The sequence below is a fragment of the Neptunomonas sp. CHC150 genome, from assembly GCF_030397555.1.
Classification (GTDB): domain Bacteria; phylum Pseudomonadota; class Gammaproteobacteria; order Pseudomonadales; family Balneatricaceae; genus Neptunomonas; species Neptunomonas phycophila.
In genome coordinates this window covers 115,344-230,686 of the sequence record NZ_JAPNXU010000001.1, presented here as the reverse complement: position 1 = coordinate 230,686, position 115,343 = coordinate 115,344, and the positions used below count along the sequence as shown (strand labels likewise).

The window sequence follows — 115,343 nt, the reverse complement described above, 5'->3', positions numbered from 1 at the left end:
GCCACTTTAACTGTTGTGTCTCGCCCACTACTTTGTGTAATAGCGACTAGTGGTTCAGAAACTTGACCGACAACAGTTGAATTATTTGCAAATAATTCGGCAGAGGCTGAAGAAGGGCCTCCATTAGCTTGATCTTCATTGACGAGGTAAATAATAAAACTGGTGCTCGCTTCATTACCGGATTCATCCTCACCTGTGACTTTAACTTCGATTTTTTCAATGCCCTGCACCAACGCTATGTCGCGCGATATTATGAATGTGCCAGATTCTTCATCGAAATTAATATAGTCAGGAAGAGGACTACCGTCAGGCAACGTCGCCTCTATCGATATATCCTCATTATTTGTACTTTCGAATGCACCAGGCGGTAATGAAAACTTATATAACGATTCATTAACGACGATATCCCGCAAAGCCACTGATAGTTGCACAGGCTCAATGCGGATATTTTGAATGACCTTATCCGTATAGGACTCAATGACCGAGGCCGCCGCTCCTAAATTATTGTCGCTAGCGCTTCCGCCCCCAAAACCTCCTGTACCAGATGAACTATCACCAGTAAATACGTTAGCTTGCGAGTCAGAAGATAAAGACGCTTGTTCAACCGGCTCCGACGCAACGTGCGGCTCAGCATCACCTTCTATAGTGATGATCAACTGGCTAATAACAGCTCCACCTTGTGAGTCGTTAACCGTAAACGCAAACTGATCAATGCCTGTTTCGCCAAAATTAAGCGACTGTAATGCTACCGATGTGCGGGTTTGCTCATAATGCCATGTGCCATCAGACGAAATGCTCAACACCCCATAAGTGCCTACAACTTCCACCGTTTCCCCAACAGGTATCGTTAGGGAGTCAATCTGGCTGATGCGCAAATCATCACCGTCTAGGTCAACCTGAATTACATTGCCTTGATCATCAAATAGCACATTACCTTCAGCTTCTCTTACTCTATCCTCAATTAATGTAGCCGTTACATCCGTGGTAATGGGTTCTAGGTTAGCCACTTGAATCAGCAAGGTGGATTCAAAAGTACCACCTTGCTCATCAGTAACGGCAATGGTTACGGAATACTCACCTGCCTCTGTCGCATTTCCACCCGTGGAAGCATCAGCGCGCAATTGGCCGCTAATAACACCGGTTTCGGGATCAATAACCAGCCCAGACGGCAAACCAATAGCCTGGTAGCTAAAGACCGCCGCATTATCTTTATCGTTGAAAGCCCCTGAAATATCGATGCCATTTACTACCTCAGAATCATTCAACCGCTGAGTAAGTACGGCGGTATCATCAAGGTCCGTGCTTGCTTCTGGAAGGTCATTAGTGCCAACCAGTGTTACTACAATAGGGTGCGTATTGGAGTTACCCTGACTGTCTGTAACACTGACGGTATAAGTAAGAACGAGCTTTTCGCCAGCGGCTAAGTAATCAAAAGTTTGTTCAGCGCTATCAAAACTCCACCCCAGCGTTCCCGCTTGCGTGTCACTGTCGATTACTAAGTCCGTTACACTCAACATCGTTTGCAGTTCGGCATGGCTCAGTCCATGCGTATCACCAACTACCGCGACATTCTCAACGGCTGCCACAATGGAGTCGCTCGTATCCTTATCAAAAATACTCAGCTGCCCTTCGGTTGATAAAGGCTCATTGGTTTCTGTTAGCTCCACTTCTGCAGTGTCGCCGTTCTCTACGATAATGCTTGGCGCATCTTTAGCACCATTAATAGTAATAGTAACCCGCTGCTCACTTGTTGCACCGTGAACATCTTCAACTGTCACGGTATAACTAAGCACTAACTGTTCCCCTACAGCTAAGTGATCAAACGCAATATCTTGGCTATCAAAATTCCACTCTAAAACCTCATTTTGCGAACCGTTTTCGATAACGGTTGCTGTCACATCTAACATAGCCAGTAAATCATCTGGCGAGTATGTGTGCGTATCGCCAGTCGTTTCAAGGTGACTGACACGAGCGATCACTTCGTCTGTCGTATCAAGGTCAGTGACCGATAGCGTCCCTTCGCTTTGTAGACCATCATCGGTTTCTGTTAGCTCCGCAGTCGCACTATCAGTAGGGGTTAAGGTGATTTCCGGCGCATCATTAGAGCCTTCAATAGTCAAGGTAACAAGCTGTTGACTAGTCGCGCCTTGTGCATCAGTCACACTGACTGTATAGGTCAAGACAAGCGTCTCGCCATCAGCCAGATGGTCGAAGGTGGCTCCTTGACTATCAAAGTTCCACTCCACCACCCCTGCTTGGCTGCCAAAGCCAATGACAACATCGGTCACGGCCAACATATCTAACAACTGAGCAGGGCTGTAAGGGCCTGTATCACCAGAGGTTGATACACTATCCACCTCAGCGGCAACCGCTTCGCTTGTATCCAGATCCCCTACGCTGATTTTGCCGTTGTCTACCAATCCACTATTGGTTTCGGTCAAGTTGCTATTAACTTTATCGCCCGCATTTACGGTTATCTCAGGTGCATCGTTAGTGCCGTTAATCGTGAGTGTGACCGTTTGGGTGGCTTGCGCGCCTTCGCTGTCTTCAACTAGCACCTTGTAGATCAGCACCAATTGTTCGCCTTCGGCGAGGTAATCGAAGGTGGTGCCGGCACTGTCAAAGTCCCATTCAATTATGCCGTTTTGGGTCGTACCGTCGATTACGTCGCTGGTGACGGTCAACATGCTCAATAGGTCGGCATTGCTGAGTGTGTCCAGCTCACCCGTGGTGGTTAAACTGTCCACACTGGCCGCAACAGTGTCGGTGGTATCGAGGTCTGTCAGGCTCAATTGGCCACTGTCAGTTAGCCCCGCATCAGTTTCGGTGAGGCTGCTTACAGCTGTATCACCGGCATTTACCGTAATCTCAGGTGCATCGTTAGTGCCGTTAATCGTGAGGGTGACCGTTTGGGTGTCTTGCGCGCCTTCGCTATCTTCAACCAGCACGTTGTAGGTCAGTACCAATTGTTCGCCTTCGGCGAGGTAATCAAAGGTGGTGCCGGCACTGTCAAAGTCCCATTCAATTATGCCGTTTCGGGTCGTACCGTCGATTACGTCGCTGGTGACGGTCAACATGCTCAATAGATCGGCATTGCTGAGTGTGTCCAGCTCACCCGTGGTCGTTAAGCTGTCCACACTGGCCGTAACGGTATCGGAGGTATCGAGGTCTGTCAGGCTCAATTGACCACTGTCAGTTAACCCCGCATCAGTTTCGGTGAGGCTGCTTGCAGCTGTATCACCGGCATTTACCGTGATCTCAGGTACATCGTTAGTGCCGTTAATCGTGAGGGTGATCGTTTGGGTGTCTTGCGCGCCTTCGCTATCTTCAACCAGCACGTTGTAGGTCAGTACCAATTGTTCGCCTTCGGCGAGGTAATCAAAGGTGGTGCCGGCACTGTCAAAGTCCCATTCAATTATGCCGTTTTGTGTCGTACCGTCGATTACGTCGCTGGTGACGGTCAGCATGCTCAATAAATCAGCATTACTGAGTGTGTCCAGCTCACCCGTGGTCGTTAAGCTGTCCACGCTGGCCGTAACGGTGTCGGTGGTATCGAGGTCTGTCAGGCTCAATTGGCCACTGTCAGTTAGCCCCGCATCGGTTTCGGTGAGGCTGCTTACAGCTGTATCACCGGCATTTACCGTGATCTCAGGTGCATCGTTGGTACCATTGATGGTAATGGTGAGTAATGCACTATCGTTACCACCTTGACCATCCGTGATGCTATAGGTGAATACCTCTGTGAAGGACTCACCATCAGCTAGGGCCTGTACAGCAGCAAGCGTATTATCCACTTGATAGGTATAGGCCCCACCTGCACCTACGCTCACAACGCCATAATTACCCGAAAGGCCCGTATCCACGGCTGTTGTTGTCGCTACATGAGTGCCGAAACCAATACCCGTCACATTGAGGGTATCATCATCTCCGTTTTGCTCACCATCGCTTACATCGCCCGGCTGTACCGCCGTGATCACATTACCAGTGACAGCGGTAACATCTGTAGATGCTTCACCTTCATTTACACTAGCTGCATCGTCCTGTGCCATAGGAGCAACATTAGATACAACCCATTCGAAGCTCGATTGTGTCTGTGTTGAGTTTTCATCAGTTGCCGTAATAACGACATTATAAACACCGTTACTAGCCGCACCATTAATGGAGGCATCGCCATCCACTTGGCCACTGATAACACCGGTTGCGCTATTAAGCGTTAAGCCTGCAGGTAAATCATCAGCGCTATAGGTTAGCACTGCACCGTTATCAACATCATCGAATAACCCGGAGATATCAATATCACTAATTGTTTCGCCATCATTGGCTGTCTGGTTGGACAAGCTACCGACCGTCACAGGTACATCATTAGTGCCATTAATAGTGATGGTTAATGTGGCTTCGTCTGTTCCGCCTTGGCCATCGCTGACTTGGTAAGTAAATACATCGTTCAAAGATTGGGACGTATTTAACGCCTGAATACTAGCTAATGCATTATTGACCGCATAACTATAACTACCATCAAGCGAGACACTCAACGTACCGTAAGTACCTACAATATCTGTATCACCCGATATCGCTAATGGTGTCGCTTCCCCAGCCACCCACGCATCTGAACTTAACGTATCAGCGTCGGCGCCGCCATCTTGGTCGTTCTCTGCACTTGTTGGTGAGGTGATGATGACATTCCCAGCAACCGTCGTGCTATCGGCTGGCTCTACGCCTTCATTGACACTAGCCGTATCATCATTCGCCGTTGGATCAACATTACTGACTGTCCATGTAAACACAGCTTGCTCTGTCGCTGAGTTATTATCTGTAGCCGTCAGTGTGATTTGATACTGACCTGGTGTTGCCGTATTTCCACCTTGTGACGCATTTGGCGCGATATCACCAGAGATCACACCCGTTGCTGTGTTGAGCGATAACCCCGCAGGCAGGACATCCACGCTATAAGAGAGCGTGTCAGAGGTATCAGGATCAAGGAAATAGGTGCTGATATCGTATGAAACAGACGCTCCATCAGAGTCTGTTTGCGCAGCAGGCGTTGTTGCCACAGGCGCATCATTAGTCCCTGTTACCACAACACTCAATAAAGACGATGAAGTCGCGCCCTGAGAGTCGCTGACTAATACAGCCAGGGTAGTGGTTGCCGTTTCGCCTGCAGCCAGATAATCAAAGTCAGTGCCTGGATTAAAGCTGTAGCTGCCATCGCCCGCCACCGTAAAAGTACCGCCTGTACTTCCAGATACCGGTGAGTTCAGGTTATTTGTATCATTATCAACCTCGACAACCGATAACGTGTCGCCACTATCGACATCAGTATCGTTACTTAATAGACCTACATTGACCGGTACGGTTAGCGTTGCATTTTCAGAAGTTGCCCCACTGTCATTATTGGCTACCGGTGTATCATTAACGCCTGTCAACGTAATAGTAACCGTAGTTGTTGTGGTGTTATCCGCACTGGTTACAGTAAAAGTATCCGTGCGAGTATCCCCTTGAGCGATGGTTTGAATACTCGTTTGGCTGTTATCAGCGCTGTAGTTCCAAGCACCGTTTTCATCCACCGCCAATTGCCCATACGTTCCGGTTAAGGTTTCCGCTACAAATTTATCTTCACCGGCATCACCATTAGTTCCAGCGGCAAGTGTGCCAGACGTCATCAGTGTTGCGGCATCATCTTCAACAACATCTCCAGTATCAGGGGTTAATACGGGAACATCATCCGTCCCTGTGACTGTTACCGTTAATGTAGTTGTAGCCGTTACACCATCCGCATCCGTGACTTGATACGTAACCTGCGTATCAATTTGCTCACCTACTTTTAAATATTGGAAATCTGAGCCGGGTGAGAATGTATAATCACCATTGGATTCGATAACAAAGACACCGCCGTTATCTCCAGCGACATTTTCACTGACTAGGCCTGCATTGCCGTTTACAGCATTGACAGTTAAGGACTCTACATCAGGATCCGTATCGTTTGTGAGCACATTGCCAGACGCATTTGTGTCTTCATTAACCGTATTTGTATCGGCCTGAGGCGTCGGCGTGTCATTAGTATTTTGAACCTGTAAGAAGCCGCTTAGCGTATTAGAATTTGCAGAGCTTGGGCCGCCCGAAGTGTTGTTATTGTTTCCGTCATTGACGACAAGGTTATAACCACGCACATCGGTATTGGGTGCATCCGATGTATTTGAGAAACGAATAGCTTCTACAATAGTGACAACTTGTTCAGCTGTCGTACCACTAGCTAACTGGATGACTAACTGCCCTGTCGTCGGAGCGGAGGTGGATTGCACGCCCGTTAACCCGCTATCTACCAGCAGCTGATCCGCCGCACTTGCATCCGCAATATTGACTGTTATTGAGCCACCGCCAAAATCATCGCTACCCAGTACTGCATCAATATCTGATAAGGTAACATTACTGAATAAGTTTTCCTCAGCAGATCCTGTACCTTGTCCTGTATTTTCTATTGATACTATTGGCGTTGTGGAGCCTCCGGTATCTCCCGCCACCACTGGCGCATCATTAACCGGATTAACCGTGATTTTCGTAACACCAGGGCTTGCCGAATCGGACCAGGTGCCCGTGGCAGAATAGGAAACATCTACCAACTGACCGTTCTGAGCGGTTTGATCACTATCCGCCACCACATACGACAAGCCAGATACAACACCATGAAAGTCTGCTGCGGGCACAAAGCGTATTTCAGCATCAGGCGCTAACACCAACGCGCTGGTCGATGTTACAGCAGAGCCGACAGCTACCCAGCCCCCGCCGGTGTTATACTGCCACTCGCCCTGAGAAGCAGGGGTGTTATTGTCTATTAGTGCTATACCGCCGAGGTTCGATGCATCACTCCCGTTATTAACGGCCGTATCAGATTGCCCGTCTGTCCCGTCATCATAGCCAGGACCATAAAGTGCTAAAACTGATGTGCCACTAGGCGTGGAGTCTTCGGCAATATCAGCTAGGTCTGCCGAGCTAACTGTAATGGTTGGTGGGTCATTCACCGCATTGACATGGATACCGACATTAGATGTCGCGTCCGACCAGACACTTTCATCAGCACCAAGATCCCCTGTTGTACTTAAATTATAAGTATCAGTCCCGCCGCTGCTTGTGCTTATCGTTGGCTGGCTGTTATCCCCCAAACGGGTCGTCAACTCTCCGGGCTCGCCATTAAAATCGTCGGCCGGTAAGAAGCGCACTAAGGTATCAGCCGTAACAATAACCGCGGCGCTATCAGAAGCGCTGGTACTGATTGACGTCCAACTACCGCCCACAAATACCTGCCACTCCCCTTGTTCGGCGGTGGCGGCATTGCCTGTTATTGCAATAAACGAAAGCGCAGTAGCTTGAGATCCGCTTGACCCTCCATTGTTAGCCGTTTGGTCATCGGTGGCATCCGAGTAGTTACCGGCCAAGAGAGAAGTAAAAGTCTCGCCAGCTGGGGCTGCTATCCCTTCGTTCTCATCTGCCAGAGTAACATCTACCCCTGTATTATCAGGTCGGTCATTTACGTTATTAACGGTAACTGCCACAGCAAGTGTATCGTTTAAAGTGCCGCCATCACCGGTGTTACCGCCATCCGTGACGGTAATGGTTAACGTATCGCTCCCGAAGTAATCAGCGTCAGGTGAGTAACTCGTCGCTGCTAGTAAGGCGTTTAGCTCAGCAAGCGAGGCAGCATTCAGTGTTAACGTCCGCAAATCACCACTTAGGGTTCCGTTACCGCTGCTATCTGCTAGCGTCCCTTCTGTGACGGTAATGCTGATCGTCATACTACTCGTATCAAAATGGTCAGCATCACTGATGGTATAGCCTGACAACGAGAAACTTTGATCCTCATTCATCGCAAACGTTGCATCACCATTCACAACTGGAGCATCATTGGTATTACTAATATCAATTGTGATAGCGCCAGATTCTGTGAGTGCATTCGACTGATCTGTTGTTTGATCACCGTTTGCCAAATCTGAATAGACGATATTAATCACCGCGGTATCGTCAGCATCAGGGTCAGTCGGTGAAAAATTCAATGTTGCTAATTTCGCGTTAATATCCGCTAAGGTGCCCGTCAATGTCAGCGTGCTTGCGGCTGCTTCTCCTGTAACCGAAATAAGCCCATCAGCGTCCCCAGCATTTTGTGAAACGCTCAAAACTACTTCTTGGTTTGCGTTATAGGTGCTTTGACCTTCATCATTAATATCGGCAATGCTCACACCGGTAATATCAATGTTCGTACCTGTATTCAGGGTAAAGTGATCATCGGTTATGTTTAACTGTGGCGCGTCATTAATAGCGGTAATAGTGAGAGAAGTAGACTCTGAATCACTTAACGAAGAACTCGCTCCGTGAACGTCGCTATCCGTTACTGTGAGTGTCAGAGTTTCTGTCCCATTATCTTGATCATCTGGCGTATACAGTACTTGAGCCAAAGCCGCATTAACTTGATCAACAGTCCCGGTCAATGTGATGCCTGTCGTTCCATTACCTGTGACAGCCACGCCTGAGTTCGATGTAGATAAGCTACCGGCAGTGACAGCTACAGTAGCAGTGACTTGTTCATCAAAACTGTCCACATCAGAAATAGAAAGCCCCGTTAACAGTGTTGGGGTGTCTTCATTCACCGTTTGCGCAGCAAGGGTTACAACCGGCGCATCGTTCACTGTAGAAGTAACGAGATTTACCGAGGCACTCGAAACATTGTTGCTTTGCGAAACGGCACTGCCATCATCATTGACTGTGCCGCCATTCGCCGCTGAGCTGTTTGCTTGTAAACGGTCATCAGCGTCCAGCACTAGCACCAACGCTGAATCCAAATCATTGCTTGCCGAGACACCTAGCCCTGTTAACGCTGCTTGCAAATCGGCCAATGACCCTGTTAACGTGATTTGTGTATCAGTACCTGGCGTCCCCGTCACGGTTAAGCCTGTAACATCACTGAGTGTAATTGATGCATCGGCATTAGAAATTTGAGCATCAGCACCGTCATTCAGCGTCAAGGTAACGGTTAACTCATCCGTTTCACCTGCGCCCACACCTAAGCCTGAATCGGCATCACTAATATCCACATCTGATAGAGTAAATGCGCCTCCCAGATCCAGCACATTACTGGTTACAAACGAATCGTTAGGTTGATTAGCCGTAACTTCGGCAGCATCGTTACGTGCTTGGACTTGAATATCAAAAGTACCAACAGCGGTTGTTAATGGCCCATCACTCACTTCAAAAGTAAACTGGTCGGAGCGCGTTTCTGAGCCATCATGCTCATAGCTAATGAAACCATTATCGATATCATCCTGAGTAAACGTACTGCCAACAATGAGTGTTTTCCCATTGAATAAAATGCGTCCATTTTCCGTAAGATTAATTATCTTGAAAGTGGATTGGCGAGTGCTGTTATCAGAGTCTATCGCTGTTAGATGGGATGAGGTGATCACCTGCTCATCCCCCTCACCAACCACTAAAATTTCATTGGCGGTAGTTTCGGTATTTCCATCACTGTTAGTAATAGACTGATCCGGGTCAGTTGATGATGCTGCAATAATTGGCGCATCATTAAACGGTGAAATTTCTAAGGTAACTGTGCCCGTGTCTGATTGATTGTTTGCCGCTGGGTCAGGTGAGCTCGTATCGGGCTCTAATGGATCAGCCGCCGCGGTTAAATCATCACGTACAACATAGGTAAAACTATCAATAAGGTTTGCAGATGTATCCCCGCCACTATGTTGATATCGGATACCACTGGTTCCCCCATCAACAGAGCTGGACAGGATGCTCTGTTCATACCACGCCCCGTCTAGTGTGATAGTTTCCCATGCAGAGTTTGACGCGTTCCAACGCTCCAGAACACCATCTTCGGGTAAGGCTGTAATTTGAAACCAAAGAACGTCAGTTCCACCTTCGCTATTTGGGTCTTCACCCGCATCTAAGGTACTTTGCGAACCATCTTCATCAGACATTTCTATATCTGATAAGCCTATTCGCACTATTCCGTCGTTTGTAGCGGTCGCTTCGGTCAGCTCTACTGTAGTTTCGCCAACATCCGGAGTGTCGTTAATGGGGTATGCGTTTAAGGTAAAGCTTCCAGTTCCTTCATAATTACCACCATTAGTGACAATGAACGAGAAACTACCGTGATGATCTTCACTACCGTTATGCTCGAAAGTAATTCGATTGTTATCTATGTCGTCTTGAGTAAACGAACCATAAGCTTTAATTGCATTGCCGTCCAAGTACAACGTCCCGTTACTGGGTAGGCTACTGACACTGTATACAACCTGTGTGGCGGGAAAGGTATAAGTGTTAGCGGTGAGCGTATAGGAAAGATCGGCACTGGTGATGGTTATAGTGGCTGCTTCATCAAAGTTAGCCCTACCCTGGTTTACAATAGTATCGCTGATGGCTGGAGTAGCATAATCGGCTGGGTCTCCTGTGGTTGATCCAATAATAAAGGTTAACGACCCCGTTTGTAGGTTACCTTCACTGTCTCTCCAGGCACCAGCCTCCCCAGCATTGTCAAACGCGCGGTATTCTGAATCTGACAACGTAAAACTTAGCCCCGTATCAGTTGAGCTGCCATCAGTCGACGTTTGCACATAACGTACTTTACCATCGGCAATATCTGCCACGCTAAAAACGCCACCAACCGGTAGTGCTACCCAATCCGGGACAGCCACTGTTCCTTGATTTAGCTGGATTTGACCGAAGTCAGGTTCAGAGGCAACACTAAAGACAAGCTGCTCATTCGTACTGTCTGGATCAGTAGCGGTTAAATCATCCAGTGTTAGCGTGACTCCTGTGTTACCCGTATCAACGGCGTTAATTGGATCGCCTGTTACTACCGCTATGGGGTCATCATTATTCTCAGTAATGGCAATGGTGACATCACGCGACGTTGTAATCTTAGCTCCGTCGCCCTCACCACCACCGTTATCGGTTATTTGAATAGTAAAAACTGGCGCTACAACATTTGGCTCATCGCCATCGTGAGCAAATGAAAGCAATGCCAACTTATCAGCTGAAAACTGTGCGGCAGCATCACTAATGGAGCTTATTTCTTCGCCCGCATCAACAATGCCATCATTATCGCTGTCTAAAAATAAAACACCGCGATCGGTCAGCCCAGATATATCCGTTATTGCCACTTGAGCGTTACTGGACGCGTCAGCATGTCCTGCCTCAGAATCACTGTAACTTAAACCTAAAGAAGTTGTTTCTCCTTCAAACTGCTCTGGCTCCCCCGTTATTTCAGGGGCGGTATTGAGCGGCAGCAAGTTAACCGACAAACTGGCTGCAGCCTCCCCACCAGCACCATCAAGCACTCTGATATCAAACGAGTCACTATCGCCAGAGGCCACATCACTACCATCATGCACATAGGTCAAACTCGCTAATTGCGACGCGTCTAATGTAGAACCGGGAGCAACAGGAGACCCGCTAAAGTATAACCGTCCATTAGTCGGTAACGAGCCTATCTCTATGATCAGTTGGTCATAACCTTGCTCACCTGACTCAATATCAGGGTCACTTAACCCTAGTGCTTCAATTGAAAATGTGACTGTTGAACTTTCTTGGACCTCTAAAGCAGGATTAGAAAGTATTGGATCATCGTTCACAGGGGTTAACGCAATATTGTAGGTCGCTTGGTCTCGGTCCGTAGCACCTTCCTTTAAAACCATAGCCACAGACAAGTCACCCGTATAGTTACTACCCGGCTGAACCTGAACCCCTGCAAGCGCTGTATTAATTTCCGATGCGGTGCCTGTTAGAGTTAATTGAGTACCTGCATCACTTCCACCTTGCAAGAAAAGGCTACCCGCTGAAATGGCATCTGTATTTAGGGTTAAACGCAGCGAATAATTATTCGAGCCATTCTCATCACTAATAGCAACACCCGCGAGTGCGACAGCGGTGTCTTCCTGACCAGAAGCGGTTGCTACAGACCCATCACTATTAACATCCACATTCGTATTGTCAGTTAATGTCACTGCAGCCGCTGCATCTAAAAGTAAGCGGGACTCTAAAGAAAGCAAGTCGGTCTTTTTCATAATTAATACTACCTGGCAATTAGGTTCAACGTGATGCGTCACAAAACAATGTATAGAAGTGTAGTTAAAACGTGTCGGCCTGCAGGCTTAAAACTGAATAATTTTCAAAAAATTATTAAATGCTAATTGCTAAGATCGAATCAGTAATCCGTGTTACTTAATACACGGTTAATAAGAGCCAATCATTTGTAAAATAAGGGGTTAAACTAAGGTTAATCTTGTTGTGTATTAAATACGAGGCCGGAAAGGAATTCCGAACTCACTAACAAACTGGAGAATTTTTAATGCAGATCCCTTCGCTCAAAACAGTTTTATCTTCAATTGTCATTCTTTCATCGCTTACCACATTGCCTGCGTCCGCCGCTTCAGCCTGTAAAGGCATCTCGCAAAGTGCTTGCGACAATTCAAACTCATGCTATTGGGTATCAGGCTACAAACGAGCTGATGGGGCCTCCGTTAAAGCCCACTGCCGAACCAAAGCTAAATCATCTATTTCTAAAGCAGCCGACAAGAAATCATCGAGCACAAAAACGGCTGCCAAAAAAGAAACTAAAAATTTAACCAATAAAACGGCAAGTAGCGCTAAACAAAAAGCGACAGACACCAAGAAAGCGGCGTCGACCAAAAACACAACTAAGAAAGTAGAATCCTCGACTAAAAAATCGAGTTCATAAGCCGTTATCGAATTGATATCAAGAAAAAAGACGGGGCTAATATAGCCCCGCAGAATGACAAGAACCGTGTAATCACCTGATAAGAAAGCTATCAGATAATTGGGTGAAGCATACCGATAACGAGGTGTTAAGCGGTATGACTTGCGAGCCATTTAAGATTAGTAGAAATGAGAATTATTATCAATACTATTTTTAAATAAATTTACTTTTATCTAAAAAAAGCGAGTTTTGTTAACAAAAAACGGGGATAGAAAAGCGGATAACATGTGGATAAGTCGCAGACTCTATCTTGCAGCCTGCGCTATTGCTGAAAAGTGTTATATTGATGCTTAATTAACCTGATACATCTAACTGCGTTCGCACGGCTTTCCAAAATCGTTTAGACCAATAAGGATTGTCCATTTTAGAAATTGTCACGCCTTTGCGTGATGATGCATGCATGAACTGATCTTCGCCAATATAAATGCCTACATGTCGCTGTCGCGGTGTGGTTTTAAATAAGACTAAGTCACCGGGCTCCATTTCCCAGCGATTTATTTCATCTCCAATTTTCGCTTGCGCTTTAGTCGTTCGCGGTAAATGCACATCGAACAGCTCAGCATACGTGAGTGCTACAAAGGCGGAGCAATCCACTCCTTGTTTTGTGGTTCCACCGTATTTATACGGAGTGCCTTGCCAATCGGCATAGTGCGCAAACAATTTACTAAAAAAGCCTTGCTTTTTAGGTGCTACGGCCTCAATTTCACCAATAGCATAAGATTCTACTACCGTTGCAGGACGCTTAGGAACAGAACACCCAGTTAGCGCAATAACTAACGCACAACACACACTATATCGAACAAACTTCATTAAACGACTACCTATAAAGAGGGCACTGTGCCTTTGTATTTACAGCGGCAGCTTGTGTAATAACACTACCTTAACCGCTTAATATGGGAAGTATAATACTATTCTTTAATTTCAGAGATCTATAGATTGAATAATAACGTTCAGTATAACCAAATGTCTGACCTTGTGTTAAACCATTTGGCCGAGCAACTATACCTGCAAGGTTATTGTGTCGTTAACGACCTTTTACCGTTAACCCTCATCGAGAGTCTAACGAGACGCATAACTCACCCTGACGCGATTCTAGAACCGGCAGGTATTGGACGACTTGATGATCATCATATTAATCAGACGATTCGAACGGATACCATTCATTGGCTTGATCCAAAACACACTATTGATGCACTGTATTTATCCGCTATGGAAGCCCTTCGCTTAGCCATTAACAAGCGTCTATTCCTAGGTTTATTTGATTACGAATCCCACTTTGCGCATTACCCGCCCAACGGATTCTATAAAAAACACCAAGATGCTTTTACCGGACAATCAAACCGGATACTAACAACCGTGTTGTATTTAAATAACCAGTGGTCAGAAAATGACGGCGGTGAGCTCATCATATACAACCTCAGCGGCGATCAGATTATGTGTGTGGAACCCAAGGCCGGATGCTTTGTTATCTTTTTGAGCGATGAGTTCCCTCATGAAGTAATAAAAACGAAAAAAGATCGATACAGCATCGCGGGATGGTTTCGAATTAACAGCTCAACCGAACATAAAGTTGATCCGCCGTTGTAGATGGGTGGAAGAATTATTTCACTCGACATACTATGTGACAGTTATTGAATAAAATGAGACAACTTTTGTTTCGTTGTTGTTCAGGTGCGTTACTTACAATCACATACATCCGATATCTTCTAACATCTGAGGAAATAAGGCATGGCTAAGCTGACCGACATTAAAGGCATTACAGAAGCAAGCGCAACAAAATTAAAAGAAGCAGGCGCGACAACTCAGGAAAAATTCCTTGAGGTTTGTGGTGATAAAAAGGGCCGTAAAGAGGTAGCAAGCGCTTCAGGCTTAGACGAAAAAGATATTTTAGCGTGGCTAAACCGTGCTGACTTGGCACGCATCAAAGGGGTAAGCACAGCTTATGCCGATTTGCTTGAGTTAGCAGGTGTAGACACTGTACCAGAACTTGCGCAACGTAATGGTGCTAACTTACACGCCAAAATGGTAGAAATTAATACTGAGCAATCCATCGTTGTTCAAATGCCTTCTAGCAACCAAGTTGAAGGCTGGGTAACTCAAGCTAAAGAGCTACCGCGCGCTATCCACTATTAATATCTCATCATTTAACGGCAAGTCACCCGTACTTGCCGTTTCTGTTCTGCCCTACTGCTGACAAATCTGGTAGCATGTTCTCTTTATTGACTATTGAGATTAACTGCCTGTGTTCACTGAATTCAACCTTGACGAGCGTTTATTAAAAGCGCTGGATTCACTCTCTTTTACTAAGCCAACAGACGTACAGCGAGAAACTATTCCTCTGGCGCTAGCGGGTAAAGATTTACTAGTAACAGCAGAAACAGGCAGCGGTAAAACCTTAGCGTTCGGGTTACCATTGTTGCAACGCTTGCAGACTAATAAACAACCCAATTTAGGTGCTCGCGCGCTCATACTTGCCCCTACCCGGGAGCTGGCGATACAAATTCAGGAAGAGATCGCTAAATTTGCCAAATTCACTTTTATCAATGCAGATACGGTTTGCGGCGGAGAGCCGTTCAAGCCCCAAGCAGCTCGTTTACGTAAAAATCCTGAAATATTAATAGCAACGCCAGGCCGGTTAGTTGAGCATTTAGATAGGCAGAGTATTTCCCTTGAAGACATCGAGGTTCTCATCTTAGATGAAGCAGACCGTATGCTTGAGATGGGATTCGAAGAAGACATGAATCGCATTATTTCAGCCTGCCCTGAAGAGCGGCAATCGCTGCTGTTCTCTGCAACACTGGGCCATAAAAGCATGTCCTCTGTTGTTTCATCCTCACTAAAAGATCCCGAAAACTTAATGCTCACCAGCCGCCGAGCTGCGCACATTAACATTGCACAGCAAATAATCCCGGCTATTGATAACAGTTTGAAAGATAAGCAATTAGTCTGGCTACTTACACATGAGACTTATGAGAAAGCGATTGTCTTTGTCAACACAAAAGTACAAGCCGATCGTCTATCGGGCTACTTACGCTACAACAAGTTAAAAGCGGGTGTTATTCATGGGGATCTCACCCAGGAACAGCGCAAGCATGCAATGAACCTGCTAAAAATTGGGAAAATTGACATCTTGGTTGCCACCGATGTAGCCGCGCGCGGTCTGGATGTGGACGGTATCGACCTAGTTATCAACTATGAAATGGCACGCAAAGGTGACGAACACACTCACCGTGTAGGAAGAACGGGTCGCGCAGGGCGCCAAGGCTTGGCGATTTCACTCATCAGCCCTAATGAATGGAACCTCATGTCAAGCATTGAGCGTTATCTCAAGACTCACTTCGAGAAACGTACCATTAAAGGCCTTGAAGGTAGTTATTTGGGGCCGAAAAAGCTGAAAGCCTCTGGCAAAGCCGCAGGGCCAAAAAAGAAAAAGACAGCGGAGAAAAAACTAAGTAAGACAAAAGCGGCGCCTAAGAAGAGAGCCGGGAAGCGGCCTTCATCTCCGTCGGCACCGATTGATGATGGTTTTTCCCCTTTCAAAAAGCGATAGAAAATTACGATTACAGGGATCACTCCACACGCTTAGCCGACATAAGCTGTGGAGCTGTGGAGCTCTGAACCATCGACAATCACTCAACGCCAAACGCAATCAATCATCATTGGGCTTATCGGTTCCTCTCACGCTGCTTAGCAGGCTATCCTGAGCGTCTTGGCAGAAGGCAATAGCTTGCTCTATTGGTAATGCAGGAGCTAGCCAATAACCTTGAATGTATTCACACCCAAAAGAACGAAGCACATCAACTTGCCCATCGTTTTCGACCCCCTCTGCTATCACCCCTATATTGAGCGCCGTCCCCATTTTAACAATGACCTCGACCAGCGTTCGATCTTGCTCATCATGCAGTAAATCCTGAATGAAGCTTTTATCAATTTTTAAGTAGTTAACGGGGTAGCTGCGTAAGTAATTAATAGCCGAGTAGCCTGTTCCAAAATCGTCTACAGCAAATTCAATCCCCATTTTCCGAAGCGCGGACACAACATTGATTCGATTGACATGCTTATCCATAAATAAAGATTCGGTAATTTCGAATACTAGTTTACGGCAATCGATACCGTTTTCTCGAATGATCGCTTTCCACTTCTCGTAAGCGCGAGTCGAATAAAACTCATTCACCGAACGGTTGATAGCAATCTGAATATCAATATCATTTTCCATAAACTTACGGTGATCTTTACACGCTTGTTTAAGGACCCAGTTACCGAGCTCTCGAATGGCACCGGTGCGCTCTGCGATTGGTATAAACTCATCGGGTTGCATCAGCCCTTTGTCAGGATGCTTCCAGCGGATCAACGCCTCACATTTAACAATACGACCACTATTTAAGCTCATGATGGGCTGGTAATGCAGAACGAATTGGTTCTCTTGAATACCTTTTAAAATGTTATTGTGCACATCCAGAAAATGCTCGGCTTCATCTTGCATGCCCTCATTGAAAAAGAAATATCCGTTGCGACCTGCACGCTTGGCAGCATACATCGCCTGATCAGAGTGTAGTAATAAGCTTGATACGTCATCTCCATCCAGAGGATACATGGCAATCCCCATACTGGCGGAAATGCTGTATTGGCGGTTATTCATATTAAAGGGCTGAGTTATCTTTTTCTGCATTTTCTCGGCCAGTAAATCCGCTTGAATTACGTCTTCGATATTCCTTAATACAACCACAAACTCGTCACCAGCCAAACGAGCTACAATATCGCTATCACGCGCCGATTGTTTAAGCCGATCAGAGAACTCGATCAGTAGCTGATCTCCTATGGCATGGCCTGCGCTATCATTTATTTGTTTAAAGTAATCAATATCTATAAAGAAAACGGCGAAGCCTTGCTCTTCACGCTTTACTTCACGGATTAATGAATTAAGGCGTTGACTAAAATGATACCGGTTTGGCAAGCCCGTTAGCACGTCGTAATTAGCACGGTAATTCGCTGTATTGACCGCACGTGTTTTGTCGTTATAAACCCGACCTAACAAAAAAACACCACAAGCAATGAAGCCAGAAACAACGACAGACAGCCCCCACATCATCCATAATCTAGAACTAGGAACGGACCACCCTTCAACTGGAGTAGCGGCTAAAAACCAACGTTTGATAGGTAACTGAATTACATCGATAACAGGTTCTTGTTCCAAGACGGAAGAATCACCAACGAACACAGTTTTCATGCCCCCTTCGTCACCTAGCTCCCCGACGGCTACTCGATAGCCCCCTAGATCACTTTCATTTAGAAGCGCAGCAAATAAATCATTTTGATCAATTAATGCTGACACGATCCCCCAAAAAAAAGGCTCTTCATCGGTTTCAATGAATATAGGATAACGCGCAACAATCGCTGTTGAATCATCGCTCAATACTTGAGGGGGCGAAACCGCTAAGTTACGATGCTTTATAGCCTCTTGAATAAGTGGCATTTGTCGCGAATAAACATTGTAGCTAGTGCCAATTAAATGCTCTTTTCCTTCCGACGGAAAAATGTACTTAATGGTTAGGTCTGGAGCGATATTGAGATGTGTGAGCAATTTATTTTCTAATAAAAGTTCACGCGCAACAGTCGGGAAATGTTCTTCAGATAAATCCATATCAACGGCAACTTCAGCTTTTAGCGCTTTAAGTACAGCTAAAACTGAGTTGATATCCCGCTCGATTTGAGCACGAAACACACCGACTTGCCCAAGCGAAGATATTTTCTGCTCTGCAATAATTTGATCAGATTCACTTTTAATGAAAAAGTAAGCTAAAACCAGCAACAAGAGGAAGATAACACCTCCTGTCAGCGCTGGGAGCTTAACTAAAAAGTGAATAAATTGCTTAGTAAAACTCATATTCCCTGAGCTCACTTATTATTTGGTGTTAAAGACTCCGAATACAGCTATTAGTAGCAGTACAGACGTTCCGTGCCTGACGACCACCAACTCTTCGATTGTTTAGCAAGGCGACACCCTACCGATATCTATCACCCTGCCACATTAAAATAACGGCATAACTATGCAGGCGTACAAGCATACAATTAACCGCGCATTTAGTATGAATATAACTATAGAACTTAAGTATCGATTTTAACAATAAAAACAGAAAGAATGTGATGAGCAGCATCAATTAGAATCAAGAAACTACAACATTAAGGAATTAGCTTCAAAAAAGTATTCGCTTTACGCCGCTCTACGTTGGCTAAAATGCGTTTTTTGGCGGGCTCATCAGCTTGAGGCCAGCTGCGTATCTCGCTTAGCGAGCGTAAGCAACCGATACAAATATCTTTATCGTCGAGGCAACAACGGCGCACACAGGGAGAGTCAATCATGAACAGAGGATACAAAAAAGGCGCGCTTTTGCACACCTTTTTCAGCTGCAGGGCAAAAGTATTAACTTTAGCCCTACTTCGTTTTTACTTAGTACGAAGAATATCGCGTATTTCGCTTAATAGAACTTCTTCTTTAGTAGGCTCAGGATCTGCTTCTGGCTCTTGCGGCGCTTCTTCTTCCTTGCGCTTCATAGAGTTGATTGACTTAATCGCCATGAAAACAGCCATCGCTACAATCAAGAAATCCAGTACTGTTTGGATAAATTTACCGTAGTTAATCGAAACAGCCGCTATTTCACCTTCAGCAGGCTTCAAAATATAGGCCAGGTCAGAAAAGTCGACCCCACCCATTAACATACCGATTGGCGGCATAACAATATCACCCACAAATGATGATACGATTTTACCAAAGGCTGCCCCAATGATAATACCCACCGCCATATCCATGACGTTGCCTTTAACTGCAAATTCCTTAAATTCCTTTATAAAGCTCACAGTAGTTTCCTCTTAGTTATTTTCGACCATTGTCGTATTTCCAGATGAACAATTCGTGAATCAGCCTTAACGACCTAGCATTCCTTTAAGCGCAGCTGGTAAATCGGCTGGTAAAATCACCGTTTTCGCATTATCTGACTGCGACATAGCTTGTAATGCATCAACATATTTTTCACCTAATATATACATCACAGGTAACTCGTTACCTTGAATAGCGCCTGTAACTTTACCAATCGATACTTGGCTTGCCTCAGCTAAGACAATTTGCGCTTCCGCATCACGTTTGGACGCCTCAAGACGGCCTTCTGCCTCGAGGATAGCGGCAGACTTTTCACCATCAGCACGTGTTACGCGAGCCCGTCTTTGACGCTCTGCGGCTGCCTGTTCTTCCATGGCTGCCTGCATCGTTCCTGATGGTGTAATATCTTGAATTTCAACTGTTTTTAGCGTGATACCCCAATCTGAAATATCATCCGAGATAGCTGATTTAAGCTTAGCTTTTATTTGGTCTCGTGATGACAAGGCATCATCCAGTCCCATTTCACCGACGATTGAACGTAACGATGTTTGCACTAGGTTTTGTATCGCTAAAATATAATCTTCGACGCCATATACCGCTTTTTCAGGGGAAACAATATTAATGTAAGCAACGGCATTCGCAATAATAACCGCATTATCTTTGGTGATAACTTCTTGTGACGGAATATCCATCACAATATCTTTAGTCGTGACGGTATAAGCCACTTGATCAATATACGGAATAATTATTTTAAGGCCGGGGCCTAATGTTCTAGAAAACTTACCTAAACGTTGTATTACAAACTTACTACCTTGAGGCACTATTTTTACACTCGAAAAAATAGTGACTATAACTACCAACAAAAATATACCGGCAACTATTAAACTTTCCACACGAAACTCCCTTTTATAGACATTAAAATATTTACTAATTTTAGCGTTTTTCCACTAGTAATGTATTACCAGATAATTCACTAACAATTATACGATCGCCCAGTTCAACTGGCTCTGAACATATAAATTCCCACTCATCATCACCCAGCAAAGGGGTAGTAAAGCGTGCTACACCGCGGCTTTGTTCTGTGGGTCGCTTGATGACCTGCCCTGTTTCGCCTGAAATAGCCTCTTTTGCCATCCCGGCTTTTGTATGGTCTTTGAAACGCGGCGATAAAATAATAAACCAAAGCGCAGTGAAGATAGCCGAAGACACGGCCCAAATGAAGAGTTGCCAATTAATTGCTAAATCAGGTGAGAGCCAAAGCAAGAAGGAGACTACAAAGCCACCTAGCCCAAACCAAAAAATGGTAAAGCTGGGTATAAATATCTCAGCGGCCATTAATACCATGCCCAACACAAGCCAATGCCATGGTTGCAAAACAATATCCATAGGTACATCCCTATCCGTTAACTGATGCAGGGATTGTCTATCGCTTTTGCAGCCTAAGCAACTGATTAAATTCTGCGTTGCTTATCAAACCATATTTAATCGTGCTTTTTTCTAAAATCACATACCTACGAGAAAAAATCGCCTTACTAAAAAATGGATGTAGTGATCTCTACACCAGCTATCTTTTTAGTAAGGCTGCGAACTAACCGCCGGCTCCCATAGGTGGAGTAGATTTGTCCGGTGTAAGTAGAACGGCTACATCATTAGTGCCTAAACGCGAACAGATTACCGAGGTGGTCTTTAGTTCCTGACTATCCATTACTATGGAAGGGCTCGTTTTTTGCGCACCGTTTAAGAAATCAGCATTAATCGATACAACCCGGTTACCCTGTCGAACAAGCCCCACATCTCTGAGTAGGCGATCATCAAGATGTTCCATTGATTGATAAGTATATGCTGCAGCCGCACGCTGTTGGAGTGCATCGAAGCCCGCTTTAATTAATCCTAAAAATGTCATTTTCTATCTCCTTTAGACATTATGAGAGTAATGCCGAGAAGATCTTCGCAGGACTTAGGTAGGGAGTAGAGCACCTTGGACCGCGAAGAGTTTCGCGGCCAAATAAAAATCAGAACACGCGAAAACACGAAATACGCATAAACGGCTTAACCGCTGCGTTATTTCGAATAATCGTATGTGAGACATAAAATGTCATTCTGACTTCCTAAAATTTGTAGTGTATGAGACTTAGCTTGACTACACGGCCTCAACCAGAGCAAAAAGGATCATGCATCTGAAAGGCATGTTATAACTAAATCACCAAAGCTTATAACAGTTATAACGGCTACACAGCCCTGCTGTCAACCTAAACGCCGCTATCCATGAGTCACTAGTCTGCGTTACTATAGCGTACTTACGAAAGGCGCCTTAATGCATATTTTTGCCCCTCAGGCCCCGATCTCATTTACGACCTTAACTTCCCGGCACCGTTTCACTTTCAACAAGCTATGATGATCTGCTATGACTGCGTTTTCTGACCTACATTTATGCCCTGAACTGCAATTTACACTGCAATCATTAGGCTACGACAAGCCTACGCCTATCCAAGAAAAGGCTATCCCGCTAATTTTAGAAGGCAAAGATTTGTTAGCAGAAGCTCAAACCGGCACTGGCAAAACAGCCGGGTTCGCGCTTCCGATGATAGAAAGGCTTAGCAAAACCCCAGCCGACCCAGATTATCATCATATTCGCGGTCTGGTACTTACCCCCACACGCGAACTAGCGGTCCAGGTTGGTGACCACACACTCGCCTATGGTAAACACCTAGGTATGCGAGTTATATCGCTGTACGGGGGAGCTCGGTTTGATAACCAAATCCGTAAAATGAAACGCGGAGCCGACATATTAGTTGCAACACCCGGCCGCTTATTGGAAATGGTCAGCCAGAAAAAGATTTCTTTAGCACAGGTAGAGATACTCGTACTAGACGAAGCTGACCGCATGCTGGATCTGGGCTTTATTCACGATATTAAAAAAATCATGTCTTTTATCCCTGCACAACGCCAGACACTCTTATTTTCGGCGACCTTCAGCCCCGCTATAGAGTCGCTAGCCGATACGTTATTAAAGTCACCGGTTAAAGTCAGCACATCTACTCGCAACACTACCGCTAAACTGGTGCAGCAAAAAGCGTATAAAGTCGATAACAGTGATAAATCCGACATCTTGAGTTTTTTAATTGACGGTTGCCAATGGTCACAAACACTTGTTTTCACTCGCACAAAACGGCGAGCTGACATGGTATGCGACTATTTAAATGCCGAAGGTATTTCGGCTGTCGCCATGCATGGCGACAAACTCCAGCGTGAGCGAAATGCCGCACTCAGTGCATTTGTAAATGGCGAAGTGCGTGTCATGGTAGCAACCGATGTAGCGGCCCGAGGCTTAGATATTGAATCCTTACCACAAGTGATTAACTATGATCTGCCCAACCTGCCTGAAGCTTACGTACACAGAATTGGCCGCACAGGACGAGCGGGAAAAGAAGGCACAGCTATTTCTTTGGTCGCACCTGATGAGAAAAACTACCTCGCTGATATCTGCCAGCTCATAAGCAAGCAAATCCCTTTACAAGCCGTCCCCACAATTGAGAACGGCAAGCTGATTGATGCCAAAAAGTCAGCGCATAATCCGCCCCCTAAACGGCGCAAAAATAAGTCTGGAAAAGCCAACCATTTAAAAACTAACCGAACCAAGGCTGCAACGTCCAAAAAAGTGCCTAACGAGTCAGTTACGCAAGAGGGTAACGGCAAAAATACTTCGCCTCGTCGCCATGCCGGCCGACGCTCTCTTTTTGATCATTAATCAGGAATAGCAGCCATGTGGCTTTGGATACCCTTTACGATTTTCGCTGCTTTTATGCAGTCTTGGCGCAACGCTTTTCAAAAACAACTCAGTCAAGATGTGAACACTACCGGTGTAACACTGGCTCGCTTTATTTATGCAGGCCCATTGGCCGCTTTATATGTACTTGCATTGTATACGTGGCAACCTGTCGCCATGCCGCATTTAAGCGGTCTATTTTGGGTGTATGTCGTATTAGCTTCCGTCGCGCAAATATTTGCCACTAGCTTAATGGTTATGCTGTTTCGCTTGCGTAACTATGCGATAGGCGTGGGATTAGCAAAAAGTGAAGCCGTAATGGCCGCTATTTTGGGCGCCCTATTCTTTGGTGCTCCGCTCAGTGCCTTGGCCTGGATGGGTGTATTTATTGGAGGCTTAGCCATTTGGTTAATGAGCAATCCCGGATCATTTAGGGATATTTCCCTATCAACAGTCGTCACAGGGCTAGGCAGTGGGTTATGTTTCGCTTTAACCGTTTTATGGGTACGCGAAGCCAGCTTACTTTTAGAACTACCCTTCCCCTACAGCGCCGCTTGGGTACTCGTGGCGGTTATAACCACACAAACAATAATTCTCATTAGTTGGCTCTTAATGAGGGATAAGCAGACACTTGTCGCTCTTTGGAAAAGACCAAAGCTTACTCTGACCATTAGCCTATTTAGCTGTTTAGGATCATTGGGGTGGTTTACCGCCATGAGCTTACAAACAGCCGCTATGGTAAAAACATTAGGGCAAATAGAAGTGTTATTCACCCTAATGATTTCTGTTGTTTGGTTTCGCGAAAAGCTAAAACCAAAAGATAAAATAGGGTTAGCATTAATTGTTATCGGCGCTATTTTTGTGATGCTTGCTTAGTCAAACCATCGCTATACAAGCCAATACGCTGAGCAATTTGATTTACAGTACCTTGCAACGCAGCTGATTATTATCAGCAAATAACAGGAGAACAGCAGCGCCTTTGTTCTCCTGTTATAAAATGGGTCCTTACCCTTCACTCTCTATGACGATTTTACCGAAATGTTTAGCCTGAGCCATCCAGTGATAAGCATCTATCGCTTTAGAAAAAGGAAAAGACTTATCAATTTCTGGATGAATCTGATGTGCTTCCATCGTTGAGACCAGTTGTTCGAGCATAGCTGTACTACCAACATAGATGCCTTGAATCCTTAATAAATTAAAAATAGTCATCAGGCTAATTGGGGGGCTCTCTAAACCGGTAAGAATACCGATAAGTGATAAGGTACCATTAGGCTTTACACAAGCGGACGATTTCTCGAACGTACCAGCACCGCCTACCTCAAGTACATTATCCACACCTTTACCATGAGTGATTTTTAGAACTTCCTCCTCCCAGTTAGGATGAGTTGAGTAGTTCACTGTAAAGTCGGCACCTAATTCTTTTGCACGCGCCAACTTTTCATCACTGGATGATGTGATAATCGTTTTAGCACCTAACGCTTTCGCTATTTGCAATCCAAAGATAGATACGCCACCCGTACCTAACAACAAAACAGTGTCATTTGGCTTTAACTCACCGACAGAAACAAGGGCATGCCATGCTGTAGTCGCTGCACAAGGAAGCGTTGCCGCTTCTGCATAAGAAAGGTAATCAGGAATTTTTACGCTGCAGTCAGCTTTGAGAATAAAGTACTCGGCAAGAACACCATCGATACTTCCTCCCATAGCAGAATTTAGTCCCTCGTCATCAATTTTTCCCTTTTTCCATGCTTGGAAAAAATTACCAATAACTCGATCACCCAATGCAAAGTTAGTCACTTCACTACCGACACTGACCACCTCACCCGCTCCGTCTGATAGGGGAACAATAGGGCGAACGTCATTTCTAACATAACCACCCATGGTAATTAACATGTCCCTATAGTTGAGTGAACATGCCTTCATCTTTACGAGAATTTCATCTGAAGCTGGAGTAGGAGTATCCATGACTACTTGCTCGATAGCATCAATACCGTCAGCGGTTGTTACACGATATGCCTGCACATTTTATCTCCTAGAAAGTTGACTACTAAATTAGGTTTACATGCATAAATACGCGCTGCAACTACTTACTTGGCAAACCAATGCCATTTACCTGCGAACTCATTCTAAAGTAGGTCGACCTCATAAAAGTCAACGAGTGGACTAAAATTGAACAACTCACTGCTTCCAAATGTTGAGACAACCTTATACACTGGAAGAAATGTTGCAGTGCAATATAAATACATTGCACCCCACTTAATCAGAGGCACGCGAGGGTTTTACAATGTTGTATCACCTACACCATACAATTAATCAATCGGTACAACCTATCCATTTATGGGCACAAGCTTGCAGTAAGCAACTGAAACAGCCATGGATGCTGCCGTTTCGATTTAATGCATTTACTAACACAGCATTAGCTAGCCTAGAGTTGATTGAACGTTGCACTGACAATTATGAAAAGCCTGAGTTTGGCTTGCACAACACCGAAATTAACGGTGAAGAAGTCCGTGTGCGTGAGGAAGTAGCCTACTCTTTACCGTTTTGCGACCTGCTGCACTTTCGCCGCGCCGGTTCATACAACCACCCCAAAGTCTTGCTAGTAGCGCCACTTTCAGGCCACTACGCCACATTGCTACGCGGAACCGTAGAAAACTTTTTGCCAGATCACGAGGTTTATATCACTGATTGGCAAAATGCGCGCGACGTACCCACACGCGAAGGCAGCTTCAGCTTTGATGACTATGTACGTTATCTTATCGAGTTCATGGAGTTCCTAGGCCCTGAAACAAATGTTATTGCCGTTTGCCAGCCAAGTGTACCGGCTGTTGTCGCTGTTACCATCATGTCAGAGCGCAATAACCCCAACCTACCTAAGACGCTCACGCTAATGGGTGGCCCCATTGACACTCGTTTAAACCCGACAGGTGTCAATGATTACGCCTCCGGCAAAGATTTAGAATGGTTCGAAACCAAAGTCATCTGTACCGTCCCTGGTGAATTCCCGGGTGCGGGTCAACGCGTATACCCCGGGTTTATCCAACTTTCAGGTTTCATGAGCATGAATATGGATAACCACATCAACAAGCACTTTAAGTTCTTTGGGGATCTTATCAAAGGTGATGGAGATAGCGCCGAGGCACATCGTACTTTTTACAATGAATACCTTGCCGTCATGGATTTACCGGCTGATTTTTACTTAGATACCATTCGAAAAGTGTTCCTTGAACACCGCTTGGCAACCGGCACAATGATGTTTGAAGACCAACAAATCGACACCAAAGCCGTTAAAAATGTCGCACTCCTTACCATTGAAGGTGAAAACGACGATATCACTGGCAACGGCCAAACCAAAGCCGCGCATGATGTGCTGAGCAGCATACCTGACAGCTTAAAAATGCATTATGAACAGCCTAATGTTGGACACTATGGCATTTTTAACGGCCGCCGCTTTCGCCAAGAAGTATCTCCGGTAATCAAAAACTTTATTAAAAAGCATGCTGATATAGCACCGGCAAAAGTAGAGGAAAAAGCGCAGCCTACCCCAGCTAAAACAGCGAGCGTCACTGCTGATACCCCTTCGGAAAAACCAGAATCCAGCAAGCCGGCTGCTCCTAAGACGACCACTCGCGCTAAAAGAGCGACGTCAGCCAAAGCGACCACATCGAAAACAGAAACTACTGCTCGGAAGACAACGGCCAAACGTGCGACGCCTGCTAAAACAACGGCAACCAAACCTGCACAACCTAGCGCGGCAAAAAAAGCGGCATCTAGCACGGCCAAGGCTCCAGAAACAAAAACGGTAACGGATACCGCAGCGGATAAAGCAACTAAAGCGTAATTACTCTTTGCGTATAGGCTCACAAAAAAGCCCCGCTAAATTAGCGGGGCTAGAGCCAAGAGACGGCTTCAACGATTGCTCCGTTAAACGCTCTGTTTATTCATCTTCAAAATGCCCTGCGGCAGCAAATCCACCACCCTGATATCGCACGGCAGGATCATTAGGGTCTACTTTCTCGTTAACGATATAATCTTCTTGCTCAAAAACTACAGAGCTATCCTCTGGACTCCAACCAATGTAAGAGGCTTTACGATTATCCCACCAAACAGCTGGATTATCTGATACCCCATAAATCACGGGACACCCTAAGCGGTCCGCCGCAAAAATCTTATGAATCATACGTGTAAAATCCGCTTCGCTCATCCAAGTAGCTAACATTCGCTTATTAAGGGGTTTCTCAAAACATGACCCTATACGTACCAACGCAGACTCAATACCGTACTTATCGTAATAATAACGCGCCAACAACTCACCAAAACCTTTCGATACACCGTACATACTGTCCGGTCGCATTGTGCAATCAGCATCGAGTAGGGTTTCGCGTTCATGAAAACCAACCACATGATTTGAACTTGCGAATAAAATGCGTACTTTGTTTTGCTTGCGGTTAGCTTCATATAAATTGTAAGCACCCCGAATATTGCCATTTAGAATGTTTTCAAGCGTATTTTCAGTGGAAACCCCGCCCAAATGGATTACCGCGTCACACCCTGTTAACAGCGAATAAACGGCGTCGTAGTCACCTAAATCGCATTGAATAAACTCTTCATGCGCGGCAACATCAGTAATCGGCACTATGTCAGTCAAACGAATGCTCTCCGCCCAACCCTCCAGCGTTTTACGCAACGCCTTACCTAGGTTGCCACCTGCGCCGGTTAACAATACTTTTTTCATGTCAATTCCTCTTATTTTTTCAACCTAGCATTTAAAGACCAATCCACTGCGGCAGTAACATAGACACAGACGGAACAAACGTAACTAACATTAGTGCACCTAATATTGCCAAATAAAAGGGCCAAATAGTTCTGAGCGCTTTTTGTATTGGCACCTCCCCAATCGCACACCCCACAAATAAACAACCACCCACAGGTGGCGTACATAACCCCAAGCCTAAGTTCATCATTAACATCACGCCAAAATGAATAGGATCCATACCTAGGCTTACCGCCACCGGCAAAAAGATAGGCGTACAGATCAAAATCAATGCAGCCATATCCATAATCATGCCCAACACCAATAACATGACATTCATAATCAGCAAGATAACTATTGGATTATCTGAAATAGAGGTTAGTGAAGAGGCTAGCACTTTAGGTACTTCATACATCGCTAACATATAACCAAATGCTGACGCGCACCCTACAAGAATCATGACCATTGCTGTCGTTTTAACCGAACGAATAACTGCTACCCAAAACGCTGACAAGCTCAAACTGCGATACACTAAGCCGGTAATAAGAACCGCATAAATGGCGCCGATTGCCCCCGACTCGGTTACCGTGAAAATACCCGAAAGAGCACCGCCAACAACAATAACCGCCGTTATTAACCCCGGAACCGCGCCGAGAAAAGAAAGCAAAATAACTTTCCAACCTGGGAACTCTTCCGTGGGATAGGCATTTTTGACAGCCACATAACGCGCGGCAACCGCGAGTAAAACGCACATCAATAAACCAGGAACGACCCCAGCGATAAAAAGATTGGCAACAGAAATGCCACCGCCGGCAGCTACCACATATAAAATCATATTATGGCTAGGGGGTATCATTATCCCGGCGATCGACGAAGTAACCGTGACATTGACTGCATAGTCAGCACTGTATCCTTTCTTTTTCATAACCGGAATCAACAACGACCCCAACGCAGACACATCCGCTACAGCCGAGCCCGAGATCCCGCCAAACAACATACTTGAGAACACGTTCACTTGGCCTAACCCACCACGCATCCAGCCTACAGCTGCCGATGCTAAACTTACTAAACGGGCAGCAATGCCACCGTGAAGCATAAGCTCGCCGGCAAAAATAAAGAACGGAATCGCTAATAACGAAAAAGCAGACATCCCCGAGACGTAACGCTGAAAGCCGATCATCAAAGGCAGGCCTTCATACATAAAGGAAGCGATTGCCGAAATGCCTAGGGCAAAGGCAACAGGCACCCCTGACAAGGTAAAAAGAGCAAACAGCCCTAATAAAATAGCAAGACCCATTAAGAAGACTCCTTAACGACAGAGGCAAATTGATGCTGACCGCGAAAGGCCGCAGGAATGCGACACAACGAGAAAATCAAAATAAGTGCACCAGAAAGCATCATGGGGATATAACGCAATCCGTCTGGTATACCGAGCAATGGGATCGATTTAGTCCATGCAAACATGACTAAACCATAAGCCTGCCAAGCCATTAAGCCGCCAAAAAATCCCATCAATAGGTCAATTAAAACTGACAGCGCAATTTTTCCTCTCGGCGGTAATAACACTGAAAACAAATCGACATTTAAATGTGTCCTTTGGTGCACCCCCACGGCTGCCCCTAAAAAAGTGATAGTGACCACCATCAACAGAGCAACCTGCTCTACCCACGTAGGGGTATCGTTCAGCACATATCGCCCGTAAACCAGCCAACCAAACGAAGACACCAGTATCACCATGCATACACCAGATACGGCTAAACACAGCCATGCTATCGTATCCAACACCCGCTTAAGCGGCGTTGATTCAGGTATTTTATTGATCATAGTTTTCTCAAGACAAACGAAACTAGGCGGCCTCGCTAACTGGCAAGGCCCGCTAAAATTTTAAGAAGCGTTAGCTATCGGTAAACACTACGCCCCTTAACAAGGCCACTTTTATGGAGTCGCTTGGATTTCTTTAACGATAGGTGCCAGTGCAGGATTCTTTTTAATCGCCATCTCATAAACCGGTTTCATCGCCGATTGAAAAGCGGATTTATCGTCTATTTCGTTATAGTTCACTCCCGCATCAAGCACTGCCTGTTTGCTCTTTAGGTCACGTTTGGCCCAAAGATCACGTTGAAGCGTTGCGCTTTCACGTGCGACTTTTTTTAGCGTCTCTTGATCCTCAACTGATAATTTTTTCCACGCGGTAGTACTCACACACAGGCACTCAGGCAAAATAAGGTGCTGCGTGGCTGAATAATACGGTGATACCTCGTAATGGTTACTCGACTCATAAGATGGCCAGTTATTCTCGGCACCATCAACCACCCCTGTTTTCAGCGATTGATAGACTTCCGAATAAGCCATAGGCGTTGCATTTCCACCCAAAGCCTCCACCATGCCTACATATAGATCATTATTCATAACACGGAACTTCATCCCCTGAATATCCGCTGGCGAATGTATTGCTTTAGACGTGTTATAAAATGAGCGTGCTCCCGAGTCGTACCACGCTAAGGAAATAACGCCTGTTTTAGCCATTGCATCGCTTAACGATTGCCCAACGGGTCCATCCATAACACGGTGCATATGCTCAACGTCTTTAAAAATAAACGGTAACGAAACTACATTTACCTCAGGAACTGACGCCCCTAGTGGCCCTAGATTAAACCCCGCAAAATCAATTCCCCCTATTTGCATTTGTGAGATGGCATCTTCTTGGCTGCCTAGCACCGCATTGTTATAAACACGCCCGCTGATGCGTCCCTCTGTACGCTTTTCAGCTTCCGTAATAAAAAACTCCATTGCATGCGAAACAGGGTAATCTTCTGTATGGATGTTCCAGCCTTTCCAGGCTGCTTGCGCACCAACGCTACTGAGTGCTCCCACCAACATAGTGGTCATGAACAAGGCGGATGAGGTCTTTCTTATCATTATTATTCTCCTAATTAGCTCGTTTTATTTTTATGAGTGCAAGGGCTGCCCGAGTACACCTCTATATTTGTAACATGACACAAAACCAAAAAACAACAAGTTGTACTATGTCATTCATCATTTTTTTAATTACCCTTATCCTTACCACTGCCCACCCAATGGTTTTTTGTCAGCTTTAAAAAAGTATGGCATGAAAATAAACTGCTTAATTATCAGTAATTTATAGACTTAAAATTTTATTTTTATTAAAAACTTCTTTTCCTGACGACCTAAAGCTTTACTCGTTGCCAATCACCACACTCGGTCAATCAGTTAACTATTGACTAGGAAACCACAGTCATACTATCTTTAAAAGACAAAAACTATAAGTCATACCATAACAATCATATCAACCCGCACAGGTCACTTATGCAGATAGCCAGTATCCATACTCATCTCCTTTCTCAGCCACTGGATCAGCCATTTGAATCCGCCACCATGAGCTTTACGACTCGGCAACACTTAATCGTTGAGATTCGATGCGACAATGGACTAATTGGCTGGGGGGAGTGCTTAGGCCATGCCGACATAAATCAGGCCATTGTTAAAGCGATGGCACCCTCATTAGTGGGAAAAAACCCGCTAGATATAGAGCGGCACTGGCTCATGCTATACAACCAATTCAGGGATCAAGGGCAACGCGGCGCAATCATCAATGCCATCAGTGGGTTAGACATTGCACTCTGGGATATCGCAGGACATTTTTACCAACAACCGATTAGTCAGCTCATGGGTGGGGCGTTTCGTTCGCACGTAACGGCCTATGCAACTGGAGGTTTTAGGGTTTTAGGCAAAGAACGCTCAACAAGCCTAGGTGAAGAAGTTCATGGCTTTATTGAGGCGGGCTTTAAAGCAATAAAGATAAAAATCGGTTTTGGACTAGAAGATGATTTACGCGACATAGCTGCCGTGCGCGATATTATTGGCCCTGACATCTCCCTTATGATTGATGCAAACCACGGTTACGACGCATTAGCCGCCGCGAAGTTAGGGCGAGAAGCATCCCAGTTTAGCATTGATTGGTTTGAGGAACCTGTTGTACCTGAAGCACTTAATAGCTATAGCGCGTTACGAACCTCACAGCCTATCCCTATTGCAGGTGGGGAAACATGGCACACACGCTGGGGGATAGCTACAGCTTTGCAACAAGGCTGTGTTGACATAATACAACCTGATATTTGCGGTGCAGGAGGCTTAAGCGAAGTCCGAAAAATACTGACGTTATGCGACATTTACGATGTCCGCTGCGTCCCGCATGTTTGGGGTACAGGTATTGCTTTAGCCGCTGCGTTACAGTTACATGCCATTCTGCCCCCCTCTCCGCCTTCGTGTGGCTCAAGCGCTGCTCTGTTAGAGTTTGATCAAACACCCAACCCCTTTCGCTCAAGTATTTTAACTACGTCAATTGACCATAAAGATGGCATAGTGGAGATCCCGCAAGGTCCTGGCCTTGGAGTTGGCATAGACCGCGAGGCGCTCGCTAGCTTTACAAAGATGCCGAGTTAACTACTCAGAGCACTATCGACATCACTATATTACCCTTGTTGTCTAAACCCAGAGGTTTTTATGAAACGCATCATCACAGGAATACCTCCACTCACTCAACTCCCTGCGGGGAGTGTCGATACACATATGCACGTATATGCTCCACAGCATTTGGGGCACCCTAACGGCCCTAAACCACCATTAGATTTTGCAAACCTAGATGATTACCTAAGTTTGCAACGCTGGTTAGGTTTGGAGAAAGTAGTCATCGTACAACCCAATGCTTATCAAACCGATAACCGATGCATGCTAGAAGCGTTAGATCAGTTAGGCAATAACGCTCGCGGTATTGTGGTTGTAACACCAGAAACTAGCGAAGAAGAGTTATTATCCATGCATAAACGCGGGGCTAGAGGTGCACGCATTATGGAGCTGCCCGGCGGAGCTGTAGGCTTGAAGCACCTCACCGAAGTTAACGCTAAAATTCGCGCGCTGGGTTGGCACTGCATTGTTCAGTTTGATGGACGCGATATGATTGAGCACACGCCGCTACTAAACCAAATAAACGATACCTTTATCATTGACCATGGCGGCAAATTTTTAGGCCCTACAACACCCAACTCCTCCTCATTCAAGGCACTGCTCAAACTTATCGACAAAGGAAACTGCTATGTGAAAATTGGTGCTGTTTACGAGTCCTCCTACACTGGCGGCGAAGAATATACAGATGTCGCGGCTCTCTCAAAAGCCTTAATCAAGCACGCCCCAGAACGTATTTTATGGGCTAGCAATTGGCCTCATGTCAGCCAAACTATTGAAGACGCTCCAAACGACGCGCAATTACTAGATACCGTTTGTAGCTGGATACCTAACGATGAAGTTATAGAAAAGATTTTCGTCACAAACCCTCACCAACTTTACGATTTCACCTAGTCGTGTGCCGCGTCATGAAAGTCATCGTATGAGATGGTATGATGCGGCAAACTTCACATGAGTCCAAATACCGTGTCAAAAGCAACAACCGCCCCCACTTCTACACTAACTCCACGACCAGCTAAACGAGGGAAAAGCCTTGCTGAGGCCGTTGTATCCCAGTTTACTCAACGTATTCGTGACGGGAAATTATCGCCGGGTGACAAGCTGCCTACTGAATCAGCTATCATGGAAGAAACCGGTGTTAGCCGAACGGTAGTCAGGGAAGCCTTATCACGTTTGCAAGCGGCTGGGCTTGTCGAGACCCGCCATGGAATAGGCACCTTTGTTCTCTGTAAGCCAAATGAAAGCCAAACGCTCATTGGCCTTACTAGTATCGACACCTTGCAAGACGTTATTGCATTGATGGAGTTACGAATTGGAGTAGAAGTAGAAGCAGCGGGATTAGCGGCTCAACGTAGAAACTACAACCAGATCAAAGAGCTAGAGGCTACTCTCACAAAGTTACGAGAGTGTGAAAAATTAAAAACAGACTCGACGAGCGCAGACTTCCAATTTCATTATCTAATTGCCCAAGCCACTGGAAACAAACACTACACCGATATATTGAACCACTTAGGAACCAATCTCATACCTAAAACGCGGATCGAAACCGATAGAGTTAATCACGAGCACGAAGATATATTTGCCGCTATTGCTCGCGCCGATGCAGAAGCGGCCAGAGCCGCTATGCGAGTCCACTTAGCCAATAGCCGAGAGCGCTTTCGCAAATTACAAGCCGACATGGACACCCTGACAGATACTAACTAGCTTGTTTCACGATCTTCAAATTGGAAACCTAAGTTCTGCTTTAAGGTGCCTCGTTGTGCACCTTTCTCCAAACGGGCTAACAACATCTGCGCTGCAATTTTCCCAATATCAGTACTTTGTACTTGAAAAGTCGATAAACTGGGCGAAACATGGGCGGCAAAATCTATATCACCAAAGCCAATTAAAGCCACACGGCTAGGCACTGCTATCCCCGAAGCCTTCAGTGCTGATACGGCTCCCAGTGTTATTAAATCATTACTACAAATAACGCCCGTCGGTATATTATCCTCATCAATTAAGTGCTGCATTGCCTTGCGGCCTTCACCAACTGACACCGGGGGGTTGATACGCTGCACACTTGTCACTTCAACACCCCTCTCAATCAAATGCTGCTCGCAAGCCGCCAAACGAAGACTACCCCGCTGATCGTCGACCCAAATTAAACCCACACGACGATGCCCTTTATCGATCATCGCTTGAGCCATAGCGACTCCAAGCTCGGTATGCGAAAAACCAACCACAGCATCTATAGGGTCATCGTAATAATCCCACACTTCCACTACAGGCGTGTTTCGCGCTCGCAGCAGCGCTCGCGCATCAACCGAAAAGAGAGGCGTAGTTAATACGATTGCGTCGGGGCGGCGTGACAATATTGTCTCTATTTGCTCAAGCTCGCTTTGATTTTCAAAGAAGGTTTGGCTTAGCAACACTTGGTAACCTGCCGAGCTCATTTGCTCGGTTAAATTCTGAATCGTATTTACAAACACTCGATGAGCAATACTCGGCACTAACACAATCACTAACTTGCTCTTAGACGACACTAAGCCACCGGCTAGCATATTCGGCACATAACCAATTTCGCGTATAGCTGCTTTTACTTTCTCTTGAGTTTTAGCTTTCACTTTATCAGGATCATTCAATACACGAGACACAGTAATGGGTGACACACCCGCCGTGCGAGCAACATCTGCTAAGGTAACATTACCCCATGCCATTTCGCTGTTTTCGCCTCTACTCATAGTTTTTATTTTTCCTTAGTAGCCCTTCGAGTTAGATAAGCTGCAAATAATTTAATAAATATAATCCAGCCATAAAGCTCACAACAGAAATAACTGTAGTAAGGGCTATGATGTTCGCCGCCAAACTTGCACTGCTACCGGCAGCTCGAACCATGACATAACTAGCCGCCGCTGTGGGCGTAGCTAAGAATAAAAACAGAATACCTAACTCTCGGCCTTCAAAGCCAAGCAACCATGCTAACGGCACAAAAAACAAAGGCATCCAAAAGACTTTGAATAAACTGGAGCTCAGCGTTACCCGCCCCGACGACTTAAAAGCCGCCAATGACAAAGTGCCACCAATACAAATCAGTGCGGTAGGAAGCGACATAGCAGCAAAATAATTGCCGGACCTTACCACCCACTCGGGTAATGTAAGGCCAATACTAGAGCCAACCAAAGCAGCGACCACGGAAATAATCAGAGGATTACGAACAATCTCACGCATGATCGATTTAAAGTTAGCATCAAATGTTGGGCTATAAATCGATAAAATAAATGCAGATAAAATATTAAATACAATAACGATAATACCAGATAAAACTCCACCAACAGACAAGCCATAATCACCATACTGGTTAGCGGCTAGCGCCAAGCTCATAATGCCGCAGTTACCGCGAAATGCGCCCTGTATATAAACCCCTCTATCCTCTTTGGGTACGCTGCGTAAAGACCATAACCAAACAAACCCAAAATGAAGGAAGGTAGCAGCGACAAAGAAGAAGACGAGTTTAGGCTGAAAGGCCGTTTTCAAATCAGACTGCAAGATACTCAAAAACAGCAACGTCGGCATCGTTGCTCTAAAGGTTAAATTGGAAGCCGTCATAACAAACGCATCATCGATTAAACGGATACGCTTCAAAAATACACCGAGCAAAACCAAACCGAAAACAGGGCCTGTAACAAGAAAAATTTGGTGAAATAGCGCGGCTTGATCTGCCATAGCGAAGCTCCCTATGCTGTACGGTTTTCTGTTTTGTTTGCGTGATTTAAAGGACGTCTCATTGAGTAGAGCACTGATTAGAACGAACCACTGAGTAGAACCAGCTGAGCGAGTCAGTTCAAAAAACCGATCAAATAAACGGTTCAGACGCTATGAAACAGAGGCTACCACACAAAATGATAGCGTACATCATTTTCAGATTTTGTCTTAAACAAAGGACTGTTGCTAATTTTGATAATTACTTAGAAGAATGACGAAAATAATGCAATGCATGATGGCACGCCACTTGGCAATATCGATGGCATTACCCGTATCAACGACACTATTTGGATAAGTGACTGGTTAGCCGGTGACCTAATGAAATCAGATGGGTCTAATAAACAGCACCTCGGCCAAGGCCTTGCCGATATTGGCTCTGTAGGGAATATATTATATGCACCAATGATGATGGACGGCACCGTGAATGCTTGGCAGCCATAGCTAAATATCTTTACAATGCTCCCTCATTTGGACAACGCCGACTGAGGGATCTTTTGTGACCATCCATATCACTAGCTTACACCACTACCCTGTAAAATCTTGTGCGGCGGTCAATTTAAGCCGAGCCTGGATTGACTCCCTCGGACTCGCTGGTGATAGACGCTACCTTGTCGCCGATATGGACGGCAATTTCATGACCGCCCGCAAATTTCCAAAACTGACTACGTTGCTGGCCACTACCTTCAACGGCGGCTTAGTTTTAGCCTCGCTAGACGGAACACCCGCTGAGCTTGTGCTTCGAGAAAAAGAGTTTTCTGACAGCTACACATCTGCCACCGTATGGAAACAAAATGTATCAGCGCAACGCTGTGGTAGCGACGCCGATGCGTGGATAAGCGAGTTTTTAGGAACACCATGCCAGTTACTTTTTTTTGGTGAACAAAGCTCTCGTCCTATCAAAAAACGTGATGACAAGCAGGTAAGCTTCGCCGACGGATATCCATTACTGCTTACCAGTACTAGCTCTTTGGACGCTATACAAACGCATTGTGATAATGAGATTCACATGGCGCAGTTTCGCCCGAACATCGTTATTTCAGGAAGTGATGCTTTTGCCGAAGATGGTTGGTCTAGGATTCGTGTAGGCGAGCTTATCTTTACTGTTCACTCCCCTTGCGAGCGTTGCAAACTTATCACCTTGCCTCCTCGCTCGCTCACATTTGATAAGGGCCTAGAGCCCCTACGCACGTTAATCAAGCATCACAGCAGCGAAAAGCGAGCACCACTGTTTGGCCATAACTTAATCGCTGAAGGAACCGGAATTATCGAAGTAGGGATGACAGTTGAGGTCCTCGACTAATCCACATGAACACTCAACAATCGGTTACCACAACACCGTCCAGAGAATGCCTTTCTGGAGCCAAAGCAACTATTCCCTTAATTATCGGTGCCATTCCTTTTGGTATCATCTTTGGGACTTTGGCCGAGCCCAGTGGCCTTTCTGCATTGGGTGCCTTAGCTATGTCGTTCATCGTCTATGCTGGCGCAAGCCAGTTCATTGCGCTAGGCATGTTATCTGCTGGGGCTGCTATCCCTGTCATTATTGTCACGACCTTTATCGTCAACTTACGACACATGCTTTATGCCGCTAACATGGTGCCCAAAGTACGCCACTTATCATTACGTTGGCGAGCTGTCATGGCCTTTGGTTTAACCGACGAGACTTTTGCGGCTGTTAGTAATCGCTACCTAAACAGCACCAATACCGAGTACGCACACTGGTATTATCTTGGCTCTTTTCTCGCTATGTACAGTAACTGGGTACTCTGTACGGCTATCGGTATCACCCTAGGGGAGTTATTCCCTAATATGACGCAATGGGGTTTGGACTTTGCCATGTCAGTGACGTTTATAGGTATGGTTATGCCCTATCTTAAAACTCGCCCCATGTGGGCGGCGGTTATCGTTGCCGGACTCATTGCCATCGCCACCTATAACATGCCCCATAAACTCGGTTTAATGGTTGCTGCCTTTATGGGCGTTTGTGTCGGCATATCACTGCAATTGCTACTCAACCGCCATGTGAAGAAAAATACAGGAGTCGACAGTGACGAATGAACTGTTTTTAATCATAGGCATGTTTATCGCGACTTTTAGCACTCGCTTTGTTCTCTTTGCTATGGCAGACCGCATACAATTCCCATCGTGGCTAAGCCAAGCACTAGGCTATGTTCCTCCTGTGGTGCTAACCGCTATCATTATCCCTGCTGTCGTTATGCCTAAAGGCGAAGTCTGGCTAGATTGGGACAATGCATGGTTAATTGCAGCCGTGGTAGCGGCTCTGACTTCACTCATCAGCCGCAACCTTCTAATTACCATAGTGACCGGTATGTTCATCTTTTTATTAGTTCGTTTAGTACAGTCATCTTAAAACAGCGATGAATAACGCCAGAATGAGTACTTGCGCGGACAGCTCTTTCTTTTCTTTTTGTGTAACCAAAATTACACAATCAGTGCTATGTTAATCGCACTGTAAAACGTGATGGGAAAGTCCAATGTCCAGTGTTAACAACTCAACCATTTCAAACGAGCAAAATAAAACGCCTCACTCCCTGATTGAAGATTTATTGGCTATAGTCACGGGCACTCTGGTGGTGTCATTTGGTATTATGCTACTCAGACATGCTGGTGCGATTACTGGGGGGACAGCGGGGATTGGTTTCTTAATGCTATACATCAGCGATATCCCCTTTGGTGTATGGTTTTTTACACTAAACCTACCTTTTTATTATCTATCTATTAAGCAAATGGGCTGGGCATTCACGCTAAAAACATTTTTAGCGGTGGCCTTGGTATCTGTTTTTGCTGAGATACATCCGTACTTTATCCATTTAGAACCGCTTAATCCCTTTTACGCGACGGTGATCGGCGGCATGCTGATGGGCTTGGGGATGCTGGTACTCTTTAGACATAAAGCCAGTTTGGGCGGGCTCAATATATTGGCGCTTTACCTACAAGAGCACAAAGGCATTCGCGCTGGTACTTTTCAAATGTGTGTAGATTGCAGCATCATCATTGCCTCTTTCTTTATTGTTTCAATACCTATCTTGCTAGCTTCTATTTTAGGCGCATTTTTGCTCAATCTAATTATTGCAATGAATCACAGGCCCTTCCGGTACTTAGCCTAAGCAACACTTAGTTGATTAAATTTCATCAAAGATTATGGAATTATCATTTCAGTTTATGTCTATACCTTTACTACAACATGTTTGTGGAGCAGGAGTCTTTCCCGCAAATTGACACCTCCTCGCTCACACAAACTTCCGCGAGCAAAGGAGAAGCACCGTGATTTTCAACAAAAACGACGCGCTACAATCCACATTAGCGGTCAATGGGCAGACCTTTCATTACTACAGCCTCAGCAAAGCCGCTGAGCAATTCGGTAACATCGACAAGCTACCAAACACGCTTAAAATTCTTTTAGAGAACCAACTGCGTTTTCAAGATGGTGAGACCGCCACTGACGCGGATATTCAAGCCCTTGTCGATTGGCAAAAAGACGCTCGCTCCGATCGAGAGATCGGCTATCGGCCAGCTCGTGTATTAATGCAAGATTTTACCGGCGTTCCCGGTGCCGTTGACTTGGCATCAATGCGCGATGCCATTGCCAAATTGGGTGGTGACCCGAACAAGATAAACCCACTATCGCCGGTTGATTTGGTGATCGACCACTCAGTAATGGTCGATCATTTTGGCGACGACAGCGCCTTTAAAGATAATGTCGCGATAGAGATGGAGCGCAACCAAGAACGCTACGAGTTTTTACGCTGGACTCAGAAAGCCTTCAATAACTTCCGCGTGGTCCCGCCCGGCACCGGCATATGTCACCAAGTAAACCTTGAGTACTTAGGCAAAACCGTCTTTACACAAGTATCCAATGGCCAGACTTACGCCTTCCCAGATACATTAGTGGGCACTGACTCACACACTACCATGATCAACGGACTAGGCGTGTTAGGCTGGGGGGTTGGCGGTATCGAAGCGGAAGCAGCCATGCTTGGTCAGCCTGTATCCATGCTCATCCCTGAAGTTGTTGGCTTTAAATTAACGGGAAAACTAAAAGAAGGGATTACCGCTACCGACCTGGTTCTTACCGTAGTACAAATGCTACGTAAGTTAGGCGTGGTAGGTAAGTTTGTCGAATTTTACGGTGACGGTTTAAAAGATCTGCCTTTAGCTGACCGAGCAACTATCGCCAACATGGCTCCTGAGTATGGCGCAACCTGCGGATTCTTCCCCGTCGATGAAGAGACGCTAAATTACCTTCGCTTAACAGGCCGCGATGATGACCAAGTGGCACTGGTTGAAGCCTATAGCAAAGCACAAGGGCTATGGCGCGAACCGGGACACGAGCCTATTTTCACCGACTCGCTGCACTTAGATATGGGCGAAGTCGAATCCAGCCTTGCAGGCCCCAAGCGCCCTCAAGACCGCGTTGCATTGCGCGACATGAAGACCAATTTTGAAAAGCTATTAAGTGATAGTCTACCGAACATTAGCTTAGTCGAAGAAGGCAAATGGTTATCCGAGGGTGGTGATACAGCCGTGGGAGCAGAAAATAGCCATCACGACAGTACTCAAACACTCGATGTTGATTACAAAGGTGAACGTTTTCCACTCAACCATGGTGCGGTCGTTATCGCCGCTATCACCTCATGTACTAACACATCTAACCCAAGTGTGATGCTAGCCGCGGGTTTATTAGCAAAGAAAGCCCGCGAAAAAGGCTTAATGTCTAAGCCATGGGTTAAAACATCACTCGCTCCTGGTTCTAAAGTCGTCACCGACTACCTCAATGCTAGCGGCACACAGAATTACCTCAACGAATTAGGCTTTAACTTGGTTGGCTACGGTTGTACTACTTGTATCGGTAACTCAGGCCCCTTACCTGATCCCATCAATGCAGCAATTCGCAATAATGATCTAACGGTAGGTGCCGTACTATCGGGTAACCGTAACTTTGAAGGCCGTATCCATCCGCTTATCAAAACCAACTGGTTAGCTTCACCGCCCTTAGTTGTCGCCTATGCCCTAGCAGGCTCCCTACTAACCGATATCACCACCGATTCACTCGGAACCGATAAAGCAGGTAATCCCGTATTCTTAAAAGATATTTGGCCGAGCCAAAAAGAAATTGCCGATGCAGTCGAGCAAGTCAAAACGGAAATGTACCGTAAAGAATACGCCGAAGTTTTTGATGGCGATGCGCATTGGCAGTCTATCCAAGTACCACAAAGTAACACTTACGCCTGGTCGAAAGATTCCACCTATATCCAGCACCCACCTTTTTTCGAAGGTATGGAAAGCGAACCCGCTCCCTTACAAGATATTAAGGACGCTCACATGCTCGCTAAGTTTAGCGACTCAGTGACTACCGACCACATATCGCCGGCGGGGAACATAAAAGCCGACAGCCCAGCCGGTAAATACCTGCAAGCTAAAGGCATAAAACCTGAAGACTTCAACTCCTACGGCTCACGCCGTGGTAACCACGAAGTGATGATGCGCGGCACCTTTGCTAACGTGCGCATTCGTAACGAAATGCTAGAAAACGTAGAAGGTGGTTACACCCGTTACATTCCAAGTGGCGAACAAATGGCAATTTACGATGCAGCCATGAAGTACGCTGAAACCAACACGCCACTCGTTGTAGTGGCTGGTAAGGAATACGGTACAGGCTCATCACGAGATTGGGCAGCTAAAGGTACTCGGTTACTGGGAGTCAAAGCTGTGATTGCTGAGTCGTTCGAGCGTATCCACCGTTCAAACCTTATCGGCATGGGGGTATTACCGCTGCAGTTTGTTGAAGGAGAAGATAGAAACACCCTCAATTTAACCGGCGAAGAAAAAATAAGCATCACCGGTGTTGCCAACATGAAACCCGGCGGCATGTTAGATGTCTCAATTACATATCCCGACGGTGCCGTTGCACAAGTTTCAGCAAAATCGCGGATCGACACGGCGAACGAGCTGGATTACTACCGCCACGACGGCATCCTGCACTACGTGCTGCGAAGTTTGATGAAGTCTTAAGGACGAGGACGAGTGAAAACTCGTGAATTGTGATTTTGCGTATACGCGATGCCCGCTATCTGATTAGGTAGCGGGTAATTTTTTGGGTTTTATAACACTACATATTTAAAATTGTTATTCATAGAGTAATGGCCACCCTCCACATAAAATGCTACTCATCGAAACTATTCGTCCTCCAGAAAGATCGGAAAAATCTTAGTCCAAAGCACCATAGCCAAACCCCGTGTGAAGGTTAGGATAGCTTCTAAACTATTAAACAGACTTGCTCAAAAGGCTAACACTCATGGCTGCTCGAATTGACACCCTACTCGCCTTAAAATATCCACTCATTCAGGCGCCAATGGCAGGCGTACAAAATGAACAGTTAACAATAGCTGCATGCAAAGCAGGCGCTTTAGGCTCGCTACCCTGCGCCATGTTATCAGTTGAACAAGTGGTGCAGGCGATTGAAAACATCCAATCCAAAACAGAGCAGCCCTATAACCTCAACTTTTTTTGCCATACACCACCGGCCCCCAATGAAGCAGCACAAGCGCGATGGCTAGCGTGCTTAAAACCTTATTATGAAGAGTTTGGCCTCAGCGCTGAGCCACCTCAGGGCGGCGGACGTACACCTTTTAGTGACACCATGGCCGATGCGATTGAGCCATACCGACCTCCTGTGCTGAGCTTTCACTTTGGCTTACCTGACCAAGCGCTCGTTAAACGCATAAAAAGCTGGGGGAGTATGATTTTGTCATCGGCTACGACGGTTGCCGAAGCGACATGGTTAGCCGCTAATGGAGCTGATGTTATTATTGCTCAAGGTCTAGAAGCTGGCGGTCATCGCGGGCATTTTCTTAATGACTCTCTCGATGACCAAATGGGCTTGTTTGCTTTACTACCGCAAATTGTCGATGCGGTTGATATTCCCGTAATCGCCGCTGGCGGAATTGCGGATAAACGCGGTGTGCAAGCCGCTCTACAATTAGGCGCGAGCGGCGTACAGATAGGCACTCGCTTTTTGACATCACATGAGGCAACCACCAGCGCAATCCATAGACGCACGTTAATGAGTAAGCAGGCCCAACACACACAATTGACCAACCTATTCTCTGGTCGACCAGCGCGTGGTATCGTCAATCGAATCATCAAAGAATTGGGGCCTTTCAACGAAAACGCACCGGCTTTTCCTAGCGCAACGCCTGCTCTTGCCCCTTTACGAACAGCGGCCGAAAAACAAGATTCAGGCGACTTTTCACCGCTTTGGAGTGGTGAAAATGCTCAGCACTGCAAAGAAGAAAGTACGCGTTCTGTAATAGAGTCACTGTTTAAATGAAGATTCGACGAGAGTGGATCCATAAATAGAATAAAACCGAATCTTTTAAGCGACACTCGTGTTCTTTAATTGATTTCAGTAGCGTTATTCGCTACCTTTTGCTCTCGATTTACACACAGCCGTCACAGGAAGTGACAAGGTATTTAAATGCGTTACGCACGGTTAGGGAAAGCACCCTCTATTAAAGCTTCTCAGTTACTTATTTGTGCTGCAATTAGCAGCAGTTTTTTAATCAGCGGATGCCAAGTTAAGCCATCTAATCAACAAGCTACGCCAAGCTCACCGGCTGTGACTCAACCCACTATTTCGGCGGTCAGCATCAGCTTAAACGGTGCCTATTCAGGGTTACTTACTACCACTGAAACGCCCGAGCAGTGTCCTGATTTTTTAGTGTCTTCTGCAGATATCGAGCACTTTTTTAACCGACCAGCCAAGCGTGCTAGCACGCCGGCTATGATTGTCACTGCAACATCCTCTAACCAAACAGTTAATGCCGAGACACCTACAACCGAAACATCCTCTCTTAAGCCAACGAGTGCGCAACAAGCGTACACTTATTCAATCAACCATCAAGCCTCTAACTGCTATGCAGCAGGTACTATGATGCTAAACGGTACTGAACTTGTCAGTTGGCGAGTGGATAAAGCCGGACAAGGCTATTACCAGCATAATGCAGCGGTTTATACCGTGCAGTGTGTTAGCTGCATTGAGCAAATGGATAAAGACGCAAATAAAGTGTGGGTGGCACAACAAAAAATAGCTGAAATAAAAGCCGCCCGAGTCAAACGTCAACAAGCGCAAACCGAACGACTAAACGCTTTTAACGCTAAAATGGCGCCGCCTGTTGAGGATAACACCTCCAGCAATACCGCGGACACGACCAATACAGCTAAAGATAGTATTCCAGTACCCGCTGCCGATGTAGTGTCCACTCAAAACGACCAGACACACAACAAGACGGTTAAACATAGGCCTTAAAAACGTGAATAAGCGCTTTACCGAAACGCCCTACTGGATATAGAAACTGTATTCTTGTCGGGGTCTTTGGCATTAGCAAATGCATAGCCGTTGGCTTGGTGGGTACTCCCAAATACCAAGCCTCTTTCAGCACTGTGTATTTTAAAACCTTCTACATCCTGCACGCTAAAAACTAACTTCACCGAGGCTTGACCCAACTTAACGCTTTTAGCCGCTTGGTGTATCAGCAAGGTTGTACCACTTGGCTGCGAGGTCAGCTCTATCAAGCCTTCCACTACTTCTCCTGATGTATTAAACCCGAAATACTCTTTATAAAAAGCAGCCGTTCGTTTCATATCCTTTGCGTAAATCATGATCGTATTGAGGACTGCGTGCATAGAAACAGACTCCTTTCGTGTAGATTATCCTGCTGGCGGGCTGTATTAGCTAATGTCATTAGCGCTAACTTCACACCACATCCAATAAACACCACACCCGCTACTGAGTTTATATCCATAATAATCGCCTACTGTAGCGTAGTAGTAGCCACGCAAAAGTAAAACACACTACACTGATTAATGAATTAAAAACCCGCCAATGGATCAACCCACCCGGTGACCATTTGTGCATGCTAGCAGCCATTATGGGTAACGCCTTGCTCACCGGAAATTTAGGAGCATAGCGAGTAAATTTTCCGAGTGCAGCACTTTGTTATGCAAGCGTACCAACAGCATTTTCCATCTCTTCAACACCATCGGGACCAGTAATATAATTCCCATTTTCATCCTTTTTTCTAGCCTGGGCTAGCCGAATCTTATCCGGAAATGTATTTATAAGGGCAACTAATTCCTTTTCTTTGACACCTAAGTTTAACTTATCATTTAGCGTCGAGAAGCGAACTATTTGATAGTCATTCGATGCCATATAGCCCACTATTTTTGCAAGAAGTAGTTTTTTCTTTTTGTCTCTCGCATCAAAAACTAATGCCACAACTTGCATTAACAAAAATGCGATGAGTACAGCAATGAAAGTAAACAATTTATGTTCACCTAAAAAAGGAATTCTATCGAATAAGTCGAACCATGCACTTACTACGAAAGGAGCGGCCAAAAAACCAATCCAGATAATCTGCATGTGTGTAGAGTCTTTCATAAGTTCATAAACAGTTTTTATATCTCCAATTTTCATAGGGCTTCCTTTATTGCATAACGCCGCGTTAAACGGCAGACAAAGCTGTGATGCTTTTGTGCGATAATTTGCGAAGCAAATGCACAAAAGCAGCGCAGCTTTGGCTGTCCAGTGCAGGGCCGATGGCCCGAAACGAGTTTGAACGCCTTGTTAAATGTTTTCACGAGTCAAGCTTCATGGTAGTTTTAGGTAAAAGCTCAACTATAGAGCGCGAAGATTGAGATGATTGCGATTCAGACTTAATAAATCCAGTATCCTGTGGAGAAAAAATACATGATGCAGCATGATTTAGAACTACATCTTTAACTTCTTCCGTAGCAGCTGAGTCAGTTATAGCTGTATATGTCATTAATGCATTTTGTCGATGTTTGTTTACGATGGCGCTGTGTTTATGAGATAAAAAGTTTTTTGAAGACAGAAATAGTATGTACGAAATCACAAAAAATATCAGAACCTTGCTGGTAATGAGCTGAACTGACTGAATGGTGTCTTCTGGCTGTATCCATGGTATTTTGTGAAAAAATATACTGAATAGAGCATATACACCCAAACCCCATGCAACCTTTATTGTTCTACTCCTCCATACTTCAGCCAACTTTTCATGAGATTCGGCTTCATCTTTGAAGTAAATAGCCTGTTGAGACACCCCTTGTTCAGCCGCCACTTTTCGAACGTCTGCCAACACTTCCTGAGCTTGCTCCTGATGCTCATTTAGTTGGGTAGTGATTTCAGAAGCTTCATCTTTAACATTTTGCAACATTGCACGGGCTTCGTTCTCCATGCGCTGAAAATCCACAGCTTTACTAGTGCCATATGAGATAAATGGAAATAGTTTTTGAAATGCAGGATCGTAAGCCTTGCTTACTTGTTGAACCAGGTTATCTCTTGGCTGCTTAGGATTTTGGTTCTCAATAGTGGTGGGGTCAAAATCCAATATTTGCTGAAACCTATTAAAGTCAGCATCCGCCTGCTGCTTGATCTGAGCAAGAATTTGATCAGGGAAGTCATCAAGAGTAGACAAACCCAATTGATTATATAAACGGATTAGCCTTCCGGCAGGTGCTACTACCGCAGAAAAATCAAAGTTCTTTCCAAGACCTTCCTCTCTTGCGAGACTTTTTGGATCGAATGCCTGCATTCGAGATAACGATTCCTGTGTCTCTTCTAACTGACTCATATTTTCTCCGATATATGATTACATTTAACGCCTTACTAAGCGGCGCGAAATTGTTGGCTAAAATTGCGAGGAACGAGCGCTAGCCAACTGTTTAGCGTCCGTTTAAGTAACTTGTTAGCAGTTTTGCCCAAGAATACGTTTCGCTCTTTCTATAACATGGTCAAACGTCATGATAGTTAGGTTATGATAGCTAGAGTTTAAAATTCTAAAAGCTTCCTGTTGCTCAGTTGTCCAATCGCCTGAGCGTCCATAGATTAATGTACACCGAGGTTTAATGGTTCTTACACCACCAACACGTTGAAAGAATTTATGGCTATCAGCTTCTCTTTCAACTTCATGAATATAAATAGAAGCTTGGGTTATCGCTTTAATTAGATCTGAGTGAGGAATGTGGTTACCGTGATCTAAAGAAGCCTGCCAAAACTTAAGTCCGCCTTCTGGGCGTTTTATTTCAACAATATCAAGGAAACCATCATAGCTTTGCATTAGAAAGTCTGAAATATTAGCAGTATCTATGGTGCGTTCATCTAAGACTTTTACAAAGTCAGTTCCAAGAACCCAAGAGTTTATTTCAAACCAATGTTGCCAATTATTTTCGGTTAGGTCTAACTCAAGCATTGAGTTAAATTCATCGATTGCTCTTGAGCGTTTAGCATGCGCTAAACCAATTTCCAAATCGGTTGGAATAACGTCATTTTGAATTAGAAAGTCCAACATTCTTTGGCGGTCATCTAGATTCAACAATTGCTTAACTTGATGAGCAACACTTACATCATAAGGATTATCTAAAGGTATGAATGCTTGAGTACCATTTTTAAATGGTTCGTAGTTTTCTTGAATAAAGGTAATTAAATTAGAGAATTCTTCACCAGTTAAAGTAAGTTCGCTTTTGGGGTTATCAAGTTCAGCGACTTCTGTTTCTATCCAGTTTTCTGGCTTTTTATAGCGACCAACTTTTAAATAGATTTCATCTTCAGTGGTGTTATGAGGTACTTTCCACAGACCTGCTCTGGTAACTACAGTTTTTTTATCTTTTAAAACTGTGAATTTTTGTCCGCTGACTTTTGCCACCTAAACCTCCGTGTGATTGAAACTGCTAACGCCGCATTAAGGTGTGAGCGGCGCTTGGCTATACTTGAGCGAAGCGAAACTGCCAAGCGTTGCGAATCTCTCTTAAATGCTTTGTTATATTTTGTTTTCGTACATCTTTTTTGCTTCCGTAGCTTTGTCTAAGCGACGATGAACCAGAGACACCATTGACAAAATGTCCAACGCATCAAGCTCGTCAATTTTCCAAGTAATCTTGGGAGCATGAGCCGTCGTGTTTCGGAATGTACCAAACAAACCAACTAGCAAGTTTACAAAACCTTTCTGCTCACTTTTTTCACTTTCTGTTTGAAGAGTGTTTAGGGCTAAATGGGGAATATGAGGAGCATTTTTGAATGCAAACGCTTCGTTTACTAAATTAGCCCCATCTGAAGTTAACCCAGTTTTGTTCCTTATTTTATCAGCTACACTTTTTGTCGCTTCAAAAACAGCATGGAAATAATTGTCCACAAGCAGCTCTTCACGACAGTAATACAAAACGTCGGGGTGAACATTTCTAGATACCAAATGCTCTTTCAACTTGCTTGCTCTAGCTGCTGCCTCACTGATCGTGGAAGCTTTTGAAGAACTAGAAACTTTACCGTTCTCGCCTAGTGAGTACCCAGCAAAACTCAATACTTGATTCAACTTAAAGCGAGTATCATTAAACCATTCTACGTTGTTGTAATGTTTCGATGGAGACATCGCGAGTTGTATAAAGTGAAGTACAGGATTTGCACAACCGTCCTGATCTTGTCTATTTGCAAGTGCTGAATTTAAACGCTTCCATTTAGTATTTAAGGCGTCTATATCCTCAATTTTGGCTTCGTACAACAACTTTGAAATTTCAGAGCCAGTAAACCCACGCTCTGTATCGCCAAAGATTTTACAAATAGACTCAATAGTTCCGAAGTCTAATTTCTCTAATCGTGCCATAAAACTCCAATAAAAATATAACGCCTCAATAACCGGCGCACGTTAGTGCGTCCGGCGCCAAAGGCGCGAAGTTTATTGACTTGTTATGTGATTGCACTTTTTATAACCGCATAAATAGTAGCGTGACTGACCCACATCATTGAGGGTATGACGAATCCAAATAGTGTGAAGATACCCGTACAAAGGGACCAAACATAATCATTCTTTGCCCATCTGAAAAGCTCTGCATTCGAGTAAAACAATAGCAAAAAGTAAATGGCAGAAATGACAGTGTATACGATGCCGAATAACCACCATGGCAGCGGGTTAATAGCCATTGCAACAATAGGCGCCAATAGTAACCATGCCATCACAATGATCAGATTCTGAAACGACACCTTAATAATGGTTCTCAATGCTTTCATGGCTATTTACACATAACGTCCCAAGCAGGGGCAAGTACATGCAGGCTATAATACGGAACGAAGTGTCGGGGGCCTGCATGTAATTGTCCCGCTGACTTGGTTTGTTATACGCTACCTTTGGCTTTGATAATAGCAGCCTGATGCTTTGGTGAAATAGGCAGCTTTTTAAATGGGCTGATGTTTGAGCCGCCAGTATTACCCGCTGGAACCAGACCGATTGCAGTTTTAGTTGCTGCGCCGATGATACGAATAATTTGACCAATGCATTCTTTAGCATCTCTTTGACGAATAGCCCAAAGAAACATAAGGATATGTACTTTGACATGCCACCAGGTAGACTCCTGCCCCAGAACATGTGCATTTTCTAAATGATGAAAGGATTCAGAGCGGTTACCTGTTATTTCCAGTTGCTTTGCGAGAGAGATTTCTGATTGCACTACTGGGGCAATATTTTTAGAGAACTTGCTAATCATGTTTTCATCCTTTCCATGGCGTATAACGCCCAAAGCAGCGGTTTATCCGCTGCCTTTGCTTGTTATGACCTGTAAAATTCAAAGTTAATCCTTCCGCCTTTAATATTAACTTCACCGAAATCTCCCTCTAGGACAAATCCACCTTCTTCAATAATGAGAGAATCAATATTTCCATAATCAATCTCACCAAATTGATCTGTAGAGGGAGTAATTTTACTCATCTCCTTTAATCCTTGGATGGACTCTATATTCAAGAATTCAAGTCGTACTTTTTTGTAACAGGTAAACTCATCTTCCTTAGGCTTACTATAGTACCGGGATTCTGGCCATACACTTGCTTCTAAATCTAAAGAAAGACATCGGTCTTTAAACTCCCAAAACAGAACGAAAGAGTCAGTTAAATCAATTCCCTGAAAAATTTCTAATTCGGTGTAATTCATACTTTAAAAGTCATAACGCCGTAATTACCCGAGCCGGAAGTGGTGTGGGCTTGTGTTAAGAGCGCAGCGAACACAAGCCCGCGGCGCTTTTGGCTTCGGGTACATTGCCTTGTTACATGTGGCTACCATGTACAAGACCAGCTGCATTTATGATGTTGATTTTCTATATTCAGTGAAAACGGATACCATTTGTCAATACCCCAGACTTCACCTATTACAATACCGCTGGCAAATGATTTTAAATTAATTCCGTCACTGGCAATACGTTTGGTTGCGAATACTAACCCATTTATGTTGTAGACATAAACTTCAGTATCGGTTGCCGCGATTACCGTATCAGGATCAGCCTGGATGATTGATTTAAGGTAATCACACTCCGTTTTGCACAGTAGTTTTCGTTCATTTACATCGATGAAGTAGCCTTGGCCATTAGAAAGAACGAAAACAACATTGTGACCAATTTGGATGACATCGTCACCACCACCCCATCCCATTCCAAAAACTCCAACCCAATCAAGGTAGTTAGAGTCTTGAAATTTGATCCAAGTGCAATCGCCAATTGCATCGAATCGAACTTCTTCAATACTTCCGGACTCAGGAATATGGTTAAGTAGAACTGGTTTCATAGTTTATGCATGTAACGCTCAAAGCAGCGGCGCGCGTTAGTGCGTCCAGCCCGCAGGGCGATGCTGCCTTTGCTTGTTATGTGTGTTGCATTACTGTTGTTGACCGGATATTTCATTTAAATAGCTTCTACCTTTAGAAACTTCTTCCTTAGTAAAGCGGTAGTAATGGCCACCTTCCGGGAAGAAACAAGGGCTTCCAGTAAGTCTATGTTATATGAAACAAAGCCATTCGAAATTTTTGAAACCGTTTCGGAATCATCAGCCTCAATGGCTTCTACCAGCTTCTGATGAACCTTGTGATCATTGATAATGCCTTGGATATATAACGCCCCTACAATTTCCTGAGTCATGTCGAAGGTTACTCTATACGTAACCCCGATACTGGCAATCAAAATTAGTGAAAATACTAAATACTTCATCCGATCTCTCTAGGACACATAACGCCGCCATAAATTGCGGCTTTGTAGTTGATTGTTTTGTGGTAGCGTAGCGTTAAGCCACAAAAAAAACGACGGAAAAGCCGTCAATTTGATGGCCTTGTTACAAGCTGCCGCACTATGAGCCAAAAGACTAAGCCTGAAACAGCACCACAAAAGCCAAAACCCAGCAGAAACTTTAATTGGTATAAAAGGCCTTCTGTAGTGTAGCTGCCGTTTTCAATGATTATTGTTTGCCCCACTACACTACGAGTCGTGCCGCCCGGAAAACTTAATAGTAGCCAAGGAGCGGCTGAAATTAATGCACCGCCTAAAGTTAAAGAACGAAAGTTAATACAACCTTTAGCTTTAAGAAGTAAATATATAGGTATACCAACAACTGCGGAAATAACCCAACTTACAATAACTGCCCAAGCAGATATCCCACCAAAAATTTCACCAATACCGCCATTTAGCACAACCCATATTAGTGCACCTATAGGCGGGGCTATTAAAAACCCACAGATTGGATACAAAGATGCTCGTTTCATTTTGCCTTGTAACGCCGCCAGCAGCGGCAGCTTACATGTAGCACCTTTTGTGAAAAACTGAGCGCAGCGAACACAAAAGGTGCGGAGTGTAAGCTGTCCAGCCCACAACGTGGGCGATGCTGACTGGCCTTGTTAAGTGTTGGACTTACCATGCGTGCCCAACTAATACCACAGCCAGCAATGTTACACCTGAACAACAATACGCTTTAAGCAATGCCTTGTGTTTTGATTTATACAGCATAAACAAAGATGCAACCATACCAATTACAGAAAGCATACCGATAACTAAACTTGATATAGCATACGCATTTGAAGAACGATATTTTTCGCCACCATGCGCAATCATTGCCTCAGCACCGAAGTTGTAACGCGAAATCTCAACTGGGTCAGCGATTACACCAATAATCCAGTAATCTACAAGCCCATACACTACAAAAAGTATTAGGCAGAAAAGTGCTGGCAAATATAAAATCAACTTTTTTAATTCTTTTGGGATGCTCATGGCTTCCATTCTTGAGGGCACATAACAGTTTTATTCATGAGCATGCGCATTATCATTCCTAACCGTTTAGTCAGGAAGGCGCACAACTCATTGAAATTGATTAACTTTAAGGAAGGTAGGAGAAAAGGCACAAAACAAAAACGCGCATGCGCGTTAACATTCCTTGTGTGGCACGCTATCTTCCCTTAGCATTTTCATATCTTATTGTTTTTAATGACGTTGTGTAAGTTATTCATTGTGTAAACGAGCATGCTCGTTTTGCAAACCGTGCCATTTTTAAAACTTATCCAAAATATACTGTATATCCTGCGAGAAATCCTTAACAAATATCCACAAGCTTTTGCTCTCTACTCTAGATACGGATCAGCCGCTATTATCTGCTGTAATCCCCAAATTTCAGGCACAAAAAAGGGGCACTAGGCCCCTTTTTAAATCATGGATACAGGTATTACAGACGTTCGATAACCGTCGCTATACCTTGGCCCATTCCGATACACATGGTCGCAACACCGAGCGTACCTTGTTTATCTTCTAGCACGTTTAACAACGTTGTGGTGATACGCGATCCTGAGCATCCTAGTGGATGGCCAAGTGCGATAGCACCGCCGTTTAAGTTGATACGTGTATCCATACGGTCTGTTATTTTCAAACCTTGCATGACCGCCAGCGCTTGCGCCGCGAAGGCTTCGTTCAGCTCGAAGTAATCAATATCATCGATGGAAAGGCCGGCACGCTTTAAAGCTTTTTTAGTAGCCGGTACCGGGCCATAACCCATAATGGATGGGTCGCAACCAGCGATGGCCATGCCACGAATAACAGCGCGAGGTTTTAGCCCAAGCTCTTCTGCTTTTTGCGCTGACATCACCAACATACCGGATGCACCATCGGAAATAGCCGATGATGTGCCTGCCGTTACCGTGCCTACTTTAGGGATGAAGACTGGTTTTAATCCCGCTAGCGTATCTACCGTTGTTTCTGGGCGAATAACTTCATCCCGCTCTACCAATACTTTAAAGCCATTAGCATCATGGCCTTCGATAGGGATCACTTCGTTATCAAAACGTCCGGATACCGACGCCTCGTGCGCTAAGCGATGAGAGCGAGCCCCAAAGGCGTCTTGCATCTCACGCGTTACTCCATTCATTTTACCGAGCATTTCAGCCGTTAAACCCATCATCATGGCAGCTTTGGCTGAATATTTAGACATTTCAGGGTTGATATCAACGCCATGCGCCATGTCGATATGACCCATATGCTCAACACCGCCGATGATGAATAGATCACCATTACCCGTTTGGATGGCTTGTGCAGCTGTATGCAGCGCAGACATGGATGAACCACACAAGCGGTTAACGGTTAGGCCGCCAACTGAGTGAGGTAACCCGGCTAATAAAGCGGCATTACGGGCAATATTGAAACCTTGTTCTAGTGTTTGGTTTACACAACCCCAGATTACATCCTCAACCTGATTAGGATCGACTGCGGGGTTGCGTGCGAGTAGCGCTTTCATGACTGATGCTGATAAAGATTCAGCGCGAACATTACGGAAAACACCACCTTTTGAACGTCCCATTGGGGTACGTACCGCATCTACGATGACAACGTCATTGGGTTGCAGACTCATTATTTTTCTCCTCTGCTCAGCTACGCGCTGCATCAAAATAAGTTTCACCAGCGGCAGCCATAGCTTTCATGCGTTCCGTTGGTTGATAAAGTGGCCCTAATGCTTCGTAAGGCTTAGCCATTTCGCAGAATGCATCAAGCCCCATGCTATCCAGGTAATGAAGTGCACCACCACGGAATGGAGGGAAGCCAATGCCGTATATCAAACCCATATCCGCTTCAGCCGGAGAAGCGACAATACCCTCTTCTAAACAACGTGCTGTTTCTATGCACAGAGGGATCATCATGCGGGCAATGATTTCTTCTTCAGTGAACGGGCTTGCCTCACCAACAGCATCGCCAAGCAATTGAAGTACCGACTCATCAACGACTTTTTGCTGCTTACCTTTACGGTCTAATTTATATTCGTAGAAGCCTTTGTCGTTCTTTTGTCCAAAACGACCTAACTCATACATTTTATCGATAGCTGATGTGCCTGTATGCCCCATACGATCAGGGAAGCCTTGCGCCATGACTTCATCGGCATGATAAGCCGTATCCAAGCCGACAACGTCAAGTAAGTAGGCAGGTCCCATTGGCCAGCCAAAGCCTTCCATCACTTTATCCACTTGGCGGAAATCCGCACCGTCTTTAAGCAGTTGCGAAAAGCCAGCAAAGTAAGGGAACAAAATACGATTAACTAAGAATCCCGGGCAGTCATTAACCACAATCGGAGTTTTGCCCATCGCTTTAGCGTACGACACCGTGCGAGCAATAGCTGCTTCACTGGTTTTTTCACCACGAATCACTTCAACCAACGGCATGCGATGCACAGGGTTAAAGAAGTGCATGCCACAGAAGTTTTCTGGGCGCTTTACCGCTTTTGCCAACTCGTTAATAGAGATAGTAGAAGTATTAGACGTTAATACAGCATCTTCGCCTAAGTGCTCTTCCACTTCAGCCAAAACTGACTTTTTCACATTGACGTTTTCAACAACCGCTTCCACAACTAAATCGACACGTCCAAAATCACCGTAGCTCAGTGTTGGCGTAATACTGTTGAGTGTTTTAGCCATTTTAGCCGCATCAATACGACCACGCTTTAGTTGTCCACCTAACAATTTATTTGCTTCGTCCAAGCCAAGTTGCAACGCGTCCTCTCGTATATCTTTCATCAAGATAGGCGTGCCTTTAGAGGCAGACTGGTAAGCAACACCGCCACCCATGATACCTGCACCTAATACCGCGGCTTGTTTAACCGGCGTACCTTGTGATTCGTATCGCTTGCTAACCTTTTTAACGTACTGGTCTTTCAGGAATAAGCCGACCAGTGCTCGTGTAACTTCACTTTTGGCGAGTTTAGCAAAGCCTTTCGCTTCAACTAGAAGCGCCGCTTCACGTTCCATGTTGGCAGCTTTTTGGAGGGTTTTAATTGCCATCATAGGTGCTGGGTAGTGTTTACCCGCTTTTGCACCAATCACGCCTTTAGCAGTTTCAAACGCCATCATCTGTTCGATGGTGTTGAGTTTAACCGCGCTTTGTTTTTCTGTACGGCGTGCAGCGTAATCAAACTTGCCTGCGATGCACTCTTTTAACAGCGCAAAGCCTGCTTCGCGTACGCTAGCTTCAGCAACGACTGCGTCTACTGCGCCGTCTTTCAATGCAGCATCTGCACGCTTTTCGCCGCCTGCACAGATCCACTCGTTAGCATTATCAATACCGATCAGACGTGGTAAACGGACAGTACCGCCCCAGCCTGGGTAGATGCCAAGCTTAACTTCTGGAAGGCCGACTTTCGCAGAGTCTGCCATCACTCGGTAATCGGTTGACAGCGCGAGCTCAAACCCACCACCTAATGCTAAACCGTTGATAGCAGTCACTGTCGGACATTGCAGATCCTCGATAGCGTTTAAAATACCCTGCAATTGTGTGATGTTGTCGACAATGGTGTCTTCATCGTGGGTGAACATTTGACCAAATTCGGTGATATCAGCACCTACAATAAACGTAGGCTTGTTACTGCTAAAAAGAACACCTTTGAGGTCGGCGGTGGATTGCAATATGCTGACTGCGTCCGCGAGTTCCTTCATTGCTTGCTGACTGAGCGTGTTGACGGCATCTGTGGTGTTATCGAAAACCACCTCATAAATACCCGCTTCAGCAGCCTGTACGCGGATTGTTTGACCTTCCATTACCATGGGAATGACTCCGTACGTCAGGTTAACGTCGTTATTGTTATTTCAGAAATCAAGCTTTGGATTTAGTCTAGCCGCTATGCGCTATCATACAATGACAGTTTGCGTCAGGCTCACTAACGAATGCCGTCATTGCTAGTTTACAGGGCGTTTATCTGCAAACTAAGTCTTTATTATCAGTAACAAATTGCTTCACTACAATGGAGTCAAAAAAGTTACTCACATAATAGTAGCGACAATAGTTTTCCACGCTTTCTGTGGATAACCTGTCTGAAAACCTTTGTGTAACCTTGGCTAAGCTAGCTAAGACGCCTAGCACAGGGTTTCGATCAATTAGGCACCAATGCGGTGAATCTATAACCCTAGTTTTGATCCCTTACACACAGCCTATAGCCATAACTTATATACAGCTTAGTGAATTCTGGGCATAAAAAAACCCAGCGAGGCTGGGTTTACAAGACAAAAACTTAATCTATCTCTTTAAGGTTACGCTTTTTTGAGTGACTCCATATCAATTACAAAACGGTACTTCACATCGCCTTTTTTCATGCGCTCATACGCTTCGTTAATATGTTGAATATCGAGCATTTCTACTTCACAGCTAATACCATGCTCAGCTGAGAAATCTAACATTTCCTGTGTTTCAGCAATACCGCCAATCATGGAACCCGCTAACACGCGACGCTTCGAGATCAAATTTACCCCCCATAACGGCGGCTCAATGCCCGTGATTAGCCCTACCACAATATGCACTCCATCTACCTTGAGGCAATTTAAGTATGGGTTAAAGTCGTGTGCAACCGGGATAGTGTCCAACAAAAAATCAAACTGTAAGCTTGCGGCTGCCATTTGATCGTCATCTGTTGAGATAATCACATGATCCGCACCTTGCTGTTTCGCTTCATTAACTTTATTGGCAGAGCGGGTAAATACGGTTACTTCGGCACCTAGCGCTTTAGCGTATTTTACGCCCATGTGACCTAACCCTCCCATCCCTAATACACCTACTTTGTCTCCCGCTTTGACACCATAGTGTTTTAAGGGTGAATAAGTAGTAATACCCGCACACAACAATGGAGCCGCTGATTTAATATCGAGCGCCTCCGGGATTGAAAGTACAAAGTCTTCACGGACAACTATTCGCTCAGAGTAACCGCCAAATGTGAGCGTCCCATCATGCAAATCCTTACCATTGTAGGTACCAACCATACCGTTATCACAGTATTGCTCTAGACCTGTTTTACATGAAGAGCAACTGCAGCACGAATCAACCATGCAGCCAACTCCTACGTAGTCGCCTTCTTTATACTTTGTCACTTGTGGACCAATGGCTGTAACGCGGCCAATAATTTCATGCCCCGGTACCACTGGGTACATAGAGTTGCCCCAATCATTTTCGGCTTGATGGATATCTGAGTGACAAACACCGCAATATAGTATTTCAATTGATACATCATCGGGGCGCAAATCACGACGTTGTATGTTCAGCGGGGCCATTTTAGATGTGGCGGTCTGTGCTGCATATGCTTTGGTATTTGACATGAATAATCTCCAGATAATTTCACTTTACCTGATCCATTATCCAGCGTTACCCGTAACAACGTGAGCCTCATTCCTGTTAGGTTTTTGCCTATTTCTCTTAAAGACAGCAGTTTACTTGGATTATTGAGCGGTCATTTAGGCATAATCCTACTATTATAAACGAAGTCATTGGCAGACCCACGGATGTTGAACAATAAGGTATTTATAAGAGGTAATTGCTATGTCACTGTCTGATCTTGTCAGCCTACTTGAGCCTTTACAGCGTGAAGAAGGCATGCACCCCTCCGATATTGAAGGCGTATCTGTTTTAACTTGCCACGAATCTCACGGCCGTAGTCCGCTCATCTATGAGCCCAGTTTGATTTTCATCGCGCAGGGTAAAAAAATTGGCTACCTTGGTGATCGTGTTATCGAGTACAACCCAGGTCATTATTTAGTACAAACACTACCGTTACCTTTTGAATGCGAAACCTATGCAGAAGAAGGTAAGCCACTACTTGGCATATCGGTGAGTATTGACCTTGTTATCCTAGCGGAACTTGTACACAGCTCGTTACCCGTTAACGGTTTACCCACAGACCATGATCTAAGCCCCAAGCCTATGGACTCTGTTGCAATGACACCCGGTATGCAAGAAGCCGTGAGCCGGTTAGTGCGAGCACTACACGATCCTATTGATGCACGAGTAATGGGAACGGCACGTGTTCGCGAGGTAATATATGAAGCACTCAAAGGCGAACAAGGCTCTGCTTTAAGTGCCTTGATTTTAAACCAAGGTAATTACTCACGCGTGATCCGTATACTAAGCCAATTGCACAAATCATTTGACCAAGGTGTGACGGTAGAATCGCTTGCAGATCAAGCAAATATGAGTGTTTCAAACTTCCATAAGCATTTTAAAGAAGTAACTAGATGCTCACCTTTGCAGTACCTGAAACGCCTACGCCTGATTAAAGCTCGCTTGTTGCTATCGCATGACGATCTTAATGTGGGACAAACCGCTCTGGCCGTAGGCTACAAAAGCATCAACCAATTTAGCCGTGATTATAAAAGCTACTTTGGCACCCCGCCAAAACAAGATGTACGACCATAACTGAATATACCCGAATGCTCCCCGCGCCACCCCATCATGGCTAGCGCTTTATACACATTATCTGTGGATAAGTACTTGTATAAGTTTGGGGTAAGCATCCCTAAGCACACTTACATGACGCTTTGAAGATATCGGTCAGAAAAGCATCAACCGATTCTCCATGATCGAACCTGACACCTGAAATTTTCAGACAGATACAAAAACGCCCCTAATAGGGGCGTTTAAAAAGCACAAATAGTTATAGCTACGCAGCACGACGTCGGTAAGTGCCCATTGCAAATAATCCTAGGCCCATCAACACTAATGTACCCGGAAGAGGAACGGCACTAGCATCGGTATTAAACACAACCGGCGTCTGCGACATATAAACCGTACCGCTTGAGTTGAACGTTAAGCCCGTTATAAAGGCTAATGGGTCAGCAGGATCGACATTTGCATCTGTCTCAATTCCCATCACTCGGAAATTATCAACCGCATCAGCAAAGAAGTACTCATCACCAGCCGTCAGCTCGCTTACGAAGACATACTCGGAACCATCCCACACATAAATTGCGTATTCATCATCACCAAAACCGGTAGGTAAGATAACAGAAGCCACAAGCGGACTGCTGCTGTCTGTAACAACATAATCGTAACCAATGGCTACTTCAGGATCGATGTAGACAACTTCTCCGTCGAGAACTTCGAAGAGAAAGTCAAATGTTACAACTTGGTTGTTGCCATCCACAACATCCCCGTCTTCATTGATAGTGACAGGCATAAAAGGGTTATCTGATGTACCTGAACCTTCCGAGCCAACATAAACTCCATCATTTAAGTCATTTAGGTTATCAAAATAATCTTGTGCTTCATCTGTGAAAGCTAAAACGTCATAGCCTTCTTGAGCCGCTGTGTACACAGGGACGCCGTTTCTAAATGGAAGAATATAAACGCCATCTTCAAGGGAATTATAAGAGTACTCCGTAATATCCAGTAAATATCCAGCATCAATGTCATCCAGATTTGGGAAATAAACAGGATCATCAACACTGGCAGGCGTCGGCGGAGTGTCTCCCAAAATCGACAGATCAGCAAAAGCTGAGTTCTTAGTAACGCCTGCTATTGCAATAAATTTTTGGATAAAATATGTGGATGGGGTAGAAACCCACTCAATGGTGTTATAACGAAACTCCGCATTGAAGTCTCCATTTGTTCCTGTAACGCCAGACATGTCAGTTAACGTTAACTGAAAGTTATTAACTAAATTATCCCCGCCATTTACATCCGGAAGCTGGCTGTTCCAAACTACTTTTATTTGATCATCAGTAGACGTTATATAGGTATCATACAGACCATCCGTATACATACCTGGAGCACAATCCGATGTCACAAAAGCACTGATACCATTGTTAGCAAGAGACGTTCCCTGCATATCGGCACATGAACCCATTTGCTGCTTTACAAAACGAACACCACCGTTATCTATAACATTAATCCAATCATAGCTTGTGCCGTAAAAATTGAGATCAAAATTCAAATCGACCGTCGTACCGTTATAGTTTATGGCGCCTGGTTCGACAGAGTTATCAAATATCGTATTTTCCCCATTAAGATCGCTACTCCAAACAGCAGCTTGTGCGGATAGAGAGGCGCCAGCTAACACAGCAACCGCTAGCACATTTTTTATACCAAGTTTCATCAAACCATCCTTGTTAAATTGATATGAAAACTCATAAAAGCAAATTTCAGACCAATGACAATAAATATTTGATAAAAAAGGATTAAATGCAATATAGACTCAAATAGGAAACACTTGTTTGTAAAATTTTCTGACACAAACAAGTGTTTGATTTAATTGAACTATTCAGCTTTAATTCATAAAACTATCGATAACTATCTAACAACTCGTAAATGTAACGTGCGATTTCAACTGAATGCGGGTTGTCGCCATGTATACATAATGTATCGGCACGTAAGGGTATTTTCTTGCCGCTCAACGTTGTTACTGCTTGATCATTTACAATCTCAGCCACCTGTAGCTCTATGCGCCCCAGATTGTCATGAACAGCACCTTCATGCCGGCGATTTACCAACAAGCCGTCATCATCGTAAGCCCTATCAACGAAAGCTTCGAATATTAGCGGGAGGTCATACTGATCAGCTAGCGCTTGCACTTCGTCATTTCGGTTAGTGGACATAACTACTAATGGCAAACCCACTTCATAGGAAGCCACTGCTGTCATCACTGCTCGCAAGCTGTCATCACTTACCATCATTTTGTTATACAGTGCGCCATGGGGTTTGACATACTGGATACGAGAACTTTTGCTTTTACAAATAGCGTCTAACGCACCTATTTGATATAGCAATGTTGCTATTAGCTCTTCACGTGAGCAATGATAATCACGGCGACCAAAACCCAGCAAATCCGGATATCCTGGATGCGCCCCAATCTCCACGCCTCCATTTACTGCCAAGTTAACCGTTGATAACATCGTTAATGGATCAGAGGCGTGGAAGCCACAGGCAATGTTTGCTTGATCAATATACGGCATGACCTCAACGTCATTGCCTTTTACCCAAGGGCCAAAACTTTCACCCATATCGCAATTAATTTTCATCAGATACCTTCTGCATTGAAAAACATAAAAACCTAACGCTCCGCTTCAGTTTTTTCTGGATAATAAATCAGGTTATGAACCACGGAATCAACTTGAGATTGATTCCGGTAACCATGAGGCTTATCAGCGTTAAAGCGCACTGCATCCCCTGCTTTAAAGGTATGCCAATGCTCGTCAATATATAGCTCAACGCTTCCGCTGATAACAACGACATGCTCAATTACGCCAGGAGAATGAGCCTCTGAGTACTGTTCATAGCCTGCCACAAACGTCAGTTCCATCCATTCGAAATTTAATTGGTCATCATAAGGAAATAACGGCGCAACAAACATGCTATTCTGGGCAGGCTGATTCCGAACATTATGAGCCGAGCGAAAGGGAACGCCCCGTGTAACGGAGGGGTCATCAGTTTTAGGGGGCTCTATAAGTGCTGTTAGCGATACCTCAAAACCAGTCGCTATCTTCCATAAAGTAGCAATCGTTGGGCTGGACTCCCCTCGCTCTATTTGTCCAAGCATGGCTTTGCTCACACCTGTTTTTTGAGATGTCTTATCTAGACTCCATCCTTTATTTGCCCTCATCTGCTTAAGCGACAAAGCAATAAATTGATTAACCGGCTGCATAAGTCCCCTACTGAGTAATCACACCGACAGTAACTTGCTTTGAACAAACGGTGTTTCTATTGTGCGTTATAACGCACCAATGCTAAGATTGCCACCACGTACGCTATAACGCACAAACACTCAGGAATTGACAGTGGCCTACCTCATATCAACTGTTTTAGGGTTGTTTAACTTTTCTCGTTTCACCGCAGGCTTTGTAGCAGTGCTCGTAGGCTACACAAGCTCCGCTGTTATCATTTTTCAGGCAGCAGAGACCTTAGGCGCCAGCGAAGCCCAAACAAGCTCATGGCTGTGGGCTCTCGGTATCGGCATGGGACTAACCAGTATCGGGTTATCGCTTGCCTTCAAATCTCCGGTGCTAACCGCATGGTCAACACCCGGTGCCGCTTTGCTGGTAACAAGTTTGTCAGGTGTATCCATGAGCGATGCGATTGGCGTCTTCATATTTAGCTCTGCACTGATAATGCTTTGCGGCCTCACAGGCTGGTTCGATATGCTCATGCGCTGGATACCCCAATCACTCGCCGGAGCTATGCTTGCGGGTGTGCTACTCCCCTTCGGTGTGAATGTATTTACATCGATCGAGACTCAATGGATGTTAGCGGTTGGCATGCTAGCCACGTACTTAGTCGTTAAACCTCTGCAACCACGCTATGTTATACCGATAACATTGATGGCTGGCGTACTCCTAGCCTATACCCAAGATCTACTTCACTTAGAAACCCTACATTTCACAATAACTTCTCCTGTGTGGGTCACCCCAACGTTTAACACGGCCAGTTTAATTGGCGTAGGCATCCCGTTTTTTATTGTAACGATGACTTCTCAAATGATGCCTGGCATTGCCGTGATGCGTGCAAACAACTACCACACCCCAGCCTCTCCTTTAATGACATGGACAGGGATCACTGGTGTGATATTTGCCCCGTTTGGTGGCTTCTCCTATAACCTTGCCGCAATTACGGCTGCCATTTGCATGGGTAAAGAGGCAGACTCAGACAGTAGTAAGCGATACATTGCTTCAATTTGGGCCGGCCTGTTCTATCTTTTCACAGGTATCTTTGGCGCTACCGTGGCAAGCCTGTTTACAGCCTTTCCCCAGGTGCTTGTCATGTCGATAGCAGGGCTCGCTCTACTCAGTACAATTGGGAACTCCCTAAGCGCTGCCTTGCATAATGAAATAGAAAGGGAAGCTGCACTCATTACTTTTTTAGTCACGCTTTCTGGCTTGAGCATCATGGGTATTGGTAGTGCTTTTTGGGGCATCGTACTTGGCTTAGCCGCTTTTTATCTAAAGAAGGCATTCACAAAATAACCAATTGATTTCTGCTCAATGCCCTCTTTTTTTCCATAAGTATCTGTTAGGAATTAGTCTATACTCAGTAGAACACATAATAATAGATGTGAGCTGTTCGCCTCCACATCTCCTAATTCGGAACACATGCATAGATTATTCGGCATTATATGCACATCACACCTACCTACAGCATTCACTGCTATCTCATTGGTAGTTCTTTACGGCTTAGTTTTATGGCTACCGCCTTTAGCGGCGCAAGCGTCAAAAACCCCTGAATTTGTCGAAACAAGCGAGACACTTAAACAAAGCGGAGATATCGACCTACACCGCACTCAAGATATTCAATCCATGAGTCCTGATAGCTTGGACGACACTGACACTTCGCCGGAAGCAGCAAATGCAATATTCAACAGTGGTTTTAGGTTATCTCTAGAGGAAGGCTTACAAACTGATACCGTCATTAAATATATGATGATTGCCTCATCGTTACTGTTATTAACCGGTTATTGGGTTTGGGTTTTACGACGAGAAATCCGTATTAGACAATTGGCAGAAATGCGGGAACAAGGGAGAAGCCAAGTACTTGAAAGCCTATCAAAAGCGACCCCTTTACCAGATATCTTAATGCAAATTGTCCGCAACGTAGAGCATGCAAACCCCGAGATGCTTTGCAGTATTCTGATACTCAATCCAGAGACAAAACAGCTCACCTACGGGGCAGCCCCCAGCCTGCCAGACTTTTATAACACGGCCGTTGAAGGGTTGTTAATTGGTGATGGTATTGGCTCTTGCGGCACCGCTGCTTTTCGCGGAGAGCGAGTCATCGCCGAAAATTTACAAACTCACCCTTATTGGCAAGAATTTAAAGCGCTGACTAAAAAAGCCAACTTAGCCTCATGCTGGTCTCAACCAATCATCGATAGCGACGGGATGGTATTAGGCACTTTTGCCATTTATCACCGAACGCCGATGCTGCCTTCAAAACAAGAAATACAATTAATAGAGAGCTATGCCAGCCTAGCTGATATCGTTATTACCACCCACCGTATTGAAAAAGAAATTCGCATAGCCGCAACCGCCTTCGAATCAAACGAAGGAATGCTAGTGACTAATGCCGACCACATCATTATCAAGGTCAACCAAGCATTCACGCGCATCACAGGCTATAGCGCAGAAGAAGCCATAGGCCAATCTCCGGATATACTCAATTCACAACTAAACGACACCGCCCAACGATCAACGTTGTGGCAGAACATTAACGAGACTGGCTTTTGGGAAGGTGAACTTTGGGGTCGCCATAAGCATGGCCACGAATATCCAGAACACTTATCTATCCGAGCCGTCAAAGATGCAAACGGGAAGATAACAAACTACGTTGCCACCATTACAGATATCACTTTGCGCAAAGAAGCCGCAGAAGAAATCGAAAGACTGGCTTTCTACGACCCCCTTACACAGCTGCCTAACCGGCGCCTGTTACTAGAACGTCTACGTCAGGCCGTGATTACTAACAAGAGAAATGGAACGACTGGCGCTTTACTCTTCCTAGATTTGGATCAATTTAAGACGCTAAACGATACATTAGGCCATAGTGTTGGCGACACTCTATTAAACGAAGTAGCCAAACGCCTTTCTGTTTGTGTGAGAAGTCACGATACCGTTGCCCGTTTAGGAGGAGATGAATTTGTTATTATTCTAGAAAATCTAAATAGCAATGAATTACACGCGGGTACACAAACTGAGATTATCACCCACAAGATACTCGACAAACTAAGCACCCCCTACAAACTCGAGCAAGAAGATTACACGCTCTCGACAAGCGCAGGTGCTGCATTATTTCATGGCGACGTTAGCGAGGTTGAAGAGCTATTAAAACAAGCCGATATAGCCATGTATCAAGCGAAAAAATCAGGCCGTAACCAGCTTCGATTTTTTGATAACGACATGCAAGATGCTATTAACATTCGCGTCGAGCGTGAGCGCGAGTTAGAAGTTGCTATCGCACAAAAAGAGTTCCAACTGTATTACCAAGTGCAAGTGAATGATGCTTTAAAGCCAATCGGCGCGGAGGCTCTCATTCGTTGGATTCACCCTCAACGCGGCTTAATTCCCCCGGTAGAGTTTATTCCTTTAGCCGAAGAAACCGGACTTATCTTACCTATAGGGCAGTGGGTTCTGGAGTCTGCTTGCGAGCAACTCGATCAATGGCAAGACAACCCCGCAACCCAGCATTTATCGATTTCGATTAACGTAAGCGCTAAGCAATTCCACCTTGATGATTTCATTGAGCAAGTAAAATCAACGATTGGCCGTTATCGCTTTCCAATAGAACGACTTAAATTTGAACTAACAGAAGGGCTACTTTTAGATGATATTGAAAAGGCGGCCACGAGGATTAGTCAATTAGGTAGCTTAGGCATACAAGTATCACTCGATGATTTTGGGACCGGTTATTCATCATTGCAATACCTCAAAAAGTTACCGCTCTATCAACTTAAAATAGATCAGTCCTTTGTGCGTGATATCCCAGGTGGAGATCGAGACATAGCCATCGTCCGCACGATTATTGCTATGACAGAAAGCTTAGGCCTGAATGTTATTGCCGAAGGCGTCGAAAACCAGCAGCAGTTAGATTGCTTAATCCACGAGAAATGTAGCCATTTTCAAGGCTACTTCTTTCAGAAACCCATTCCTGTTGACGAATTCACAGCCTTTATTCAATCAACCATGAAATAAATCCATACAAGTTCACCACTATCGAGCCCCAAGTAAAGCAGGCTCGATAGTCTTTAGCTCTTGTACGATTAAGGTGACAATCCCGCCGCTTGCATAAAAAATTTAAGCAACCAAGCAATTACACCTAAGCCCGCTACGCTAGCGGACCAAATGACGACTAGCCAACCAACTCGTTTTAACCACACAGGGCGCTCAGCTTGATCTGGGTTATTTTCTTTGGCCCGCTCAGACATTAGTGATACCCATCCCCCACTCTTACCTTGCCGCGAAACACGTAGTAAGACCAAAAAGTATAAGCCAAAATACATGGAATGATGATGAGTGCTCCAACCAAGGTGAAGCGCTGACTTTCTGCCGGTGCAGCAGCTTGTTGTAGGGTAATATCCGGAGGGATAATGTTTGGCCACAAACTAATGATCAAGCCGCTGTACCCTAAAAATAATAAGCCAAGCGTCATGATAAAAGGCATCGCTTCTGCTCGGCGATTCAATGCTTGTAAAATCCCAAAAGCAACCAGCACAACTAAAATAGGCACAGGTGAGAAATAAAGTAAGTAGGGCATCGTAAACCACCGGCTAGCTATCTCGGGATGAGCGATAGGTGACCAAATACTAATACCCGCTATTACAGCCAACAGCAAAAAAGTAATTGGGCGCGACAACGCTCGCATACGCTTTTGCAGCCCCCCTTCTGTCTTCATCACCAACCAGGTACTGCCCAACAAAGCATAAGCAACCAGCAGGCTAATCCCAGTAAACACACTAAATGGAGTTAACCAGTCGAGTGCTCCGCCAACAAAGCGCTCATTCTCGATAGCAAAACCATCAATAAACGCCCCCATCGCAGCGCCTTGGCAGAAGGTCGCTAAGTAAGAACCGACAATAAACGCCTTATCCCAGAATGGGCGGTGATGTTCATCTGCCTTAAAGCGAAACTCAAACGCGACTCCCCTCAATATCAAGCCAATCAACATAAACACTAAAGGGATGTACAAGGCGCTTAGCACTAGACTGTATGCCAGTGGAAAGGCCGCCATCAGCGCCGCGCCGCCCATCACCAACCAGGTTTCGTTACCATCCCATACCGGCGCGACGGTATTAACCATGACATCCCGCTCATCAGGGTGATCAATAAAAGGAAATAAGATCCCTAACCCCAAATCAAAGCCATCGAGCAGCACGTACATCATTAAGCCAAAACCAATAATGAGTGCCCAAGCCATCGAAAGATCCATATTCATCATAACTTCACCTCATCAGAAACCGCAGATAAAGGACGAGCAGGACGGTGCGTACTGTCTTCTCCATCGGCCGGGTCATGATGTTCCTCCGGGCCCTCCTTAATGAGAGAAAGCATGTATTTAACACCTATCCCAAACACCGCAAAGTAAACAACCACAAAGGCAACCAGTGTAGTGGTTAGCGCAGCAACCGAGTGATCTGATGCCGCATCAACCGTGCGCATTACGCCATAGACAACCCAAGGCTGACGACCAACCTCGGTGGTAAACCAACCGGCTAATATAGCAATCAGCCCAGCAGGCCCCATTGCCAAAGCAAACTTAAGGAATAATGGTGACTCATAGAGGCGTTTTTTCCAGCGAAGCCAGAGTCCGCATACTCCAAGCAATAGCATCAACATTCCTAGAGCAACCATGATTCTAAAGCTCCAAAACACCACAGGAGCATAAGGACGATCTTCTGGCGCAAAGGATTTGAGACCTTCAAATTGCCCATCCCACGTATGCGTCAAAATTAAACTACCTAAGTGCGGAATTTTAAGGGCGTACTTGGTTTCCTCCGCTTCCATGTCAGGCCATCCAAAGAGAATAAGTGGGACACCCTCTTCTCCTGGCTCATTCTCCCAATGTCCTTCCATCGCCGCTATTTTAGCCGGTTGATGCTCAAGCGTATTTAAACCATGAAAGTCGCCCGCAATAATCTGCAAAGGAGCGGTTATGAGTAGCATCCACATGGCCATCGAAAACATTTTTTGGGCATGAGGTTTAGCTGACCCTTTGAGCATATGCCAAGCCCCGGAGGCCGCCACAAACAGAGCCGTTGCTAAAAAAGCCGCTAACGCCATGTGAACTAACCGATAAGGGAACGATGGATTAAAAATAATTTCGATCCAATCCACTGGAACAACCCGACCATCCACAATCTCATAGCCTTGTGGCGTCTGCATCCAGCTATTTGACGCTAAGATCCAGGTCATGGATATAAGCGTGCCCACAGCGACCATAATGGTAGAAAAGAAGTGCAAACCAGGACCAACGCGGTTCCAGCCAAATAGCATCACCCCTAAGAAACCAGCCTCCAAAAAGAAGGCTGTGAGCACTTCATAAGCCAATAATGGCCCCGTCACGCCACCAGCAAACGTTGAAAAAGCACTCCAATTTGTACCAAACTCATAAGACATCACCAATCCAGAGACGACGCCCATAGCAAAGTTCACAGCAAATATTTTTGACCAAAAGTGATAAAGATCACGATAGATAGGGTTCTTCTTGGTTAACCAGAGGCCTTCCAGCACCGCTAAATAGCTGGCCAGACCAATCGTTATGGCAGGAAAAATAATATGAAACGAAACTGTAAAAGCAAATTGCACGCGAGCTAGGTCGACTGCACTCAAATCAAACATCGTCTTGTCCTTTGTTACCAAATCCTAAACCCACTGTGACGTGAGCTTACTGGTGTACAGATTACCGGTGGTAATGATGTACCCGAATTCGTCTTACAGCGACCAAAGTACAAATAGATCGCAATGGAAAGAAAGAAGTTTTCTTATTGTGAAACGTGGATATCCACGATAGGGCAAGCTTAACTATACCCAATGAAGGCTGGATTTTAACGCTTTCATTAAAATTAGTTAATTCTAATATAAAACTTTAAAAAAGAGCCGCCTACAGCAGCTCAACATTGCGGGGATCAACCAATCTATAAGTGGTTTATGTGCAATAGTTCAGCCCCGCGCAGTGTGCAACATAAGAAAAGTATCAACAATGCGACAATTTGCCGCGCGTGCTACACACAGGTATAGCTCATTCTTATTACACTGCACGAGGCCATTTTGAAGTGTATTTATAAAGCAGCTTCTAACTCAGGAATTACATCAAATAGATCAGCGACCAATCCATAATCCGCTACTTGGAAAATAGGAGCGTCTTCATCTTTGTTGATAGCGACAATGACTTTTGAGTCTTTCATACCCGCTAAGTGCTGGATAGCACCAGAAATACCCACAGCGATGTATAAGTCGGGAGCCACCATTTTACCCGTTTGGCCAACTTGCATATCATTCGGTACAAAGCCAGCATCAACGGCGGCGCGCGAAGCCCCCACTGCGGCACCTAACTTATCTGCAAGCGCATAAAGAATATTGAAGTTATCGCCATTCCCCATGCCACGACCACCGGATACTACAATTGAAGCGGCCGTAAGTTCAGGACGATCAGAAACGGCCAACTCTTCACCCACAAACCGAGAGTGCTGTGAAGCAATGGCTTCACCAACGGCCTCAATGGTTGCGCTCCCACCTTCGGCGGCAACTGCATCAAACGCCGTTCCGCGCACCGTCGCCACTTTAACTGCATCACAAGACTGCACAGTCGCAACGGCATTACCCGCATAAATAGAGCGTTTAAAAGTATCCGCACTGACAACAGCGCTAATATCAGATAGTTGATTAACATCTAACAGCGCGGCTACTCGGGGTAGCATGTTCTTTCCTGTGGTTGTCGCTGGGGCAAAAATATGGGTATAGCCTTGAGCAACCGAGACAACCAATTTACTGGTGTTCTCAGCTAGTTGATGCGTGTAATCAGCATGATCAGCGACACGTACCCGTGAGACTCCTGCTATATTAGCGGCCTGCTCAGCAACCCCTTGGCAACCACTACCGATCACTAAGACATCAACATCACCGCCTACTTGGGTTGCCGCAGCAACTGTTGTTAAGGTAACGGGTTTGAGCACCTGATTGTCGTGCTCTGCAATCACTAGAATACTCATGACACCACCTTCGCTTCATTTTTCAATTTATCGACTAGCTCAGCAACAGAAGACACTTTTATCCCTGCTTGACGCTCAGCTGGCGGCTCTACGCCTAACAAAGTGATGCCACTTTTTACCACCACACCTAGCTCTTCAGCCGTTTTAACATCCAACGGCTTCTTCTTGGCTTTCATAATATTGGGTAATGAAGCATAACGAGGTTCGTTTAAACGAAGATCGGTTGTAATGACAGCCGGAAGATCTAGCTCAATCGTCTGTAAGCCGCCATCTATTTCGCGTGTTACTTTGACTTTATCGCCATCGACAACAACTTCTGACGCAAACGTGGCTTGTGGACGATCCAGTAAGGCGGCCAACATCTGGCCGGTTTGGTTGTTATCAGAATCAATCGCTTGCTTACCTAAAATCACTAACCCAGGCTGCTCTTCTTCCACAACCTTAGCTAACAACTTAGCAACACTCAGTGAATCAGGGCTCTCTTGTGTTTCAATCTGAATGCCGCGATCAGCTCCTAGCGCTAATGCCGTACGAATCTGTTCTTGGCATGCTTTACTACCAATAGAAACAACCACGATTTCATCCGCTATGCCCTTCTCTTTTAAACGAACGGCTTCTTCTACCGCTATTTCACAGAACGGATTCATGGCCATTTTGACATTGCTGAGATCAACATCCGTTTTATCAGCTTTAACACGCACTTTAACGTTGTAATCAATCACGCGCTTAACGGCGACAAGGATCTTCATACCAGTTGCCTCTTCCTTTTCTTATAGTGTAGTTACTCAAGCCATCACAACGGCTAAAGCGTTAGATACTCTCTATAATAGGCGGGAATAAAGATCTCACAATGACAAAAATTGTCTTAGTTAATAACAAAAACTTTCATATAAAAACAAGCCACTGAATATAAAGGGATTTATTAAATACTAATTAGTAGCAAAAAAGATCAAGCCGCCTATCAAAGCACCAATAAATTGCACTACTTACCAAATATAGACCAGCCCGTTTTATGAACAAGCATTTCTAACGCTTGCGTCCCGAGTTGACTATTGCCAATGGTATCCAAGCCTGGCGACCAAACGGCTATCGAAGCTTTGCCCGGCGCAATCACCAAAATACCGCCGCCCACGCCACTCTTACCGGGCAAACCCACCCTAAAAGCAAACTCCCCCGAACCATCATAATGACCGCACATCATCATCAGCGAGTTAATACGCCTCGCTCGTTGCGGGGACACAACACGCGTATTAGTGCTCGCATTAACGCCATCGGATACTAAAAACTGCCCCGCTCGCGCCAACTGCTCACAATTCATAGCAATTGAGCACTGATGAAAATAGGTACCCAGCACGTTATCAACAGGGTGTTTAATACGACCAAACGATTTCATAAAGTGCGCTAACGACGCATTACGGTCCTTATGTTCCATTTCAGACTCAGCCACTTTATGATCAAAAATAATACTGTTGTCATCCGCGATAAAACGCACAAACTGTAAAATTTCAGCCAATGTTTCTTTAGGCTGATGACCCATCATAATGGCATCTACTATGGCTATCGCTCCCGCATTGATAAACGGATTACGAGGTTTTCCCATTTCATGTTCTAGCTGAACAATAGAGTTAAACGGATCACCGGAAGGCTCGCGCCCCACCTTATTCCATACCGCATCGCCCAATTTGCCCAAAGCCATCGTCAGCGTAAACACCTTAGAAATACTTTGGATGGAAAAAGCCGTTTTAGCGTCCCCTGCACTAAATACCTGTCCGTCTGGCAAAACCACAGAAATTCCAAACTGATTAGGATCTACATGCGCCAACTGAGGAATATAATCAGCAACCTTACCGCGCTCGGTTTCTTGCGCCATAGCAGCCGCGATATCGTTTAGGATTTTTTGCATTCGTTCTGTAACCTTAAAAACACAATTGAGATCACTGCACTACCCATAAAAAGTAAATTAAATACCCAAGTATAGCCAGAGCTGGAAGAGGCCACGTAATTATGTCATCTTAAATAGTGCAAGTACTCCAAATCTTCACTTACCCATATCAGCATCACAATGCAGCGTTTGCCATCATACAAGCCGATGTATAGAGAGGGACACATGACTGAAAAAGCTATGCTTAGGACCTTATTTGATAAAGCCGTCGAAGTAGCAGACCCCATGCAATCACTCCATGAGTATTTACCCAGCAAACCAGCGGGCCGAGTATTTGTTGTTGGTGCAGGTAAAGCCAGTGCTCGCATGGCGGAAGCGGTAGAAAAAGCCTGGGGGCCATGTGAAGGACTCGTGATTACACGCTATGGATATGCACGCCCTTGCCAAGGCATTGAAGTGATCGAAGCGGCACACCCCGTTCCTGACCAAGCGGGCCTTCAAGCAACGCAATCGTTACTTGAACATGTTAAAGAGCTAACAGAGAACGATTACGTATTAGCTTTGATATCTGGCGGAGCATCCGCATTAATGATCGCACCAGCCGATGGGATTTCGCTAGAAGAAAAACAAGCGATTAATACGGCACTGCTCGCCAGTGGAGCACCTATTGATCAAATGAACATTGTTCGTAAACACCTAAGCCAGATCAAAGGCGGGCAACTCGCCACAGCGGTGTACCCTGCCACTTTACGTGCACTGCTCATATCAGATGTTTCGGGCGATAAAATCGAATATATAGGCTCAGGTCCAACCTCTGGCGATGACTCTTCCCCAGTGGATGCGTTAAACATTTTACAGCGCTATAAAATAGACATTCCCGCATCGGTAAAAACACATTTACTCAAAGGCTCAGGCGTTGTCCCTAAAGATGACAAACGGCTAGAACGTGTAGAAAACATTATTTATGCAGCCCCTTCACACTCTATTAAAGCGGCCGCCGATTTGGCTAAATCTCAAGGCTATACCGTGAAAGTGTTAGGTGATGAGATTGACGGGGAAGCACGTGAAGTCGCCAAAGAACAAGCCGCTTTAGCGCAATCAATACAAGCTGGGCTAGCACCCGAAGACAACCCAGTCCTACTACTTTCAGGTGGCGAACTCACCGTAACCCGACAAGGCCAAGGCATTGGCGGACCTAACGCGGAGTTTTGTTTAAGTTTAGCTATCGCGCTAGATGCCGCCCCCGGAATCTTTGCCATAGCGTGCGATACTGACGGTGTTGATGGCGCAGCAGAAGTCGCTGGCGCCTTAGTAGGTCCTGACACCTTGCACAAAGCCGAAGTAGCAGGCAATGATCCATTAACCGCGTTAGCTAACAACGATGCCCATACCTTTTTTGAACAGATTGGCGAGCAGGTAATCACTGGACCAACACTCACAAACGTCAATGATTTTAGGGCAATTCTGATTCAGCCACTTTAGGCTGTTCCATAGAACTGGAAGCTCTAGCGGAAAGCCAGTTCTTAATGAGTGGAACAATAAGAAAGAAGGCGCTCATTTTTTGATAGATGAGAAAGGTGAAATTTACAGAGGATAAAAATGAGATTATTAGGCCCTCTGCTCTGCTGTATTTGGCTAACGGCTTGCACAACACACGGTGTGCAAAACCCAAAATACACTCAAGTTCGCAGCTCTCTTGTAGTAAACGATATAAACAACTATGGATGCGCTCAGCCACTCATTTCAGATATTGAATATATCATCGACACAGGTGTAAGAGTCACTGAAACAGAACTGCACGATCATTATTCAACCACCGGCTGCTCCGTTTCAGGAACTTTACTCGATAACGGATTAGTAAAAGACTTCACCTTCGATTTCGGGGGATTAATCTATATCAACGATGGGACAACAATAGCTTGTGGGCCTAGTTGCTGTGCAGACCCTTCTTTCGAATATTGCACATACGAGGAATAAACTGCCTACATTAGTGATCCTTGGGTAAACCTAGGCTCACTAATGTAGTTGTTACGCGACCCTACCCTTTGCTCATAAACGCCATGAACGCAGCCTGAGCTTCCTGGCTGGTTAGACGCTTTTTAAACTGCTCGACCTCATCCACTAAGGTTTTATTTAACGACTCTTGGATAGGCGCTTTAATCATCTGCTTGCTGATCTTGAGTGACTCTGCAGGCATTTTCGCTAGCTTATCGGCTTGTTGCTGAGCGAATGATAAAGGATTTTCAACAGTGCCATTGATCAAGCCTAGCTGTGCGGCTCGTTCGCCACTGAAAGGCTCACCTAAAATGAGCAGCTCGTAGGTTAAATGATGACCTAACTGACGTGGCATTAACAAACTAGTGCCGCCCTCAGGTACTAGCGCTAGCTTAGTAAAGGGGAGCTGAAAGCGCGCGTCAGATTTAGCGTATACCAAATCGCAATGCAACAGCATTGAGGTGCCGATCCCTACTGCATCACCCGCTACAGCAGCAACCAACGGCTTGGTAAAGTTGGCGATCGTTTGCAAAAATTCCAGCGGACGAGCAGCTCGCTCTGGGTTCGAAGCGGCAGCTATGAAATCCGGAATATCATTGCCGGCGCTAAAACAATCTACTTGGCCGGTAATAATGACCGCCCTGATACCATCGTCTTGCTCTGCATACTCAAGGCCATTAATGAGAGCTTGATACATGTCGATCGTTAAAGCATTGCGCTTGGCAGGCCTGTCGATCATTAACGTGAGTATGTGATTGTCTAATGCTTGATGAACCGCCATAACCCACCCCTTATGATTGTGATAACTGTGGCTTTAAAGCATATTCACGACTAGCGCCGGCATACTCAACGGTGGCATCGACATACTCACGGTGCAGTTCAGCAACCAACGCTTGAACCGTGGGAACATTGTCTATTGAGCCTACCCCTTGCCCTGCAGACCAAATAGACTTCCACGCAGACGCTCCTTCTTTAGGTGCTGTAAGCTCTTCACCTAAATCCGGTTTTTTCACTTCGTCCACAGGCGCTTCTGGACGTTTACCCGTATTTGGATCAAGCCCTGCTGCAACCAAGCTCGGTTTCAAGAAATTGGCAGGTATGCCCGATATTTCCGGCGTATAAACGATATCAGATGCCGAACTGGCGTTAATCATCTCCTTATAATCTTCCATCGCACGGCTTTCTTGTGTGTTAATAAAACGCGTGCCCATATAAGCCATGTCAGCGCCTATCATCTGTGAGGTTGCAATATCACGGCCCGTCGATAAACATCCCGCCAGCACAACCGTGCCTTTAAAGAATTGGCGAATTTCGTTCACAAATGCAAATGGACTCAGTACTCCCGCGTGTCCACCGGCTCCTGCACAAACAGCGATGAGACCGTCAACCCCGGCTTCTGCGGCTTTTTCAGCATGGCGTACTTGTGCAACATCATGAAAAACTAACCCTCCGTAACTGTGAATCGCATCCACTAATTGGGAAACCGCGCCCAAAGAGGTAATAATCAGAGGGACTTGATGCTTAACGCATAATGCAACGTCGGCTTCTAAACGCGGGTTTGTTTTATGCACTATAAGATTCACACCAAAAGGGGCCGGTTTTTGTCCGGTCTGCGCCTCAAAGTCTGCTAACTCCGCTTTAATTTGAATAAGCCACTCTTCAAAACCTTCGCTCGTGCGCTGATTCAATGCAGGAAACGTCCCTACCACACCCGATTTACATGCTTCGATTACAAGCTCAGGGCCCGAAACTAAAAACATAGGGCTTGAGATTACAGGCAGGGTTAAGCAACCTTGAAAAATCGAGGGTAAGCTCATGATGCACTCCAACTTTGATTTATTAGTGTTATAGGTCAAATTCAGATGATTACTTTTTGACAGCAATCAAACTATTTTGGATATTTTCTGGTAGCTCTGGCGTGTATAACTCAGGAATATAGCGCTTAATAACATCACTGTTCTGTGCCCACGATTGGCAAGTGTTCAGCATTTTAGAAGCGCCTAAACGCATTACTTCGGATTCGGTACCCGGCCATAGCGTTTGTATCGTGGTTGTCGCTAACACCGGCAATAACTCGTTTAAGTGTGTGCAGCCTTGCACTCCACCAACGAGTTCTCGGGTTTTACGTAGCCAGCCACCACTAATACGTGTCCCTTCTAAGCGCTTAAAGACCTGCGCCGCCGAAGGGCAAATTTTAAACGGTGATTGATCAATAGATGCTTCTACAGTATGAATCAACAGACTTCTATCAACCGTTATGCGCAGCCACATATGATGGAATGGCTCACCTGCTGGCACATAGCCATCTCGTTCTGGGTTATCCACATTATCGGTTTTCAGGTCACGCATTTCGGCTTCAATATCCCATAAGCCGTCTTCACGTTCATAACCGATGCAATTAATCACACGCCGATGTATTTGGCGGCGACGCACGGGGCGGGAAATAGGCATAGCGTGCTCCTTACGCGGCATCCTTTGGTGTATCGTCGTTATCCTTCAACATACGACGCAATACTTTGCCAACATTGGATTTGGGTAGCTCTTCAACAAAGCACACTTTTTTAGGAACTTTATAGTTTGTGAGCCTCGCTTTACACCACTTAATCATGTCTTGCTCTGACAGCTCGTTATCTTTGCGCACGACAAAAACTTTAGGGATTTCCCCACAGCGCGGGTCCGGTATACCCACGGCAGCACACTCGATCACCAATGGATGCGAACTCACCACCTCTTCAATTTCGTTCGGGTAAACATTAAAGCCAGAGACAATGATGAGATCTTTTGCACGGTCCACAATACGCAATCGGCCATTCGCTTCGCGGACAGCAACATCACCCGTAATCAAGTAACCATCATGGGTAAAACTGGCCTGTGTTTCCGTTTCCCGCTCCCAATAACCTTTCATAACCTGCGGCCCTTTAACACACAGCTCGCCTATTTCACCGTCTGGCAAAACCGTACCGTCAGTGCCTATGATGACTACATCAGTATCACTCAGTGGCCAGCCTATCGTTCCGATTTCCGTCAAGCCTGGCGGGTTTATTGATACAGCTGGGGAGGTTTCTGTCAGGCCATAACCTTCCATTACATCGCAGCCTGTAATCTCTTTCCATTGGTCGGCTGCGGCATGTGTAAGTGCCATGCCGCCTGAAATAGTTACTTTAAGGTGGCTAAAATCGAGAGCTTTAAAGTCGTCGTTATTACATAACGCGACAAATAATGTATTAAGACCAAGGAAGGTCGAAATTGGCCAGCGCTTGAGCTCTTTAACAAACCCAGCAATGTCGCGGGGGTTGGTAATAAGCACACTGTGCCCACCCTCTTCCATAACAACCATTGCAATCATAAATGCATAGATATGGTAAAGCGGTAGAGGAGAAATGGTGACGTCTTGCCAATTTTTTTCAGCACGATTAATTAAATCATGGCCCTGTAGCATGTTCGATACTAGATTACCGTGCGTTAGCATCGCGCCCTTCGCTACACCGGTCGTCCCTCCCGTGTATTGCAATACCGCAACATCTTCCGTACACATATCCACAGGCGAGGGCTTTTCACCCATGTAAGCCATCATCGCTCCGCGCAATGGTTGCTCCATTGGCAAGTTATAATCAGGCTCCATTTTTTTAACGTATTTAATGGCTGTATTTAGCAAGGTGCGCTTAACAAAGCCATGCAAGTCACCGATCTGGGTAACGAACACATCTTTGATGAGGGTGTTGGCGATGATTTGCTCAGCGTTATGCGCCATACTCGCATGAATGATCAGAGCCTTAGCACCAGAGTCTTTAAATTGATGCTCCAATTCGCGTGGCGTATACAGCGGATTGGTATTTACAACGACTAAGCCCACTTTAAATGCCGCCATTAACACCACAGGGTATTGAATCATGTTTGGTAGCTGAATTGCGATTCGATCCCCCGGTTGCAAGTCCGTATCACGCTGCAAGTACACAGCAAACGAATCAGACAGACGGTCTAATTCTCGATAGGTCAGCGTGCGTCCAAAACTAGTAAAGGCCGGACGATCGGCAAAACGGGTACAGGCATCGGTAAACATATCTACAATATGCCGATAACCTTTTGGATTCAGGTTTTCCGGAATCCAGGATCCACGAGCATGGTCCATTTACTGCCCCCAAAATCTTTATTTTTATGCATGGGCGGACTGTAGTCCGAGCTATGCAACATTTAGCCTAAGAGCCCTATAAAGCTCCGTTTGATCGGACTAACATGTGCATTTAGTGTAGCAGGAAAGTTGGTAAATTAGCTGGCTAACCAAACAGTTCGCCAGCAGACGCTTTATCAACCCACCGGAAACAGAGCGGTCAAACGTGTGGCTAGCATGATGTCACCATCTGCACGAATTCGGCCAGCCATAAAAGCTTGCATTCCGTCAGTCTCGCCAGAGAGGACTTCTTGCAAAGTTTCGCTGTCCATCATTAATGTGACCGTAGGGTCATCATGCTCGCCTTGCGCTGTTTCACAGGTTCCGTCATTAATCACGACATAATACGGTACGCCATCTTCTATTTGGTATTGGAAAACAGCGTCTAGATCACCCGCCGCAGAGCTATTAAAACGCCCTTTCATATCATCAAATACGTTTGCCAGATCAGCCATTACTATCTCCTTAGAGTTATCTTCTTGTTCTGCAGCTGTGTTTAGTACGCTGTTATTGTTAGCCTCGCCAGCGAGGCTAGCTTGTCGGCGAGCCTCATAGCGCGCCGCTTTATAATTAATAAAATGGTGTGCCAGCCAACGGCCAGCACTAAACCTTAGAATCCAGTGCACGCGCTATCCTTAAAAGCTAAACTGATCAACATCCATTGACAGTAAGTTATCAGCACCGGACTGCATAATGGCAACATGGCCATGAGTTCTCGGTAAAATGCGTTCAAAGTAGAAAGTCGCCGTTTTCAGTTTTGCCTCATAAAAAGCGGGCTCAGCCGTCCCAGCATCCAACTTCTCTTGAGCTGCCAACGCCATACGTGCCCAGAAATAAGCCAAACTTACGTAGCCTGAGTACATTAAGTAATCGACGGCCGCCGCACCAACCTCTTCACGATTGTTCATAGCCTTCATGCCAATTTTCATGGTGATGTCAGCCCACTCTTTATTGAGCGTATTCAAGGCATCGACATAAGGTTTCATCGTTTCGTTATCGGCTTGAGCTTTACAGAACTTATGCACAATCTTGGTAAAGCCCTTGAGCGACTCCCCTTGTGTCATGAGCACTTTGCGCCCTAGAAGATCAAGAGCTTGAATTTGAGTAGTACCTTCATAAAGCATGGCGATTCGCGCATCACGCACATTTTGCTCCATACCCCATTCAGCAATATAACCATGACCACCAAACACCTGCATACCATGATTAGCCGACTCGAAACCGACTTCTGTTAAAAAAGCTTTCGCTATTGGTGTTAGGAAGGCGAGTAATGCATCCGCTTCTTTCTTCTCTTCCTCACTGGCCAAATGTGTTTTATCGACGAGTTGAGCACAGTAATAAATTAACGCTCGCCCACCTTCAGCAAATGCTTTTTGTGTGAGCAACATATTACGAACGGCTGGATGTACAATAATAGGATCTGCTGCTTTTTCAGGAGCTTGAGGTCCTGAAAGCGCACGCATTTGAAGACGATCTTTTGCGTAAGCTAACGAGTTTTGAAAACCCCACTCAGCATGTGACAAGCCCTGTAATGCCGTCCCTAAACGTGCTGTATTCATAAAAGTAAACATGCAGTTTAAGCCTTTGTTAGGCGGACCGATCAAGTAGCCTTTAGCGCCATCAAAGTTCATCACGCAGGTCGCATTACCGTGGATACCCATTTTATGCTCAAGCGACCCACAAGCAACCTGATTTCGATCACCCACAGTGGCTGACTCGCCTTCACCATTGGGCATGAATTTAGGGACAATAAATAACGATATACCCTTAGTACCCGCTGGCGCGTCAGGCAGGCGTGCCAATACGATATGCACAATATTATCGGCTAGGTCGTGCTCGCCAGCGGAAATAAATATCTTGGTTCCGCTAATTGCATAACTACCGTCGGACTGAGGCTCAGCTTTAGTGCGCAGCATGCCCAAGTCGGTTCCACAATGCGGCTCAGTAAGGCACATAGTGCCCGTCCATTCGCCACTGACGAGCTTGGTAAGATAAGTCGATTTTTGCTCATCTGTGCCGTGCTCATGCAAGGTGTTCATAGCGCCATGGCTTAACCCAGGATACATTCCCCAAGACCAGTTAGCCGAGCCAACCATTTCACTGATAACGGTTCCCAATGATTCAGGCAAACCTTGCCCGCCGTACTCAACATCATGCGCTAAAGACGGCCAGCCGCCTTCAACGTATTGTTGATAAGCCTCTTTAAAGCCTTCAGGGGTTTTCACATCACCATTATCAAACTGACAACCTTGCTGGTCACCCACCTGGTTCAGAGGTGATAAAACGCGTTCAGCAAACTTAGCGCCTTCTTCCAAAATAGCACTGACCATATCAGGTGTAGCCTCTTCACAACCCGGCAAGCTTGCGTAATGTGCTTCGGCATCCAACACATCATTAAGAACAAACTGGATATCTCGAAGGGGGGCTTTATATTCTGGCATGGCACAATCCTCATTTTATTTTTGAACCGCGCTAATCAACATAAAATACATGCGTGGTTATCTTTATCGTGTTTATTAAGGATGGACGAAAATCTGAAAACCACCAATAACAAAAGAAACCAATATAACTAACAAATAGTGCCACAAGCCTGACATAGCTATTGTTAAAGCACATAAAAGCAGCATTTAGGCTAACAAAAACATTCACTCGCCTACTTATTAACCAATCGCTCGATAAATAACATAACATCCACACCCGCGTCATAAAACTGTCATCTTTGGGTGTTCTAATCCCGCCCTTAGTCAGTTTGGGCCCAAAAAATCCCCAATGTATTCGGACAAATTAAGCATAATTAGCCACAAATTAGTTTTAATCGGGCCTGTCGGCGCCGGTAAAACAACCGCGATTAACACATTGAGTGGCTCAGATGCGGTATCAACTGATGTCAAAGCATCTGACATCACGGGCAACCGAAAGCAAACCACAACCGTCGCACTAGATTACGGCCAACTAACATTAGGTGATCAACACCACATTCGTTTTTACGGTGCACCCGGTCAGTACCGATTTAACTTTATGTGGGATGTTCTAACTTCGGATCTCGCTCACGACGCTAACAAATGTATTTTGCTCTTGGACAACACACGGAATCAGCCGCAGCGCGATTTAACGTTTTACATAGATGAATTTAGCCAACTGATTCAACGAACAGGCTTACTCATTGGTGTTACTCAATCAGACATCAGAAGCGAACCCTCTTTAGCACACTATCAAGCATGGATTGATGAACTAGGCATCCAGGCCGATATCCACTTTTTTGATGCGCGCTCTCGCCAGTCAGTATTAAGCCTTGTGCAACACGCACTAACCGATCGAATAGCGAGCGATTGTTGGACCTCTTTACTCGAGCAATCACAGGACATGCCTATATTGGCGTCTTCACCCGATGATACGCCTCAAGAACCGCCACTTTTGATGGTCAACGATTACTTAGGAGATAAGCTCATCATGAAAGACTCTATCGTGGATGATGTGATGACGATTAAAGGCGTAGAAGGTGCCGTGCTCGCCAACGATATGGGCGACGTGCTGACCTCGTCACTTGATGACCCATTACTCGAAGAATACATTGGATTCATGGCAGGAATGATCCCTGCTTTCCATGCAACAACTCAGTTTGACCCAGCCAAATCAATTTTAATCAAAAGCCCAAAAGGATCATCAATCAACGTATTTATTGAAGAGGATCAAGTACTTGGCATTATTGCCAATCAACGAACATCGGCACGGATGCTGAAGCAGCAAGTAGAAGACATGCTGCAGTGGACTTAATCACAGCCGACTCGAAGAAGCCTCTAAACATGAACATTTTATCTAACTTCCAGATCCTAGGTGGCGTACGCCACAGCTGCCTGATACATAAACACAGGCTGCGCGCCTCAAATTTCCCAGCGATGTTTAACGATAATTTACTCAATACGGCACGTATTTTTAAGCAAATGCTGGACGCTCTTCAAGCACTACAGCAAGGCCATAATGAAGTACAAATAGAAATGAATGATAGCCGCCTACTTGGCTTCCAACTGAATGAAGACACCCTATTTGTATTAATGACAGAGCCAAACATCAATCAAGCATTAATTGGCACCGCTATTCGCTCTGCGGCAAAAAACCTAATTGCCTTTGCCCAATCAGATGACGGCAACATAAAGCCCGCATCTGCTATGCAGCCATCAGTAACGATGACAAAACACATTGAGCGAACAGACAGTAATGTTACGCATGGTACGGATGAAAGCGAGGCTCTGAAGCCCACGTTAAAACAAATCATCCGACTTTTATCCGAGCAAGTGGGTCCTGCAGCGCAAATTTTATTTAAACGTGAATATGTTATTTGGACCAACGAAGGAGAGGTATCAACCTACCGACTGCCATTACTCACTAGCCGAATAGCATCCTTTATCGAACATCCAGAGAAGCGCTCTCACTTTTTACTAGGTGCTTCCGACTTAATCAACGCTGCCACCACAACGGAGTCTTCCAATGCGATCCATTAAAGGCCGAATAGAACGAGCACTGCTGACGGCAGCTCTCATTCCCGTATTATTGGTCTCAGTCTTTGCGTACCTGACAACGCAAGACGCACTTACCCAATCGGGCATACAAAATACGCAAACTCAAGCCCGCTTGCTTTCGAGTGGTATTGAAAATACGTTGAAGTATGTTCCAGGAGATTTGTTTTACCTCAGAGATGCCAATTCCATGTTTGAATATGGCCGTGCCCTAGTAATCAATGATGAAAATACGAAAGAAACACTCGGCCGGTACATAGCAAGGGATTTTCTTAGCATTATAAAAAACCGCCATATTTATAACCAAATCAGGCTCATTGGTGCCGATGGCAAAGAGCTAATTCGCGTTGAGCACAACGAACAAAATGGCTCTAGTCGCGTGGTCCCTTTAGAGTTATTACACGACAAAGCGACCAGTCCACACTTTCAAGCGGCAAAATCCCTTACTTTTGGCGAGTACTACGTCTCCCCCACCGATTTAAACCGTGAAGAAGGTAAATTAGCCCAGCCTCACCAACCAACAATTCGGTTTGCCACCCCCATATTTGCCGTAGGCGAACGCTTGGTGGCTGTGCTCATCATGAATGTTGACGCTAATGCCTTTATCGATCTCATCAAACAAAGTAACCAGCATGATGCCACGCAATTCAGCTTGATCAACAAAGAAGGCTTTTATATCAGCCACAGTGATCAATCCAAAGAGTGGGGCAGTGTTCATGATTTAAGCCATGGTCACTCTTTCAGCGAAGATTACCCAGAACTCGCCTACTCCATCACCCAAGTGACGAGCCTATCTAGTACAGAAAGCGAGCAGAGTCTCATTACATCCTTGCCCGTTTATGCCGACACTGAGCAACAACATATTCTTGGATATTTGATTGCAGAAACACCGAAAAAAGTGGCACTGAAGCTCCTAAACACATTTACCATTGGGTTTGTCGCCTTCATATTATTTGCGGCTGTGATAGGTTTTGTTTTCGCACGGCTCTTATCCACATCAATGACAGCCCCTTTGCGTCAGCTCACGCTCGCCGCCGACAAACTCAGTAAGGGTGAAGTGGATACCCCAATTGAAATCAAATCCCGCGATGAAATTCAATTCTTAGCAGAAGCCTTTGAACGGTTACGTGAGTCCGTCAAGTTATTGATGCGTATGTAGATCACCCACATTAGATAGCCCCGCTGTTACAGCAAAAGGGGCTATCATCCCCCGTTACAGAACCATATAAACTGTTCGAGACAAGCAATAATGAATTGCGAGGCGTAGCTAGTGACTGTCATATCAAACTGCTACAGTCCTGTGTAAATATGTTTAATCATGGAGTGACCAATGCAAACTTTTGAAGCCATTACCAGCCGTCGCGCAGTAAAGCATTTTGACCCCGAACACGTACTAACAGCCGATGAAGAACGCGAACTTTTATCGTTAGCCGTCCTGTCTCCAACAGCTTTCAATATACAAAACTGGCGTTTTGTTGTAGTTAAAGATAAAGCCTTACGCGCACAAATCCGCGCCGCTGCTTGGGATCAGGCACAAGTCACCGATAGCTCACTGCTTGTCATTATGTGCGCCGATTTAAAAGCCTGGGAAAAAGAGCCCGAACGCTATTGGGCCAATACAGACCAAGGCACACGTGACATCCTACTTCCGGCCATTGATAACTACTACCGTGGCAAAGAACAAACACAGCGTGACGAAGCGATGCGCTCTTGTGGCATGGCAGCACAAACGCTCATGCTGACAGCTAAATCTATGGGTTACGACAGCTGCCCAATGGATGGGTTTGATTTTGACGCGGTAGGTAAGCTCATTAAGCTGCCTGAAGATCATGTTATTTCTATGTTTGTAGCTATCGGCAAAGCAACGAAAGAAGCCCATCCTCGTGGCGGTCAATTGCCATTCACTGATGTTGTTATCACCGATACTTTTTAAGGCCTATTAAACACCGCTTAGGTTTAAAAGCGCTTTAAAAGTGCTATCGTCAAAATACCGTATAAAGCTCTCTACACGAGAGCTTTTTTATAGTGAGGCGCCCACACCACTCATCTCATTAAGCAAACAGGCAAAGGGAATATTATGTTAACAATAGGCTTGCTCGGCGGCATGAGCTGGGAATCAACTCAAACCTATTATCAATTACTCAATGAAGGTATCAAACAAGATCGTGGCGGCCTGCATTCAGCCAAAATCATTTTGAACAGCCTAGACTTCGCCGATATAGAAGCACTTCAACATGTAGGCGATTGGCCAGCAACAGCCGATATTCTAACGTCAGCCGCTCAAGCGGTAGAGCGTGCCGGCGCTGACTTCCTAGTTATTTGCACCAACACCATGCATAAAGTCGCGCCCGCCATACAATCGGGGATTAACATTCCTATATTGCACATAGCTGACGCAACAGCCCTAGCATTAAAAGCAGCGGGAATTGATCGTGTTGGATTATTGGGTACACGCTTTACGATGGAACAAGACTTTTATAAACAGCGCCTGATCGATCAATTTGGAATCGATGTAATTATTCCTGATCAAACACAGCGCGACACGGTACATTCGGTTATCTATAACGAGCTATGTTTGGGAACAATCAATCCAACCTCTAGGCAAGCGTATTTAGCAATTATCGAATCTTTATCCGAACAAGGCGTACAGGCTATCATTTTAGGCTGCACAGAAATTGCTCTACTGGTCAAACAAACCGACACGTCGGTTCCTCTTTATGATACAACTGAAATACACGCCAAAGCCGCCATCTCAAAAGCACTTGGTCAATAACTAAGGGTCCATTATGCAGCAACCCATCGCAGGCTATCATACCGATGAAGAAGATCACTGGGTCGCAGAACTGGCCTGCGGTCATAACCAGCACGTGCGCCACAATCCACCATGGACTAGTCGAGTTTGGGTCACCACACCCGAAGGTAGGGCTTCCCAATTAGGCACACAGCTAAATTGCATTAAGTGCGACACTAACGAACCTCGCGATTGGAATTAACTCCTCAAATACCTGTCAAATAAAGTAATATGACACATCAAATCGCCAACAAAAGAGGACAGCATGGGACTACTAAGCAGCGCCTATAAAGGTTTTACCTTGCTTTCATCCGATACTTGGGCAACCTGTAAAGCGGTCTGGGATAAACGCTCGCCTTGGTCTGCCAAGCTCTTATTTATCCTATTAGCGGTATACGCAATAAGCCCCTTAGACTTGATTCCCGACCTCCTGTTAGTCTTCGGGCTTATTGACGATGTGGTCGTGGTAGCCTTTGGCTTAAAAATGATTCGCAAGCTGATTCCGACTGACGTTTTAAACGACTATCAGCAAAGATAAGCACTGCCCCCTTTGCCCTAATTGCGCTATTATCTTGTTCTTTTTAATAGAGAAAGTAATAGCATATGCCAGCCGCTTCAACACCATCTCAGCCACTGCATATTGTCATTATTGGGTACGTTTGGCCTGAGCCTAACTCCTCGGCTGCTGGCTATCATATGCTGTCTTTTATAGAACTCTTTCATAATCAGGGATGGACGATAACATTTGCTAGCCCCGCCTCATTAGGCGACCACAGGGCCGACTTATCACCGTGGAATGTCCAAGAAGTCGCCATCAGCCTAAATGACGCCAGCTTTGATACATGGATTGCAGAACAACGCCCAAACGTCGTGCTTTTTGATCGTTTTATGATGGAAGAACAGTTTGGTTGGCGAGTAGAAAAAGCCTGCCCCGATGCCATCCGACTGCTGGATACGGAAGACCTCCATAGCTTGCGCGATGCAAGGCATCAGATGCTTAAAAAGCAACTACAGCTGACAAAGGATGAGGTTGATTTCACCCCTCTTTTGGAGATGGATACCCTTTTCGATTACATGAGCCCTACTGATTTAGCACAACGTGAGATTGCCTCAATTTATCGATGTGACCTTACTTTAATGATCTCGGATGTTGAGCTTCGCTTACTCACCGACTATTTCAGCGTCCCCTATCAGCAGCTCATGCACTGCCCATTTATGATAAATCATGAGCGTTCAGCGCCAGCTTCTACCCCGTCATGGCAACAGCGTCAGCACTTTGTCAGTATTGGTAATTTTAGACATGCCCCTAACTGGGACGCTGTTTTGTGGTTAAAACAACGTATTTGGCCCAAAATACGACAAGCTTTACCTCAAGCGGAGCTTCATATTTACGGCGCCTATCCGCCGCCCAAAGCTACGGATTTAAACCACCCCAGCAGCGGCTTTTACGTAAAAGGCTGGGCAGAATCGGCTGACGAAGTGATACAGAACGCTCGCGTACTTATCGCGCCATTGCGCTTTGGTGCCGGAATTAAAGGTAAGCTGCTGGACGCCATGCGCAACGGAACGCCTTCCGTCACAACACCGATAGGAGTGGAAGGGATGGTCAGCTCACAAGCATGGCCGGGAGCCATCGGCGGATCAGAAAAAGCCATTGCAGCTGCCGCGGTGCAGATATATCAAGATGAAGCCACTTGGCTGAAAGCTCAATCACGAACACAAGCTATTTTAGATCACCGATTTAACACCGTTAAAAACCAAGGTAATTTGCTTTATCTGCTTAACCAAATGCTCGATAAAAAGCATTTAGCTCAACACCGGAAAAATAATTTTGTTGGTCAAATGCTTAGACACCATCACCACAAAAGCACGCAGTACATGTCACAATGGATTGAAGCAAAAAATAAATTATCGTAAGAGATCAAAACCCCGGAATACCTAGTGGCCCAGGAAGATCGGGGATAGGAGAACAAGCGATTAATGCAAGCGCATATGCCGTAACGCTAAGCAACCGAACTATCATATATTACGTCCTAATGATTCCGTTAAAACGGCTAGGATAGCAGGTTTGTTAGCCCTTCGGACACGCCTTCTCTAAGCACCAACACATCACAGCTTAAGCGATCGAGTATCTTTTCAGCCGTATTGCCTAACAACGCTCCCGTTAAGCCCGATCGCGCTTGCGTTCCTATAACAACAACCGCTGCATTATTCTCTTTCGCCGTTTGGCTCACCCAATGCTCCGGTGGACCTTCACCAATCCACACATCAGCAGGCTTCATTTTCGAACTCGCTAGTAATGTATGAACAACGGCTTCCACATCATTTTTTAATAACTCAGCCGATTGGTTTTCCAGCTCTGCACCGAGCATAGGCGGTGGATAAGCGGCGGTTACCTGCAAAGGCGCTTGAGCCTCACGTGCAATAAAGCCTGCCATCATCAACACCATCTGATTTAAGCGATTGCGCTTCTCCTCTTTACCACGAGGATCAACCGCCGCCAAAATTGCCCCGTGCTCCCATAAACTATCCCGTTTAACCAGTAAAACAGGGCACGGGGTTTGGCGTAACAATTGCCAATCTAACGGAGCCAAAAAGCCACTGTGGTCCGTATCACAACTTTTGATAAGCAATGAAAAGTGATCATCTTTCCAGCGGCGCTGTACCTCTTTTACTAACGACTTATCTTCGATATACAGCACATTAATCGCTAAACCATCCACCTGCAGCCGGATAATTAACTGCATAATAGGCTGATCAGCCATAGGTGCATTCAGCCACAAAACGTCCATGGCGCACTTCATACGATCAGCAATCAGTACGGCTCGTTTAAACGCTTTTTCATCCGAACCCGTTCCTTCTAAAGCAACCAGTATCTTTCGGTTAAATAGCATCAGAGTGCACCTTTATCTTGTGAATCTTGATAACCATCTTTAATTGCTGATGTTACCGCTGAACGAGCATTCAACAAACAAGCCAATGCAGGTAATAACACTAATGCGCCCAACATATTCCAAAGGAACATAAAGGTAAGCAAAATACCCATATCAGCCTGGAATTTAATCGGCGACAACACCCACAGCACAACACCTGTTGCTAACGTTAACCCGGTAAAGGCAACCGATGAACCAGTGGTTTTAAGTGTTGCCAAATACGCATCTTTTAAGCTCATTCCTTCAACCAGATAGGTATTGAGTCGGGAATAAATATAAATACCATAATCCACACCAATCCCTACACCCAGCGCAATCACAGGTAAGGTCGCCACTTTCACGCCAATACCCAGCCATGCCATCAAGGCTTGGCATAACAAAGAAGTCAGTGCCAACGGTGCGATAATACAAAAGACCGTTTTGATAGAGCGGAAGGTTAACAAACACAGCAAACTTACCACGCCATATACCCAAGCCAGCATATCGTATTGAGCGGTTTCAATGACCTGATTCGTTGCCGCTTCAAAGCCACTATTGCCTGCCGCCATTTCAAAGCGTAACTCATCAGTATTGTTCGCCATCGCATAGTCATCAATAATGTGAGTTAACTGCGATAGCGTTTCGGCTTTATGGTCATCCAAAAAGATAATAACGGGCAGTAAAGAGCAATCCGAGTTCATAAAGCCCGCCGGAACATATCCAAGCGATGCATTAATCACGTATTGATTACGGCTAATAGTGCGCCATTTTAAATTGCCTTCGTTTAACCCTGCCGTTACCCGCTTTGATACATCCGCTAGCGAAATCGAGCTCTGCACACCCGGAACACCAGTGAGGAACTGCTGAAAGCGCTCCACACCGGCTAAACTTTGGTAACTTGTACACGCCTGCGTAGGTGTGATGGCCATCACCACAAAGATGTCACTGGACGTGCTGTAATTTTCGCTTATAAAAGCATTATCTAGGTTATAGCGAGAGTCTGCCCGAAGTTCGGGGGCGCCAGCATCTAAATCACCGATTCTAAGATCTTTACTACCCCATAAACCTACACCCAGCGCCACCAACGCCACAACCACAGCGATACTCGCTCCTCGCTTAGTTGCGAAAAAAGTCATTGGCTGCCACATCGAAGTGTCGGAGTTTTGACTCTTTTCCATGCGCGCCACCGCTTTGTTACCCACACCGATAAATGACAACAAAACCGGTAATAAAAAAAGATTGGTCAACACAATAACCGCAACGCCCATTGAGGCCGCCACCGCTAAATCTTTAATGACCTGAATATCGATAACCATCAGGGTTACAAACCCCAGACCATCAGACAATAAAGCCGTTAGGCCCGGTATATAAATGGCTCTAAACGCGCGACGAGCCGCTAACCATGGCTCAGCGCCTAATGATTGCTCTAAACGTACCGTATTAACTACCTGCACCCCATGGCTAACACCAATCGCGAAAACCAAAAACGGGACCAACATCGAATACGGATCTAGCCCATACCCAAGCGCTTTCAGTAAGCCCAATTGCCAAATAACAGCCACCAGCGAGCACGCTATTGGGATTAATGTTCCACTTACACTCCCAGAGTAGAGGTACAGCAAGATAAGTGTGACAACAATGGCAATAGCGAAGAATAAAGCGACAGAGCGTGCGCCATCGATCAAATCACCCACTATTTTAGCGAATCCAGTAATACGAATCGTGACTGCGTCGGTTTGATATTTATCGCGCAGTAACGTCTCTACTTTGGATGACAAGCTCTGGTAATTAAGTTTTTCTCCGGTTTCTGGATCTTTATCCAACAACGGGACTTGCACCATGGCGGACCGGAAATCATTAGCCACCAAGATCCCCACCTGCCCCGAGCGTAAAATATTAGTGCGCACATTATTCAGTGCTTGCTCGCTATCATCGTAATCAGCCGGGATAACAGGCCCCCCAACGAATCCTTGCTCGGTTACTTCGGTCCAACGAACGTTAGGGGTCCATATTGACTTAACGGCCGAACGGTCTACCCCAGGAATATAAAAAGCCTCGTCTGTTACTTGCTTTAGGGTGTTTTGAAATTCAGCTGTAAAAATATCTCCTTGCTCTGCTTGGACAACCACACGCAAGCTATTACCTAGGCCCGACAGGTCATCCCGGTAGGTTAAGTAGTTCTCCACATAGGGATGGCTAGATGGAATCATTTTTACAAAGCTGGCATCCGGGCGAATCTGTACCGCTTGGCTTAACAACCACAAGGTAACCGCCGCAAACACAAACAAAACGGGTACACGGCGCTCAAATAAAAGACGCTCAAGGATTTGCTCAGACAGCTTAATAGGAGCCAATAATAAAGAAGCAATTTTCACGGCTGAGCCCTCATCGCAATTCCCTTCTGCTCGCTAGCATGCAGCGATATCGCCTCACCCAGACGATCTATTAATTTGACGCCCTTCTCTCCAACCAATACCCAACCATTCTTTACAGGCACGGCCGCACTCCAACCTCGACGATCAGATTGGTTCAATAGTTGTAAGCGATGGCTTTGCTCTCCCAGCAAAACACTGCCGCCTTGCCCAGCAATTAGCAGAGATTGGTTATCCCGAGAGGCCACGGCAGAAAGCGTGCTGGGAGTATCAATTGCCACTTGTCCCCATGTGATGCCTTGGTCCGGGCTAGTAAATAAGTGTCCCCGCAAGCCCGCAAGAAGCACTTCACCGCGGTATACATTGATATCAAAGAAGGATCCTTCGTAAGGCGAATCAAGCGCTTCCCAGTGCTCCCCTTGGTCACCGGATCGATACAAGATACCGGCCTCACCGGCTAAATACAGATAATGAGCATCGCCTGTCATAGCGTTTAAATGAAAACGGTCAGGGTTAGGGACCCGATGTGAAAGCACTTTCCAGCTATCGCCACCATCTTGTGTTGCAATCAACAAGCCATATGCGCCCATGACAAATCCATGGTCAGAGTCGCTAAAGAACACATTCAACAGAGGTAAACTGGGGCCATCTTCTTGAGCAACAATGGCGTCATCCAGATAATAACTAAGCTCATCAACGGCTAACTCTGGCATTGCAGAATCGCCACCGGCATCAATTAAACGCTGGAACTGCTCAACTTGAAGCGCGTTTAGCTCATTGCCCGTCATCACAACACGCCAATTAAGGCCTGCATCACTGGTGCGGAGCAAAACACCGTCATGCCCTACGGCCCAGCCAATAGAGTCAGTCACAAAGGTTACTGCCGTCAGCATAACGCTGGTTGGCACATCCGCTTGTTGCCACTGACGACCTTGCGTATCGGAGAGCAGAATCACGCCTTGGTCCCCAACAGCAACCAAACGATCACCCGCTTTAGCAATATCCAGCAATAAACCGGACGTGGCACGTGGCGTTTTTAATGCTGGTGCGTCCAAACGATCAGCATTAGCCGATGATGAAAAGAACACGACAAGCATCAAACAACGAATACATACACCAACAGGCGAAAAAACAGCTGGCATTATAAAAAGCCGTTGTAAACGACATAGATTGAGCATAAGCCCCTCATTATTATCTTTATCCGGGGTTGGTTAAGCCGAACCCGATATAACTGACAAAAGTGTAGTTCACTCTTCAACCACCGTGGTTGTTGGGCAAACAGAAATGGCTGTTATGACGTTAAAATTCGACCGTTATAGGATCTTACGTACATAAAAAACCTGCAATAACAGAAAATCCCATAAAGAGTAACAAAACAGGTCAGCGTATTCTAAAGCAAGCCGACAAAGACCGCTTTAATAGATTTTGTTTCCTATAGTAAACATTGATTTTTACCTGACTTTGTAGTTAATTCTTACAGGTATCCTTAACACTACAACACCCTCAAACGGTTATCTGATAAAAAAACCGACGACGGAGAAGGTAAGCTACTCATGAAAACATTTACTCGCACCCTACTGAGCGTAGGTACAGCCCTGTGTTTATACGGCACAGCCGCTCAAGCAGATACGATCAAAATCGCTCTTGCTGGCCCAGCTACAGGCCCCGTTGCTCAGTATGGCGATATGCAAAAAGTTGGCGTACTGGCCGCAATCGAACAGATCAATAAGGCCGGTGGTGTTAATGGCGACATGTTAGAAAGCGTTATTTATGATGACGCTTGCGACCCTAAACAAGCGGTCGCTGTTGCTAACAAAATCGTTAACGACGGCGTTCAATATGTAGTAGGTCACCTATGCTCTTCATCAACAGAGCCGGCTTCTGATATTTATGATGAAGAGGGTGTTCTGATGATCACAGCAGCATCAACCTCGCCATCAATCACCGAAAAAGGCTACGGTATGATCTTCCGAACTATCGGTCTTGATAGTTTACAGGGTCCATTTGCTGCCCAATACATCATCGACAACGTTAAACCCCAAAATATGGCTATCATCCATGATAAGCAACAATACGGTGAAGGCTTAGCAACAGCGGTTAAAGATGCCGTGGAAGCTAATGGCATTACCCCTGTCATGTTTGAAGGTGTGACCGCTGGCGACAAAGACTTTTCAGCACTCATCGCAAAGCTTAAAAAGAACAACGTCGATTTTATTTACTATGGTGGCTACCATCCAGAATTAGGCCTTATCTTACGTCAGTCAGCTGAAAAAGGCTTAAATGCTAAATTCATGGGACCTGAAGGTGTAGGCAACCCAGACATTTCTAAAATTGCCGGCGAAGCTTCTGAAGGCCTTTTAGTCACGTTACCGCAAAGCTTTGATCAAGACCCCGCTAACCAAGCGATTGTAGAAGCAATTAAAGCGAAAAACGAAGACCCATCAGGCGCATTCGTCTTCCCTGCTTATTCTGCTGTTCAAATCATGACAGAAGCCATGAAAGGGGCTGACTCAACTGACCCAGAAGAAGTCGCTGAGTACATTCATAACAACACCTTTGATACCACTACTGGCAAATTAGCGTTTGACGAAAAAGGTGACCTAACTGAGTTCTCTTTTGTTGTTTATGACTGGCACGCCGACGGTACTAAAACACCGGCCAAATAAGGCCACGCTGTTTACCTACGCCTTATCGGCTGGGTAAACACCTACTCTTTTACTGTGCTGCCTTACCCATTGTAAGCACTCAAGAGTTAACGCTGGCAACACTCTACCTTAGTCGTTGCTGGAACAGATAACACCCTTATCCCCTAACCGGGATCGGGGTGTTTCACTATACGGTTCCCCTATGTCTGAAACGTTTTTATACTTACTACAACAAATAATTAACGGGCTAACAATTGGCTCAACATACGCATTAATCGCCATTGGCTACACCATGGTGTATGGCATTATTGGCATGATCAACTTCGCTCATGGCGAAATTTACATGATCGGCTCCTACATCAGTTTTATTGTGATCGCAGGACTATTAGGAATGGGGCTAGTTGGCTTACCGATTATCCTACTAGTTGCACTAATCGTGGCCGTTATTATAGCGAGCACCTATGGTTGGACTGTTGAGCGTGTTGCCTACCGCCCCTTACGCGGATCTAATCGGCTTATTCCCCTAATTTCTGCTATTGGCATGTCCATTTTTCTTCAAAACTACGTGGTTCTTGCTCAAGGCTCACGTGATGTGGCCTTACCACCGCAAATCACGGGCGGTTGGACATTTGGAGACCCTTCCGTATTTGAGGTGTCGTTCTCATACATGCAGCTGATCATATGGACGGTGACCGTCATTAGCATGACAGGCTTAACCTTGTTCATATCCCGCTCTCGAATGGGTCGCGCGTGCCGTGCTTGTTCCGAAGACATTGGCATGACCAACCTATTAGGCATCGACACTAACCGGATTATCGCACTGACCTTTATTATTGGTGCCGCATTAGCTGCCATTGCAGGTTTATTGCTAGGCTTATATTACGGCGTAGTTAACCCATTTGTCGGCTTTATGGCAGGATTAAAAGCCTTTACCGCTGCCGTACTCGGCGGGATCGGATCTATTCCCGGAGCAATGTTGGGGGGACTAATTTTAGGGGTTACTGAGGCGTTAACCTCAGCCTACTTCCCTTCCGAATATAAAGATGTTGTCTCGTTTGGCCTCTTAGTATTGATTCTTCTATTCCGCCCCAGTGGTTTATTAGGTAAGCCGGAGGTGGAAAAAGTCTAATGGCTAGTAAATTTTATAATGCGATTTTCGCCGCTGGGGTTGCCTTTATCCTCGCGTGTTTAATGCTTGGTGTCACACTTCAATCTGAGGGGACGTTCCTAGCCGTTGAAGGTGCCTCTGCAGAGCGCTGGACATTGATAGGCATAGGTATTGGTTTGGTCTTTCTTTCGCAGCTTTTTGCAGAGCAGGTAGATGCCCTGTTTGGTAAAGTGCCTAAGCCTAATCTACATGCATTAATGCCCAAAGGACAGAAGGTAGATACGCTAAAGCCTTGGCTGATTGCCGCTCTTTTCATTGGCATGGTGATTTGGCCTTTCATGGTTTCGCGTGGATCTGTTGACCTTGCAACCTTAACGCTTATCTACATCATGTTAGGTCTAGGCCTAAACATTGTGGTCGGGCTCGCAGGCTTGTTGGATTTAGGTTACGTCGCCTTCTATGCTGTTGGTGCTTACACCTATGCATTATGCTCCGAATATTTAGGGTTATCGTTTTGGGTCTGTTTGCCGCTGTCCGCTGGGCTTGCAGCATTGTTTGGCTTTTTACTGGGCTTTCCTGTGTTGCGCTTGCGCGGAGACTACCTAGCGATTGTAACGCTTGGCTTCGGTGAGATTATTCGTATCCTACTCAATAACTGGACATCGATCACCGGCGGACCTAACGGTATCTCCGGTATCGAAAAACCAACGTTATTCGGCCTTGAGTTTAGCCGACGAGCCTCCGAAGACGGACAGACCTTCCACGAGTTCTTTGGTATTGATTACAGTAGCGGCTACAAGGTTATCTTCCTATACCTCATTGCTGTTGTATTAGTGGCTTTTGTCATCTTCGTTATCAACCGCCTTATTCGCATGCCGATTGGTCGCGCATGGGAAGCGTTACGCGAAGACGAGATCGCATGTCGATCATTAGGCCTAAACCGCACCGCAATCAAGCTATCAGCCTTTACTATTGGCGCATCAACAGCGGGGTTTGCTGGTTCCTTCTTTGCGGCTCGCCAAGGTTTTATTAGTCCTGAATCCTTCATCTTCATTGAATCGGCTATCATTTTGGCCATTGTGGTTCTGGGCGGTATGGGCTCACAAGTGGGCGTTATTTTAGCCGCCATTATCATGACAATACTGCCTGAGATAGCACGTGAATTTTCAGAATACCGCATGCTGTTATTTGGATTACTCATGGTTGTAATGATGCGTTGGCGCCCTCAAGGCCTAGTTCCAATGAAACGCCCGCACCTCGCTTTAAATGATACGGAGGTGAAGTCATGAGCCAGTTATTATTAGATGTTAACGGGCTAATGATGCAGTTTGGTGGGCTAGTTGCCGTCAACAAAGTGAATTTGAACGTAAAAGAACGTCAAATAGTGTCGGTTATCGGCCCCAATGGAGCAGGTAAAACGACCGTGTTTAACTGCCTGTCCGGTTTCTACATCCCAACAGGCGGCAGCGTTATGTTTAAAGGGAAAGAAATAGCGGGCAAAAAAGACTTTCAAATCTCTCGCCAAGGTTTAGTACGCACCTTCCAGCACGTACGTCTATTCAAGCAAATGACAGTCATCGAGAACATGCTGGTTGCACAGCATCGCCATCTCAATACCAATTTGCTATCGGGCCTATTCAAAACCGCATCTTACAAACGCCTTGAACAAGAAGCGATGGACCGTGCCGCCCACTGGCTAGAAGAAGTCGATCTATTACAGTTTGCTAACCGTGAATCAGGCAACCTTTCTTACGGCCAGCAACGTCGTTTAGAGATTGCACGCTGTATGGTGACTCAACCCGAGCTGTTACTGTTGGATGAGCCAGCTGCTGGCCTCAACCCCAACGAAACAAAAGAACTGGATGAACTCATCATCAAGCTACGTGAGGAACACGACATTTCGGTACTCTTAATCGAGCATGATATGGGTCTAGTCATGGGCATTTCGGATCATATTTACGTAATCGCTCAAGGCACACCACTCGCCGATGGTAATGCCGATGACATCCGCAACAATCCCGATGTTATCAAAGCATACTTAGGAGAAGCCTAACATGTTAAAAATCGACAAGATCAATACACATTATGGGCCAATCCAAGCGCTACATGACGTCTCTATTGACGTCAAAACCGGCGAGATAGTCACTCTCATTGGAGCCAATGGCGCCGGCAAAACCACTTTGATGATGACTATTTGCGGCGATCCGCGCGCAACGTCCGGCACAATCGAGTTTGACGGCGCAGACATCAGCAAAATGGATACACCTGCCATTATGCGCAAAGGGCTAGCCGTTGTCCCCGAAGGCCGCCGAGTGTTCTCACGCCTTACTGTTCAAGAAAACCTGCACATGGGCGCTTATTTTCGCTCTCAGGCCGAGTATCAAGAAACGTTAGAACATGTACTGGAACTGTTCCCCCGCTTACGCGAACGAATCAACCAGCGCGCTGGCACCATGTCTGGCGGCGAACAACAAATGCTCGCTATTGGACGCGCGATGATGAGTAAGCCACGAATGATCCTGCTAGATGAGCCGTCATTAGGCTTAGCGCCTATCATCATCCAGCAAATCTTCGACATCATCGAACAGCTGCGCAACGAAGGAGTGACTATCTTCTTGGTCGAGCAAAACGCGAACCAAGCATTACGCATAGCAGATCGGGGTTATGTGCTCGAAAACGGCCGTGTAGTGCTCAGCGATACAGGTGACGCGTTACTCACCAATGAAGCCGTACGCCAAGCGTATTTGGGAGGGTAATGCACCTTCCTTTGCCCTCGACCCCTCTAAAAGCCGCCTAGCAGGTGGCTTTTTTATTTTCTGTCCAACTAACTTCAAAATCCGCCAGCACTTGCCGATACCTTGTCTATACTCTGTTAATAAAACGAATGTTTCATACATAAATATTCAATGTGTAACAAACATGAAAAGGATTAAGGTATGTCTGATCGCCAGTTTCGACTTGTAACCCGTAGTGACTTTGATGGCTTAGTGTGTGCTGTTTTACTGAAGCATCTAGATCTATTGAACGATATAAAATTTGTACACCCTAAAGATATGCAAGACGGGAAAATCGAGATAACCGGGGACGATATCACGACCAACCTACCTTACGTTGCTAGTGCACATATTTCTTTCGACCACCACTTATCCGAAACCATCCGTAACGAGCAAGCCGATAACCACATCATAGACCCGGACGCACCATCAGCAGCACGTGTCGTATGGCGTCATTATGGTGGCCATGCTTCATTCCCTAAAGCATGGGATGAAATGATGGAAGCCGTCGACAAAGGCGATTCGGCTCAATACAACCAAGAAGAAGTGCTAAACCCTAAAGGTTGGGAGCTGCTTAACTTTTTAATGGATGCGCGCACCGGCTTAGGACGCTTCCGCGAATTTCGCATCTCTAACTACCAGTTAATGATGGACCTTATCGACTACTGCAAGAACCATAATATCGATGAAATCCTGACTCTTCCTGATGTGAAAGAGCGCGTCGAGCTGTATTTTGAACATGAAGCCAAATGCAAAGAACAAATTAAACGCTGCGCCACTGTGCACGGAAACTTAGTCGTCTTAGATTTACGTAACGAAGATACGATTTATGCCGGCAACCGCTTTGTAATTTATGCGTTATTCCCGCAATGTAATATTTCTATCCATGTACTGTGGGGCTTAAAGCAACAAAATACCGTATTCGCGACGGGTAAATCGATCTTTGATCGTAACTCGCAAACCAATGTAGGCGAACTTATGCTGCGTTATAATGGCGGTGGTCATCATGCTGCGGGCACTTGCCAAGTTGATAACGATAAAGCCCAAGCAACTCTCGAAGCATTGATCAAACAAATCAACGAAGACGGCTAAGGAAAGCGCGCACATGGATTTTTATGAATGCCTGCAAAAACTGGCAGCGCATGATGGTTCAGACCTCTATTTGTCCACAGGCGCTCCGCCCTGTGGCAAGTTTCAAGGCGTCCTAAAACCCCTGTCACGGGATATTTACCAACGCGGTGATATTGAGAAAATCGCTTTAGCGGTCATGGATGAAGAACAACGCGAGACATTTCATCACGAATTAGAAATGAACCTCGCAATCACAGTTGAAAAAGCGGGACGCTTTCGACTCAACATCTTCAAGCAACGTAACGATGTCGCCATCGTCGCGCGTAATATCAAAATGGATATTCCGCGCATGGAAGATTTAGGGCTACCGGATACGCTTAAAGATGTCATCATGTCTAAGCGTGGGCTAATCCTCTTTGTGGGCGGTACAGGTTCTGGCAAATCGACCTCGTTAGCGGCATTAATTGATCACCGCAACACCAATAGCGGCGGTCATATCATCACCATTGAGGACCCTATCGAGTTTGTTCATTCGCACAAAAAGTCGATTGTTAACCAACGCGAAGTCGGTGTGGACACTCGCAGTTTTCACAATGCCTTGATTAACACCCTGCGCCAAGCACCCGATGTGATCCTTATTGGCGAAATACGCGACCGTGAGACAATGGAACATTGTTTAGCTTTCGCAGAAACCGGACACTTAGCAATTTCCACTTTGCATGCAAACAACGCCAACCAAGCGTTCGACCGGATTATCAATTTCTTCCCTGAAGAAAAGCGCAACCAGCTTTTAATGGATTTATCGTTAAATGTCCGTGCAATCGTCTCACAACGGTTAGTCCCAACTATTGATGGCAAGCGTGCGGCAGCTATAGAAATACTTATCGGCACATCCACTATTCAAGAGCTGATCCTCAAAGGGGATATTGATGGTATAAAAGAAATAATGGAAAAGTCCGAAGCATTGGGTATGCAAACCTTTGACTCTGCTTTGTTCAAGCTAGTAAAAGAAGGCCGCGTTACAGAGGAAGAGGCTATCAAAAATGCCGATTCGCCGAATAACCTGCGCCTTCGTATTAAACTCAGCAAAGAAGGTCAAAACACAACGCCAGGCCTCAATTTAAGTTTAGAAGAAGACAAAAAAACCGAAGCCGACGAAGGCGAAACCGATCCAATCAACTCGATTTTCCGCTAAGCCTCACTGTTTATCTAGACCATTCACCGCAAGCGCTGGCATCGCGTTAGTGCTTGCGGTACATTCTCGCTTCATTTAATACTTCTTTTTTTAATCTCTGCCCGAGTGACTGCTCATGAACGATATTATCGATGAACTTCGCGCTATGAATCTCGATCGATTTGGCTCAATCGAATTACCAGATGAAGATCAACTAGTCGAAATAGAAGAAGAATTGCTCATTGGCATACCACCCGATTTTAAAGAGTACCTCTTAGAAGCAAGCGATGTAGTGGTGGGCACGCTTACCCCTGTTACGGTTACCGACCCGCACGCGCATACTCACCTTCCTGACGTTACGGCAACCGCATGGTCTATTGGTTTACCGCGCGATGTTATCCCTGTGTGCGAAACACCAGATGGCTACTACGCGATGTCTAGCGAAGGTGTGATTAGTTTTTGGGAACGCGAAACCGAAGAGTTTGGCGAAGAAGAGTGGGAAAACATCTGGGATTGGGTCGAGAAAGTGTGGATGCAAAGCTAACGCATCACTCATTTTCTGACTGCACATGCACCTGTAGATCGCCCTCTTCGGTTTCGGATACAAAAAAATCGATTGGGCGACAACACACCTGACAATCTTCGATATATTGCTGGTCCGAATCGGTTGGATCAATCAATACCGTAATACGCTCTCCACAATACGGGCATCCAATCTCTTGTTCATCTAAAAAGCTCATTAACTTACCTCTTCATTTAATTTTTTACCCTATTCTCACTCTGATAGCCTTTGCCCAATTTAGATCCACGCTGTAGGTCTAATTTTTATCGCCAAGCGCTGCGCTTAGGGTTGGCAATGCCTTCATCTCTTCTTATCATCGACAGTATCAATCACGCTCAACACAGCGAGCCTAAAGGCGACACCCATTTATGGATATTAAGCAGCTACAATTTTTATGCGCCCTAGAACGCCTTGGTCATTTTGGCAAAGCAGCCGACGCTTGCTGTGTAACACAACCGACGTTATCCATGCGGCTTCGTAATTTAGAGGAAGAGCTTGGCGTTACACTGATCAAACGAAAGCAGCGCTTCGAAGGCTTTACGCCCGAAGGCGAGCGATTACTACAGTGGGCCAAACAAACCATCAGTGCTTTTGATGGGCTGAAATCCGAAGCGGCTCGCTTAAAAGGCTCCTTAGTCGGCACTTTACGCATTGGTATTGTGCCCCTAAGCCATGTACACCTCATGCCTGTTCTCAAAGCCTTATCAGAACAGTCTCCTCAACTACGCTTCCAATTACACTCCCTAAGCTCCGAGCAGATCATTGAGCAACTAACCAGTAATCATCTGGACGTCGGGCTGACTTACTTAGCTCAAGTAGAGTCCGAACGCTTTATCGTGCACCCTTTAGGGCAACCCGATATCGGCTTGTTATACCACCCTGAGTACTTTCATTTTGACCAAGACTCAAACTTACCGGCACCGCATCGATTACCCTGGTCGGCACTAGACAACATCCCCCTCGGCTTGCTGAGTCCAGCCATGCGGTTTAGACAAGGTATCGATCGCACCGCCAGTGTTAAAGGGGTAACACTGACTCCACTGATCGAATCCGATGCCGTCGAACACCTAATCGAAGCCGCTAACGAAGGCCTTTGCTGCACGCTAGTCCCCTTACCTGTGCTTAACAGTCCTATGCTCGACCATTTAATGATAGCTCCGATGGAAACCGCTTTACCGCAACCTGCGCTTGCTGCTGTTAGCTGTCGTAACCAAAGCACTCCCAATGGGCTCGCACTTGCCTTGTTACAAATGCTGAAAACCACCCATTGATAGACCATATCTATCAGCAGATCTATAACCTTGATTGGACGCCGAGAGCCGACAGGCCTATTCTGAAGGACACATCATCAAATAATGATCAACCACTATGAGCCCCGTGTATCTTGCTTGGCCCGAATCTAAACACCTGAAAAGCCATGCAAATAATCAAGAAACAACCCAAGCGGCAACTGTTTGCTCAACACCTTGTGACGAGCAGCCCTCATCGAGCAACCAAGCTCAACGGTTGCCATGTAATCGTCATGGGTATCAAACAACCCTATACAGGGAAGCCTACACCGCTAACAATCCAAGCGACTCTTTTGAAGATTTATCCGTCGATTTAATCGAAGAAATGCCGCTCGTTATTACCGTTAACGGCCTTGCTCATGCGGTTATGATGATAACGCCCATTGATATCGAATCATTTATAATGGGGTTTGCCTATAGCGAAGGGATCATTAGCTCATTGCAGGACATACGCGATTTACGCGTAGATCCAATTATTTATGACGGCATAGACAGTATAACGGCAGACATCGTACTTAGCCCTCGCGCATTACATACCTACAAGCAACAACAAACCGCTCGTAAAGGCTCTACAGGCTGCGGCTTATGTGGAACCGCATCATTAGCTGATGCCTTACCACCACTGAAACCACTGCCTGATAACAGCGCTTTTGCGAATCTCAACGCAGAACAGCTCATACACCTTCGCGATAATGTATCGACTTACCAGGTTTTAGGCCGCCAAGTGGGCGCTATACACGCCGCCGTTTTAATAGATGAGCATGGAACCGTGCTCACCAGCCACGAAGACATAGGCCGTCATAATGCCCTTGATAAAATCATAGGCTGGGCGCTTGAGCACCAAAAAGAGCTCACCGGCACTAGCGTGTTAATGACCAGCCGCTGCAGTACCGAGCTTATCCAAAAAGCCGTTCGTGCCGGCATTCACTCATTAATCCATTTGGCTTCGCCTAGCGCGCTAGCGGTTCAGCAAGCGCGACGTTACGGACTCAGCCTCATCCACATACCGCGCCATGGTAAACCTCGCTATTTTTCTGATAGGTACACATCTACTAAATGCACTGACAATCACCCAAGCATCGTGTCTTAAGGCCTAACAAGGAACACCCCATGTCCACGCAAAAGGCAACACAAACACACTCATTTAAAACAGCGTATTTCACCCCTTACACAGGCCCAGCAGGTGGTTGGGGAGCCTTACAAAGTACCACTCAGCACTGGCTAAAAAGCGAAAACGCCGTTCGTAATATCCATACTTTGCTTAAAACCAACCAAGCACAAGGCTTTGATTGTCCGGGATGTGCATGGGGAGAAAAACACGATAACAGCAAAATCCGGTTTTGCGAAAACGGTGCTAAAGCTGTTAATTGGGAAGCGACCTCTAAAACCGTTTCACCCGACTTTTTCGCACAGCACAGTGTTGGCTGGTTAAGCACTCAAAGCGATTATTACCTAGAGTACCAAGGGCGTTTAACCCACCCAATGCAATACAACGCGAAAACGGATCATTATGAGCCTATCAGTTGGGAAGACGCATTCACCACCATTGCTAATACCCTTAACCGTTTAGATTCGCCTAATGAACTCGAGCTATATACATCAGGCCGTGCAAGTAATGAAGCCGCTTTTCTATACCAGTTGTTTGGCCGGTTGTTTGGCACGAACAACTTCCCTGATTGCTCTAACATGTGTCACGAGGCCAGTGGATATGCCCTAACCAGCAGTATAGGTACCGGCAAAGGCACCGTTGAAATAGACGATTTTGAGCAGGCCGACGCCGTTTTTGTCTTTGGTCAAAACCCTGGAACCAATCACCCCCGAATGCTAGAAACGCTGCGGGAAGTCAGCAAGCGCGGCGCGCCCATTGTAAGCTTTAATACTTTACGCGAGCGTGGGTTAGAGCGCTTCCAAAACCCACAAAGTCCCGTCCAGATGCTAACCAACGGATCAACGCCGATATCATCACACTACTTTTGCCCTAAAATAGGTGGCGATATGGCTGCAGTCCGCGGCATGGTAAAAGCCTTACTCGCATTGGAACACGAAGCGCAAGAGCGCTCAGAAGCAGTGTTTGATCACGCTTTCTTAACAGCACACACCATCGGACTTGAAGATTATTTAGCTATAGTTAATGCAACTCCGTGGACAAGTATTGTGGAGCAATCGGGCTTAAGCCAACCCGAAATAGAACACGCTGCTACCCTCTACGCCCAAGCACCGCGCGTTATCTGTACATGGGCAATGGGCATCACACAGCATAAACACTCAGTAGCGACCATTCACGAAATTATCAACCTGCTCGCCTTACGCGGCAACTTAGGCAAACCTGGCGCTGGTGCCTGCCCCGTTCGCGGACACAGCAATGTACAAGGCGACCGCACCATGGGTATCAACGAAAACCCTAGCACTGCCTTTTTAAGCCGCTTAGGTGAAGTGTTTGGTTTTGAAGCTCCCACCCAAGCAGGCCACGCCGTTATCGACGCCATCCGCGCTATGCGATCAGGCCGCAGTAAGGTGTTTATTGGGCTGGGCGGCAACTTTGCTGCCGCGACACCAGATACACAGGTCACACTTGCCGCTTTACAAAACTGCGAGCTCACTGTGCAAATCAGTACTAAGCTTAACCGCTCGCATTTAGCGGTGGGAAAAAACGCCATCATATTGCCTTGCTTGGGACGCACAGATATTGACCACCAAGCAAGTGGCCCACAACAGGTCACCGTAGAAGATTCGTTTAGCATGGTGCATGCTTCCGGTGGTGTTATTGAGCCGCTATCAGATCAAATGCGCTCTGAACCGGCTATCATTGCTGCATTAGCCACAGCGACATTCGCAAACAGCCCCAAAAGCCAGCTCGTCAACTGGTCAGCGTTAACCGAAGATTATGGACGTATTCGTGATCTGATCGAGCAAGTCATCCCCGGATTTGAAGGTTTCAACGAAAAAATCGCCCAACCGGGCGGGTTTTACTTAGGTAACAGCGCACGCGACCTTGTGTGGAAAACCCAAACGGGCAAAGCTGTTATCCACAGCCACACACTGCCCACCAGCATATTGCCTGATAAAGCAGCTTCTCAACTCACAGAACGCACACTCATATTGCAAACCCTGCGCTCACATGATCAATACAACACCACCATTTACGGCATGAATGACCGATACCGTGGTATAAAAGGCGAACGCAAAGTGATATTTATTAACGAAGCCGACATACAACGCCTAGGCTTTGCAGACGGCCAAAGCGTCAGTATTCGATCATTATGGGACGATGGCGAAACTCGCCAGATAGATGGTTTTAAATTAGTCCCCTACGATATTCCAGCTGGTAATGTAGCCGCTTACTATCCAGAAACTAACCCGTTGGTCCCGCTCGACAGTGTGGGAGATTTTAGCGCGACCCCTACTTCAAAAAGTATAGCGGTAGAAATACAAGCGTATGAATCCGCACGTATTATTTAGCATGTGTTAGGACAAATAAGCTAAGAAAACTCAACACCCAAGGGCTTGAGTAGACGCGGCAGCACCGCATCAAGCTGCTGCGTATCCGCTTCGGATAACTCAATAAGCGTTAGGCCTGCTTTTTTGTAACGCTGACGCTTAGTGTCTATAAACTTAAGGTAGTCAGCCTCACGAGAGCGATCCACACACTCAATGTACACGCCAACATCAGGCAAATAAAAATCGGATACCAGCGTCATATCAAACGACAAACTACGATTAATCGCATGATTAATCCCAGCCAAATACAACCAATTATCAACACGCTGAGTCATCAAGTAACGATGGGCATGCCCGTCGAGCGATAAAAAATTAGCCGCTTGCTGCTGCTCAGCTCGTAAAAAGTCTGGGTAATCTGCATGATAAGTGCGATCTAACTGCAAAATGGAGCTCAATTCTCCCGCTACTACTCCCACCGAATGCTTCAACACGGGTTGTTCTAGCAGGTTATCAGGCCAAATAACGTAAGGGATGTTGTCTTTTGTTTCGCGCGCTAAACCACCATAAAAAGACCCGTGATGCGTTAGTTCCCACCCTTTGGGTTTTGCTCTTTTTATCCAATGTAACTCGGCCAGCACCGTATTTAGCTGCGCAGGCGAAATCCCCAACGGCTCAGCTAACTGGCTAACTGTCACATGCGAGCGAGCGGGAAGCACGGTAGACGCCGGTAACCCATCCGGCTCATCAAGCGCCAACGAATCGGGCCAAACAATATACTGACCAAAACGTTCACTGGATACGACCTCGCCACCTTGCTGCCGTCCAGTATTTGTCAGCTCCCATTGCTCGTTCAACCGGACAATCCATCCTCGTTGGGATAGCTCAGCAAAGACGGCTTTAACACTGACACCTCGACGCTTAGCCAGCGCACTGGTCGAAACTTTTTCGGCAGACATCGTGTCTAGTCCTTTCTTAAAAATAACATGGCTAGTAATGTTGGCCTTCTAGCAACCTACTATTTATTCATCTCATCATACGGGCAGCCCGTATAAACTTACCACAGCGTACCCTATTAATATCAGCTCCTCTATGAAAGCATCGACGCCGTTTCATTTAACACTTATTCGCCACGCCAAATCGAGCTGGGATAACCCTAATACGGCAGATTATTACCGGCCTCTTAACACACGGGGTTATAACAACTTACCTGAAATGACGGAAAGAATTATCCAGCGCAACTTACGCCCTAGCTTGTGTATTACCAGTGGAGCAACCCGCGCACAAGCCACAGCCAAAGCCGTGCATCGAGAGTTACGCCAAGCACAGCCCGACCTCTCGCTTGTGCTAGAAGATGACCTGTACGAGGCAACACCCGAGGCGCTTTTACGCGTGATACAACGACAAGATAACCAGCATGAACACTTGATGCTCTTTGGTCATAACCCCGGAATGCATCAGCTCATTGAATTACTCACAGCCGAGACACTTACTAAATTCCCAACCTGTGGCATCATGCACCTATCGCTTACCGTATCTCAATGGTCATCGGTATGCAGTGCAAGCGGTTCAGTTCTTTGGTTTGATTACCCCAAGCTCCACAAAGGCTAGTTACTTTACATTATGCTCTCATTGATCAAGCGACATATTTCACAACAACGCATCGACAAAACAATCAGCGTCATAGAAGCGGGAGATCTACCTGCCCTACTCAAACTACTCCCTAAACTCGATGCCGATTGGCTTAATCAACCCAAAGCCAACACCCCTTCTCTGTTAGAACTCAGTATCGCCGCACAGCAGCCCACGTTAGTAGAACAGTTAATCAATGCCGGAGCCGACCCCAATCAAACAGGGCTTAAGCACGAATCCTTACTCGTACTAGCGCTGCAGCAGCCCGCCCAACGGCTAGCCCTAATCACACTCCTCATGAAAGGGGGCGCCAAACCTCAAGGGCTAGCCACAGTTAAAGCGTGCTTTGACCATTGTCCAGAGAAAGAGCTGATGCTACACCTTAACCGGTTAGAACAATACGGTGTGGATCTCACCCTTGTTGATAGCCAAGGTAACAGCGCATTACAGTACGCCTTGGCGAGCAACAACCGCGAACTCATGCATTTTTTAGTGAGCTCGGGCGCTCCGCTTCCTGACGAATGGCCAACCACCTTAGATGAAGAGTTAAAAGCCTATCTAACGCGTTGCGCCGAGGATCGTCGAATTCGCCTCATGATGTTAGGGCCTTAGGAGCTACGCGCTCTAAAATGCCATTCGCCCGGCTGCATATCATTTTTGACGGCTTCGCGGATCGAATCATCAATCGCTTTATCATCTAAATGATACAAACCGCACAACCCCAGCGCTTTACGCACGTCCACCTGAGCGCCCAAATACTCCATCACCACGCGTGTACAACTTGGCGTGCGCACGCCATTGGCAGGGACACCTAAGCGCAAACCATTAAGCCGGTTGATGCGGTTTTTATAACTAGGAATCAGTATGGTTTCAGTGACTTCGTTAGTGGCTAACGACTCGTAATCGGCCATAAAAATCCGGTCCGTTAAAAAGACAACAACCCCAAGATATTTACTATGATAGGCCGGATCAGTCGCCGACTCTCGCAGTCGCTCGGTGCGTTGATAAAAAACCCCGTCGTTCTGCTTCTCGATGCAAATCAAATTACGGAGTATTTTTCCCGGCACAGCCATAGACAGGTAATACTCAAAGTAATACCCCAAATATTTATCCATTTGCGTACCGCTCGCTTTGTGCAACAGCGCCAAATGCTCATTTTCTATGCGTGATGCTACAGGCTCGGCCGATGGACGCGGGCGCACTTGAATCAAACGAGCAAACTGAGGTGCCGGCAGCATCAACTCGTACTCTTCCACCCCAAAAAAATCACACAATTTACGCAATGTGCTCGCCGAAGGCTTATAACGTCCTGTTAAATAACGGTTAAATTGCGAACGATTAATATCCAACTCCCGACATACTTGGGCAATCGAATCATAATAGCTACACAGCAATTTAAGATTACTTGATAAATCTTGATACATACCGTTAACCCAAACCCCATAGTGATGCACTATGATGCATTTAAAGCATCAAAAAGCATACTATTTTCCCATTCTGCGTAATAGAGTGATGCTGCCTTGTCATGTTTAAATTTTAGTCAGTAACGCACTTAGGCTTACCGACTGACATGGGTATAAATACTGGTATGACAACGCGGCTTGAACATGATCTTTTAGGCGACGAATCCCTTCCAAACTCGGCGTGGTATGGCATTCAAACACTCCGGGCTTTGCGTAACTTCAATATTACCGGCGTCCCTATTCACCACTTCCCAGACCTGATCAACACCTTAGCAATGGTCAAAGAAGCCGCCGCCGAAGCCAACTTTGAACTCGGAGAGCTACCGCCCGCTAAATACAAGGCGATTAAACAAGCCTGCCAACGGATTCGCGAAGGCGAGCTACATGACCAATTTGTCGTCGATTTGATTCAAGGCGGTGCAGGCACCTCAACCAATATGAACGCCAACGAAGTGATCGCCAATTTAGCACTATCGATCATGGGCTACGAAAAAGGCCAATATCAATATTTACACCCAAACAACGATGTTAACCGCTCGCAATCAACCAATGATGCCTACCCAACCGCCGCGCGTTTATCCATCGTGCTGAGCACTCGTGCTTTGCTGCACTCACTTCGCTCCATCCACAAAAGCCTAGAAGCCAAAGCCGAGGAGTTTGCAGACGTACTGAAAATGGGCCGCACTCAGCTACAAGACGCTGTCCCCATGACGCTTGGCCAAGAATTTAAAGCTTTCTCAGTCACACTAGGCGAAGACATCCAACGCATTGGTGAAGTCTGCAACTTACTCTGTGAAGTTAACTTAGGTGGAACGGCCATAGGGACAGGGCTTAACACCCATAAAGATTACTCGCGAATTGCCATTGAGCACCTAGCGCGCATTAGCGAACTCCCGGTTGTACCAGCCAGTAACTTAGTGGAAGCGACCTCGGATATGGGGGCGTTTGTTTCCATGTCGAGCATACAAAAGCGCTTGGCTATCAAGCTATCTAAAATCTGCAACGACTTACGTTTGTTATCCAGTGGCCCCCGTGCAGGCTTTAATGAAATTAACTTACCGGCTATGCAACCTGGCTCATCTATCATGCCGGGCAAGGTAAATCCGGTTATACCCGAAGCCGTAAACCAAACGGCCTTTCAAGTTATGGGCAGCGACCTGACCGTCTCTATGGCCGCCGAAGCAGGTCAACTGCAACTCAATGCCATGGAGCCGGTTATCGTTTACAACATCCTCAACTCCATGAAGATGCTCACCTCCGCTATCTACATGCTTGACCATCGCTGTATTCGCGGCATTACCGCTAACAAAGAGCACTGTCAGCAGCAAGTAAAAGACAGTATTGGTATGATCACCGCATTGGTGCCTTATATCGGTTATGATAACGCTTCACGTATTGCTCGTAACGCATTGCTAACCCGCTCTACCGTGGGCGAGCTAATACTCAAAGAAAACCTGCTGGATGAAGCAACACTCAACCGCTTGCTCTCGCCCTCAGCCATGCTACACCCGATGGACAGCTTAGTATGACATCCAAAATACTCATTATTTACACAGGTGGCACCATCGGTATGGCGCCCTCCGATGCAGGTTACAAGCCACAGAGCCACTTCGCAGACCTGGTTAAAACGTCGCTAAACAGCACGGCATATAAGACATTAGCACCCTTCGATATGATCGAACTAGACACGCTAATCGACAGCGCCAATATCCAACTCCACCATTGGACTGATCTTGCTAAGCTTATTTCGGATCACTACGACGACTACGCTGGCTTTGTTATCTTGCACGGCACAGACACCATGGCCTACACCGCTTCAGCCTTGTCGTTTATGCTCAACGGCTTAGACAAGCCCGTAATATTAACCGGTTCTCAAATCCCGCTTATCCAGCCCCGTAGCGACGCCACCAACAACTTACTGAATGCCGTCGCTTTTGCACGTGAACCGCGCATTCACGAAGTGTGCGTGTTATTCGACAACCAACTGCTGCGCGGCAACCGAGCCACGAAAGTCCACACCTCGGCTTTGCGTGCCTTCGATAGCCCAAGCTGCAAGCCCATTGGCCATGCTGGTATCGATATAGAATACCGCGCCATCACCGCGCTACCGGCTAAGCCAAAAGATTTTATCATTCCCACATTAACGCCAAGCGTATCGCAATTGGTGCTATATCCCGGAATTAGCAATGCCGTGATAGACGCCGCCTTACTTGATCCAACGGTAAAAGGCGTAGTGATGAGCAGCTTTGGAGCAGGCAACCCGCCCGATAGCAACGAACACCTCATGGCATCACTCGCCACCGCCAGTGCGCGCGGGGTTATTATTGTGAACATTACCCTCTGCCATGCCGGCGAAGTTATCCAAGGCGCCTACGCTACGGGAGAAACACTGAATGCATTGGGGATTATTGCCGGAGCCGACATGACCGCCGAAGCCGCGTTTACCAAATTGACGGTTCTACTATCCAGCGGCATGAGCCAAGAAGCCATCCGAAGTCAGTTAACACAATCAATATGTGGCGAGCTCAGCAACGCATAGCACGCCAGCTTTGGTATAAACAGTTTTAAGCCTTCGCCGGTACGCTCATATACCGGCTTTTTTTGCTTTTTTAGACTTTGTGGAAGAAGGCTGACAGGGCTATTTAGAATCATTCAGAAAGAGATTGGATGTGATCACACGTCAATTTACAAGAGCCGTTTAATAACTCTCGCCTCCTATTCGGCTGCTCTCAAGAAGATTACTCATCTAATTCCCTTAGCTGAATTTCGCCCTGCATTACATCAGCGCTACAATTTGCCTCATTTGTAGCAGATTGCTACAATCCTGATAGTATTCACCCCCCAAGAGGATATGACAATGGCAACTACTAGCATACGACTAGATCAAGACCTTATTGAAAAAGCCACTATTATGGCAAGGGCCCTTAACCGAACACCGCCTAAGCAAATTGAGCACTGGGCTAAAATTGGTGAAATAATGGAAGATAACCCAGATTTGCCATACGAGTTCGTAAAGCAAGCTATCATCGCCAAAGCTGAAAAAGAGGCAGGAAAACTGGAGAGCTACGATTTTGGCTAAGACTACTAGTGTTTTACAAACACCGAGTTTCAAAAAAGCCGTAAAAAAACTTAAGCTTGACCAAAAAAAAGATCTGGATAGTGCTATTAAAGAACTAATGGAAAAGCCGGAGCTGGGTGAGCAAAAAAAAGGAGATCTAGCTTTTCTACGTGTCTACAAATTCAAAATGAGCAAACAGCTTACATTATTAGGATACAGCTTTAATGATGGCACTCTGACTCTCGAATTAATGGCGCTTGGATCACATGAAAACTTTTATCGTGATGTAAAACGCGGTGTTTAAGCGACCGGAGCTATACCCAGCTTAGGTATCTCGATGGCTGGACAGTGGTCCATCACGATAGCCAAACCCGCCTCGATAGCGCGCTCTTCCGCCGGTTCGTTGATGACACCAAGCTGTAACCACACCGACTTGGCTCCAACCCGGATTGCATCGTCAACAACATCGCCTGCATCGACGGAGTTCCGAAATACATCGACCATGTCAATGGCGACGGGGACTTCGTCTAAGGTGCTGACGACCGAGCGACCTAAAATGGTGTCGCCCGCTTTAAGTGGGTTAACGGGAAACACGTCGTAGCCTTGATGCATTAAATACTGCATAACCTGATAGCTAGCACGGTGCGGCTTTGGACTAGCACCGACGAGGGCGATGGTTTTTGTGTTTTCGAGTACCTGACGGATTGTCTCTGAATCTGACATAAAAAGTGTATCGCTCTTATTCGTTGTAGTGTGGTGTTATTGCCCAGATTGGCACGTTGGACACTCGGGGTCGGGGCTAAGTTTCAGTGATCGCCATTCCATGTGTTTCGCATCTAATAATAGCAGACGCCCAATGAGCGGCGTCCCTATGGAGGCAAGGACTTTGAGGGCTTCTAATGCTTGCATGGAACCAATAATGCCCACCAATGGCGACAGCACGCCTGCCTCAGAGCAAGTGAGCGCCTCGTCTTCGCCTTCTTTATATAAACATTGATAACAAGGGCTACCCTCAACACCGGGGTGATAGACAGAGATTTGCCCTTCCATGCGGATGGCTGCGCCAGACACTAAGGGCTTTTTATACGCAACACAGGCGCGATTAAGCATAAAACGCGTGGCGAAGTTATCGGTGCAATCCACAACCAGATCAACCTTAGCCACCTGTTCCATCAAGGCCGCTTCATCTAGCCGCTCGGCACGAGTAGTGACCTCGATATCCGGATTAATTTGTGCCAAGGTGGCAGCCGCCGACTCTACTTTGCTCTGGCCGATACTGGCGGTGTTGTGTGCAATTTGGCGTTGTAGGTTGGTCATTTCAACCTGATCATCATCGACCAATACAAGATGCCCAACTCCAGCCGCGGCTAAATACATAGCCACGGGGCTTCCTAAACCGCCCACACCTAAAATTAAGACACGGCTATCTAGCCAACGCTGTTGACCTTCTATGTCCACATCGCCCAGCATAATTTGTCGGCTGTAGCGTAAAAGTTGATTGTCACTAAGCACACGCTCTCCTATTTTTTAGACCGATGTTAGCCATTGCCCCAGCGTTACACGGTCATTATCGCCGTAATCTTTAACCGTTTCGACCTGCTGATACCCTAAACGCACTAATAGGCGCCGACAGGCATCGCCTTGATCATAACCGTGCTCGAACATGAGCCAGCCATTGGGGTTTAGCCGGTGAGTTGCTTGCTCGGCAATATGTTGTATATCCGCTAAACCTTGATCATCCGCTATTAATGCAGTGAGCGGCTCAAAGCGCACGTCCCCTTGGCTTAAATGTGGGTCGTCTGGATCTATATAGGGTGGATTGCTTACGATAAGGTCAAAGCGCCCTTCGATAGCTTCAAACCAACTGCTTTGAACAAACGAGACATTCGTTACCCCTAGGCGCGCTTGATTATGCTGGGCCAGCTTAACGGCACCCGGCATAAGATCACAACCCACCACCGCCCATGCAGGGCATTCTTTGGCTAAGGCCAATCCAATAGCGCCAGTCCCGGTGCCTAGATCTAGCACACGTTGTGGTACGGCCGTTAGCGGGTCCAGCATACGCAAGGCGGTTTCTACCAAGACCTCGGTATCTGCTCGTGGGATCAAGGTATCTTTGGAGACAGCCAGCTCAAAGTCCCAAAAGGCTCGGTAGCCCAAAATATAGGCAATAGGCTCACCCGCTTGGCGGCGCAACAACAAGGCACGAAAAGCGGCTTCTTGCTCATGGCTAAGCGTTTTATCTGGCCAAGTACGTAAATAACTCGCAGGCTTTTGCAATACATGGCACAGCAGATAATCGATATCGACCTCAGGCGAATCGCTTACGCTGGTTAAGCGTTTGTGTAACGCTCGTGCCTCATTGATGGTAATGCTCATAATGCCTCGTGTTTTAGCGATATACGATAACGGCTACTCAGAGCCGATAACGAGAAATGCCCTGTGGTTTGGAGCCTCAGGGCATTTTTCATGCAATCTTCGCTTACGGTGAGCTATGCTTACTCGGCTAGCTCGCCTAACTGCTCTGCTTGGTATTCTTGCAGCAACGGATTGATAACGTCGTCTAACTTGCCTTCCATCACTTCATCTAACTTGTAAAGTGTGAGGTTAATACGGTGGTCCGTAATACGGCCCTGTGGATAATTGTAGGTACGTATGCGTTCGGAGCGGTCACCACTACCAACAAGGCTTTTACGTGTTGATGCTTGTGCGGCTGCATTGCGTTCTTGTTCGGCTGCTTGCAAACGTGAAGCCAGCAGACCCATGGCTTTGGCACGGTTTTTATGCTGCGAGCGCTCTTCCTGACATTCCACGACAACACCCGTAGGTATGTGCGTAATACGGATAGCAGAGTCTGTTTTGTTGATATGCTGACCACCCGCACCGGAGGCGCGGTAAGTGTCGACGCGCAAATCCGCCTTGTTGATCTCGATAGCGGCGGCTTCGTCCATTTCGGGCATGATGGCAACTGTACACGCCGAGGTATGAATTCGGCCCTGAGATTCGGTTTCGGGAACGCGCTGCACTCGGTGCGCGCCGGACTCAAATTTTAAGCGCGAAAATACATCTTGCCCCACTACACGGGTAATAATTTCTTTATAACCGCCGTGTTCACCTTCATTTTCGCTGATGATCTCTACACGCCAGCCCTGCGTTTCCGCATATTTGGAGTACATACGGAACAAGTCACCAGAGAAAATTGCCGCTTCATCACCGCCTGTACCTGCTCGGATCTCTAAGAAAGCATTACGGCCATCATTGGGGTCTTTTGGTAATAAGTGAATTTGCAGCTCATCGGTCAACTCTTCGATGGCTTTTTTAGAGTTGGCGTATTCTTCTTTCGCCATCTCACGCATGTCCGGATCACTGTCTTCCATCATAATTTCGGCATCAGCAAAGTCGCTTTCGGCTTGCTGATACGCTTGAAAACACTGAATAACCGGCTCAAGCTCCGCGTACTCTTTGGAGTACTCTCGAAATTTATTTTGATCTGTAATTACGTCGGCGTCACTCAGCAAGGCTGAGAGCTCTTCAAAACGGTCGGCCAGTTTTTCTAACTTGGCCCGGATAGACTCTTTCATCAGTTACTTTTCGTCCGGTTCAGACAGGTTAAATAGCGTATGTGCTGCATCCAACAATTCGGTGCGCCCTTCGGCACTTGCCTTGCGCATTTGAATGGTCGGATGATGCAGCATTTTGTTCGTTAAACGGCGTGCCATTTGAGCTAAGACTTCTTCAGCTGGCTTGCCATTGGCAATCTGTTTTAAGGAGGCAGCGACCTCCTGATCGCGGATGCTTTCGTAGCGCCCACGCAAATCAGTTACGGTATCGACAGCCGCTAACGAACGCAATTGGCGCATAAACTCGTGCGCGCCTTGGTTGATAATATCTTCCGCTTCACGAGCAGCGGTTTCACGCGAGCGTTGATTTTCTTCAATGACTTCACGTAAATCATCAACCGTGTACAAGTAAACATCATCAAGATCTGCTACTTGCGATTCGATATCGCGAGGTACGGCAATATCTACCATAAAAATTGGCCGGTGCTTGCGTTTTTTCAACGCATTTTCGACTGCACCTTTACCTAAAATCGGCAACTGACTAGCGGTCGAGGCAATCACGATATCGGCCTGCGGCAAAGCATCGGGAATATCACCGAGCAAAATAGCCTTACCATTAAATTCATTAGCCAAATCGAGCGCTCGGTTGAGTGTTCGGTTGGCTACGGTAATCTCTTTAACACCCGCATTGTGGAGGTGTCTAGCAACAAGCTCGATTGTCTCACCAGCACCAATTAGT

General features: G+C 45.9%; 104 protein-coding genes (2 of these 104 cut by a window edge). 47 read left to right on the top strand and 57 right to left on the bottom strand.

The annotated features are described in order from the left end of the window. The 3 genes from OW491_RS01135 to OW491_RS01125 all read right to left on the bottom strand — a co-directional run. Positions 1-12,059 carry the 5' portion of a VCBS domain-containing protein gene (locus OW491_RS01135; RefSeq protein WP_290034409.1) on the bottom strand. It extends 130 nt beyond the left edge of the window, so only the first 12,059 of its 12,189 coding nucleotides appear in the window; the start codon lies at positions 12,057-12,059; its stop codon lies off the left edge, out of view. Between the two features lie 430 nt (positions 12,060-12,489). Beyond that, entirely contained in the window at positions 12,490-12,885 is a 396-nt protein-coding gene (locus OW491_RS01130; protein ID WP_178969270.1) for a hypothetical protein, read from the bottom strand. Between the two features lie 181 nt (positions 12,886-13,066). Continuing rightward, positions 13,067-13,582 (bottom strand): NlpC/P60 family protein, encoded by a 516-nt coding sequence (locus OW491_RS01125; RefSeq protein ID WP_075179832.1) that lies wholly within the window; start codon positions 13,580-13,582, stop codon positions 13,067-13,069. 126 nt (positions 13,583-13,708) lie between these two features. Between OW491_RS01125 and OW491_RS01120 the strand changes: the two genes are divergently transcribed. The 3 genes from OW491_RS01120 to OW491_RS01110 all read left to right on the top strand — a co-directional run bounded on the left by OW491_RS01120 (position 13,709) and on the right by OW491_RS01110 (position 16,322). Beyond that, positions 13,709-14,359 carry a 2OG-Fe(II) oxygenase gene (locus OW491_RS01120; RefSeq protein ID WP_246813307.1) on the top strand — a complete coding sequence of 217 codons (651 nt, stop codon included), beginning with the start codon at positions 13,709-13,711 and terminating at the stop codon, positions 14,357-14,359. 141 nt (positions 14,360-14,500) lie between these two features. Beyond that, positions 14,501-14,905: a DUF4332 domain-containing protein gene (locus tag OW491_RS01115; RefSeq protein ID WP_075173783.1), complete on the top strand. Its 405-nt coding sequence runs from the start codon at positions 14,501-14,503 to the stop codon at positions 14,903-14,905. Between the two features lie 109 nt (positions 14,906-15,014). Continuing rightward, positions 15,015-16,322 carry a DEAD/DEAH box helicase gene (locus OW491_RS01110; protein WP_075173782.1) on the top strand — a complete coding sequence of 436 codons (1,308 nt, stop codon included), beginning with the start codon at positions 15,015-15,017 and terminating at the stop codon, positions 16,320-16,322. A 99-nt stretch (positions 16,323-16,421) separates the two neighbouring features. Here OW491_RS01110 and OW491_RS01105 read toward each other — a convergent pair whose 3' ends face one another. The 6 genes from OW491_RS01105 to OW491_RS01080 form a co-directional block, all read right to left on the bottom strand. Beyond that, on the bottom strand, positions 16,422-18,656 hold the full coding sequence (locus OW491_RS01105) for an EAL domain-containing protein (RefSeq protein WP_290034408.1): 2,235 nt from the start codon (positions 18,654-18,656) through the stop codon (positions 16,422-16,424). A 296-nt stretch (positions 18,657-18,952) separates the two neighbouring features. After that, a complete protein-coding gene (locus tag OW491_RS01100; protein WP_075173780.1) occupies positions 18,953-19,132 on the bottom strand; it encodes a DUF1289 domain-containing protein in 180 nt (59 codons plus the stop codon). Positions 19,133-19,216: 84 nt separating this feature from the next. Beyond that, the gene (gene mscL, locus OW491_RS01095; RefSeq protein WP_075173779.1) at positions 19,217-19,627 is read right to left on the bottom strand and encodes a large-conductance mechanosensitive channel protein MscL; all 411 of its coding nucleotides are present in this window, start codon (positions 19,625-19,627) and stop codon (positions 19,217-19,219) included. A 66-nt stretch (positions 19,628-19,693) separates the two neighbouring features. Continuing rightward, entirely contained in the window at positions 19,694-20,539 is an 846-nt protein-coding gene (locus OW491_RS01090) for a stomatin-like protein (protein WP_075173778.1), read from the bottom strand. A gap of 40 nt (positions 20,540-20,579) precedes the next feature. Next, the gene (locus OW491_RS01085; protein ID WP_075173777.1) at positions 20,580-21,032 is read right to left on the bottom strand and encodes an NfeD family protein; all 453 of its coding nucleotides are present in this window, start codon (positions 21,030-21,032) and stop codon (positions 20,580-20,582) included. Positions 21,033-21,234: 202 nt separating this feature from the next. Beyond that, the gene (locus OW491_RS01080; RefSeq protein ID WP_075173776.1) at positions 21,235-21,549 is read right to left on the bottom strand and encodes a DUF1127 domain-containing protein; all 315 of its coding nucleotides are present in this window, start codon (positions 21,547-21,549) and stop codon (positions 21,235-21,237) included. Positions 21,550-22,050: 501 nt separating this feature from the next. On the opposite strand from OW491_RS01080, the gene OW491_RS01075 reads away from it, so the two are divergent. Further along, positions 22,051-23,394, top strand: a complete 1,344-nt coding sequence (locus OW491_RS01075; protein WP_290034407.1) for a DEAD/DEAH box helicase — start codon at positions 22,051-22,053, stop codon at positions 23,392-23,394. A gap of 15 nt (positions 23,395-23,409) precedes the next feature. Then, entirely contained in the window at positions 23,410-24,288 is an 879-nt protein-coding gene (locus tag OW491_RS01070; protein WP_290034406.1) for a DMT family transporter, read from the top strand. Between the two features lie 129 nt (positions 24,289-24,417). Here OW491_RS01070 and OW491_RS01065 read toward each other — a convergent pair whose 3' ends face one another. Beyond that, positions 24,418-25,434 carry an NAD(P)-dependent alcohol dehydrogenase gene (locus OW491_RS01065; protein ID WP_215150967.1) on the bottom strand — a complete coding sequence of 339 codons (1,017 nt, stop codon included), beginning with the start codon at positions 25,432-25,434 and terminating at the stop codon, positions 24,418-24,420. A gap of 262 nt (positions 25,435-25,696) precedes the next feature. Between OW491_RS01065 and phaZ the strand changes: the two genes are divergently transcribed. Next, complete coding sequence (gene phaZ / locus OW491_RS01060; RefSeq protein WP_290034405.1) at positions 25,697-27,253, top strand: polyhydroxyalkanoate depolymerase; 1,557 nt, start codon at positions 25,697-25,699, stop codon at positions 27,251-27,253. Between the two features lie 96 nt (positions 27,254-27,349). Here phaZ and OW491_RS01055 read toward each other — a convergent pair whose 3' ends face one another. The 4 genes from OW491_RS01055 to OW491_RS01040 form a co-directional block, all read right to left on the bottom strand. Then, a complete protein-coding gene (locus tag OW491_RS01055) occupies positions 27,350-28,147 on the bottom strand; it encodes an NAD(P)-dependent oxidoreductase (protein ID WP_290034404.1) in 798 nt (265 codons plus the stop codon). Between the two features lie 31 nt (positions 28,148-28,178). Then, positions 28,179-29,462 carry a TRAP transporter large permease gene (locus OW491_RS01050; RefSeq protein ID WP_290034403.1) on the bottom strand — a complete coding sequence of 428 codons (1,284 nt, stop codon included), beginning with the start codon at positions 29,460-29,462 and terminating at the stop codon, positions 28,179-28,181. Further along, entirely contained in the window at positions 29,462-29,989 is a 528-nt protein-coding gene (locus tag OW491_RS01045) for a TRAP transporter small permease (RefSeq protein WP_290034402.1), read from the bottom strand. Before OW491_RS01045 ends, OW491_RS01050 begins: the two co-directional genes overlap by 1 nt. A gap of 111 nt (positions 29,990-30,100) precedes the next feature. After that, positions 30,101-31,084, bottom strand: a complete 984-nt coding sequence (locus OW491_RS01040) for a TRAP transporter substrate-binding protein (RefSeq protein WP_277252658.1) — start codon at positions 31,082-31,084, stop codon at positions 30,101-30,103. Positions 31,085-31,492: 408 nt separating this feature from the next. Here OW491_RS01040 and OW491_RS01035 point away from each other — a divergent pair, with 408 nt between their 5' ends. The 3 genes from OW491_RS01035 to OW491_RS01025 are packed head-to-tail and all read left to right on the top strand — an operon-like array spanning position 31,493 to position 34,351. Then, entirely contained in the window at positions 31,493-32,629 is a 1,137-nt protein-coding gene (locus tag OW491_RS01035; protein ID WP_290034401.1) for a mandelate racemase/muconate lactonizing enzyme family protein, read from the top strand. A 60-nt stretch (positions 32,630-32,689) separates the two neighbouring features. After that, positions 32,690-33,541: an amidohydrolase family protein gene (locus OW491_RS01030; protein ID WP_290034400.1), complete on the top strand. Its 852-nt coding sequence runs from the start codon at positions 32,690-32,692 to the stop codon at positions 33,539-33,541. Between the two features lie 57 nt (positions 33,542-33,598). Continuing rightward, complete coding sequence (locus OW491_RS01025; protein WP_178969284.1) at positions 33,599-34,351, top strand: FadR/GntR family transcriptional regulator; 753 nt, start codon at positions 33,599-33,601, stop codon at positions 34,349-34,351. Here OW491_RS01025 and OW491_RS01020 read toward each other — a convergent pair. Then, entirely contained in the window at positions 34,348-35,370 is a 1,023-nt protein-coding gene (locus OW491_RS01020) for a LacI family DNA-binding transcriptional regulator (RefSeq protein ID WP_290034399.1), read from the bottom strand. The two genes, OW491_RS01025 and OW491_RS01020, sit on opposite strands and share 4 nt — an antisense overlap. 31 nt (positions 35,371-35,401) lie before the next feature. Continuing rightward, a complete protein-coding gene (locus OW491_RS01015; RefSeq protein ID WP_215150960.1) occupies positions 35,402-36,352 on the bottom strand; it encodes an AEC family transporter in 951 nt (316 codons plus the stop codon). A gap of 267 nt (positions 36,353-36,619) precedes the next feature. Between OW491_RS01015 and OW491_RS01010 the strand changes: the two genes are divergently transcribed. The 8 genes from OW491_RS01010 to OW491_RS00975 all read left to right on the top strand — a co-directional run bounded on the left by OW491_RS01010 (position 36,620) and on the right by OW491_RS00975 (position 44,720). Continuing rightward, positions 36,620-36,832: a hypothetical protein gene (locus tag OW491_RS01010; protein WP_290034398.1), complete on the top strand. Its 213-nt coding sequence runs from the start codon at positions 36,620-36,622 to the stop codon at positions 36,830-36,832. Between the two features lie 55 nt (positions 36,833-36,887). Then, on the top strand, positions 36,888-37,691 hold the full coding sequence (locus OW491_RS01005) for an MOSC N-terminal beta barrel domain-containing protein (RefSeq protein ID WP_215150958.1): 804 nt from the start codon (positions 36,888-36,890) through the stop codon (positions 37,689-37,691). Positions 37,692-37,696: 5 nt separating this feature from the next. Continuing rightward, positions 37,697-38,449, top strand: a complete 753-nt coding sequence (locus OW491_RS01000; protein WP_075173759.1) for an AzlC family ABC transporter permease — start codon at positions 37,697-37,699, stop codon at positions 38,447-38,449. After that, positions 38,439-38,762, top strand: coding sequence for an AzlD domain-containing protein (locus OW491_RS00995; protein ID WP_249263626.1), 324 nt, complete (start codon positions 38,439-38,441; stop codon positions 38,760-38,762). The genes OW491_RS01000 and OW491_RS00995 overlap by 11 nt, the downstream gene beginning before the upstream one ends. A 124-nt stretch (positions 38,763-38,886) precedes the next feature. Further along, entirely contained in the window at positions 38,887-39,519 is a 633-nt protein-coding gene (locus OW491_RS00990) for a YitT family protein (protein ID WP_075173758.1), read from the top strand. Positions 39,520-39,679: 160 nt separating this feature from the next. Next, on the top strand, positions 39,680-42,424 hold the full coding sequence (gene acnA / locus OW491_RS00985) for an aconitate hydratase AcnA (protein ID WP_290034459.1): 2,745 nt from the start codon (positions 39,680-39,682) through the stop codon (positions 42,422-42,424). A gap of 283 nt (positions 42,425-42,707) precedes the next feature. Next, the gene (locus OW491_RS00980) at positions 42,708-43,742 is read left to right on the top strand and encodes a nitronate monooxygenase (protein WP_290034397.1); all 1,035 of its coding nucleotides are present in this window, start codon (positions 42,708-42,710) and stop codon (positions 43,740-43,742) included. 147 nt (positions 43,743-43,889) lie between these two features. Then, positions 43,890-44,720, top strand: coding sequence for a hypothetical protein (locus tag OW491_RS00975; protein WP_290034396.1), 831 nt, complete (start codon positions 43,890-43,892; stop codon positions 44,718-44,720). Between the two features lie 17 nt (positions 44,721-44,737). Here the strand turns inward: OW491_RS00975 and OW491_RS00970 are convergent, their stop codons facing one another. The 15 genes from OW491_RS00970 to OW491_RS00900 all read right to left on the bottom strand — a co-directional run bounded on the left by OW491_RS00970 (position 44,738) and on the right by OW491_RS00900 (position 57,837). Then, positions 44,738-45,097, bottom strand: coding sequence for a VOC family protein (locus OW491_RS00970; RefSeq protein WP_290034395.1), 360 nt, complete (start codon positions 45,095-45,097; stop codon positions 44,738-44,740). A gap of 313 nt (positions 45,098-45,410) precedes the next feature. Next, positions 45,411-45,887 carry a hypothetical protein gene (locus OW491_RS00965; RefSeq protein ID WP_290034394.1) on the bottom strand — a complete coding sequence of 159 codons (477 nt, stop codon included), beginning with the start codon at positions 45,885-45,887 and terminating at the stop codon, positions 45,411-45,413. A 160-nt stretch (positions 45,888-46,047) separates the two neighbouring features. Continuing rightward, positions 46,048-47,064 carry a hypothetical protein gene (locus tag OW491_RS00960; protein ID WP_290034393.1) on the bottom strand — a complete coding sequence of 339 codons (1,017 nt, stop codon included), beginning with the start codon at positions 47,062-47,064 and terminating at the stop codon, positions 46,048-46,050. A 114-nt stretch (positions 47,065-47,178) separates the two neighbouring features. Further along, entirely contained in the window at positions 47,179-48,135 is a 957-nt protein-coding gene (locus tag OW491_RS00955) for a Shedu anti-phage system protein SduA domain-containing protein (RefSeq protein ID WP_290034392.1), read from the bottom strand. Between the two features lie 114 nt (positions 48,136-48,249). Further along, positions 48,250-49,086 (bottom strand): TIGR02391 family protein, encoded by an 837-nt coding sequence (locus OW491_RS00950; protein ID WP_290034391.1) that lies wholly within the window; start codon positions 49,084-49,086, stop codon positions 48,250-48,252. An 83-nt stretch (positions 49,087-49,169) separates the two neighbouring features. Continuing rightward, a complete protein-coding gene (locus tag OW491_RS00945; protein ID WP_290034390.1) occupies positions 49,170-49,490 on the bottom strand; it encodes a hypothetical protein in 321 nt (106 codons plus the stop codon). Between the two features lie 104 nt (positions 49,491-49,594). Continuing rightward, positions 49,595-49,963 carry a DUF3703 domain-containing protein gene (locus OW491_RS00940; protein ID WP_290034389.1) on the bottom strand — a complete coding sequence of 123 codons (369 nt, stop codon included), beginning with the start codon at positions 49,961-49,963 and terminating at the stop codon, positions 49,595-49,597. Between the two features lie 62 nt (positions 49,964-50,025). Further along, positions 50,026-50,403, bottom strand: coding sequence for a hypothetical protein (locus OW491_RS00935; RefSeq protein WP_290034388.1), 378 nt, complete (start codon positions 50,401-50,403; stop codon positions 50,026-50,028). Between the two features lie 122 nt (positions 50,404-50,525). Further along, the gene (locus OW491_RS00930; protein ID WP_290034387.1) at positions 50,526-51,029 is read right to left on the bottom strand and encodes a hypothetical protein; all 504 of its coding nucleotides are present in this window, start codon (positions 51,027-51,029) and stop codon (positions 50,526-50,528) included. 116 nt (positions 51,030-51,145) lie between these two features. Beyond that, positions 51,146-51,448: a hypothetical protein gene (locus tag OW491_RS00925; protein ID WP_290034386.1), complete on the bottom strand. Its 303-nt coding sequence runs from the start codon at positions 51,446-51,448 to the stop codon at positions 51,146-51,148. Between the two features lie 104 nt (positions 51,449-51,552). Beyond that, complete coding sequence (locus OW491_RS00920; RefSeq protein WP_290034385.1) at positions 51,553-51,996, bottom strand: hypothetical protein; 444 nt, start codon at positions 51,994-51,996, stop codon at positions 51,553-51,555. Positions 51,997-52,141: 145 nt separating this feature from the next. Then, positions 52,142-52,498, bottom strand: coding sequence for a hypothetical protein (locus OW491_RS00915; RefSeq protein WP_290034384.1), 357 nt, complete (start codon positions 52,496-52,498; stop codon positions 52,142-52,144). Between the two features lie 448 nt (positions 52,499-52,946). Beyond that, complete coding sequence (gene fadA / locus OW491_RS00910; RefSeq protein ID WP_075173747.1) at positions 52,947-54,122, bottom strand: acetyl-CoA C-acyltransferase FadA; 1,176 nt, start codon at positions 54,120-54,122, stop codon at positions 52,947-52,949. Positions 54,123-54,138: 16 nt separating this feature from the next. Then, positions 54,139-56,298, bottom strand: a complete 2,160-nt coding sequence (gene fadB / locus OW491_RS00905) for a fatty acid oxidation complex subunit alpha FadB (protein WP_290034383.1) — start codon at positions 56,296-56,298, stop codon at positions 54,139-54,141. 483 nt (positions 56,299-56,781) lie between these two features. Then, positions 56,782-57,837 carry an NAD(P)-dependent alcohol dehydrogenase gene (locus OW491_RS00900; protein ID WP_075173745.1) on the bottom strand — a complete coding sequence of 352 codons (1,056 nt, stop codon included), beginning with the start codon at positions 57,835-57,837 and terminating at the stop codon, positions 56,782-56,784. 220 nt (positions 57,838-58,057) lie between these two features. Here OW491_RS00900 and OW491_RS00895 point away from each other — a divergent pair, with 220 nt between their 5' ends. Beyond that, positions 58,058-58,930 (top strand): AraC family transcriptional regulator N-terminal domain-containing protein, encoded by an 873-nt coding sequence (locus OW491_RS00895; protein WP_075173744.1) that lies wholly within the window; start codon positions 58,058-58,060, stop codon positions 58,928-58,930. 244 nt (positions 58,931-59,174) lie between these two features. On the opposite strand, the gene OW491_RS00890 is transcribed toward OW491_RS00895, so the two are convergent. The 3 genes from OW491_RS00890 to OW491_RS00880 all read right to left on the bottom strand — a co-directional run bounded on the left by OW491_RS00890 (position 59,175) and on the right by OW491_RS00880 (position 62,153). Further along, the gene (locus tag OW491_RS00890) at positions 59,175-60,608 is read right to left on the bottom strand and encodes a PEP-CTERM sorting domain-containing protein (RefSeq protein WP_290034382.1); all 1,434 of its coding nucleotides are present in this window, start codon (positions 60,606-60,608) and stop codon (positions 59,175-59,177) included. A gap of 184 nt (positions 60,609-60,792) precedes the next feature. Then, positions 60,793-61,530, bottom strand: coding sequence for a 5-oxoprolinase subunit PxpA (locus OW491_RS00885; RefSeq protein WP_075173742.1), 738 nt, complete (start codon positions 61,528-61,530; stop codon positions 60,793-60,795). A 32-nt stretch (positions 61,531-61,562) separates the two neighbouring features. Further along, positions 61,563-62,153 carry an XRE family transcriptional regulator gene (locus OW491_RS00880; RefSeq protein WP_290034381.1) on the bottom strand — a complete coding sequence of 197 codons (591 nt, stop codon included), beginning with the start codon at positions 62,151-62,153 and terminating at the stop codon, positions 61,563-61,565. A 133-nt stretch (positions 62,154-62,286) separates the two neighbouring features. On the opposite strand from OW491_RS00880, the gene OW491_RS00875 reads away from it, so the two are divergent. Further along, positions 62,287-63,468 (top strand): benzoate/H(+) symporter BenE family transporter, encoded by a 1,182-nt coding sequence (locus tag OW491_RS00875; RefSeq protein ID WP_290034380.1) that lies wholly within the window; start codon positions 62,287-62,289, stop codon positions 63,466-63,468. A gap of 126 nt (positions 63,469-63,594) precedes the next feature. After that, positions 63,595-66,186, top strand: coding sequence for an EAL domain-containing protein (locus OW491_RS00870; RefSeq protein ID WP_290034379.1), 2,592 nt, complete (start codon positions 63,595-63,597; stop codon positions 66,184-66,186). 68 nt (positions 66,187-66,254) lie between these two features. Here the strand turns inward: OW491_RS00870 and OW491_RS00865 are convergent, their stop codons facing one another. The 6 genes from OW491_RS00865 to OW491_RS00840 all read right to left on the bottom strand — a co-directional run bounded on the left by OW491_RS00865 (position 66,255) and on the right by OW491_RS00840 (position 72,102). Then, positions 66,255-66,419 carry a DUF2474 domain-containing protein gene (locus tag OW491_RS00865; protein WP_215150943.1) on the bottom strand — a complete coding sequence of 55 codons (165 nt, stop codon included), beginning with the start codon at positions 66,417-66,419 and terminating at the stop codon, positions 66,255-66,257. After that, a complete protein-coding gene (cydB, locus tag OW491_RS00860) occupies positions 66,419-67,426 on the bottom strand; it encodes a cytochrome d ubiquinol oxidase subunit II (protein ID WP_075173890.1) in 1,008 nt (335 codons plus the stop codon). The genes OW491_RS00865 and cydB overlap by 1 nt, the downstream gene beginning before the upstream one ends. Next, a complete protein-coding gene (locus tag OW491_RS00855) occupies positions 67,426-68,829 on the bottom strand; it encodes a cytochrome ubiquinol oxidase subunit I (RefSeq protein WP_075179803.1) in 1,404 nt (467 codons plus the stop codon). Before OW491_RS00855 ends, cydB begins: the two co-directional genes overlap by 1 nt. A 440-nt stretch (positions 68,830-69,269) precedes the next feature. Next, positions 69,270-70,199 carry an FAD-binding protein gene (locus tag OW491_RS00850; protein ID WP_075173736.1) on the bottom strand — a complete coding sequence of 310 codons (930 nt, stop codon included), beginning with the start codon at positions 70,197-70,199 and terminating at the stop codon, positions 69,270-69,272. Further along, positions 70,196-70,948 (bottom strand): electron transfer flavoprotein subunit beta/FixA family protein, encoded by a 753-nt coding sequence (locus OW491_RS00845; RefSeq protein WP_075173735.1) that lies wholly within the window; start codon positions 70,946-70,948, stop codon positions 70,196-70,198. The genes OW491_RS00850 and OW491_RS00845 overlap by 4 nt, the downstream gene beginning before the upstream one ends. Positions 70,949-71,181: 233 nt before the next feature. Next, complete coding sequence (locus OW491_RS00840) at positions 71,182-72,102, bottom strand: glutaminase (RefSeq protein WP_075179801.1); 921 nt, start codon at positions 72,100-72,102, stop codon at positions 71,182-71,184. 204 nt (positions 72,103-72,306) lie between these two features. On the opposite strand from OW491_RS00840, the gene OW491_RS00835 reads away from it, so the two are divergent. After that, positions 72,307-73,563: a glycerate kinase gene (locus OW491_RS00835; RefSeq protein WP_290034378.1), complete on the top strand. Its 1,257-nt coding sequence runs from the start codon at positions 72,307-72,309 to the stop codon at positions 73,561-73,563. Positions 73,564-73,680: 117 nt separating this feature from the next. Further along, on the top strand, positions 73,681-74,058 hold the full coding sequence (locus OW491_RS00830; protein ID WP_178969308.1) for a hypothetical protein: 378 nt from the start codon (positions 73,681-73,683) through the stop codon (positions 74,056-74,058). A gap of 61 nt (positions 74,059-74,119) precedes the next feature. Here the strand turns inward: OW491_RS00830 and OW491_RS00825 are convergent, their stop codons facing one another. From OW491_RS00825 to OW491_RS00800, 6 genes are all read right to left on the bottom strand, one after another. Further along, positions 74,120-74,857 carry an enoyl-CoA hydratase-related protein gene (locus tag OW491_RS00825; protein WP_290034377.1) on the bottom strand — a complete coding sequence of 246 codons (738 nt, stop codon included), beginning with the start codon at positions 74,855-74,857 and terminating at the stop codon, positions 74,120-74,122. 10 nt (positions 74,858-74,867) lie between these two features. Next, a complete protein-coding gene (locus tag OW491_RS00820; RefSeq protein ID WP_075173731.1) occupies positions 74,868-75,893 on the bottom strand; it encodes a nitronate monooxygenase family protein in 1,026 nt (341 codons plus the stop codon). 49 nt (positions 75,894-75,942) lie between these two features. Beyond that, a complete protein-coding gene (locus tag OW491_RS00815; protein ID WP_075179798.1) occupies positions 75,943-76,527 on the bottom strand; it encodes a DUF2889 domain-containing protein in 585 nt (194 codons plus the stop codon). 10 nt (positions 76,528-76,537) lie between these two features. Further along, positions 76,538-78,205 carry an AMP-binding protein gene (locus OW491_RS00810; RefSeq protein ID WP_215150936.1) on the bottom strand — a complete coding sequence of 556 codons (1,668 nt, stop codon included), beginning with the start codon at positions 78,203-78,205 and terminating at the stop codon, positions 76,538-76,540. A gap of 176 nt (positions 78,206-78,381) precedes the next feature. Next, positions 78,382-78,870, bottom strand: a complete 489-nt coding sequence (locus tag OW491_RS00805) for an SCP2 sterol-binding domain-containing protein (RefSeq protein ID WP_341217849.1) — start codon at positions 78,868-78,870, stop codon at positions 78,382-78,384. 9 nt (positions 78,871-78,879) lie between these two features. Continuing rightward, the gene (locus OW491_RS00800) at positions 78,880-80,685 is read right to left on the bottom strand and encodes an acyl-CoA dehydrogenase C-terminal domain-containing protein (RefSeq protein WP_075173728.1); all 1,806 of its coding nucleotides are present in this window, start codon (positions 80,683-80,685) and stop codon (positions 78,880-78,882) included. Between the two features lie 328 nt (positions 80,686-81,013). On the opposite strand from OW491_RS00800, the gene OW491_RS00795 reads away from it, so the two are divergent. From OW491_RS00795 to OW491_RS00760, 8 genes are all read left to right on the top strand, one after another. Then, positions 81,014-82,018: a GTPase gene (locus OW491_RS00795; RefSeq protein ID WP_290034376.1), complete on the top strand. Its 1,005-nt coding sequence runs from the start codon at positions 81,014-81,016 to the stop codon at positions 82,016-82,018. A gap of 29 nt (positions 82,019-82,047) precedes the next feature. Beyond that, positions 82,048-82,743 carry a hypothetical protein gene (locus tag OW491_RS00790; RefSeq protein ID WP_139303212.1) on the top strand — a complete coding sequence of 232 codons (696 nt, stop codon included), beginning with the start codon at positions 82,048-82,050 and terminating at the stop codon, positions 82,741-82,743. Beyond that, positions 82,730-83,917, top strand: coding sequence for a HAMP domain-containing protein (locus OW491_RS00785; RefSeq protein ID WP_075173725.1), 1,188 nt, complete (start codon positions 82,730-82,732; stop codon positions 83,915-83,917). Before OW491_RS00790 ends, OW491_RS00785 begins: the two co-directional genes overlap by 14 nt. A gap of 171 nt (positions 83,918-84,088) precedes the next feature. After that, a complete protein-coding gene (locus tag OW491_RS00780) occupies positions 84,089-84,691 on the top strand; it encodes a nitroreductase family protein (RefSeq protein ID WP_290034375.1) in 603 nt (200 codons plus the stop codon). Positions 84,692-84,835: 144 nt separating this feature from the next. After that, complete coding sequence (locus OW491_RS00775) at positions 84,836-85,531, top strand: aspartate/glutamate racemase family protein (RefSeq protein ID WP_290034374.1); 696 nt, start codon at positions 84,836-84,838, stop codon at positions 85,529-85,531. Between the two features lie 13 nt (positions 85,532-85,544). After that, entirely contained in the window at positions 85,545-85,751 is a 207-nt protein-coding gene (locus OW491_RS00770; protein WP_075173723.1) for a DUF3565 domain-containing protein, read from the top strand. A gap of 63 nt (positions 85,752-85,814) precedes the next feature. Continuing rightward, on the top strand, positions 85,815-86,087 hold the full coding sequence (locus tag OW491_RS00765; protein WP_075173722.1) for a DUF1232 domain-containing protein: 273 nt from the start codon (positions 85,815-85,817) through the stop codon (positions 86,085-86,087). A gap of 65 nt (positions 86,088-86,152) precedes the next feature. After that, positions 86,153-87,466 (top strand): glycosyltransferase, encoded by a 1,314-nt coding sequence (locus OW491_RS00760; protein ID WP_290034373.1) that lies wholly within the window; start codon positions 86,153-86,155, stop codon positions 87,464-87,466. Between the two features lie 137 nt (positions 87,467-87,603). On the opposite strand, the gene OW491_RS00755 is transcribed toward OW491_RS00760, so the two are convergent. The 3 genes from OW491_RS00755 to OW491_RS00745 are packed head-to-tail and all read right to left on the bottom strand — an operon-like array spanning position 87,604 to position 91,975. Beyond that, the gene (locus OW491_RS00755) at positions 87,604-88,443 is read right to left on the bottom strand and encodes a universal stress protein (RefSeq protein WP_290034372.1); all 840 of its coding nucleotides are present in this window, start codon (positions 88,441-88,443) and stop codon (positions 87,604-87,606) included. Continuing rightward, positions 88,443-90,836, bottom strand: coding sequence for an MMPL family transporter (locus OW491_RS00750; RefSeq protein WP_290034371.1), 2,394 nt, complete (start codon positions 90,834-90,836; stop codon positions 88,443-88,445). The genes OW491_RS00755 and OW491_RS00750 overlap by 1 nt, the downstream gene beginning before the upstream one ends. Beyond that, on the bottom strand, positions 90,833-91,975 hold the full coding sequence (locus tag OW491_RS00745) for a YCF48-related protein (RefSeq protein ID WP_290034370.1): 1,143 nt from the start codon (positions 91,973-91,975) through the stop codon (positions 90,833-90,835). The genes OW491_RS00750 and OW491_RS00745 overlap by 4 nt, the downstream gene beginning before the upstream one ends. 411 nt (positions 91,976-92,386) lie before the next feature. Here OW491_RS00745 and OW491_RS00740 point away from each other — a divergent pair, with 411 nt between their 5' ends. The 8 genes from OW491_RS00740 (at position 92,387) to OW491_RS00705 (ending at position 100,149) form a co-directional block, all read left to right on the top strand. Next, on the top strand, positions 92,387-93,499 hold the full coding sequence (locus OW491_RS00740; protein WP_178969320.1) for a branched-chain amino acid ABC transporter substrate-binding protein: 1,113 nt from the start codon (positions 92,387-92,389) through the stop codon (positions 93,497-93,499). A 181-nt stretch (positions 93,500-93,680) separates the two neighbouring features. After that, a complete protein-coding gene (livH, locus tag OW491_RS00735; protein WP_075173716.1) occupies positions 93,681-94,607 on the top strand; it encodes a high-affinity branched-chain amino acid ABC transporter permease LivH in 927 nt (308 codons plus the stop codon). Then, the gene (locus OW491_RS00730) at positions 94,607-95,875 is read left to right on the top strand and encodes a high-affinity branched-chain amino acid ABC transporter permease LivM (RefSeq protein WP_290034369.1); all 1,269 of its coding nucleotides are present in this window, start codon (positions 94,607-94,609) and stop codon (positions 95,873-95,875) included. The genes livH and OW491_RS00730 overlap by 1 nt, the downstream gene beginning before the upstream one ends. Next, a complete protein-coding gene (gene livG / locus OW491_RS00725) occupies positions 95,872-96,639 on the top strand; it encodes a high-affinity branched-chain amino acid ABC transporter ATP-binding protein LivG (RefSeq protein ID WP_290034368.1) in 768 nt (255 codons plus the stop codon). The genes OW491_RS00730 and livG overlap by 4 nt, the downstream gene beginning before the upstream one ends. Position 96,640: 1 nt before the next feature. Further along, a complete protein-coding gene (locus tag OW491_RS00720; RefSeq protein ID WP_075179787.1) occupies positions 96,641-97,342 on the top strand; it encodes an ATP-binding cassette domain-containing protein in 702 nt (233 codons plus the stop codon). 180 nt (positions 97,343-97,522) lie between these two features. Further along, a complete protein-coding gene (locus OW491_RS00715; protein ID WP_075179786.1) occupies positions 97,523-98,452 on the top strand; it encodes an exopolyphosphatase in 930 nt (309 codons plus the stop codon). 13 nt (positions 98,453-98,465) lie between these two features. Beyond that, positions 98,466-99,626 carry a PilT/PilU family type 4a pilus ATPase gene (locus OW491_RS00710; protein ID WP_290034367.1) on the top strand — a complete coding sequence of 387 codons (1,161 nt, stop codon included), beginning with the start codon at positions 98,466-98,468 and terminating at the stop codon, positions 99,624-99,626. A 115-nt stretch (positions 99,627-99,741) separates the two neighbouring features. Then, positions 99,742-100,149 (top strand): SMI1/KNR4 family protein, encoded by a 408-nt coding sequence (locus OW491_RS00705; protein ID WP_290034366.1) that lies wholly within the window; start codon positions 99,742-99,744, stop codon positions 100,147-100,149. Positions 100,150-100,153: 4 nt separating this feature from the next. Here OW491_RS00705 and OW491_RS00700 read toward each other — a convergent pair whose 3' ends face one another. Beyond that, complete coding sequence (locus OW491_RS00700; protein WP_075173709.1) at positions 100,154-100,345, bottom strand: CPXCG motif-containing cysteine-rich protein; 192 nt, start codon at positions 100,343-100,345, stop codon at positions 100,154-100,156. Between the two features lie 190 nt (positions 100,346-100,535). Between OW491_RS00700 and OW491_RS00695 the strand changes: the two genes are divergently transcribed. The 3 genes from OW491_RS00695 to OW491_RS00685 all read left to right on the top strand — a co-directional run bounded on the left by OW491_RS00695 (position 100,536) and on the right by OW491_RS00685 (position 104,915). Continuing rightward, positions 100,536-101,438, top strand: a complete 903-nt coding sequence (locus OW491_RS00695; RefSeq protein ID WP_290034365.1) for a LysR family transcriptional regulator — start codon at positions 100,536-100,538, stop codon at positions 101,436-101,438. A gap of 97 nt (positions 101,439-101,535) precedes the next feature. Beyond that, positions 101,536-102,546 carry a formate dehydrogenase accessory sulfurtransferase FdhD gene (fdhD, locus tag OW491_RS00690; protein WP_290034364.1) on the top strand — a complete coding sequence of 337 codons (1,011 nt, stop codon included), beginning with the start codon at positions 101,536-101,538 and terminating at the stop codon, positions 102,544-102,546. 20 nt (positions 102,547-102,566) lie between these two features. Continuing rightward, positions 102,567-104,915, top strand: coding sequence for an FdhF/YdeP family oxidoreductase (locus tag OW491_RS00685; RefSeq protein ID WP_290034363.1), 2,349 nt, complete (start codon positions 102,567-102,569; stop codon positions 104,913-104,915). Positions 104,916-104,935: 20 nt separating this feature from the next. On the opposite strand, the gene OW491_RS00680 is transcribed toward OW491_RS00685, so the two are convergent. Then, complete coding sequence (locus OW491_RS00680) at positions 104,936-105,850, bottom strand: hypothetical protein (protein ID WP_290034362.1); 915 nt, start codon at positions 105,848-105,850, stop codon at positions 104,936-104,938. Positions 105,851-105,983: 133 nt separating this feature from the next. Between OW491_RS00680 and OW491_RS00675 the strand changes: the two genes are divergently transcribed. Together OW491_RS00675 and OW491_RS00670 are read left to right on the top strand one after the other, a co-directional pair. Then, positions 105,984-106,502, top strand: a complete 519-nt coding sequence (locus OW491_RS00675; protein WP_075179781.1) for a histidine phosphatase family protein — start codon at positions 105,984-105,986, stop codon at positions 106,500-106,502. 12 nt (positions 106,503-106,514) lie between these two features. Further along, complete coding sequence (locus OW491_RS00670) at positions 106,515-107,135, top strand: hypothetical protein (protein ID WP_075179780.1); 621 nt, start codon at positions 106,515-106,517, stop codon at positions 107,133-107,135. Here the strand turns inward: OW491_RS00670 and OW491_RS00665 are convergent. Next, a complete protein-coding gene (locus OW491_RS00665) occupies positions 107,132-107,947 on the bottom strand; it encodes a helix-turn-helix transcriptional regulator (protein WP_075173703.1) in 816 nt (271 codons plus the stop codon). The genes OW491_RS00670 and OW491_RS00665 overlap by 4 nt on opposite strands. 164 nt (positions 107,948-108,111) lie before the next feature. On the opposite strand from OW491_RS00665, the gene OW491_RS00660 reads away from it, so the two are divergent. The 4 genes from OW491_RS00660 to OW491_RS00645 all read left to right on the top strand — a co-directional run bounded on the left by OW491_RS00660 (position 108,112) and on the right by OW491_RS00645 (position 111,348). Next, on the top strand, positions 108,112-109,515 hold the full coding sequence (locus tag OW491_RS00660; protein ID WP_178969814.1) for an aspartate ammonia-lyase: 1,404 nt from the start codon (positions 108,112-108,114) through the stop codon (positions 109,513-109,515). Further along, a complete protein-coding gene (locus tag OW491_RS00655; RefSeq protein WP_075173702.1) occupies positions 109,512-110,525 on the top strand; it encodes a type I asparaginase in 1,014 nt (337 codons plus the stop codon). Before OW491_RS00660 ends, OW491_RS00655 begins: the two co-directional genes overlap by 4 nt. 318 nt (positions 110,526-110,843) lie before the next feature. After that, positions 110,844-111,065 (top strand): hypothetical protein, encoded by a 222-nt coding sequence (locus OW491_RS00650; protein WP_075179779.1) that lies wholly within the window; start codon positions 110,844-110,846, stop codon positions 111,063-111,065. Then, the gene (locus OW491_RS00645; RefSeq protein ID WP_075179778.1) at positions 111,058-111,348 is read left to right on the top strand and encodes a type II toxin-antitoxin system RelE/ParE family toxin; all 291 of its coding nucleotides are present in this window, start codon (positions 111,058-111,060) and stop codon (positions 111,346-111,348) included. Before OW491_RS00650 ends, OW491_RS00645 begins: the two co-directional genes overlap by 8 nt. Here OW491_RS00645 and OW491_RS00640 read toward each other — a convergent pair. The 5 genes from OW491_RS00640 to hemA form a co-directional block, all read right to left on the bottom strand. Further along, complete coding sequence (locus tag OW491_RS00640; RefSeq protein ID WP_178969334.1) at positions 111,345-111,767, bottom strand: CoA-binding protein; 423 nt, start codon at positions 111,765-111,767, stop codon at positions 111,345-111,347. The two genes, OW491_RS00645 and OW491_RS00640, sit on opposite strands and share 4 nt — an antisense overlap. A gap of 36 nt (positions 111,768-111,803) precedes the next feature. Then, complete coding sequence (locus OW491_RS00635) at positions 111,804-112,556, bottom strand: molybdopterin-synthase adenylyltransferase MoeB (RefSeq protein WP_290034361.1); 753 nt, start codon at positions 112,554-112,556, stop codon at positions 111,804-111,806. A gap of 15 nt (positions 112,557-112,571) precedes the next feature. Then, positions 112,572-113,423, bottom strand: a complete 852-nt coding sequence (prmC, locus tag OW491_RS00630) for a peptide chain release factor N(5)-glutamine methyltransferase (protein ID WP_290034360.1) — start codon at positions 113,421-113,423, stop codon at positions 112,572-112,574. Between the two features lie 119 nt (positions 113,424-113,542). Beyond that, positions 113,543-114,625, bottom strand: coding sequence for a peptide chain release factor 1 (gene prfA, locus OW491_RS00625; protein ID WP_075179775.1), 1,083 nt, complete (start codon positions 114,623-114,625; stop codon positions 113,543-113,545). 3 nt (positions 114,626-114,628) lie between these two features. After that, a protein-coding gene (gene hemA, locus OW491_RS00620) for a glutamyl-tRNA reductase (protein ID WP_075173697.1) crosses the window boundary here: on the bottom strand, positions 114,629-115,343 show its 3' portion. 551 nt of this gene lie beyond the right edge of the window; only the last 715 of its 1,266 coding nucleotides appear in the window; its start codon lies off the right edge, out of view; it ends in the stop codon at positions 114,629-114,631.

Excerpts from the sequence above, each read along its gene's own strand:
- OW491_RS01130 (WP_178969270.1), bottom strand. The coding sequence starts at position 12,885 with ATGGCTCGCAAGTCATACCGCTTAACACCTCGTTATCGGTATGCTTCA.
- OW491_RS01125 (WP_075179832.1), bottom strand. The coding sequence starts at position 13,582 with ATGAAGTTTGTTCGATATAGTGTGTGTTGTGCGTTAGTTATTGCGCTA.
- OW491_RS01115 (WP_075173783.1), top strand. The coding sequence starts at position 14,501 with ATGGCTAAGCTGACCGACATTAAAGGCATTACAGAAGCAAGCGCAACA.
- OW491_RS01105 (WP_290034408.1), bottom strand. The coding sequence starts at position 18,656 with ATGAGTTTTACTAAGCAATTTATTCACTTTTTAGTTAAGCTCCCAGCG.
- OW491_RS01100 (WP_075173780.1), bottom strand. The coding sequence starts at position 19,132 with ATGATTGACTCTCCCTGTGTGCGCCGTTGTTGCCTCGACGATAAAGAT.
- OW491_RS01085 (WP_075173777.1), bottom strand. The coding sequence starts at position 21,032 with ATGGATATTGTTTTGCAACCATGGCATTGGCTTGTGTTGGGCATGGTA.
- OW491_RS01080 (WP_075173776.1), bottom strand. The coding sequence starts at position 21,549 with ATGACATTTTTAGGATTAATTAAAGCGGGCTTCGATGCACTCCAACAG.
- OW491_RS01075 (WP_290034407.1), top strand. The coding sequence starts at position 22,051 with ATGACTGCGTTTTCTGACCTACATTTATGCCCTGAACTGCAATTTACA.
- OW491_RS01070 (WP_290034406.1), top strand. The coding sequence starts at position 23,410 with ATGTGGCTTTGGATACCCTTTACGATTTTCGCTGCTTTTATGCAGTCT.
- phaZ (WP_290034405.1), top strand. The coding sequence starts at position 25,697 with ATGTTGTATCACCTACACCATACAATTAATCAATCGGTACAACCTATC.
- OW491_RS01055 (WP_290034404.1), bottom strand. The coding sequence starts at position 28,147 with ATGAAAAAAGTATTGTTAACCGGCGCAGGTGGCAACCTAGGTAAGGCG.
- OW491_RS01050 (WP_290034403.1), bottom strand. The coding sequence starts at position 29,462 with ATGGGTCTTGCTATTTTATTAGGGCTGTTTGCTCTTTTTACCTTGTCA.
- OW491_RS01045 (WP_290034402.1), bottom strand. The coding sequence starts at position 29,989 with ATGATCAATAAAATACCTGAATCAACGCCGCTTAAGCGGGTGTTGGAT.
- OW491_RS01040 (WP_277252658.1), bottom strand. The coding sequence starts at position 31,084 with ATGATAAGAAAGACCTCATCCGCCTTGTTCATGACCACTATGTTGGTG.
- OW491_RS01035 (WP_290034401.1), top strand. The coding sequence starts at position 31,493 with ATGCAGATAGCCAGTATCCATACTCATCTCCTTTCTCAGCCACTGGAT.
- OW491_RS01030 (WP_290034400.1), top strand. The coding sequence starts at position 32,690 with ATGAAACGCATCATCACAGGAATACCTCCACTCACTCAACTCCCTGCG.
- OW491_RS01025 (WP_178969284.1), top strand. The coding sequence starts at position 33,599 with ATGAGTCCAAATACCGTGTCAAAAGCAACAACCGCCCCCACTTCTACA.
- OW491_RS01020 (WP_290034399.1), bottom strand. The coding sequence starts at position 35,370 with ATGAGTAGAGGCGAAAACAGCGAAATGGCATGGGGTAATGTTACCTTA.
- OW491_RS01015 (WP_215150960.1), bottom strand. The coding sequence starts at position 36,352 with ATGGCAGATCAAGCCGCGCTATTTCACCAAATTTTTCTTGTTACAGGC.
- OW491_RS01010 (WP_290034398.1), top strand. The coding sequence starts at position 36,620 with ATGCATGATGGCACGCCACTTGGCAATATCGATGGCATTACCCGTATC.
- OW491_RS01000 (WP_075173759.1), top strand. The coding sequence starts at position 37,697 with ATGAACACTCAACAATCGGTTACCACAACACCGTCCAGAGAATGCCTT.
- OW491_RS00990 (WP_075173758.1), top strand. The coding sequence starts at position 38,887 with ATGTCCAGTGTTAACAACTCAACCATTTCAAACGAGCAAAATAAAACG.
- OW491_RS00980 (WP_290034397.1), top strand. The coding sequence starts at position 42,708 with ATGGCTGCTCGAATTGACACCCTACTCGCCTTAAAATATCCACTCATT.
- OW491_RS00975 (WP_290034396.1), top strand. The coding sequence starts at position 43,890 with ATGCGTTACGCACGGTTAGGGAAAGCACCCTCTATTAAAGCTTCTCAG.
- OW491_RS00970 (WP_290034395.1), bottom strand. The coding sequence starts at position 45,097 with ATGCACGCAGTCCTCAATACGATCATGATTTACGCAAAGGATATGAAA.
- OW491_RS00965 (WP_290034394.1), bottom strand. The coding sequence starts at position 45,887 with ATGAAAATTGGAGATATAAAAACTGTTTATGAACTTATGAAAGACTCT.
- OW491_RS00960 (WP_290034393.1), bottom strand. The coding sequence starts at position 47,064 with ATGAGTCAGTTAGAAGAGACACAGGAATCGTTATCTCGAATGCAGGCA.
- OW491_RS00950 (WP_290034391.1), bottom strand. The coding sequence starts at position 49,086 with ATGGCACGATTAGAGAAATTAGACTTCGGAACTATTGAGTCTATTTGT.
- OW491_RS00945 (WP_290034390.1), bottom strand. The coding sequence starts at position 49,490 with ATGAAAGCATTGAGAACCATTATTAAGGTGTCGTTTCAGAATCTGATC.
- OW491_RS00940 (WP_290034389.1), bottom strand. The coding sequence starts at position 49,963 with ATGATTAGCAAGTTCTCTAAAAATATTGCCCCAGTAGTGCAATCAGAA.
- OW491_RS00935 (WP_290034388.1), bottom strand. The coding sequence starts at position 50,403 with ATGAATTACACCGAATTAGAAATTTTTCAGGGAATTGATTTAACTGAC.
- OW491_RS00930 (WP_290034387.1), bottom strand. The coding sequence starts at position 51,029 with ATGAAACCAGTTCTACTTAACCATATTCCTGAGTCCGGAAGTATTGAA.
- OW491_RS00925 (WP_290034386.1), bottom strand. The coding sequence starts at position 51,448 with ATGAAGTATTTAGTATTTTCACTAATTTTGATTGCCAGTATCGGGGTT.
- OW491_RS00920 (WP_290034385.1), bottom strand. The coding sequence starts at position 51,996 with ATGAAACGAGCATCTTTGTATCCAATCTGTGGGTTTTTAATAGCCCCG.
- OW491_RS00915 (WP_290034384.1), bottom strand. The coding sequence starts at position 52,498 with ATGAGCATCCCAAAAGAATTAAAAAAGTTGATTTTATATTTGCCAGCA.
- fadA (WP_075173747.1), bottom strand. The coding sequence starts at position 54,122 with ATGAGTCTGCAACCCAATGACGTTGTCATCGTAGATGCGGTACGTACC.
- fadB (WP_290034383.1), bottom strand. The coding sequence starts at position 56,298 with ATGGTAATGGAAGGTCAAACAATCCGCGTACAGGCTGCTGAAGCGGGT.
- OW491_RS00900 (WP_075173745.1), bottom strand. The coding sequence starts at position 57,837 with ATGTCAAATACCAAAGCATATGCAGCACAGACCGCCACATCTAAAATG.
- OW491_RS00895 (WP_075173744.1), top strand. The coding sequence starts at position 58,058 with ATGTCACTGTCTGATCTTGTCAGCCTACTTGAGCCTTTACAGCGTGAA.
- OW491_RS00890 (WP_290034382.1), bottom strand. The coding sequence starts at position 60,608 with ATGAAACTTGGTATAAAAAATGTGCTAGCGGTTGCTGTGTTAGCTGGC.
- OW491_RS00885 (WP_075173742.1), bottom strand. The coding sequence starts at position 61,530 with ATGAAAATTAATTGCGATATGGGTGAAAGTTTTGGCCCTTGGGTAAAA.
- OW491_RS00880 (WP_290034381.1), bottom strand. The coding sequence starts at position 62,153 with ATGCAGCCGGTTAATCAATTTATTGCTTTGTCGCTTAAGCAGATGAGG.
- OW491_RS00870 (WP_290034379.1), top strand. The coding sequence starts at position 63,595 with ATGCATAGATTATTCGGCATTATATGCACATCACACCTACCTACAGCA.
- OW491_RS00865 (WP_215150943.1), bottom strand. The coding sequence starts at position 66,419 with ATGTCTGAGCGGGCCAAAGAAAATAACCCAGATCAAGCTGAGCGCCCT.
- cydB (WP_075173890.1), bottom strand. The coding sequence starts at position 67,426 with ATGAATATGGATCTTTCGATGGCTTGGGCACTCATTATTGGTTTTGGC.
- OW491_RS00855 (WP_075179803.1), bottom strand. The coding sequence starts at position 68,829 with ATGTTTGATTTGAGTGCAGTCGACCTAGCTCGCGTGCAATTTGCTTTT.
- OW491_RS00850 (WP_075173736.1), bottom strand. The coding sequence starts at position 70,199 with ATGAGTATTCTAGTGATTGCAGAGCACGACAATCAGGTGCTCAAACCC.
- OW491_RS00845 (WP_075173735.1), bottom strand. The coding sequence starts at position 70,948 with ATGAAGATCCTTGTCGCCGTTAAGCGCGTGATTGATTACAACGTTAAA.
- OW491_RS00840 (WP_075179801.1), bottom strand. The coding sequence starts at position 72,102 with ATGCAAAAAATCCTAAACGATATCGCGGCTGCTATGGCGCAAGAAACC.
- OW491_RS00835 (WP_290034378.1), top strand. The coding sequence starts at position 72,307 with ATGACTGAAAAAGCTATGCTTAGGACCTTATTTGATAAAGCCGTCGAA.
- OW491_RS00830 (WP_178969308.1), top strand. The coding sequence starts at position 73,681 with ATGAGATTATTAGGCCCTCTGCTCTGCTGTATTTGGCTAACGGCTTGC.
- OW491_RS00825 (WP_290034377.1), bottom strand. The coding sequence starts at position 74,857 with ATGGCGGTTCATCAAGCATTAGACAATCACATACTCACGTTAATGATC.
- OW491_RS00820 (WP_075173731.1), bottom strand. The coding sequence starts at position 75,893 with ATGAGCTTACCCTCGATTTTTCAAGGTTGCTTAACCCTGCCTGTAATC.
- OW491_RS00815 (WP_075179798.1), bottom strand. The coding sequence starts at position 76,527 with ATGCCTATTTCCCGCCCCGTGCGTCGCCGCCAAATACATCGGCGTGTG.
- OW491_RS00810 (WP_215150936.1), bottom strand. The coding sequence starts at position 78,205 with ATGGACCATGCTCGTGGATCCTGGATTCCGGAAAACCTGAATCCAAAA.
- OW491_RS00800 (WP_075173728.1), bottom strand. The coding sequence starts at position 80,685 with ATGCCAGAATATAAAGCCCCCCTTCGAGATATCCAGTTTGTTCTTAAT.
- OW491_RS00795 (WP_290034376.1), top strand. The coding sequence starts at position 81,014 with ATGTATTCGGACAAATTAAGCATAATTAGCCACAAATTAGTTTTAATC.
- OW491_RS00790 (WP_139303212.1), top strand. The coding sequence starts at position 82,048 with ATGAACATTTTATCTAACTTCCAGATCCTAGGTGGCGTACGCCACAGC.
- OW491_RS00785 (WP_075173725.1), top strand. The coding sequence starts at position 82,730 with ATGCGATCCATTAAAGGCCGAATAGAACGAGCACTGCTGACGGCAGCT.
- OW491_RS00780 (WP_290034375.1), top strand. The coding sequence starts at position 84,089 with ATGCAAACTTTTGAAGCCATTACCAGCCGTCGCGCAGTAAAGCATTTT.
- OW491_RS00775 (WP_290034374.1), top strand. The coding sequence starts at position 84,836 with ATGTTAACAATAGGCTTGCTCGGCGGCATGAGCTGGGAATCAACTCAA.
- OW491_RS00770 (WP_075173723.1), top strand. The coding sequence starts at position 85,545 with ATGCAGCAACCCATCGCAGGCTATCATACCGATGAAGAAGATCACTGG.
- OW491_RS00765 (WP_075173722.1), top strand. The coding sequence starts at position 85,815 with ATGGGACTACTAAGCAGCGCCTATAAAGGTTTTACCTTGCTTTCATCC.
- OW491_RS00760 (WP_290034373.1), top strand. The coding sequence starts at position 86,153 with ATGCCAGCCGCTTCAACACCATCTCAGCCACTGCATATTGTCATTATT.
- OW491_RS00755 (WP_290034372.1), bottom strand. The coding sequence starts at position 88,443 with ATGCTATTTAACCGAAAGATACTGGTTGCTTTAGAAGGAACGGGTTCG.
- OW491_RS00745 (WP_290034370.1), bottom strand. The coding sequence starts at position 91,975 with ATGCCAGCTGTTTTTTCGCCTGTTGGTGTATGTATTCGTTGTTTGATG.
- OW491_RS00740 (WP_178969320.1), top strand. The coding sequence starts at position 92,387 with ATGAAAACATTTACTCGCACCCTACTGAGCGTAGGTACAGCCCTGTGT.
- livH (WP_075173716.1), top strand. The coding sequence starts at position 93,681 with ATGTCTGAAACGTTTTTATACTTACTACAACAAATAATTAACGGGCTA.
- OW491_RS00730 (WP_290034369.1), top strand. The coding sequence starts at position 94,607 with ATGGCTAGTAAATTTTATAATGCGATTTTCGCCGCTGGGGTTGCCTTT.
- livG (WP_290034368.1), top strand. The coding sequence starts at position 95,872 with ATGAGCCAGTTATTATTAGATGTTAACGGGCTAATGATGCAGTTTGGT.
- OW491_RS00720 (WP_075179787.1), top strand. The coding sequence starts at position 96,641 with ATGTTAAAAATCGACAAGATCAATACACATTATGGGCCAATCCAAGCG.
- OW491_RS00715 (WP_075179786.1), top strand. The coding sequence starts at position 97,523 with ATGTCTGATCGCCAGTTTCGACTTGTAACCCGTAGTGACTTTGATGGC.
- OW491_RS00710 (WP_290034367.1), top strand. The coding sequence starts at position 98,466 with ATGGATTTTTATGAATGCCTGCAAAAACTGGCAGCGCATGATGGTTCA.
- OW491_RS00705 (WP_290034366.1), top strand. The coding sequence starts at position 99,742 with ATGAACGATATTATCGATGAACTTCGCGCTATGAATCTCGATCGATTT.
- OW491_RS00700 (WP_075173709.1), bottom strand. The coding sequence starts at position 100,345 with ATGAGCTTTTTAGATGAACAAGAGATTGGATGCCCGTATTGTGGAGAG.
- OW491_RS00695 (WP_290034365.1), top strand. The coding sequence starts at position 100,536 with ATGGATATTAAGCAGCTACAATTTTTATGCGCCCTAGAACGCCTTGGT.
- fdhD (WP_290034364.1), top strand. The coding sequence starts at position 101,536 with ATGAGCCCCGTGTATCTTGCTTGGCCCGAATCTAAACACCTGAAAAGC.
- OW491_RS00685 (WP_290034363.1), top strand. The coding sequence starts at position 102,567 with ATGTCCACGCAAAAGGCAACACAAACACACTCATTTAAAACAGCGTAT.
- OW491_RS00680 (WP_290034362.1), bottom strand. The coding sequence starts at position 105,850 with ATGTCTGCCGAAAAAGTTTCGACCAGTGCGCTGGCTAAGCGTCGAGGT.
- OW491_RS00675 (WP_075179781.1), top strand. The coding sequence starts at position 105,984 with ATGAAAGCATCGACGCCGTTTCATTTAACACTTATTCGCCACGCCAAA.
- OW491_RS00670 (WP_075179780.1), top strand. The coding sequence starts at position 106,515 with ATGCTCTCATTGATCAAGCGACATATTTCACAACAACGCATCGACAAA.
- OW491_RS00665 (WP_075173703.1), bottom strand. The coding sequence starts at position 107,947 with ATGTATCAAGATTTATCAAGTAATCTTAAATTGCTGTGTAGCTATTAT.
- OW491_RS00660 (WP_178969814.1), top strand. The coding sequence starts at position 108,112 with ATGACAACGCGGCTTGAACATGATCTTTTAGGCGACGAATCCCTTCCA.
- OW491_RS00655 (WP_075173702.1), top strand. The coding sequence starts at position 109,512 with ATGACATCCAAAATACTCATTATTTACACAGGTGGCACCATCGGTATG.
- OW491_RS00650 (WP_075179779.1), top strand. The coding sequence starts at position 110,844 with ATGGCAACTACTAGCATACGACTAGATCAAGACCTTATTGAAAAAGCC.
- OW491_RS00640 (WP_178969334.1), bottom strand. The coding sequence starts at position 111,767 with ATGTCAGATTCAGAGACAATCCGTCAGGTACTCGAAAACACAAAAACC.
- prmC (WP_290034360.1), bottom strand. The coding sequence starts at position 113,423 with ATGAGCATTACCATCAATGAGGCACGAGCGTTACACAAACGCTTAACC.
- prfA (WP_075179775.1), bottom strand. The coding sequence starts at position 114,625 with ATGAAAGAGTCTATCCGGGCCAAGTTAGAAAAACTGGCCGACCGTTTT.